General features: G+C 56.8%; 99 protein-coding genes (2 of these 99 cut by a window edge). 58 read left to right on the forward strand and 41 right to left on the reverse strand.

The window, feature by feature from the left end:
* A protein-coding gene (locus tag EU557_RS05290; protein ID WP_135529347.1) for a prolyl oligopeptidase family serine peptidase crosses the window boundary here: on the reverse strand, positions 1-1361 show its 5' portion. The gene continues 811 nt to the left of window position 1, outside the view; the window shows 1361 of its 2172 coding nt (coding positions 1-1361); its start codon is at positions 1359-1361; the stop codon falls past the left edge of the window.
* A 228-nt stretch (positions 1362-1589) separates the two neighbouring features.
* On the opposite strand from EU557_RS05290, the gene EU557_RS05295 reads away from it, so the two are divergent.
* The 4 genes from EU557_RS05295 to icd all read left to right on the forward strand — a co-directional run bounded on the left by EU557_RS05295 (position 1590) and on the right by icd (position 9165).
* Positions 1590-2348, forward strand: coding sequence for a helix-turn-helix transcriptional regulator (locus tag EU557_RS05295; protein WP_135529348.1), 759 nt, complete (start codon positions 1590-1592; stop codon positions 2346-2348).
* A 60-nt stretch (positions 2349-2408) separates the two neighbouring features.
* Positions 2409-4604, forward strand: a complete 2196-nt coding sequence (gene dnaX, locus EU557_RS05300) for a DNA polymerase III subunit gamma/tau (protein ID WP_135529349.1) — start codon at positions 2409-2411, stop codon at positions 4602-4604.
* A 233-nt stretch (positions 4605-4837) separates the two neighbouring features.
* Positions 4838-7807 carry a M16 family metallopeptidase gene (locus EU557_RS05305; protein ID WP_245326167.1) on the forward strand — a complete coding sequence of 990 codons (2970 nt, stop codon included), beginning with the start codon at positions 4838-4840 and terminating at the stop codon, positions 7805-7807.
* A 95-nt stretch (positions 7808-7902) separates the two neighbouring features.
* Positions 7903-9165 carry an NADP-dependent isocitrate dehydrogenase gene (gene icd / locus EU557_RS05310; protein WP_135529350.1) on the forward strand — a complete coding sequence of 421 codons (1263 nt, stop codon included), beginning with the start codon at positions 7903-7905 and terminating at the stop codon, positions 9163-9165.
* A gap of 69 nt (positions 9166-9234) precedes the next feature.
* On the opposite strand, the gene EU557_RS05315 is transcribed toward icd, so the two are convergent.
* Positions 9235-9858: a hypothetical protein gene (locus EU557_RS05315; protein ID WP_135529351.1), complete on the reverse strand. Its 624-nt coding sequence runs from the start codon at positions 9856-9858 to the stop codon at positions 9235-9237.
* 221 nt (positions 9859-10079) lie between these two features.
* Positions 10080-11564: a serine hydrolase gene (locus tag EU557_RS05320; RefSeq protein ID WP_135529352.1), complete on the reverse strand. Its 1485-nt coding sequence runs from the start codon at positions 11562-11564 to the stop codon at positions 10080-10082.
* A 314-nt stretch (positions 11565-11878) separates the two neighbouring features.
* Between EU557_RS05320 and EU557_RS05325 the strand changes: the two genes are divergently transcribed.
* The 3 genes from EU557_RS05325 to EU557_RS05340 all read left to right on the forward strand — a co-directional run bounded on the left by EU557_RS05325 (position 11879) and on the right by EU557_RS05340 (position 18440).
* A complete protein-coding gene (locus EU557_RS05325) occupies positions 11879-12178 on the forward strand; it encodes a DUF3817 domain-containing protein (RefSeq protein WP_135529353.1) in 300 nt (99 codons plus the stop codon).
* Between the two features lie 592 nt (positions 12179-12770).
* A complete protein-coding gene (locus EU557_RS05335; protein ID WP_135529354.1) occupies positions 12771-14072 on the forward strand; it encodes a DNA/RNA non-specific endonuclease in 1302 nt (433 codons plus the stop codon).
* Between the two features lie 54 nt (positions 14073-14126).
* Positions 14127-18440 carry a T9SS type A sorting domain-containing protein gene (locus EU557_RS05340; protein WP_135529355.1) on the forward strand — a complete coding sequence of 1438 codons (4314 nt, stop codon included), beginning with the start codon at positions 14127-14129 and terminating at the stop codon, positions 18438-18440.
* 576 nt (positions 18441-19016) lie between these two features.
* On the opposite strand, the gene EU557_RS05345 is transcribed toward EU557_RS05340, so the two are convergent.
* From EU557_RS05345 to EU557_RS05355, 3 genes are all read right to left on the reverse strand, one after another.
* Positions 19017-19880 carry an SDR family oxidoreductase gene (locus EU557_RS05345; protein ID WP_135529356.1) on the reverse strand — a complete coding sequence of 288 codons (864 nt, stop codon included), beginning with the start codon at positions 19878-19880 and terminating at the stop codon, positions 19017-19019.
* Positions 19881-20004: 124 nt separating this feature from the next.
* Positions 20005-20469: a hypothetical protein gene (locus EU557_RS05350; protein ID WP_135529357.1), complete on the reverse strand. Its 465-nt coding sequence runs from the start codon at positions 20467-20469 to the stop codon at positions 20005-20007.
* 9 nt (positions 20470-20478) lie between these two features.
* Complete coding sequence (locus EU557_RS05355) at positions 20479-21009, reverse strand: DinB family protein (RefSeq protein ID WP_135529358.1); 531 nt, start codon at positions 21007-21009, stop codon at positions 20479-20481.
* Between the two features lie 302 nt (positions 21010-21311).
* Here EU557_RS05355 and EU557_RS05360 point away from each other — a divergent pair, with 302 nt between their 5' ends.
* The 4 genes from EU557_RS05360 to EU557_RS05375 all read left to right on the forward strand — a co-directional run bounded on the left by EU557_RS05360 (position 21312) and on the right by EU557_RS05375 (position 25429).
* Entirely contained in the window at positions 21312-22508 is a 1197-nt protein-coding gene (locus EU557_RS05360; protein WP_135529359.1) for a pyridoxal phosphate-dependent aminotransferase, read from the forward strand.
* A gap of 153 nt (positions 22509-22661) precedes the next feature.
* Positions 22662-23150, forward strand: coding sequence for a hypothetical protein (locus tag EU557_RS05365; protein ID WP_135529360.1), 489 nt, complete (start codon positions 22662-22664; stop codon positions 23148-23150).
* Between the two features lie 149 nt (positions 23151-23299).
* Complete coding sequence (locus tag EU557_RS05370; RefSeq protein ID WP_135529361.1) at positions 23300-23725, forward strand: hypothetical protein; 426 nt, start codon at positions 23300-23302, stop codon at positions 23723-23725.
* Positions 23726-23887: 162 nt separating this feature from the next.
* Positions 23888-25429 (forward strand): serine hydrolase, encoded by a 1542-nt coding sequence (locus EU557_RS05375; protein ID WP_135529362.1) that lies wholly within the window; start codon positions 23888-23890, stop codon positions 25427-25429.
* A gap of 151 nt (positions 25430-25580) precedes the next feature.
* On the opposite strand, the gene EU557_RS05380 is transcribed toward EU557_RS05375, so the two are convergent.
* Entirely contained in the window at positions 25581-26621 is a 1041-nt protein-coding gene (locus tag EU557_RS05380) for an NAD(P)-dependent alcohol dehydrogenase (protein WP_135529363.1), read from the reverse strand.
* 176 nt (positions 26622-26797) lie between these two features.
* On the opposite strand from EU557_RS05380, the gene EU557_RS05385 reads away from it, so the two are divergent.
* Both EU557_RS05385 and EU557_RS05390 read left to right on the forward strand, forming a co-directional pair.
* A complete protein-coding gene (locus tag EU557_RS05385; RefSeq protein WP_135529364.1) occupies positions 26798-27472 on the forward strand; it encodes a cytochrome b/b6 domain-containing protein in 675 nt (224 codons plus the stop codon).
* Between the two features lie 114 nt (positions 27473-27586).
* Positions 27587-28537: a multidrug resistance efflux transporter family protein gene (locus EU557_RS05390; RefSeq protein WP_135529365.1), complete on the forward strand. Its 951-nt coding sequence runs from the start codon at positions 27587-27589 to the stop codon at positions 28535-28537.
* Positions 28538-28808: 271 nt separating this feature from the next.
* Here EU557_RS05390 and EU557_RS05395 read toward each other — a convergent pair whose 3' ends face one another.
* Positions 28809-29537 (reverse strand): DUF1990 domain-containing protein, encoded by a 729-nt coding sequence (locus EU557_RS05395; protein ID WP_210115983.1) that lies wholly within the window; start codon positions 29535-29537, stop codon positions 28809-28811.
* Positions 29530-30102: a DUF1990 family protein gene (locus EU557_RS05400; RefSeq protein WP_135529367.1), complete on the reverse strand. Its 573-nt coding sequence runs from the start codon at positions 30100-30102 to the stop codon at positions 29530-29532. Before EU557_RS05400 ends, EU557_RS05395 begins: the two co-directional genes overlap by 8 nt.
* Before the next feature lie 199 nt (positions 30103-30301).
* On the opposite strand from EU557_RS05400, the gene nfi reads away from it, so the two are divergent.
* Complete coding sequence (gene nfi / locus EU557_RS05405; protein ID WP_135529368.1) at positions 30302-30988, forward strand: deoxyribonuclease V; 687 nt, start codon at positions 30302-30304, stop codon at positions 30986-30988.
* A gap of 108 nt (positions 30989-31096) precedes the next feature.
* On the opposite strand, the gene EU557_RS05410 is transcribed toward nfi, so the two are convergent.
* Positions 31097-32659 carry an alpha/beta fold hydrolase gene (locus EU557_RS05410; protein ID WP_135529369.1) on the reverse strand — a complete coding sequence of 521 codons (1563 nt, stop codon included), beginning with the start codon at positions 32657-32659 and terminating at the stop codon, positions 31097-31099.
* Positions 32660-32842: 183 nt separating this feature from the next.
* The gene (locus EU557_RS05415) at positions 32843-33754 is read right to left on the reverse strand and encodes a glutamate--tRNA ligase family protein (RefSeq protein WP_135529370.1); all 912 of its coding nucleotides are present in this window, start codon (positions 33752-33754) and stop codon (positions 32843-32845) included.
* 385 nt (positions 33755-34139) lie between these two features.
* On the opposite strand from EU557_RS05415, the gene EU557_RS05420 reads away from it, so the two are divergent.
* The 6 genes from EU557_RS05420 (at position 34140) to EU557_RS05445 (ending at position 40992) form a co-directional block, all read left to right on the forward strand.
* Positions 34140-35483: a serine hydrolase gene (locus tag EU557_RS05420; protein WP_135529371.1), complete on the forward strand. Its 1344-nt coding sequence runs from the start codon at positions 34140-34142 to the stop codon at positions 35481-35483.
* Positions 35484-35684: 201 nt separating this feature from the next.
* Positions 35685-36401 (forward strand): pirin family protein, encoded by a 717-nt coding sequence (locus tag EU557_RS05425; RefSeq protein WP_135529372.1) that lies wholly within the window; start codon positions 35685-35687, stop codon positions 36399-36401.
* Between the two features lie 184 nt (positions 36402-36585).
* A complete protein-coding gene (locus tag EU557_RS05430) occupies positions 36586-37164 on the forward strand; it encodes a nitroreductase family protein (RefSeq protein WP_135529373.1) in 579 nt (192 codons plus the stop codon).
* 3 nt (positions 37165-37167) lie between these two features.
* Entirely contained in the window at positions 37168-37878 is a 711-nt protein-coding gene (locus EU557_RS05435) for a pirin family protein (RefSeq protein ID WP_135529374.1), read from the forward strand.
* A gap of 187 nt (positions 37879-38065) precedes the next feature.
* Positions 38066-40516 (forward strand): alpha/beta hydrolase family protein, encoded by a 2451-nt coding sequence (locus tag EU557_RS05440; protein WP_135529375.1) that lies wholly within the window; start codon positions 38066-38068, stop codon positions 40514-40516.
* Between the two features lie 188 nt (positions 40517-40704).
* Positions 40705-40992 carry a YMGG-like glycine zipper-containing protein gene (locus EU557_RS05445; RefSeq protein ID WP_135529376.1) on the forward strand — a complete coding sequence of 96 codons (288 nt, stop codon included), beginning with the start codon at positions 40705-40707 and terminating at the stop codon, positions 40990-40992.
* 153 nt (positions 40993-41145) lie between these two features.
* On the opposite strand, the gene EU557_RS05450 is transcribed toward EU557_RS05445, so the two are convergent.
* Positions 41146-42195 (reverse strand): methyltransferase domain-containing protein, encoded by a 1050-nt coding sequence (locus tag EU557_RS05450; protein ID WP_135529377.1) that lies wholly within the window; start codon positions 42193-42195, stop codon positions 41146-41148.
* 144 nt (positions 42196-42339) lie between these two features.
* Between EU557_RS05450 and EU557_RS05455 the strand changes: the two genes are divergently transcribed.
* A complete protein-coding gene (locus EU557_RS05455; RefSeq protein ID WP_135529378.1) occupies positions 42340-43272 on the forward strand; it encodes a D-2-hydroxyacid dehydrogenase in 933 nt (310 codons plus the stop codon).
* 216 nt (positions 43273-43488) lie between these two features.
* Here EU557_RS05455 and EU557_RS05460 read toward each other — a convergent pair whose 3' ends face one another.
* Positions 43489-44013, reverse strand: coding sequence for a GreA/GreB family elongation factor (locus EU557_RS05460; RefSeq protein ID WP_135529379.1), 525 nt, complete (start codon positions 44011-44013; stop codon positions 43489-43491).
* A gap of 172 nt (positions 44014-44185) precedes the next feature.
* Between EU557_RS05460 and EU557_RS05465 the strand changes: the two genes are divergently transcribed.
* Positions 44186-44554: an NUDIX hydrolase gene (locus EU557_RS05465; RefSeq protein ID WP_342588222.1), complete on the forward strand. Its 369-nt coding sequence runs from the start codon at positions 44186-44188 to the stop codon at positions 44552-44554.
* 84 nt (positions 44555-44638) lie between these two features.
* Here the strand turns inward: EU557_RS05465 and EU557_RS05470 are convergent, their stop codons facing one another.
* The 4 genes from EU557_RS05470 to EU557_RS05485 all read right to left on the reverse strand — a co-directional run bounded on the left by EU557_RS05470 (position 44639) and on the right by EU557_RS05485 (position 47276).
* The gene (locus tag EU557_RS05470; protein WP_135529380.1) at positions 44639-45361 is read right to left on the reverse strand and encodes a DUF72 domain-containing protein; all 723 of its coding nucleotides are present in this window, start codon (positions 45359-45361) and stop codon (positions 44639-44641) included.
* 228 nt (positions 45362-45589) lie between these two features.
* Positions 45590-46099: a DUF2243 domain-containing protein gene (locus tag EU557_RS05475; RefSeq protein ID WP_135529381.1), complete on the reverse strand. Its 510-nt coding sequence runs from the start codon at positions 46097-46099 to the stop codon at positions 45590-45592.
* Positions 46092-46325: a hypothetical protein gene (locus tag EU557_RS05480; protein ID WP_135529382.1), complete on the reverse strand. Its 234-nt coding sequence runs from the start codon at positions 46323-46325 to the stop codon at positions 46092-46094. The genes EU557_RS05475 and EU557_RS05480 overlap by 8 nt, the downstream gene beginning before the upstream one ends.
* 198 nt (positions 46326-46523) lie before the next feature.
* A complete protein-coding gene (locus EU557_RS05485; RefSeq protein ID WP_135529383.1) occupies positions 46524-47276 on the reverse strand; it encodes a DUF72 domain-containing protein in 753 nt (250 codons plus the stop codon).
* A 259-nt stretch (positions 47277-47535) separates the two neighbouring features.
* Here EU557_RS05485 and EU557_RS05490 point away from each other — a divergent pair, with 259 nt between their 5' ends.
* The 6 genes from EU557_RS05490 (at position 47536) to EU557_RS05515 (ending at position 56051) form a co-directional block, all read left to right on the forward strand.
* The gene (locus tag EU557_RS05490; protein ID WP_135529384.1) at positions 47536-48174 is read left to right on the forward strand and encodes a (2Fe-2S)-binding protein; all 639 of its coding nucleotides are present in this window, start codon (positions 47536-47538) and stop codon (positions 48172-48174) included.
* The gene (locus EU557_RS05495) at positions 48171-49154 is read left to right on the forward strand and encodes an FAD binding domain-containing protein (protein ID WP_135529385.1); all 984 of its coding nucleotides are present in this window, start codon (positions 48171-48173) and stop codon (positions 49152-49154) included. The genes EU557_RS05490 and EU557_RS05495 overlap by 4 nt, the downstream gene beginning before the upstream one ends.
* A gap of 231 nt (positions 49155-49385) precedes the next feature.
* Complete coding sequence (locus tag EU557_RS05500; protein WP_135529386.1) at positions 49386-51608, forward strand: xanthine dehydrogenase family protein molybdopterin-binding subunit; 2223 nt, start codon at positions 49386-49388, stop codon at positions 51606-51608.
* Positions 51609-51642: 34 nt separating this feature from the next.
* Positions 51643-53889, forward strand: a complete 2247-nt coding sequence (locus tag EU557_RS05505) for a xanthine dehydrogenase family protein molybdopterin-binding subunit (protein WP_135529387.1) — start codon at positions 51643-51645, stop codon at positions 53887-53889.
* A gap of 408 nt (positions 53890-54297) precedes the next feature.
* Entirely contained in the window at positions 54298-55392 is a 1095-nt protein-coding gene (locus tag EU557_RS05510; protein ID WP_135529388.1) for an alpha/beta hydrolase, read from the forward strand.
* A 65-nt stretch (positions 55393-55457) separates the two neighbouring features.
* Positions 55458-56051: a hypothetical protein gene (locus EU557_RS05515; RefSeq protein ID WP_135529389.1), complete on the forward strand. Its 594-nt coding sequence runs from the start codon at positions 55458-55460 to the stop codon at positions 56049-56051.
* Between the two features lie 418 nt (positions 56052-56469).
* Here the strand turns inward: EU557_RS05515 and EU557_RS05520 are convergent, their stop codons facing one another.
* Positions 56470-56856 (reverse strand): DUF3037 domain-containing protein, encoded by a 387-nt coding sequence (locus EU557_RS05520; RefSeq protein WP_135529390.1) that lies wholly within the window; start codon positions 56854-56856, stop codon positions 56470-56472.
* On the reverse strand, positions 56834-57625 hold the full coding sequence (locus EU557_RS05525) for a HipA family kinase (protein WP_135529391.1): 792 nt from the start codon (positions 57623-57625) through the stop codon (positions 56834-56836). The genes EU557_RS05520 and EU557_RS05525 overlap by 23 nt, the downstream gene beginning before the upstream one ends.
* Before the next feature lie 213 nt (positions 57626-57838).
* Here EU557_RS05525 and EU557_RS05530 point away from each other — a divergent pair, with 213 nt between their 5' ends.
* From EU557_RS05530 to EU557_RS05540, 3 genes are all read left to right on the forward strand, one after another.
* Positions 57839-58792, forward strand: coding sequence for a 1-phosphofructokinase family hexose kinase (locus EU557_RS05530; RefSeq protein ID WP_135529392.1), 954 nt, complete (start codon positions 57839-57841; stop codon positions 58790-58792).
* A gap of 136 nt (positions 58793-58928) precedes the next feature.
* Positions 58929-59720, forward strand: coding sequence for an SDR family NAD(P)-dependent oxidoreductase (locus EU557_RS05535; protein WP_135529393.1), 792 nt, complete (start codon positions 58929-58931; stop codon positions 59718-59720).
* A 368-nt stretch (positions 59721-60088) separates the two neighbouring features.
* Positions 60089-60871, forward strand: a complete 783-nt coding sequence (locus EU557_RS05540) for a DUF3891 family protein (RefSeq protein WP_135529394.1) — start codon at positions 60089-60091, stop codon at positions 60869-60871.
* A gap of 17 nt (positions 60872-60888) precedes the next feature.
* Here EU557_RS05540 and EU557_RS05545 read toward each other — a convergent pair whose 3' ends face one another.
* The 3 genes from EU557_RS05545 to EU557_RS05555 all read right to left on the reverse strand — a co-directional run bounded on the left by EU557_RS05545 (position 60889) and on the right by EU557_RS05555 (position 62397).
* Positions 60889-61320 (reverse strand): carboxymuconolactone decarboxylase family protein, encoded by a 432-nt coding sequence (locus EU557_RS05545; protein WP_210115984.1) that lies wholly within the window; start codon positions 61318-61320, stop codon positions 60889-60891.
* Positions 61321-61408: 88 nt separating this feature from the next.
* Positions 61409-62026, reverse strand: coding sequence for a Crp/Fnr family transcriptional regulator (locus EU557_RS05550; RefSeq protein WP_135529396.1), 618 nt, complete (start codon positions 62024-62026; stop codon positions 61409-61411).
* Positions 62023-62397: a cupin domain-containing protein gene (locus EU557_RS05555; protein ID WP_135529397.1), complete on the reverse strand. Its 375-nt coding sequence runs from the start codon at positions 62395-62397 to the stop codon at positions 62023-62025. Before EU557_RS05555 ends, EU557_RS05550 begins: the two co-directional genes overlap by 4 nt.
* Before the next feature lie 457 nt (positions 62398-62854).
* Between EU557_RS05555 and EU557_RS05560 the strand changes: the two genes are divergently transcribed.
* Complete coding sequence (locus EU557_RS05560) at positions 62855-63196, forward strand: hypothetical protein (RefSeq protein ID WP_135529398.1); 342 nt, start codon at positions 62855-62857, stop codon at positions 63194-63196.
* Between the two features lie 111 nt (positions 63197-63307).
* Here EU557_RS05560 and EU557_RS05565 read toward each other — a convergent pair whose 3' ends face one another.
* Positions 63308-63799, reverse strand: a complete 492-nt coding sequence (locus EU557_RS05565) for a hypothetical protein (RefSeq protein WP_135529399.1) — start codon at positions 63797-63799, stop codon at positions 63308-63310.
* Between the two features lie 556 nt (positions 63800-64355).
* Between EU557_RS05565 and bla the strand changes: the two genes are divergently transcribed.
* The 8 genes from bla to clpB all read left to right on the forward strand — a co-directional run bounded on the left by bla (position 64356) and on the right by clpB (position 73343).
* Positions 64356-65207, forward strand: coding sequence for a subclass B3 metallo-beta-lactamase (bla, locus tag EU557_RS05570; protein WP_167855095.1), 852 nt, complete (start codon positions 64356-64358; stop codon positions 65205-65207).
* A 68-nt stretch (positions 65208-65275) separates the two neighbouring features.
* Positions 65276-66520: a DUF4153 domain-containing protein gene (locus EU557_RS05575; RefSeq protein ID WP_135529401.1), complete on the forward strand. Its 1245-nt coding sequence runs from the start codon at positions 65276-65278 to the stop codon at positions 66518-66520.
* A gap of 381 nt (positions 66521-66901) precedes the next feature.
* A complete protein-coding gene (locus tag EU557_RS05580) occupies positions 66902-67471 on the forward strand; it encodes a hypothetical protein (RefSeq protein ID WP_135529402.1) in 570 nt (189 codons plus the stop codon).
* A gap of 50 nt (positions 67472-67521) precedes the next feature.
* Positions 67522-67983 carry a hypothetical protein gene (locus tag EU557_RS05585; protein WP_135529403.1) on the forward strand — a complete coding sequence of 154 codons (462 nt, stop codon included), beginning with the start codon at positions 67522-67524 and terminating at the stop codon, positions 67981-67983.
* A 316-nt stretch (positions 67984-68299) separates the two neighbouring features.
* Positions 68300-69025 carry an NADPH-dependent F420 reductase gene (locus tag EU557_RS05590; protein WP_135529404.1) on the forward strand — a complete coding sequence of 242 codons (726 nt, stop codon included), beginning with the start codon at positions 68300-68302 and terminating at the stop codon, positions 69023-69025.
* A gap of 308 nt (positions 69026-69333) precedes the next feature.
* Positions 69334-69570 carry a hypothetical protein gene (locus tag EU557_RS05595; RefSeq protein WP_135529405.1) on the forward strand — a complete coding sequence of 79 codons (237 nt, stop codon included), beginning with the start codon at positions 69334-69336 and terminating at the stop codon, positions 69568-69570.
* The gene (locus EU557_RS05600) at positions 69567-70178 is read left to right on the forward strand and encodes a hypothetical protein (RefSeq protein WP_135529406.1); all 612 of its coding nucleotides are present in this window, start codon (positions 69567-69569) and stop codon (positions 70176-70178) included. The genes EU557_RS05595 and EU557_RS05600 overlap by 4 nt, the downstream gene beginning before the upstream one ends.
* 549 nt (positions 70179-70727) lie before the next feature.
* Complete coding sequence (gene clpB, locus EU557_RS05605; RefSeq protein ID WP_135529407.1) at positions 70728-73343, forward strand: ATP-dependent chaperone ClpB; 2616 nt, start codon at positions 70728-70730, stop codon at positions 73341-73343.
* 70 nt (positions 73344-73413) lie between these two features.
* On the opposite strand, the gene EU557_RS05610 is transcribed toward clpB, so the two are convergent.
* The 5 genes from EU557_RS05610 to EU557_RS05630 form a co-directional block, all read right to left on the reverse strand.
* The gene (locus EU557_RS05610; protein WP_135529408.1) at positions 73414-73875 is read right to left on the reverse strand and encodes a hypothetical protein; all 462 of its coding nucleotides are present in this window, start codon (positions 73873-73875) and stop codon (positions 73414-73416) included.
* Between the two features lie 209 nt (positions 73876-74084).
* Positions 74085-74519 carry a hypothetical protein gene (locus tag EU557_RS05615; protein WP_135529409.1) on the reverse strand — a complete coding sequence of 145 codons (435 nt, stop codon included), beginning with the start codon at positions 74517-74519 and terminating at the stop codon, positions 74085-74087.
* Between the two features lie 104 nt (positions 74520-74623).
* The gene (locus EU557_RS05620) at positions 74624-75184 is read right to left on the reverse strand and encodes a hypothetical protein (RefSeq protein ID WP_135529410.1); all 561 of its coding nucleotides are present in this window, start codon (positions 75182-75184) and stop codon (positions 74624-74626) included.
* Between the two features lie 18 nt (positions 75185-75202).
* Entirely contained in the window at positions 75203-75697 is a 495-nt protein-coding gene (locus tag EU557_RS05625; protein ID WP_135529411.1) for a hypothetical protein, read from the reverse strand.
* 279 nt (positions 75698-75976) lie between these two features.
* Positions 75977-79117, reverse strand: a complete 3141-nt coding sequence (locus EU557_RS05630) for a T9SS-dependent M36 family metallopeptidase (RefSeq protein WP_135529412.1) — start codon at positions 79115-79117, stop codon at positions 75977-75979.
* A gap of 586 nt (positions 79118-79703) precedes the next feature.
* Between EU557_RS05630 and EU557_RS05635 the strand changes: the two genes are divergently transcribed.
* From EU557_RS05635 to EU557_RS05645, 3 genes are all read left to right on the forward strand, one after another.
* A complete protein-coding gene (locus tag EU557_RS05635) occupies positions 79704-80318 on the forward strand; it encodes a HupE/UreJ family protein (RefSeq protein ID WP_135529413.1) in 615 nt (204 codons plus the stop codon).
* 277 nt (positions 80319-80595) lie between these two features.
* Entirely contained in the window at positions 80596-82962 is a 2367-nt protein-coding gene (locus tag EU557_RS05640; RefSeq protein ID WP_135529414.1) for a M1 family metallopeptidase, read from the forward strand.
* A gap of 60 nt (positions 82963-83022) precedes the next feature.
* Positions 83023-83526 carry a HEAT repeat domain-containing protein gene (locus tag EU557_RS05645; protein WP_135529415.1) on the forward strand — a complete coding sequence of 168 codons (504 nt, stop codon included), beginning with the start codon at positions 83023-83025 and terminating at the stop codon, positions 83524-83526.
* 136 nt (positions 83527-83662) lie between these two features.
* Here the strand turns inward: EU557_RS05645 and EU557_RS05650 are convergent, their stop codons facing one another.
* Positions 83663-86848 carry a TonB-dependent receptor gene (locus tag EU557_RS05650; RefSeq protein WP_135529416.1) on the reverse strand — a complete coding sequence of 1062 codons (3186 nt, stop codon included), beginning with the start codon at positions 86846-86848 and terminating at the stop codon, positions 83663-83665.
* A 444-nt stretch (positions 86849-87292) separates the two neighbouring features.
* Here EU557_RS05650 and EU557_RS05655 point away from each other — a divergent pair, with 444 nt between their 5' ends.
* Both EU557_RS05655 and EU557_RS05660 read left to right on the forward strand, forming a co-directional pair.
* On the forward strand, positions 87293-87667 hold the full coding sequence (locus EU557_RS05655; RefSeq protein ID WP_135432865.1) for a PH domain-containing protein: 375 nt from the start codon (positions 87293-87295) through the stop codon (positions 87665-87667).
* Between the two features lie 71 nt (positions 87668-87738).
* Entirely contained in the window at positions 87739-88122 is a 384-nt protein-coding gene (locus EU557_RS05660; RefSeq protein ID WP_135529417.1) for a hypothetical protein, read from the forward strand.
* A 59-nt stretch (positions 88123-88181) separates the two neighbouring features.
* On the opposite strand, the gene EU557_RS05665 is transcribed toward EU557_RS05660, so the two are convergent.
* Positions 88182-90224, reverse strand: coding sequence for an alpha/beta hydrolase family protein (locus tag EU557_RS05665; protein ID WP_135529418.1), 2043 nt, complete (start codon positions 90222-90224; stop codon positions 88182-88184).
* Positions 90225-90458: 234 nt separating this feature from the next.
* Here EU557_RS05665 and EU557_RS05670 point away from each other — a divergent pair, with 234 nt between their 5' ends.
* The 3 genes from EU557_RS05670 (at position 90459) to EU557_RS05680 (ending at position 94067) form a co-directional block, all read left to right on the forward strand.
* Entirely contained in the window at positions 90459-91325 is an 867-nt protein-coding gene (locus tag EU557_RS05670) for an urease accessory protein UreD (RefSeq protein ID WP_135529419.1), read from the forward strand.
* 93 nt (positions 91326-91418) lie between these two features.
* Complete coding sequence (locus EU557_RS05675) at positions 91419-92741, forward strand: hypothetical protein (RefSeq protein WP_135529420.1); 1323 nt, start codon at positions 91419-91421, stop codon at positions 92739-92741.
* A 135-nt stretch (positions 92742-92876) separates the two neighbouring features.
* Positions 92877-94067: an acyltransferase family protein gene (locus tag EU557_RS05680; protein WP_135529421.1), complete on the forward strand. Its 1191-nt coding sequence runs from the start codon at positions 92877-92879 to the stop codon at positions 94065-94067.
* 52 nt (positions 94068-94119) lie between these two features.
* Here EU557_RS05680 and ureG read toward each other — a convergent pair whose 3' ends face one another.
* The 7 genes from ureG to EU557_RS05715 form a co-directional block, all read right to left on the reverse strand.
* Positions 94120-94872 (reverse strand): urease accessory protein UreG, encoded by a 753-nt coding sequence (gene ureG, locus EU557_RS05685; RefSeq protein ID WP_135529422.1) that lies wholly within the window; start codon positions 94870-94872, stop codon positions 94120-94122.
* Positions 94873-94877: 5 nt separating this feature from the next.
* A complete protein-coding gene (locus tag EU557_RS05690) occupies positions 94878-95561 on the reverse strand; it encodes an urease accessory protein UreF (protein WP_135529423.1) in 684 nt (227 codons plus the stop codon).
* 325 nt (positions 95562-95886) lie between these two features.
* Positions 95887-97602 carry an urease subunit alpha gene (gene ureC / locus EU557_RS05695; protein WP_135529424.1) on the reverse strand — a complete coding sequence of 572 codons (1716 nt, stop codon included), beginning with the start codon at positions 97600-97602 and terminating at the stop codon, positions 95887-95889.
* Positions 97603-97767: 165 nt separating this feature from the next.
* Entirely contained in the window at positions 97768-98463 is a 696-nt protein-coding gene (locus tag EU557_RS25795) for an urease subunit beta (protein WP_135529425.1), read from the reverse strand.
* Positions 98435-99145 (reverse strand): urease accessory protein, encoded by a 711-nt coding sequence (locus EU557_RS05705; protein WP_210115985.1) that lies wholly within the window; start codon positions 99143-99145, stop codon positions 98435-98437. The genes EU557_RS25795 and EU557_RS05705 overlap by 29 nt, the downstream gene beginning before the upstream one ends.
* 171 nt (positions 99146-99316) lie before the next feature.
* Positions 99317-100702 (reverse strand): NAD(P)/FAD-dependent oxidoreductase, encoded by a 1386-nt coding sequence (locus EU557_RS05710; protein WP_135529427.1) that lies wholly within the window; start codon positions 100700-100702, stop codon positions 99317-99319.
* Positions 100703-100978: 276 nt separating this feature from the next.
* A complete protein-coding gene (locus tag EU557_RS05715) occupies positions 100979-101677 on the reverse strand; it encodes a carboxypeptidase-like regulatory domain-containing protein (RefSeq protein ID WP_135529428.1) in 699 nt (232 codons plus the stop codon).
* Between the two features lie 111 nt (positions 101678-101788).
* Here EU557_RS05715 and EU557_RS05720 point away from each other — a divergent pair, with 111 nt between their 5' ends.
* From EU557_RS05720 to EU557_RS05730, 3 genes are all read left to right on the forward strand, one after another.
* Positions 101789-102187, forward strand: coding sequence for an ArsR/SmtB family transcription factor (locus EU557_RS05720; RefSeq protein ID WP_135529429.1), 399 nt, complete (start codon positions 101789-101791; stop codon positions 102185-102187).
* A 38-nt stretch (positions 102188-102225) separates the two neighbouring features.
* Entirely contained in the window at positions 102226-102552 is a 327-nt protein-coding gene (locus EU557_RS05725) for a (2Fe-2S) ferredoxin domain-containing protein (RefSeq protein ID WP_135529430.1), read from the forward strand.
* 211 nt (positions 102553-102763) lie between these two features.
* Positions 102764-103459 (forward strand): YjjG family noncanonical pyrimidine nucleotidase, encoded by a 696-nt coding sequence (locus tag EU557_RS05730; protein ID WP_135529431.1) that lies wholly within the window; start codon positions 102764-102766, stop codon positions 103457-103459.
* Between the two features lie 5 nt (positions 103460-103464).
* Here EU557_RS05730 and EU557_RS05735 read toward each other — a convergent pair whose 3' ends face one another.
* Entirely contained in the window at positions 103465-104178 is a 714-nt protein-coding gene (locus tag EU557_RS05735; RefSeq protein WP_135529432.1) for an SIMPL domain-containing protein, read from the reverse strand.
* Between the two features lie 92 nt (positions 104179-104270).
* Here EU557_RS05735 and EU557_RS05740 point away from each other — a divergent pair, with 92 nt between their 5' ends.
* Together EU557_RS05740 and EU557_RS05745 are read left to right on the forward strand one after the other, a co-directional pair.
* On the forward strand, positions 104271-104819 hold the full coding sequence (locus EU557_RS05740) for a hypothetical protein (RefSeq protein WP_135529433.1): 549 nt from the start codon (positions 104271-104273) through the stop codon (positions 104817-104819).
* 665 nt (positions 104820-105484) lie between these two features.
* Entirely contained in the window at positions 105485-106003 is a 519-nt protein-coding gene (locus tag EU557_RS05745) for a CAP domain-containing protein (RefSeq protein ID WP_135529434.1), read from the forward strand.
* Positions 106004-106031: 28 nt separating this feature from the next.
* On the opposite strand, the gene EU557_RS05750 is transcribed toward EU557_RS05745, so the two are convergent.
* Both EU557_RS05750 and EU557_RS05755 read right to left on the reverse strand, forming a co-directional pair.
* Positions 106032-108440 carry a mechanosensitive ion channel family protein gene (locus tag EU557_RS05750; protein ID WP_135529435.1) on the reverse strand — a complete coding sequence of 803 codons (2409 nt, stop codon included), beginning with the start codon at positions 108438-108440 and terminating at the stop codon, positions 106032-106034.
* A 236-nt stretch (positions 108441-108676) separates the two neighbouring features.
* Positions 108677-109675: a glycoside hydrolase family 43 protein gene (locus EU557_RS05755; RefSeq protein WP_135529436.1), complete on the reverse strand. Its 999-nt coding sequence runs from the start codon at positions 109673-109675 to the stop codon at positions 108677-108679.
* Between the two features lie 151 nt (positions 109676-109826).
* Here EU557_RS05755 and pruA point away from each other — a divergent pair, with 151 nt between their 5' ends.
* Complete coding sequence (gene pruA / locus EU557_RS05760; RefSeq protein WP_135529437.1) at positions 109827-111497, forward strand: L-glutamate gamma-semialdehyde dehydrogenase; 1671 nt, start codon at positions 109827-109829, stop codon at positions 111495-111497.
* A 141-nt stretch (positions 111498-111638) separates the two neighbouring features.
* Here pruA and EU557_RS05765 read toward each other — a convergent pair whose 3' ends face one another.
* Positions 111639-112079, reverse strand: coding sequence for a hypothetical protein (locus EU557_RS05765; RefSeq protein WP_135529438.1), 441 nt, complete (start codon positions 112077-112079; stop codon positions 111639-111641).
* A 449-nt stretch (positions 112080-112528) separates the two neighbouring features.
* Here EU557_RS05765 and EU557_RS05770 point away from each other — a divergent pair, with 449 nt between their 5' ends.
* The 4 genes from EU557_RS05770 to EU557_RS05785 form a co-directional block, all read left to right on the forward strand.
* Complete coding sequence (locus EU557_RS05770) at positions 112529-112918, forward strand: NADH-quinone oxidoreductase subunit A (RefSeq protein WP_135432825.1); 390 nt, start codon at positions 112529-112531, stop codon at positions 112916-112918.
* A 73-nt stretch (positions 112919-112991) separates the two neighbouring features.
* Positions 112992-113546, forward strand: coding sequence for an NADH-quinone oxidoreductase subunit B (locus EU557_RS05775; protein WP_135432823.1), 555 nt, complete (start codon positions 112992-112994; stop codon positions 113544-113546).
* An 87-nt stretch (positions 113547-113633) separates the two neighbouring features.
* Complete coding sequence (locus EU557_RS05780) at positions 113634-114200, forward strand: NADH-quinone oxidoreductase subunit C (protein WP_135529439.1); 567 nt, start codon at positions 113634-113636, stop codon at positions 114198-114200.
* A 17-nt stretch (positions 114201-114217) separates the two neighbouring features.
* Positions 114218-115343, forward strand: partial view of an NADH-quinone oxidoreductase subunit D gene (locus tag EU557_RS05785; protein ID WP_135529440.1) — the 5' portion only. Its footprint extends 143 nt past the window's final position; only the first 1126 of its 1269 coding nucleotides appear in the window; it begins with the start codon at positions 114218-114220; its stop codon lies beyond the right edge, outside the window.

Raw genomic sequence — 115343 nt, forward strand, 5'->3', positions numbered from 1 at the left:
TCTTCCACTACCAGATCAGCAAACTCCGGGTACTGCACCTCCGACGACAGCGGCTCGGGCACAAATTTGCTGCCGGCCAGGTCGTAGCGGTAGCGCTGCCGATCAGTAGCCCAGCCACCCATAGTCACCCATAAATCCGGAGACTGAGCGTTTTTGGCTACCAGTTCCAGCCGACCCGCCGCTTGTGGCAGTTTCAGCTCGCGCACCGTTTTCGAGCCCTTCGGCACAAAGTACAGCCGGGTTTGCACGCCGTTGCGGGAGCGCACGAAGTAGAGGCCATCCTTAGTGGTTTTTAGCTGTTCGTCGATGATGGCTTCATTAGCACTTTCGGGCACCAGCACCTCGGCCGTGGCTACCTCGGGGCGGGCAGCGGCTATACGCATTAGTTTCTGGCGCGGCGTATGTTTGGAGGTTACAAAATAGATGTATCGGTCGTCGGACACGAAGTTGGTAATCTCATCGGTGGGCCGAAACAGCGTCTGCCAGGGCACATTTGGCTTGCTTAGGGCGGCAGCCGGAGCATAAAAGGCGTGCAGGTAGCGGTCCACGGAATACAAGAAGCCGTAGGCCAGTCGGGTGTCTCGGTCTACGCCCGCGTAGGGGTACTCAGAAGGCTTGATGCCAAGCTTGGGATACAGCTGCGAGGAGAAAATTACCTTGTCTTGACTGGCCGGCGTACCCACCCGATGCAGGCGGCACTGAGTGTTTTGGCGAGCAGCCATGTCTTTGAGGTCGGCATTGTTATAGGGCAGGTAGGTAATGCTCTGGTTGTCGGGCAGCCACTCCCCACCGCCACGCGTGAGCGGCAGCTGTTCGGGGTAAAGCTTCCGCGTCTTGACATCCAGGATGAGCATGCGGCCTAGCTCCGCTCCTTTCTCCGTAATGCCAAACGATACTTTGGAGCCGTCGTTACTGGGAGCAAACCCACTGATATTAAATAGCTTGCCGGCTTCGAACGTCTCAGGATCGAAGAGCAGCGTTTCGGAACCGGTATACCCTTCGCGGCAATAGAGCTTGGGCTGCTGGTCTTCGGGTCGCGACTTGAAATAGAAATACCGGTCGTTGTCGGCCACGCGCAGGTCGGTTACGCGGGTGGCTTTGCGCTTATCAAATGCCACCATCTGGTCAATGAGCTTTTGCCGGCCCGGAATGGCATCGAGGTTTTGGCGGGCGTAGGCGGCCTGGGCCTTCATCCAGGTTTGCACGGCCGGGTCCGTAAGGTTTTCGAGGTTGCGGTATGGGTCCGTCACCTTCACGCCAAAATAGGTATCAGTGGCGGGCACGGAGGGTGCTGAGGGCTGGCCTAGTACGGCAGTTGCTACTAGGCCTAGCGCCAGTAGGGAGCATAGAAATTTAGGCATGAGGATATAAAGTGGAAAGGATGTGGAAGGACAGAGTAGAACCCCAATGGTAGGCCACTCACTCAGGGCTGAATGCACTGCATCGGAGGCAATGCCCGCTGACCACTAGATTTCTAGTCTGGACTCGGCTAAGACCAAAGCTACGCGCTGCTATCATCCAGAAAATGAGTAATATTACCTATACCCTATTCTTTCTGGATTGCCCCTGGCCGCCTTATCTGCTCTGCCATGTTTCGCCTCCGCACCACCGATTTTCTGCGCCTCAATCAGGCTATCACGTTCATCTACGCCGAGCTGGAGCCTGCCACGTTATTTGACCGGTTGTCGGAGGCAGCGGCATTAGTCATTCAGGCCGAAACGGCATGCTTTGATGGACTTGACCCTAGTGGGCGCGTAGGCCACTTGGGGGCGTACCCGGAGGCAATGTTCTCGGCGCTGACCTTCTCTCACCTAGCTACGCATTTACTGGATCATCCGCTCTTCCCGGCCATTATGGAGCAGGGCTTCGCTCAGCCCTTGCGCACTTCCGATGTGGTACCGCTTAGCCGGTTTCAGGATACGGCGCTGCATTATGAATTCTATCGGCCACTGGCCATCACCCATCAGCTTGTAGTAGGCCTGCCAGTAGCACATTACGGCCGGGTTACCTGCGCCGTTAATCGCTCCCACCGAGATTTCACGGCCACCGACCAAGCCTTGCTACAACTGCTGGTGCCCCACTTCCAGGCCGCCGTGCGGCTGAGCCAAACCCTGCGTGAACTGCGGCAGCAAGTGCCGCCGACGGCCACACAAGCTACGCAGGAGCTTACCCCGCGTGAATCCGTAATTCTAGGCCACCTTATGCACGGCCTACCCGATAAGGAAATCAGCCGCGTGTGCGGCATCAGTCCGCGGACGGTGCAAAACCATTTGCAGAATATTTACACCAAACTAGAGGTGGATAACCGCACGGCGGCTCTATGCCGAGTATTGGGGGTGGCGGGGTAATAAGCCACCGGCCTGGCTTCCAAACCCCGGCTTTTCGGGGTATCTTTGTAGCCAGGACTTATGGAGAATTTTGTTGTTTCGGCCCGGAAATACCGTCCCGCTACCTTTCGCAGCGTAGTTGGGCAGCAGCACGTTACCACCACGTTGCAGAACGCCATTGCCTCCCAGCATCTGGCGCAGGCGTTTCTGTTTTGTGGTCCGCGCGGAGTGGGTAAAACCACCTGTGCGCGTATTCTAGCCAAGACCATCAACTGCGAGTTTGTAGAGGAGCACGTGCGTAAAGGCCGGCCAGTTTCGGAGCTGCTGAAAGCCCAGCCCGAGATTGTACCCGATGTGCTCCAGCAAGCCGCCGACCCGGATAATACGCCCTTTGAGCTGGAAGCCTGCGGTAAGTGCAGCTCCTGCCGGGCCTTCCAGGAAAACGCCTCGTTCAACGTTCATGAGCTGGATGCAGCCTCCAACAACTCGGTGGAGGACATCCGGAGCTTAGTGGAACAGGTGCGCTACGCCCCGCAGCAGGGTCGCTTCAAGGTGTACATCATCGACGAGGTGCACATGCTCTCGAATGCGGCCTTTAATGCCTTCCTCAAAACGCTGGAAGAGCCGCCAAGCTACGCCATCTTCATTCTGGCCACCACGGAGCGGCACAAGATCATCCCGACCATCCTCTCGCGCTGTCAGATCTTCGACTTCAACCGAATTCGGGTCGATGATATCCGGGGGCATCTGCGCTACGTGGCTACGCAGGAGCACATCAAAGCCGAGGATGACGCTTTGCACCTGCTGGCCCAGAAGGCTGACGGTGGCCTACGTGATGCCCTGAGCATGTTCGACCAGATGGTGACTTTCTCAGGTCATGATCTGCGCTACAAGGACGTAGTGCAGAACCTACACATTCTGGATTATGAGTACTACTTCCGGCTCGTTGATGCTCTGCTGACGGAAAACCTGTCGCAGACCTTGCTGCTGCTGGAGGAGGTTGTGCAAAATGGCTTCGACCTGCACAACTTTGTGGTGGGGGCGGCCGAGCACCTACGCGGCCTGCTGGTGTGCAAAGACCCCGTGACGGTGCAGTTGTTGGAGGTATCCGACAACATTCGGGCGCGCTACGTGCAGCAGGCCCAAGCCGCGCCGCTGGCCTTCCTGCTTTCGGCCCTGAACCTGGTAAGCCAGTGCGACCGAGAGTTTAAGCAGGCTAAAAACCAGCGCCTCCACGTGGAGCTGATGCTGATGAAGCTGGCCTACCTAAACGGCGCCGTGCAGTTTGCCCGCGACATGGGCGCTGGCCCCGCGGCCAATGCCCAACCCACCTCAACCAGCACCCCACGGGCATCGTCAGATAACGGCGAGGCGAAAAAAAAAAGTAGCGTAGCGCCAGCCGCCGCCCCGGCTACGGATGGCCTGCTCAGCACTACGGGCACAGCCGAAGCACCTGCTCCTTACGCCTCTGCTAACGGTAACGGCGTGGCTAACCCACCAGTGGCAGCAGCCAGCCCAGCCCCTGAGCCGGCTAGGCCACTCGCTCATGCTCCCGCCGACCCCGAGCCCATTGTGCCCGTGGAAAGCGGTGTGGAAGAATTGCACAGCACACCCAGCATAGAGAACGAAGCCGCTACGGTTGCCCCCACCACCCAGAAGCTGCGCGACACGGTGCCGCACGTGGAGATTGGCAGGCCTAGCGTAGCTGGCCACGAGCCCGGCCAGACGCCCGTAACAGCTGCACCTTTGCCCCCGCCCCGCCCGGGGCTGCCCACAGGTAAACCCATAGGCCTAGGCAGCAAGATTCCGGGCTTAGGTAGCCTCAATGCTCTGAAGGCCCAGATGGAGCAGCAGGCCGCCGGTAAGGCTGCACTGGTTGATAGTGAGCCCAGCGGCCCTACTACTGGCCTAGCGCCTGTTAATGATGAGGTGCTGCAGCGCGTATGGGCAGAACTGCTGGAAGAGCGCAAGCAAAACAGCATGAGTGAGTACAGTGTGCTCAACCGTCCCGTGCGCGCCAATGAGCAGCACGTAATCCTGCTTCGCGTGGACAATCCGGTGCAGGAAGATCAGTTCAACGAGTTCCGGGCGGGCTTCTTGGGTGAGCTGCGCCGTCGCACTGGCTACCCCCGCCTCAACGTGCAAGTAGAGGTAAGCGAACAAGTAGACACTGGCCGCAAGCTCTACACCTCTTCCGACAAGCTGGAGTACCTGATGGAAAAGTACCCCATGCTCTCCGAGATGAAGCAGCGGCTGGGGCTGGACGCCGATTTTTAGCCACTTCTACAGGCTTACTTTGCTCATCAAACCTGTGCAAAGAAGCCCACCTCTCATCTGAGAGGTGGGCTTCTTTATGTAAGTCAAAACGGAGCTATTACCCCCCCATTTCTCATACGCAAAATTTCGCACTTCTAGGGCGCGGCGTTCAGGCTAGGCTTTTTATTCCAGGATGGGCCGCCTATCTTTGATTCCTTTATTCCTAGGCCCTGCTTGTTGCGTCCGCGTATATTGTGAAAAAACCCTTCCTGCTTTTCCTCCCGGCCTTCGCGGCGCTCAGTCTTACTCAATGCCAGACCAGCAAGCCTGCCGCCACTACTGCTACCACTGCTCCGGCCGCCTCTAGCGCCACTCCTGCGCAGAAGGAATATAAGTACCAGACCGTAGAGGGTGACCCGCTCAAAGCGCGCATTTACACCCTGGATAACGGCTTGACCGTTTACCTCTCCGATTACGATGACGCCCCGCGCATTCAGACCTATATGGCCGTGCGCGCTGGCTCCAAGAATGACCCGCACAACGCCACTGGCCTAGCGCATTACCTAGAGCACATGGTGTTTAAGGGCACCTCTCGGCTAGGCACCCAGAACTGGGCCGCCGAGAAAGTGGAGCTCGACAAGATTGAGGCGCTTTACGAGCAGTACCGTGCCCAAACAGACCCTGCCCGCCGCAAGAAGCTCTACCACCAAATCGACTCGGTATCGAGCGTAGCGGCTAAGTACGCGGTGGCGAATGAGTACGACAAGGTGATGGGCGCCATTGGGGCCAAGGGCTCGAATGCCTACACCTCGGTAGAGCAGACGGTATACCAGGAGGATATTCCGAGTAACCAAATTGAGAAGTGGGCCGCCATTCAGAGCGAGCGGCTGGGCGAGATGGTGCCGCGCCTGTTCCATACGGAGCTGGAAGCAGTATATGAGGAGAAAAACCGCGGCCTCGACAGCGACTTCCGCAAGGAGCTGGAGATGCTGAACCGTAACCTCTTCCAGAAGCACGAGTACGGCACGCAGACCACCATCGGGACGATTGAGCACCTGCAGAATCCGTCCATCACGGAAATCAAGAAGTACTTCGGGCAGTATTACGTGCCCAACAACGTAGCCCTGTGCCTCTCCGGCGACCTGGACTACGACCAGACCATCCGCATCATAGACCAGTATTTCGGCAAGCTGCAAAGCAAGCCAGTACCGGCCTTTACTCCCGCCAAGGAAGCTCCTATTACTGCTCCCATCGTGAAGGAGGTAATTGGCCCCGATGCGGAGAACGTGATGATTGGATACCGCTTCCCCGGCGTTGCTACCCGCGATGCGCTGGTGCTGCGCATGATGGATAAGATCCTGACCAACGGTCAGGCTGGCCTGATTGACTTGAACCTGAACCAGAAGCAGGTGGTACTGAGCGCTGCCTCGTTCACCGATATCAACAACGACTACTCCTCGCACATTCTGTACGCTACGCCGCGCCAGGGCCAAAAGCTGGAGCAGGTGCGCGACCTGCTGTTAGGCCAGTTGGAGAAGGTAAAGAAGGGCGACTTCCCGGAGTGGCTGATTCCGGCCATCATCAACAACGAGCAGCTGCAGCGCACCAAAAGCTACGAGAGCAACGAGGCCCGCGCCGGCGCCTTCGTGGAGGCCTTCGTGGCCCGCGAGGACTGGAAGGATTACCTGAAGCAGTTCGACGACTTCGCGACTATTACCAAAGAGGAAGTGGTACGCGTGGCCAACCAGTACTATGGCCCCAGCTACGTGGCCGTGTACAAGCGCACTGGCCAGGACCCCAACAAGGTGAAGGTGGTGAAGCCAGCCATTACGCCGGTGCCCGTGAACCGCGAGGTAGCCTCTGACTTCTACAAGCAGGTTACCAGCATGACCACGCCGGAACTGCAGCCGGTGTTCCTCGACTACAAGAAGGATATTCAGGAAACCAAGCTGGCCTCGGGTGTGCCGGTGTTCTACACCCGCAACGCCGAGAACAACCTGTTTAACCTGTACTACGTGCTCGATATGGGCACGAACAACGACCCGCGCCTGGGCCTGGCCGCCGATTACCTGCAGTACCTGGGCACCGGCAAGTACAACGCCGAGCAGCTCCAGCAGGAGTTCTATAAGCTAGGCTGCTCTTTCGCCGTAAGCAGCGGCCAGGACCGCATTTTCGTGAGCCTGAGTGGCCTAGACAGCAACTTCGAGCCGGCGTTACAGTTGTTCGAGAGCCTGCTGAACGCACCCAAACCCGATGCCGCCGCCCTGCAGAACATGGTGGCCGGCGAGCTGAAGTCGCGCCAGGATGCTAAGCTTAACAAGGGCGTGATCTTGAACCAGGCCATGCTGAACTACGCTAAGTATGGATCGAAGAACCCCTTCACCAGCCGCCTGAGCGAGAAGGAGCTAAAGGCTCTGAAGCCCGAGCAGCTGACCTCCCTCATCAAGCAGATTCCGACCTACCAGCACCGCGTGCTGTACTACGGTCCGCGCCCGGCTACTGGCCTAGTCACTACCCTGAACGCCGACCACAAGGTGCCCGCTACCCTTAAGCCGGTGCCGGCCAACAAAGACTTCGCGGAGCAACCCATGAACTCGCGCAAGGTCTATTGGGTAGACTACAACATGGTGCAGGCCGAAATCCTGTTCCTAACCAAGGGCGACGTGTATGACCGCAATATTGTGCCGACGGTGAGCCTGTACAACGAGTACTTCGGGGGTAGCATGGGCAGCATTGTATTCCAGGAGCTACGCGAGTCGAAGGCCCTGGCCTACTCGGCCTCTTCGCGCTACGCCAACGCCGACAAGTTGGGCCGCAGCAGCTACAACCTCAGCTACATTGGTACGCAGAGCGACAAGCTACCTGAGGCTATGGCCGGCATGGAAGCCCTACTGAACGACATGCCGGTGGCCGAAGCCAACCTGCAGATTGCCAAGAACGCCATCCGCAACAGCATTGCTACGGAGCGCATCACCAAGTCGGACGTGCTGTTCAATTACGAGCGGGCTAAGCGCCTGGGCCTCGACTACGATGTGCGCCGCGACGTGTACGAGAAGACTCAGAACATGAGCTTCTCAGACCTGCAGAAGTTTCAGCAGGCTAAAGTGAAAGGTCAGAACCAAACCATTCTGGTGATTGGCTCTAAGGACCGCCTCAATTTCAAGGAATTGGCCAAGTACGGCCAGGTCCAGCAACTTACGCTGAAAGAGATTTTCGGCTATTAACCCCCACCCTTCGGCGGCCCATGGGCTGGCCGAGCGGTACCACCAAACCCACAACTCCTAAATAACTGTCACTTAACACCTGACAACTTTTTCCAATGGCAGAGAAAATCACCATCAAGAACGGTAAGCTGAATGTTCCAGATCAACCCATCATCCCCTTTATTGAGGGTGACGGTACTGGTCCGGACATTTGGGCGGCTTCCGTGCGAGTATTTGACGCGGCAGTAGCGAAAGCATACGGCGGCTCGCGGAAGCTGGTGTGGAAAGAGGTATTGGCTGGTGAGAAATCTTTCAAGCAGACGGGTAACTGGCTGCCCAACGAAACCCTGGACGCGTTCCGCGACTATCTGGTGGGCATCAAAGGCCCCCTGACCACTCCCGTGGGCGGCGGTATCCGCTCCCTGAACGTGGCCCTGCGCCAGGAGTTGGACCTGTACGCTTGCGTGCGCCCCGTGCGGTGGTTTGACGGCGTTCCTTCGCCCGTGAAGCACCCCGAGCTGACCGACATGGTGATCTTCCGGGAGAACACTGAAGACATCTACGCCGGTATTGAGTACATGAACGGCACGCCCCAGGCCCAGAAAATGCTGGAATTCCTGCAGGACGAGATGGGCGTAAAGAAAATCCGCTTCCCCGAGACTTCTTCGTTCGGCATTAAGCCCGTATCAAAGGAGGGTACGGAGCGGCTTGTGCGCGCGGCCATTGAGTACGCCATTTCGCACAACAAGCCTTCGGTGACGCTCGTGCACAAGGGCAACATCATGAAGTTTACGGAGGGCGCCTTCAAAACCTGGGGCTACGAGCTGGCTGAGCGCGAGTTCGGCGACAAAGTATACACCTGGGCGCAGTACGATAAAGTGCTGGCCAAGCAGGGTCAGGAAGTAGCCGACGCCCAGCAGAAAGCCGCGCTGGACGGGGGCAAAATCCTCATCAAGGACAGCATTGCCGATGCCTTCCTGCAGCAGATCCTGCTCCGCCCCGCCGAGTACTCGGTAGTAGCGACTTTGAACCTGAACGGCGACTATATCTCCGACGCCCTGGCTGCCATCGTGGGTGGTATTGGCATCGCGCCCGGCGCCAACATCAACTACCTGACCGGCCACGCCATCTTTGAGGCTACCCACGGCACCGCGCCCAAGTATGCTAACCAGGACAAGGTGAACCCCGGTTCGGTTATACTCTCCGGGGCCATGATGTTCGAGCACCTGGGCTGGCAGGAAGCCGCGGACCTGATCTACAAAGGCCTCGAAGCCGCCATTGCCTCGAAGCGCGTTACCTACGACTTCGAGCGTCTGATGGAAGGCGCCACCCTGCTGAAGTGCAGTGAGTTCGGCGACGAGATTATCAACCGCATGTAGTAGCTTGGCAGTAGCCAATTAAACACAAGAAACCCCGCGTTGGCTGTAAGGCTGGCGCGGGGTTTCTTGTTAAAATTGTCTATCCCATATTTCACCGGATGCGCTTATCATACGAATAATTCCTTCTTCTTGTGAATAATAAATGGTTCTGATATAAGACTTCCCTCCCTTATACTCATTTGATAAATCAGTAGAAATCATAATTACCTTTTTATAATGCCTACCATTTAAATCTAATGGCGAACTTATTTGCGGTAAAAGCTGGCTTGGCTGAACATTTAGATTACCATATACGCCTTCAAATACTGGTCCACCTAAATAATTTCTCCATAATCCTCCGAAATCAAACTCTCCTTCACTATTAGGAGGGTTTCTGTCATCTGCTCCTGCGGGAAGAGACTTCCTAAATTCTAATCGATTGTAAGCAAGGGTATCAAGTCTTCGTATAGCAAATTCAACTTTGTCGTAATAATAAGTAGTCTTCGGAGGAGCAGCGATGATACCACCGAAATTACTTGGCATATAGCTTTGTTTAATTTCTCTCTTTATTTCATCAATAACGTATTGCTGTTGTTTTCCGGAAGCGTTAGCGAAAACCCATAAATCTCCTGTATTAAATTTTAACCACTGTAAGTCTTCAGGAGTAAATTGATAATACGGTGGTGTGGGCTGCGGATCCTCTTCCTTCTTCATGCAACTCGATGCTATGAATATAAAACATAGAATCAGCGTGTTTTTGAAAATACTGCGGTATGCTTTCATAGTCTTGCTTGCGGTTTTTCTACGCCAATAGTAGGTACACCATAGTTGACTACCGTATCGAAATAGGGTTACGCGTGACTTTTAGCACGCTTACAAGCACCTGCAATACACTAACATTTAGACTGTTATGATAATTTATTCAGACATCACAGTTACTGTAGCTTCTGCAGGTATTGGGCGGCGCTGGTGTTTTTGGGGTTGAGGGCCAGGGCGCGTTGGTAGTTTTTGGTGGCTAGCTCTTTGTTGCCAAGTTCGGCGTAGGTTTCCGCGAGGCTATCGTACGTGTTGGCGCTTTGGGGGTAGAGGCCTACGTTGAGTTTGAACACTTCCAGCGCGTCTTGGGGCTTACCTTGTTTCAGCAGGAAGTAACCCCAGGCGTTTACCTCGTCCTCGAGAAGCTGGTAGCTGGGGTTCTTTTTCTTTTCCTGCTTCACCAGGGCGGTGGCTTGCCCGAAGCCGCGCTTGCGGAGCTCGTTGTGCAGGGCCCGGATGGTGGGCGGCAGGCCGAAACCGGCAGTGGCGCGCATGTCGGGGAGGTAGTGGGCGGCTATTTCATCCACGAAGTTATCGGGGTTGGCGCCCTGCAGGTTGGTCAGGACGATGATGGCCAGATCATCCTGGGGGTACACAAACAGGGCATTGCGCCCCCCTCCTACCGGCGCTACGGCGGGGTGCTCGGGGCGGGAGATGGTAGGCCACCCCAGCGCATAGCCGTTGAGGAATCCGCTGAAGCCCCGCTGGGTGCCGTTGTTCAGGACGCCCGGCGTCCAGAGCGTGGGCAGGCTGGTGGCTTTCAGCATCTTTTCCTGCTGCAGGGCAATTACCCAGCGGGCCATTTCCTCGGCGGTGGAATTCAGGCCGGCGGCCGTGCGCAGGAAAGGCGGGAACATCTCAAATACATTCCGATACTCTTTGGAGCGGCCCATCTTCCCATCTACCATGTGGTAGAAGGTGTAGCCGCGGGCCGCGTGGGGTATCACGTCGTGGGCGTCGCCAAACACGGTGCGCGGCATCCCGACCACTTTCAGTTGGCGCTCCTGAATAAACTGTGCGAAGGGCTGTCCGCTGAGCTTATCAATGATCTTACCCAGCAAGAGGTAGTTGGTTTGGTTGTAAGCGAACTTCTCGCCGGGCTGGAAGTCCATGGGCTTGGTTTGTACAGCGGCCCAGGCGGCGCTGGCAGTTGCTTCCGTCACCATATCGTCATCAGACATGATATCGGGCAGGCCGGAAGTGTGGGTGAGCAGTTGCCGAACGGTTATGGGCTGCCAGGCCGCGGGTAGGCCACTCAGGTAGCGCGAGGTGGGCGCCGCCAAGTCGAGCTTACCGGCTTCTACCAGTTGCATCACGGCCACGCCCACGAAGGCCTTGGTGATGGAGTTGATGGTGAAGCGGGTTTGCCGGGTTACCGGCAATGAATCCTGGAGGTTGGCCAGGCCATACTGGCCTAGCTTCACAATTTTACCCTGGCGCACTACGGCCAGCTGTAGGCCAGGTATCCGCTGCTGGCGCATGCGGGCCAGCAGAAAAGCGTCGAGCGTATCGGCGGGGGTTTGGGCTTGGGTGTAGTAGCAGCTCAGGAGTAGCAGAACGGCTATTACCCGGCCAAGCCACGTGGAGTGTAGGGTTGTTTTCATGGGAGAGTGCGGATGAGCAACCTGCTCAGTGCTTATGTGGGCAAGATGCACCTATGGCATATAGGGTTGCCTATATAGGTATTTTGGACTGCGAATGGCCTAGCGCACAGGTAGGAGTCATAAATAGATATGAGGCCACTGGACTATCTATGTGGCCTCACTACAGCGTGTCTTTCATGCTACTCTACTATTAATCAGTAGGCCACTCCAGCAGCCGCTCTTAGCTCTTTGAGTAATGGGGTGGCTCCTAGTTTTATCTCAGACGGGAATGTTGGCGGCCGTATCTTGCAGCTTCATCAGTTGCAGTTGGGTTTATGCTTGCTTCTTTGTTACGTACTCCGCTGGGGCGCTTGCGTGTGGTTGGTTTTCTGGAAGGCGTATCCTTTCTGGTGCTGTTGGGTATTGCCATGCCGCTGAAGTACTTGGCGGGTCAGCCCGCAGCGGTGCGTATGGTGGGCATGGGCCACGGTGTCCTGTTCGTGCTGTATGTATTGCTGGTCATTCAGGTTGGCATTGAGCGCAGTTGGTCGTGGCGGAAGGCGCTGTTGGCACTGGTGGTATCGGTGGTGCCGTTTGGCACCTTCTGGGCCGACAAAAAGCTATTTCAGGAATAGCGCCCGGCTAGCTGAAGTGGCCTAGATAGCAGGTGGCGCTAGGGCTACTTAGTATGCATTGATTAGACTACTCCTCTGTTTACTTGCACCAATGAGTGGCCTAGGCTGCATCCAAGGCCAAGTTCTAAGTAGGATTTATTGGATACCGAGGGCCTCCACTTCTTCCTATCAATTAGGGTAAGTGAGGTAGGCCTGTATAGAACAAAAAGCAGGGAATAGAACTGTATTTAGCTGAGTAACACCCTACTACACTTGCGTGTGGTGAGCGATGTGCGGACAGGTTGCGGAGGGCAAATGTTAGCTAAGTAGTGGGCTTATTGGCCTGAACAGTACCTCATGCAAGAAGCCTGCGTTCTTTTAGCTAAGCCCGCAGCCGCATGCTCCGCTAACCTTCAAGTTTATAAGCACTTGTATAATTCCAATGGTATTATACTGGCATATATGATTGTACTATTTTATTAATATTTATCCATAAGCCATAATTATTAACAATTTGGCAATAGTCAAGTCCTATAATCAGGTTAATTTTGCAATTCCGTAAGCACTGATAATCAGCGCGGAACTTGTTCTCACGTTTTTTTCTTGCTGGTGTATGCCAAAATTTTTACGACGTGCTCTGCACTGTTGGTTACTCCTGCCATGTCTGGCGCTACGCCCGCTGCTAGCCGCGGCCGATGTTCAGGAAACCTTTGACACTGGCAGCAAGCCAGATTACCCCAACGGCACCGTAGCCCTGACTACCGGCAACTGGACTCTAACCGACGCGGTGCTGGGCAGCGCAGAGGCAGATCGTAAGAACGGGGCCCAGGCCGTACGCCTGCAGAAGAACGGCCGCCTGACAATGGAGTTTTTTGCACTCAACGGAGCTTCTACCGTTACTGTGCAGCATGCTATTTACGGTACCGATGCCAGCAGCAGCTGGGAGCTTTGGGCGCAGCCCGAGGCCTGCAACTGCAACAAATGGACGAAGGTGGGCAGCACGGTTTTCACCACCAGCACCACGCTCCAGACGGCCGCCTTTACCGTGAATATCTCCGGCAAGGTCAAGTTTGAAATCCGGAAGACCTCCGGCGGCGCAGCCCGCCTAGACATTGACGATTTCGCGGTAGCGGATTTCGGTATTGCGCCTCCCGCTACTGATAACGTTAACCTGGCCTTAGGCAACCCTAGCGGTGCCGCCACCGACCTAAACTACCCCAACAACTACCTGCTAGTGAAGCCGCAGTACGTGGTGGGCTACAACCGCGACCAGGGCAAGCCCAACTGGGTAAGCTGGCACCTAGATGCAGCAGACCGCGGCAGCAGCGACCGGCAGGACGACTTCCGCAACGACACTTCGCTGCCGGCCGGATGGTATCAGGTGACGGATAGGAGCTACGTGGGCAGCGGATTTGACCGGGGCCACAACTGCCCATCCGCCGACCGTACTTCCAGCGACGAGAATAACTCGGCTACGTTCCTGATGACGAACATGATGCCCCAGGCCCCGGATAACAACCAAGGCCCCTGGGCCAATCTGGAGAATTATGCCCGGACATTTCTGCCCACCAATGAAGTGTACATCGTGTGTGGCAGCTACGGCATAGGCGGCACGGGCAGCAATGGCCTGGCCCGCACTATTGACGAAGGCCGGGTTACGGTACCCAACCGCACCTGGAAGGTGCTGGTTATCCTGCCCGTGGGCGACAATGATGTAGCGCGCATCTCGACTACCACCCGCGTTATTGCCATTGACATGCCCAACACCAACGGCATCCGCAACACCGATTGGGGCACCTACCGCACCACAGTTGATGCCATTGAGGTCGCTACCGGCTACGACCTGCTCTCGGCCCTGCCCGTGGAAGTGCAGGCAGCTATTGAATCGAAAGTTGACGCGGGGCCTACCAACTAGGCCTCCCCTCCTGTCTCACTTCTCCATTGGTTTTTGCGGCATTGCTGTCATCATATGAATAACACTTCTAATCAGTCTTCCCTTTTCGGGCGAACTAGAAAGCTGATTACCGGGCTCCTGACTGGCCTAGCCACTACGGGCCTTTTGGCCACCGCACTTTCGGCACAAGCTCAGGGCCCCGTTCCGCTGTCACTAACCAGCGCCACGCCAGTTACCGAGAACTTTAACGGCCTAGGCACAGCATTAGGCACTCAGGTGCCCAAGGGATTTGTGGTGGCCTTTAGCACGAGCACCAGCCCGAGCGTTACGTACGCTAACCCCGCCAATACTAGCGTTACTACCCGGGTGGGTGGCACCTCTGGTACCAATGCCATGAATAGCTCCTCGGCGGGCGGCATTTACAACTTTGCCGACGGCATTGCGGCTTCTGCCACTGACCGAGCCCTGGGTTTTCTCTCAAGTGGCTCGTTTGCTGCCCCCCGCCACCTGCTGCTGGCTGTGCAGAACAACACTGGCACTACCATCACTGACCTGGCAGTGGCCTACGATATTGAGAAGTATCGTAGTGGCACTACGGCCTTCGAGTGGCAGTTTTTCACAAGCCCTGACGGAATTACCTGGACGCAGGACGTGGCTGCTACTGAGAAATACGTGGATGCCACCACGGCCTTGGTTACGCCTGTTTATTCCATCACTAAAAACAGAGTTATCAGTGGGCTAAACCTGCCGGCTGGTGCTACCACGTATTTGCGCTGGTCGTACGTAGGAGCTGGCAATACCAATACGGTCGGACTGGGATTAGACAACCTCAGCATCACGCCCACCCTTTCTGGCAGTCAGCCCCCAGCACCGGTAGCCGCTATTACCACGGGCAGCGTATCTGCGGCCTCGTTCTGCGTGACTACTACGGCAGGCAGCCCAGCTTTTGAAGTGGCCTACACCAGCACGGGCACCTTCACCGGGACGTACAAGGTCCAACTGTCTGATGCCAGCGGGGTGTTTCCGGCCAGCGCCTCTTCCAACATCATTGGTAGCGGCTCCTCCTCTCCCATTTCGGCTACTATTCCGGCGAGCACAGCCAGCGGTACCCAATACCGGGTGCGAGTTCTGAACGATGCTCCCGCCACTACTGGGTCTGCTAACAGTTCTGACCTGAGTGTCAGCCTCACGCCAGCTACCAGCACGGTTACGGTTTCGCCTTCTTCGGCGCAAACTGTTCCTGCTGCCGGTTCGGGCGCAATCCTAACGGCTACCGCAGCAGCGGGCTCCACTTTCGGGTGGCAGTATAGCACCAGCCCAACTGAGTCGTTCACGACTATTGCCGGAGCTACTACGGCATCCTACCAGCTGAAAGCCACTGATTTTCCCGGCGCCGGCACTTATTACCTGGTAGCGCAGGCCACTACTGCCACTGCGTGTGGTAGTGTAGTGGGCACCAGCAGCCCCATCACCGTAACAGTTACTGCTCCGGCAGCTACCCCCGTTGTTAGTGTTTCGCAAACCACCCTACCCGATTTCGGTAGTGTAGCCGTGGGCGCGGGTGCTCCTCCAAAGAGCTTTGTTGTTAGCGGCACTAGCTTAACGGATAACCTCACCATTACGCCCCCAGCTGGTTTTGAAATCCGGACGGGCACTAACCCCTTCGCCTGCTGCTCCATTGTGCTCTCACCCGTGAATGGCACAGTACCAAACACCACTATTGACGTACGGTTTACTCCTACTGATGCCCAGCCCGCCCAGGCGAGCATTCCGGTAACTGGCGCCGGTCTGCCGACCCAATCGGTAGCCGTGAGCGGCACAGGCATTGCGGCCGTTTACCCCGCCACGTTGGCTACTACCGCTGTCTCGAACCTGACGCCTACCAGCGTTACCACTGGTGGCACCATTGCCGATGATGGCGGCAGTGCCGTAACTGCCCGCGGGGTAGTATGGAGCAAAACCTCTAATCCTGTGTTGGGTACCACCCGCACTGTAGATGGCGCCGGCTCGGGTGAGTTCAACAGCGCTATTACGGGGCTGTTGCCCGGCACTACGTATTACCTGCGCGCCTACGCCACCAACGGCACTAGCACGGCCTACGGCGACGAGGTGACGTTTACCACAGTGGCCGTGCCGCTGGCCACGGAGCCTACTGCTCCGGCTGCCCTCACGGCTAGTGCCGTAACTACCACCTCGCTTCAACTAAACCTAACCGGTGGCAATGGTACTACCAAGTACCTGGTAGTAGCCCACCTGGCCGCACCCGTTGATGCGGAGCCCACCGATGCCACCACCTACACCGCCGATGCAGCCTTCGGGAAAGGCAGCGTGCTGGGCAAAGGCAACTATGTAGTGTACAACGGCACTGGATCTAGCGTAACGGTGACAAACCTCCGCGCTAATACTCCTTACTATTTCACGGTTTTCGCGTTCAACGATAACAATACGCCCTACGCCGAAAACTACCTGACAACCGCGCCGGGCACGTTGACGCAGACGACTGAAGCTGCTCCAATAGCCCTGTTGTTGGAAGAGAACTTCGAATACCCAGTGGGCTCACTCCTGACGGCCAACTACTGGACGGCGCACAGCGGGGCGGGCACCAAATCAGTAGCGGTGGTAGCGAAGCCCCTCTCTTACCAGGGCTACAGCGCCAACAGCGGCAACGCGGCGGCCTTAACGGGTAGTGGCGAAGATGTGAACCGCACCTTCAGCCCGGTATACAGCCGCACCCCGGTGTATGCCTCATTCCTGGTGAACGTAGCCAGCGTTACAACCAGCGGTGACTACTTCTTCCACCTGGGCCCACAAGTAACTGGTAGTACGTTCCGCGGCCGGGTATTTGTGCGTAAGGATGCTTCCAATAAGCTGCAGTTTGGCGTGAGCAGTGGCTCTGGCACCGCTGATTATACTCCGGCTCAGTACGACCTGAATACGACCTATCTGGTAGTGCTGAAGTACACGTTTGATGAGGCAGGCAGCACTGCTCAACTCTTCATTAACCCCACTACTACCAACCAGGAGCCAGCTACGGCTTCGGCCAGTGCCACTGAAACCGGCACGCTTGCTGCGCCCAACGACAACATTGGGTCGGTGGCCTTGCGCCAGGGCTCGGCCTCGCCAGTGCTGACGGTAGATGGCATTCGGGTGGGCAATACGTACCGGGTGGTGCGTACCGGCCTCACCTGCCTCGATCCGGTTCTGTCGGTGCCTACTATTGCCACGGTTAGCAGCACCACCGATCAGTGCGGGGCCTCGGTAGCCTTTGCCGCCACAGCAACGGGCGCGCCGGCTCCGGCCATCACGTACACCATCGTGAAAGACGGTGTAGTTACGCCCATCACCTCGCCCTACTTGTTCCCGGTAGGTACTACTACGGTTACTGCCAGCGCAGCTAACGCCTGCAGCACCGATACAAAGACCTTCACGGTAACAGTAGAAGACAAGCAGGCGCCTACCGTACTGACGCAAAACCTGACGGTGGCGCTCAGCAAAGGCTCAGCTACCATTACGGCTGCCCAGGTTGACAAGGCCAGCACCGATGCCTGCGGTATTGCATCCATGAGCTTAGACCGTACCACGTTTAGCTGCGACAACATTGGGGAGAACACCGTGACGCTCACCGTTACCGACATCCACGGCAATACGGCTACTGCAACGGCTACCGTTACGGTAACGGGTGAAATTCCCAAGCCAACTATTGCTGTTACTCCCGGCTCCAACGTGTTCACGGGTGGCGTAGCAACTACCTTGTACCTGGGCTACGGACCGAAGAGCGCTACCCTCACGTCAACTGGTGGCGTGGCCTACAGCTGGAGCCCGGCTGCTGGCCTAAGCAATGCAAACATTGCTAACCCCGTGTTTACTGCTAGCCAGCCTGGCACCTTCACCTACACGGTTACCGTAACGAGCGCCTCAGGCTGCACCGCTACTCAAAGCGTAACCCTGACGGTAGTAGACGTACGCTGTGGCAACAAAGGCAACAAAGTAACGGTGTGCCACAAAGGCAGCGCTGTCTGCATAGAAGCCTCTGATGTAGCTGACCATCTACAACACGGCGACCAGCTGGGCGACTGTGTTAAGAGCACGTCGGAGTCTAGTGCGGTGCTAGCTGGTGTGGCAACCCAGGCCGCAGTATTTGAGGCCTACCCGAACCCCTTCACAGAGCGGACCGTGATTCACTTCCGTGCTGCCAAAACGGGCGTAGCGCAGCTGCAGGTATACAACTCGCTAGGCCAGGTAGTGAAGACCTTCTACAGCGGCATAGCCCAGAGCGGTCAGGAATACGAGTTTACCCTGGAGGGCGGCTCTCTGACTCCAGGCCTCTATACCGGCCGCCTCGTGCTGAATGGTGAGGTGCAGACCTTACGCCTGATGCTGAATAAGTAGCCAGCCTACCCAAGCGCACAACACCAAAAGAGGACGCCCGCAACGGCGTCCTCTTTTGGTGTATAGGCTTAGCAGGATTTACGCGCCTATGAGTATCTTAGCTATTGATACTTAATGACCTATTCCAATGATAACCCCCGGAAAAGATAAAGGAGCTCAACTAATTATTGTAGTTGCTATTTGCTTGCTGCTTAGCGCCGCTTTACCCTTGTGGTTTAAGGAACTGTTTGTAGCCGAATCGGGCCACTTCTCTACCAGTACTACAGGCGTAGTGCTCTTAATTATAGCTATGCTGTTGCGCTGGCGTCCGGCGCGGGCCATATTGCTTGTCCTGACCATTCTGTACCTGTGCGTAGACGTTTTTGCCTTTTCGCATTCGCCCAGCAGAGTTGGTTTTCTACTAATAGCCCCGCTTCATCTCATAGCCTTTGCCCTATTGGGCTTCTCACGTTCTGTGCGTCAGTACGTTGACAAGCCGGCTGCCACTTGAGTAAGTGGCCTAGCTGCCGCTGCGCAACAAAAAAAGAGCACCCCGTGAGGTGCTCTTTTTTTGTTGATGACGGTGCCGGCACAGGCCTAGGTATTCAGTACTTCGCCCCCGTTGGGGTGAATGGCTTGGCCCGTAATGTAGGAAGCATCTTCCGAGGCCAGGAATACATAGGCCGGCGCTACCTCAGAAGGCTGGCCGGGGCGCTTCATGGTGGTGTCTTTGCCGAAGGAAGCTACTTTGTCGGGTGGGAAGCTGGCGGGGATGAGGGGCGTCCAGATGGGGCCGGGGGCCACTGTGTTAGCCCTGATCTTCTTCTCAGCAAGTTGCTGGGCAATGGAGCGAGTGTACGCCGTGATGGCACCCTTGGTAGAAGAGTAATCCACGAGCTGCTGATTGCCGCGGTAGGCATTGATGGAGGAGGTGTTCACGATAGAATCGCCCTCCTTCATGTGGGGCAAGGCCGCCTGGGTCACGCGCACGAAGGAAAAGAAGTTAACCTGGAAGGTATCCTCAAACTGCGAGTAAGGTAGCTCTGCCACATCAGTGTTGGGGAACTGCTCAGCGGCATTATTCACGAGTACGTTCAGGCCGCCTAGCTCTTCCACCGTCTGGCTCACAATGTTCTTGCAGAAATCATGGTCGCGCAGGTCGCCGGGGAGGGTGAGGCAGCGGCGTCCTTCGGCCTCCACCAGCTGGCGGGTTTCGTAGGCGTCCTGCTCCTCGTGGGGCATGTACGTAATGGCCACATCGGCACCTTCCCGCGCGAAGTGCACGGCCACAGCGCGCCCAATGCCAGAGTCGCCGCCCGTGATGAGGGCTACTTTATCCTGGAGCTTGCCGCTGCCTTTGTACCCAGGCCGAATGTACTCCGGCTTTGGCGTCATTTCCTGTTCAATACCCGGCTGTTGATCTTGTTGTTGAGGTGGCAGGGAGGTTGGTTTGTTTTCCATAGCGTTGGTTGGTAATCAGAGTATCGGAAGCTTATACCAACGAGCATATGGTGAGCGGGTTACTGCCGAGTAGCGGGACTAGTGGCCTACATGTGCTACAGCCGCCCCAAGGAAATGGCCCCACTCACTCCCGCTCAAGTGCGGCAAAATCGGCTACTACCTGGGCCACAAAACGCTTACTTGCCGCCGTGAAAGGGGTTAAACGAGCCACAATTGCCTGCCATCTTTCCAGCTTTTCTTCTTCCGTTAGGTCGTAGCTCCACTGGTAATTGCCATCTACCTGCACCAGCTTGCTGGCGTTGCTGCGCCATACATAATCCAGCATTACCTGCTCGTTGGCCAGGCGCAACAGGCTGGTACCATCATCTCCTACTTCTGCGTAGAGAAACGCCCGTCGGTAGTAGCACAACGTCCGGTGGCCTTCCTTGTCGGATGAGGACAGTACATACTCTCCACTTTGTAGTTGGCTAAGCAGCAGTTGCTGGCATTGCGCAATGGTAGCGGTACCCTCCGCAATAGCGGGCGGCACCTGCATGGCGGTAACGGCTTTCTTGGGTGGTATCAGGAAGGCAATAAGTTGTTGCCACATGGCTGCCTGTTAAAGAATACCGGCCTGCGCCACCCGCGCCGTCACGAGCAACTGGCCTACGTGCCGAGTGGTATGCTCGGTGGCGTGGGTCAGCAGGCCTACCACGGTGCTGGGCAGCGCCTGTCGCCCAACGGGCCGAAACTCCGGCAATATTTCCTCCGGCGTAGTGCGCAACGTGTGCAGCATGTGCTCTACCGCTTCCTGGAAGCGTTCTACTAGTGCGGCCGTAGTATCTGCAGTGCCTGGCACAGTGGGGCCATCTTTCTCCGCGGCGAGGTAGCGGAACTGCTCCTCCGATAGCGGCTGCTGGCGAGCATAAGTCTGCATCCGATCTAGCACCCCGGCCAAGTGGCGCAGGTGAAAGCCTACGGAAGCCACACCGGCTGGGCGGGCCGCCAGCAGCTCGTCGGGGAAGTGGCCTAGGGCAGCAGTTACTTCCTCGCGGGCCTGGAGCAGGGCGTGGGCTAGTGGCTGGAGCAGCGGCGGCACATCGGGCAGCGGGCCACGCAGCCAAACTTCGGGGAGAGTAGCGGGAGTCATGCAGCAGTAACCGCTGAAGTGGGGCGCGGGTTGCGGAGTTTTAGGAGGTTCGGTTACGCCATGCACTTACACATCCTCCTAACATAGGCGGCATTCTACCTTATTATCAAGGCTAGGGCGCTAGGCCAGTTGGTCACACGCATCAGGGCCCTCCTTCAGCCTGATGGGGCACTCAAGTAGTGGCGCTAGGCCACTTCAACTGCCTCAACACGTTCTCGTTTGAGCCGTACGGCTGCCTGTTAGGCTACATTAGTTTCATGGAAAAGAAGCTGGTTAGAGGGTGAGGGCTTAACTTTAAGGCCATGCTTCAACTTTCGCAGCGTGGCGTGGCGTTGCCAGCCTCCCCTTACCGCAAACTCAGTCCGTTCGCCGATGCCGCTCGTCAGCGCGGAATCATCGTGCATCCACTCAACATCGGGCAGCCCGATATTGAAACGCCCCCCTCCATGTTGGCGGCGGTGCAGCAGGCGGATATCCGGGTGCTGGAGTATGGGCCTACGGCGGGCACGGTGAGCTACCGTCAAAAGCTGGCGGGCTATTACCAGAACCTGGGCCTGGATGTAACCGCGGAGGATATTCTGGTGACCACGGGCGGCAGCGAATCCATTTCTTTTGCGCTACTGGCCTGCCTCAACCCCGGCGACGAGTTTATTGTGCCCGAGCCTTTTTACGGGCCTTACAACGCGTTTGCCATTTCAACTGGCACGCACGTGGTGGCCGTGGCTTCGCATATTGAAAATGACTTTGCGCTGCCTCCCATTGAGGAATTTGAGCGCAAGATCACGCCGCGCACTAAGGCTATCCTCATCTGCAGCCCCAACAACCCCACCGGCTACGTGTACAGCCGTGCGGAGCTGGAGCAGATCAAGGACCTATGCGTGCGCCACAACCTGTTTCTGCTCTCCGATGAGGCCTACCGGGAGTTTTGCTACGATGCTGATTTTACCAGTGCCCTGCACTTGCAAGGCGCCGACGACCACATTGTGCTCCTTGACACCATCTCGAAGCGCTACAGTGCCTGCGGAGCTCGTATTGGAGCATTTGTAACCAAGAACAAGGCTCTCCGCGACATTGTGTTCAAGTTGGCTCAGCTGCGGGTTTGCCCGCCTGGCCTAGGCCAGCTGCTGGCCGAAGCCGCCGCCGACTTGCCCGAGGACTACTTCGACCATACCAAGGCGGAGTACCTAGCCCGCCGCGACCTGATGGTAAGCCGCCTGCGCGGTATGCCCGGCGTGCAATGCCCCCTGCCGCGCGGCGCGTTCTACGTGCTCTGCCACCTGCCCGTAGACGACGCCGATCTGTTTGCGAAATGGCTGCTGGAGAAGTTCTCGTACCGCAACGAAACGCTTATGGTGTCGCCGGCTTCGGGCTTTTACGCTACCCCTGGCCTAGGGCGCCAGCAGATGCGCATGGCCTACGTAGTAAATCAAGACGTCATCAACCGGGCCATGGACTGCCTGGAAGTGGCCCTGCGCGAGTACCCCGGCCGCTGGGAATAATGAGTACAGGAAGACTGCCACAGCCCTAATAAATAGCGAATAGTAAAGAAGAACGTCCTGCTGAGCGGCGCGAGCAAAATGCTTCGACTGTGCTCAGCAGGACGTTCTGTAAAACCTACTATCTTCTGGGCTGATTATTGCCTGTTTTCGGCCATGAAGCGCTTTCTCCCTCTCTTGTTTCTGCCGCTGCTAGGTGCGGCGGCTGGTCCCGGTCGCCAAGATTCTGGTTCGGCTCGTTTGCTCACGTTGCGCATTAATGGGCAGGTGGTAGCTACCGACACTACCAGCTCCCGCTTTTTTCTCAGCGATACGCGCACATTGCGCCTTTCTATCATTCGGGCCGACGACCCCGATGGGGAAGGCCTTACCATTCTGATTGACCGGTTTCCCATTCAGGCCGGCACCTATAGCTTCCAGGAAATTCTGAGTGGCCGCAACCGCGACGCCTCGTACCGCTTCGGCAGCACAGCCGCCTATTCTAAATCCTGCCCCGACAACCCCGGCTCGGTAACCATCACGGCCGTGAATGGCGAGAAGCATTGGCTGGCTGGCTCCTACCGCTGCACCGTTTGCGAATCGGGCCGCGGCGGCAAGCGGTTCACCATGGAAGGCACGTTCCGGTACCCCGTGGAGAAAGAGTAGGCGCCGGCGTGCAACCTCGTGCTAGTTCTTTGTCTCCTAGGCCTATGCAGATAGTTACGCATTCTTTTCGCAACCTGTTGGCACTTGGGGTCATTAGTATATTGGCAACGAGTTGCTGCTGGGATGTGCCTACGGAGAACCATGCTTTCTTGCTCTTTCGGTTTGACACCGACACTACAGCAGGCGGACGCGGATTTCGCAAGCAGGAGGTACAAACAGCCTATGCTGTAGTCTACGCCAATTCTGATCTGACCCAGCCCCTCGACACGTTTCGACAGGCGCTGCCGGGTACCCGACCTTCTCCGAGTGGGCAAATTCTCACCATCTATCCTATGCCACCTAATAGCCTGCAGCTGTATCTGGGAAAAGTTGTGGGCGGCCAAACGCCCTGGCCTGGCTACCGGATTGTGGTGCCGGCTAGCCAACGCACATTTGAAGTGCGGAATACGGAGCTGGAGTTCAAAGAGAGAAACGACCGGTGCGATGGTGTGTACCTGAAACAAATACGTTTTACCTTAAACGGCCAACTGCTAGAGCTTCCGCCAGTGCATGAGTGCGTGGTACTGAGTAAGTAACTGCTTCACTTGTTACGCGACGTTGAGATAGAGGCTAGCAGCTTTTAGCACTTCTTGAAAGGAGGAATAGGCTTGTGGCCCGTGGGAGTCTGGCGGTGGGCTGTTAGCTTTAAGCTTTTCTGACGCGGCCATCGGCGGCTGACAGCTTCTCTATTCCTCACTATGAATTTTTCTTTTCTTCGGACTGGCCTGGTGGCGGGCGTCCTCTTGCTGGGTACGTTGGCACAGGCTCAAACTACCTCCTCCCCCAACCGTTTCGTAACCGACAGTCTCGATAGCTACATCCGGCGCGGCATGCGCCAATGGCAGATTCCTGGGCTAGCCATAGTGGTGGTGAAAGACGGAAAAGTGGTAGTGCAGAAAGGCTACGGCGTGCGTGAAGTGGGCAAGCCTGAGCCCGTAGATGCCAACACTTTGTTCATGATTGCCTCCAACACCAAGCTTTTCACGGGTACGGCACTGGCTAAGCTAGATGGAGAAAAGAAGATTAGCCTGGAGGAGAAAGTAACCAAGTACCTGCCCGACTACCGGCTCTACGACTCGCTGGCCTCGCAAATGGTCACGGTGCGCGACCTAATGAGCCACCACTTTGGCTTTAAGACTTTTCAGGGCGACTTCTCTTTCTTTAAGTCTAATCTGGAGCGGGGCGAAATTGTGCGGCGCATGCGGCTGATGAAGCCCGGCGGCCAGTTTCGGCGCGACTATGGCTACAGCAACTCCGGCTTTGTGGCCGCGGGCGAGGTAATACCCGCCGCCACCGGCGGTACCTCCTGGGAGAGTTACGTGCAGCAGAATTTTCTGCAGCCGCTGGGTATGAGCAACACGTTCGTATCTGGGGCGAATTTTGCGCAACGGCCTAACATTTCTCAGGCGTATTCCAACACCTTCGGGCCGCTGGCAAAAGTGCCGTTTGACAACTGGGACAACATGGGCCCTTGTGCCAGCATAGTGTCAAACGTAACGGACCTGGGCAAGTGGTTGCGTTTCCAGCTGGATAGTGGCCGCTACGAGGGCAAGCAGGTGATGCCCTGGGCAGCACTGCGCAAAACCCGCGACGCCAACACGATTATCAGCGGCCGTAAATCAACTATCTATCCTACGCACTTCACCACCTATGGCCTGGGTGTGGAGGCCACCGACTACAACGGCCAGCAAACGTTCTGGCACACCGGCGGGGCCTCGGGGCAAGTGAGCAATGTGTGCTTTGTGCCCGAAGCTGGCCTAGGCATTGCCATTCTCACCAACAACGACAACCAGAGCTTCTTTGAGCTGCTGCGCTACCAGCTGCTCGACAGCTACCTGGGCGTACCGTACGTAGACCGTAGCGCCCAAGGCTTAAAGCGCAAGCAGGCGTATGAGGCTACCCAAGTTGATCCAACCAAGGCGCTAGCAGCCCGGGTTGCTAAAAAGAACAAGCCCGCTTTGCCGCTGAGCGCCTACGTTGGCGAGTTCGAGAACAAGCTGTTCGGCCACATCACCATCAGCCAGAAAGGCAAGCAGCTTCTGATTCAGTTTCCGACCCACCCAGGCCTCACCGCCACCCTCGACTATATGGATGGCCAGGAGTTCCGAACGACGTATTCGGACCTGGTATTTGGGGTAATGCCCGCCAAGTTTGAAGTAGAAGGCGGCAAAGTGAAGAACGTAGAGCTGCGCGTAAACGACTACGTGGAGTACGACCCGTACGTGTTCGGAAAGCTCTAGTAGTGTAGGCCACTGCTGTAACGAAAAAGCTGGCTCACCCTTCAACTGCGAAGGGTGAGCCAGCTTTTTTATGACTTACACAACTACCTATAGAACGTCCTGTCGAGCTTGTCGAGACAGGACGGGGGCTATTGCAGCCATATCCTATTTCTTAAATAGTAGCCAGATCCAGCACGAAGCGGTACTTCACGTCGGACTTGAGCATGCGCTCGTAGGCCTCGTTGATGTAGTTCATGGGAATCACTTCCACGTCCGACATCACGTTGTGCTCGGCGCAGAAGTCCAGCATTTCCTGGGTTTCCTGGATGCCACCAATCAGCGAGCCGGCAATGCGGCGGCGCTTGGCAATGAGGTTGAAGGCGTGCAGTTGGGGAGCTTCTGGCGGAACACCGAGGAGCACCATCGTGCCATCGAGGCGCAGGGTGCTGATGTAGGGCGTGAGGTCCATGGTAGCCGACACGGTGTTGATGATCAGGTCGAAGTAGTTCGACACCGATTTCATCGACTCCTGGTCTTTGCTTACCACGAATTTGTGGGCGCCCAGGGCGCGGGCGTCAGCCTCTTTGTTAGGCGAGGTGCTGAACACCGTTACTTCGCAGCCCAAAGCGGCGGCAAACTTCACGGCCATGTGGCCTAGGCCACCCAAGCCCATTACGGCTACCCGGTCGCCGGCCTTGGCCTTCCACTGGCGCAGCGGCGACCAGGTGGTGATGCCAGCGCACAGCAGCGGTGCCACGCGAGCCAAATCGAGTTTCTCGGATACGTGCAGCACAAATTTCTCGGTTACTACCACGTGGTTAGAGTAGCCGCCGTAGGTCACGGTGCTGTCGCGGTCCTGGGCACCGTAGGTGCCCACGAAGCCTTCGTCGCAGTACTGCTCCAGGCCTTCGTTGCACTCGGGGCAGTGCTGGCAGGAGTTTACCATGCAGCCCACGCCGGCCAGGTCACCGGCTTTAAAGCCTTTTACGTGCGCGCCCACTTCTACCACGCGGCCCACAATCTCGTGGCCCGGTACCATGGGGAAGATGGAGCCGCCCCACTCGTCGCGCACCTGGTGCAGGTCGGAGTGGCACACGCCGCAGTAGAGAATTTCGATGCGCACATCGTGGGCGCCCACGTCGCGGCGCTGGAAATCGAAGGGTACGAGGGGCTCATTTACGGCCGGAGCCGCGTAGCCTTTAGCATCAGTCATACTAGTTGGTTGTAGAGGAAGAGCAAAAAACAGTGCGAAGCCTCTAAACCGGGCTACAGGCAATAAGGTTTGGGCGGTGCTGCAACCCCACAGGCCGAATAGCTGTGTTTGCCTGGCGTAACTCCGCGTAGTGCTGTACCTTACCACCCGCTGCCACTCCCCTCTTTTTCCTACTCATGGCTCCCCAAACCCAACAAGCATCACCCATAACCGGCCTGAAACGCAACTCGCTAGGCCTGCGCCTCTGGCACTGGGCCAACGCCGCCGTAGTCTCAGGGCTGCTGATTACGATTCTATTTCTCTTCGTGATTGTGAAGATGAAAACCGCAGGGCCGGAGTTTCAAAAAGTACTCAGCAAAGAAGGCGTCACGTTCTCGCGTGAGCAAGAGCGCGGCCTCACCCGCATTGTATCGCACCGCATCTGGGACTGGCACATTGGTCTGGGCGTGGCCCTAACGGCCCTGCTGGTACTGCGCGTAGCGGTGGAGATGGTGCAGAAAGGCGCCCAGCGCTTTGGGGTGAAGCTGCGCGTGGCCCGGCAGATTTTCCGGCAGCGTGGCTCCGATTTGCAGGATGCCCGCCACTCCTTGCTGGTGAAGTACTCCTACCTGGCTTTTTACCTCATGCTGGTGGTGATGGTGGTTACTGGGCTGGTGCTCATTTACGCCGATGATGTGGAGTTTCTGCACCGCCTGGAGCATACCGTAAAAGAGGTGCACAACTTTACCATGTACCTGGTCATAGCCTTTACTGTTGGCCACCTGGTGGGAGTGGTGTACGCCGAGGTTACCAAGAACCGCGGCATTGTCTCCGACATGATTCACGGCGGCGGACCGGCTGAAAACGTGTAGCGCACCTGGCCTAGCGGCCTGCTTACAGCCCACGGTCCGTCAGTGCTGGCGGCCGTGGGCTTCTTTATTTTCTGTTGCTTTGTTCCGAGCGTCTTCTGCGGCGCGCAGGTATTCATGACTGTTTCTACTGCCTCACCTCCTTCTCCTACCGCTTGGCGGGCTATTGTGCTGGGCACGCTGGGAGCTTGCCTCTTCTCCTCCACCTTTCTGCTAAACCGGCTCATGGCCACCAGCGGCGGCTCTTGGGTCTGGACGGCGGTGCTGCGCTATTGCTACATGGCGGTGCTGCTCACGGGGTGGCTACTGGTGCGTGGGCAGTGGCCGGCCTTCTGGCGTTTTTGGCGCAGCACCTGGCCTACGTGGGTACTGTGGGGCACTATTGGCGTGGGGCTCTTTTACTCACTGGTGGCCGTGGCGGCGCAGTTCAGCCCGGCCTGGCTGGTGGCAGGCTCGTTTCAGCTGGTACTTCTCTCTGGCTTGCTGATTACGCCCTTCGTGTACCACGACCACCGCGCCCCGCTCAACTTCCGGGCCCTGCGTCTGGCTTCGTTGGTGGTAGTGGGCATTGTGCTCATGCAGGCTGATAATCTCCGCCAGGGGTTTTCCGCAGGCGCCCTGCTAGGGTTTGGCCTAACGGTGCTATCTACGTTCCTGTACCCACTGGCCAACCGTAAGATTTTAGTGTTTCTGGAAACGCAGCCGGTGCGCCTGAACGCTGGCCAGATGGTGCTGGGTCTCACGCTTGGGAGCCTACCTTTTTGGGCGGTGCTGTCGGGGATAGGTCTAGCCACGGGCCCAGGGCCTACACCCGAGCAGTGGCGCTACACCTTCATTATTGCACTGCTGGCCGGGGTATTGGCCACTAGCTTGTTTTACTACGCCCTGGCGCTGGTGGGCAACAATGCCCCGCTGCTTGGGGCGGTGGAGGCAACCCAGTCGGTGGAGCTGCTGGCCACGGTAGCCCTGGAGGTTACGCTGCTGGGCGCGCCGCTCCCTTCGCCCATCAGCTGGTTAGGCATGGCGCTGGTAGTGCTGGGCATTGGCCTGTACGCCCGCTTGCGGTAGCGGCAGGAGTGGCCTACGCGGCGTTGGCGATACACGAGAGAAAACGTCGTGTCAAGCTTGTCGAGGCATCTCGCGTGCTGAGGCAAGAACGATGTAGAAACGCAACAGTTGGAATCTCCGGTTAGAATGACAGGCCTAGAACTGGGCAGGCTTAACAACCTTAGCAACGATGAGACGCAAGATGTTACGTCTCTACATCGTTCTTGCCTTAGCACGCGAAAAGTCTCGACTCCACTTGACAGGACGATCAAATTTTAGTTGTCCTCTCAGCCTAGGAAGTGGCTTTGTCCATCTGTTCCTGGGCGTCGTGCTGCGTTGCGGCTTGCTGCACTGGCGGCGCCTCCTGGGTGTTGGGGGTTTGCCACCCTTTCTGCAGCATTTCCTCCACCTGAGCCCGCAGCCGCTTCATTGATTGCTGGGAGAACCGCTTCTGGAGCATGCGCCCAAACAGCCGGAAGCCAATCCAGTAGAAAGGGTTACGGATGCGGCCGGTTTGGGAGAAGGCGTGAATGTGAAAGATAATCCGGCCCGTAACGAGGTTTTTGTGGATGGTGAAGTCAATCTGCCCACGCTCAAAGTGGCCTTCCAGAGTGCGGTAGTTATACCCCCACACCTGCTCGGTCTCGCCGTTGGGCAGGGTGCGCTGCTCATCCGTAACGCCTCCAATGCGCACCCCAAACCAGAAGGTGAAGAACAAAAACTGCCCCCGCAGCACCATCACGCGTTGCTCCAGGGGCTGATCGGGCAGGAAGATGCCGGTAATAAGATTGGGGGGCGGAAAGGTGTAGTTGCGTAGTACCTCGCGGGCCGCCGCCCAAGAGCCTTGCGCAGCCGGGGGGCCCGGCTGCTCGGCGGGCAGCTCCGTTTCGTAGTCGTCTACGCGCCAGCCGTTCTCGGGCGTATAGTCGGCGGTGCGCTCAAGGTCAAAGTTGACGCCGGCGTTGGCGTAGGCCTCTAGGCGAGCTTTTTGGCGCTCATAGAGTGGAGCTTGGTTAGGCATCGCGCGAGACATTGGTTTCCGAGTCGGACTGCTTTACCGTCTCTACGTGCACCGGGCCCAACAAGAGGCCGCCGCTTTTCTCGCCCACACGCTGGCAAAAGGTTTCCCAGGTTTGCTGCTGCACGCGCTTGCCCATGCCCAGGGTGTCGTAGGTGAAGGCCACGAGGCCGTCGCGGGAGCGGGCCCAGGAGTGAATCTCGAAGCGAATGGTATCGGGTAGCGACGGATGGGGGCACAGTATAAACCGAATGCGACCCGCTTCAGGATGGTTTTCCAGCGTTACCAGCTCAAAGTAATCGGCTCCTATCTCGGAAACGCGCACATCTCCGTTCCAGGGGCCCAGAATCTTGATGCTAAACTCATCATCCACATTCAGTTCGTGCTCCTGGCCTTTCTCTTTTTTGAAGTCGGCCAGCAGGTCGGGTGAGTACTCCGGAATGTTGTCTTTTACGTTGCGAAACAGCTCCGGGGCCGGTTGGCGCGGGTGCTGCACATCAACCCAGTAGCGCCGCTCAAAGAAGGGGCCGCTGCCGGTGTGGGCGGGTTGCTCGGGTTTGTTGGTCATAGCAGGGAGAGTGCAGAGAGTCTGTAGGCCACTAACGTAGCCGCCGAAGCCGGGGTTAATGCCCGGCTGTTGGGCAAAGTGGCCTACCACTTCTTTCGCGTTGGCTGATGAGCTTGTTTTTTCAAGACCGCTGCGCTGAACAAAGAACCTGCGTGGCCTTCCAGCAGTACACTTCTATGCTCCCCCTTTCCGTGCCCCTATGCCCTACTTCCGTCCCTACACTCCCCCCGCTGACCCCACCATCGTCAGAGACCTCACGCGCTTGCAGGAAGACATGCGCAGCCGCGTACGCCAGGAGCCGCTGGCCGCCGAGCCCACTTTTATTGCCGGCTGCGACTCGTCGTTTCCCACGCCCGAAACCATCCTGTCGGTGTTTGTGCTGCTGCGCTACCCCACACTGGAAATCGTGGAGAAAGTGTACTCTACCAGCGTAGTGGAGCTGCCCTACATTCCGGGGCTGCTTTCTTTCCGCGAAGCACCCAACGTGGTACTGGCCTACGAGAAGCTCCAGCAGAAGCCTGATGTGATAATGGTGGACGGCCACGGCATTGCGCACCCACGCCGCATGGGCATTGCCGCGCACTTGGGCGTGCTGCTCGACAAGCCCACTTTTGGGGTAGCCAAGCAGAAGCTAACCGGCAACTACCACGAGCCCGGCCTGACCAAGGGCAGCATTTCTCCCCTCACAGATAAGAACGGCGACCTGCTGGGTGAGGTAATCCGTAGCAAAGACAAGGTAAATCCGCTGTTTGTGAGCCCCGGCCACCGCTGCGACCAGGCCACCGCCACCCGCCTGACCTTGGCCTGCCTGCGCGGCTACAAGCTCCCCGAGCCCACCCGCCTCGCCGACCATTGGGCCGAAGAATTTAAAAAAGAAGTGCGGTAACTAAGTTACCGCACTTCTTTTGGCTAGTTCAGCAAATCTAGTGCTACACCGTTCTCGGCCAGCACAACCCGACGACCACTCAAAAAGGCCCTTAATACCTTAACAAGACTACTTACTGGCAGAGCCAGTTGCAGTAGCGCCAAGTACTCTCAGGCGTTGCGTTGCATTGGTGTTCTGCGGGTTCAGCTCCAGTGAGCGGCGGTAGTGCGCAATGGCCGAAGCGGTGTCTTGGTTGTGCTCATCGGCCTCCGCTAGGCTATCAAAAAGATTGAAGCTGGTGGGGTACAGCTCGGTGCCGAGGCGGAAGATGGCCAGCGCAGCCGGTAGGTCGTGGGCGTTGCGCATTAGCTGGTAGCCCCAGGTATTGATAGTCCCTTCGGAGAGGGTAAATGAAGCATCTTGCTGTTGCATCCGGCGGTAAATTTCCAACGCGTGCCCAAAGCCCTCTGTAGCCAGCGCGGCCGCAAAGCCAGCCTGTGTGGGCGCCGGGCCCAGCTGGGCGGGCAAGTGGTACTGGCGGGCCATGTGGGCCGGCACGCCATTCTGCGTGGGCGTGCGGTCCAGAAACTGGCGGCCGGTGGCATCACCTTTTAAGTTGGCGTTCAGGAAGTGTAGCGTGTATTGGCAGGTCCAGTAATACGCCTTTTCCACTTCAGCTCGGGAATAGTCCTTGGATAGTTGTTGCTGAGCCGCGCGCAGGCCTAACGACATAAAGTCGGGGTGCTCCATGGGGTTCATCACCACGTGGTACAGGTCAGCATATTTGGCCTCGTTGAGCAGAATAGACGAAGTTTCCATTCCGTTGGCGCTCAGCTCCCGCACCGATTCAGGACGGCGCTGCACGTACAGCCATGGCACGTTAAGTTGCGTGCGTGATACTGCCTGGGCGAATTCCCGCTGCTGGGTACCGTCGAAGCTGACCAGTGCCTTGACGCGAGAATCTTGGGAGGCAACCAAGGCATTGGCTAGGCCACCCCAGCTCCAGCCGACGACAGCTATGTGGGCCATATCGGCCTGGGGCAATGTTTGGGCATATGCCAGCAGAAACTCAATATCGCGGGCGGTGCTTTCAAGGCCTTGCTCGTCGATGTTTAGGGTGCGGGTGCGGGTGCCTAGGTTGCGGCTGGCCAGCACCAGATAGCCTTGGCTGGCTAGATATTCGCACAGGTCGGCGTTTTCGTAGGCTGTTCCACCACCACCGGCAGCGTAAATAACTACCGGGAACTTGCCGGCGGCGGCTGGGGCATTGCGCACAGCCCACATGCGCTGATTGAGCAGGGCTTGCGCTTGTTTTGGCCCCACCTTCGCGTCAAACCATTGGCGTTTGCTGGCTAAAAACGCATCCGCTTCGGCTTCGGCAAGGGTAAAGTTCTCGTCGGTGGCTTCTGAGCGCACATAATCGGCATAGCGGATGGGGGTGCCTCCTTTCTGAGCGGGATACCACACCAGCGTTTGAATTGGCCGTGCCCGCTCCCCGGTAGTTGGCTTTCCCGTGACCAGATCGGTGCTGCCTTTGTAGCCCCGCGCATAATCATACTGCTGCACAATGCGCACACCTACGTGGTGCTTTCCAGCTACAAGCCCGGCAAAACCAGACTCAGCCTGAACAGTGTAGCCTAGGCCACACAGCAGCATAAACAGAAACACTCGGACTACAGGTGCGGAGAGCATAGCAATATTGAAAAGTGTAGTTAAGAACCGTGAAACGGACAACGAACTAAAATTACACGCTGTACTATGCAAAGCAAGGTACTGTATACAATTAATTTTTTCTTCATTTAAGTTAACCAGGCACGTTATTGATAGTTAGCAGGATATACTTCTGCAGAGCTTCAGTATGAAAGCGCCCTAGTACTAGCCAAGCCTTTCCAGGGCTGCTTGCAAGCTCTCCAACGACTCTCCCGCTTCTGCTGGCAGGCCTAGCACCCGTGTCACGGCAGCATATACCACCTGCGGGCCGCTGGCTTCTTCCATAATGCCGCGCTGGTGGCCGGCTTGGGTTGATTTAGAAAGCTTTTGCCCCTGCGCATCCAGCAGCAAGCCGTGGTGCAGGAATTGCATCTGGTAGAACTGCTGCGCCTGGGGCAGATACTGGCTTAGCCAAAGTTGGGCCGCCGTGCTGGGCAGTAAGTCTAGGCCCCGTACAATGAGGGTGGTGCCCAGCCGCAAATCATCCAGCACCGAGGCTACCTGATACGCGGCAACTCCGTCTTTCTTACGCACCACAAAATCGCCCAGCACCTGGCCTAGCGGCACAGCTACGGGCCCCTGCCAAAGGTCGGGGAAGGCTATTTGGGTGGTTTCTGGTACATAGGCGCGCCAGGCGGTATCAGCCGCTTCAGTAGGTAACTCTACCAGGCGGCAAGTGCCCGGATAGCGGCCATCAGGCAGAGCTAAGCGGGCCAGCTCGGTGCGGGAGCAGCGGCAGCTGTAAAACAGGCCGGGGTGCGCGGCCGATGCGGCCTGCAAGGCCGCTTCGTACTGGCCTAGGAAGTGCCGCTGGGAGTAGTGCTGCTCGAAATCATCGGGGCCGGTGGGGCCGTGGTCGTAGTTGAGGCCAAGCCAATCGAGCGTGCGGAAGATGCTCTCCAAGTATGCCGGCCGGAACCGGGTGCGGTCTAAGTCGTCAATACGCAAGTGTAACTGCCCGCCAGCCCGACGCACCAGCAGCCAGGTCAAGGTGAAATTAACGGCGTTGCCCAGGTGCAAAAAACCGCTGGGCGTGGGCGCCAGGCGCGAAACAACAGGAGCAACCGGAAAGTCCATAGGCAGGCCGAGCCGCAAAGTGTGCAGCAGAAGACAAATCTACGGCGTGCAGTTAAGCAGCAGTACTTTCTGCACATACCTAAGCGCCAGAAGGCGGGTTTCTCCTCTTCCGCTGAGGAAGGAAAAGACCATCAACCTGGCCTAGAACCACGTTACGGAACGCACTACTAAGCCGCGCGAGACAGGCCCAGCTAGGGCAGTCCTCCTCAACCCTAGTGCACTTGTTTTCTGCGCATTTTAAGAGCCCCACCACCCTTCTCAACTTGGGGCTACGCCACCCCACTATAGGGGCGTACCATAGCTCGGGCGCAGCCCTTTATACAGTATATTTAATGTTTAATTAAACCTGTGGCTTCTCCACTTGTCAAGGCCTAAACGGCTACTTATGCGGACTACTTTACTCCGACTACTCCTGGTACTTGGGCTGCTGCTGGCCTACCCCAGTCAGGCGCAGACGTCGCTTTACTTTCCGCCTAGCCCGGCGGGAGGCGCCTGGGCCACTACATCGCCCCAAAGCCTGGGCTGGTGCCAACCCCAGCTCGACTCCTTGCTGAACTTTCTGGGCCGGCGCAATACCAAAAGTTTTCTGGTGCTGAAGGACGGGCGGCTGGTAGTGGAGCGCTACTACGGCACCTACACCGCCGACTCTGCGTGGTACTGGGCCTCGGCGGGCAAGTCGCTGACGGCGGTACTAATAGGCCTAGCCCAGCAGGAGGGCCTGCTCCGGCTCTCTGATAGCACCTCGCGCACGCTGGGCCGCGGCTGGTCCTCTGCACCCGCAGCCAAGGAACGGCTGATTACGGTACGCCACCAGCTCACCATGACCACTGGCCTCACCGACACGCCGCCACTACCTTGCGACAATGAAAGCACGGCCGCCGCTTGCCTCACCTATCGCGCCGATGCTGGCACCCGTTGGGCTTACCACACCGGCCCCTACCGCTTGCTGCAGGATGTTGTAGCGCGGGCCAGTGGCCTCACCTTGAATCAATACTCTACCCAGAAACTGACTAGCCGCCTGGGCATGAATGGCCTATGGGTGAACGACGTGTACTACAGTAGGGCGCGCGATATGGCCCGGTTTGGGCTATTTATACTGGCCCGTGGGCAGTGGAACGGTACGGGCATCCTGACCGACACCACCTATTTCCGCCAGATGACTACGCCCTCTCAAGCGTTCAACCGCAGCTACGGCTATCTGTGGTGGCTCAATGGGCAGCCCTCACACAAGCTGCCGGGCCCGCAGCAAACCACTTTTCAAGGGCCTATCATTCCAACCGCTCCCGCCGATCTGATTGCTGCCCTCGGCAAAAACGACCAGAAGATTTACGTGGTGCCCAGCCTGGGACTGGTAGTGGTGCGGCAGGGCAAAGATGCCGGTAACCCCACGCTAGCCCTTTCCTCCTTCGATGCCGACCTATGGCGCTATTTCATGGCCGTACTGCAGTGCCGGACCCTGGCCGCCAAGACTGCCGTACCCTCGAGTGCCTGGCAGGTGTACCCTAACCCGGCCACAGGCGTTGCCCACGTGACACTCCCAGCCGCTACGCCAGCAGGTTCTCAGCTTCGAGTGGTGGATGTAATGGGCCGCGAACAACTGAAACAACCCGCTACCGGCGGCACAACTACGGTATCACTACCTGGCCTAGCGCCGGGCATGTATGTAGTGCAGTGGCTTAATAAGGCCGGCTACCTGCTGAGCACAAAACGGCTAGTGCTGGCTAAGTAAAGAACAACTGCATAAAAAGCCCTTTCCTGTGGAGGAAAGGGCTTTTTTATGCAAGTAACATTCTACTCTCACTAAGCCCAGGCCACAACTAACAATATATATAGCAGGGAAAAGAACTTTTGGACGCCAACCTATGTATGTACATATATTATTCATACCTTTGAATCATTAGTACTGGCCTAGGCCACATTTTAACTCGATATGCAAACGCTCCTCCATACCGCCAACACGCGCGGACACGCCAGCCACGGTTGGCTCAACTCTTACCATACGTTCAGCTTCGCTGGCTACAATAACTCCCAGCGGGTGCACTTTGGCGTGCTGCGCGTACTGAACGACGATACCGTGGCGGCGGGCATGGGCTTCGGCACTCACCCCCACGACAACATGGAAATTATCAGCATTCCATTGTCGGGCACGCTGGAGCACAAGGATAACGCCGGTAACTACGGCATCATCCGCCACGGCGACGTGCAGGTGATGAGCGCCGGTACGGGCATTGCGCACAGCGAGAAGAACCATAGCCAGACCGAGGAAGTAAAGTTTTTGCAGATCTGGGTGTTCCCCAACAAGCGCAACGTGCAGCCCCGCTACGACCAGCAGACTTTTGATGCCGCCGACCGCCACAACCGCTTCCAGCAGGTGCTCTCCCCTAATGCCGACGACGCAGGCGTGTGGATTCATCAGGATGCTTGGTTCCACCTAGCCGACTTCGACGCTGGCTTTGAGGCTGAGTACCAAGTGAAGAAGCCCGGCAACGGCGTGTATGTGTTTGTGCTGGAAGGCGACGCCACCGTGGCTGGCCAGGCCCTGCACCGCCGCGACGGCTTTGGGATATGGGATACAGCTTCCTTCTCCGTAAAAGGCGACTCTGCTACCCGCCTGCTGCTGATGGAAGTACCCATGGACCTCCGCTAACGATTAGCCGATGGGTCAGCCGCCTAGCTAGGCCAGTTGGGAGCCGGCGGCAGCGGTGAAACATTTCTACCCGGTTTCGGGTGATGATACCGCTGCTTATCTGCCCACTACTTTTTATTGATTTTACATCAGAACATTCCCGCTCTGGCCTAGCAGGCCAGGGCGCCGGAATGCCTTCTATCCCATGAAACACGCAACCACTTCGTACCCCGTTCAGGAAAACATCCGCAAGCGCTGGAGCCCCCGCTCTTTCGCCAATAAACCCGTAGACCAAGAAGCACTGAACCAAGTGTTTGAGGCAGCCTCCTGGGCTCCCAGCGCCATGAACGAGCAGCCTTGGCGCTACATCTACGCCCACCGCTCCGACCAGGAAACCTTCCAGAAAATGGTAGACTGCCTGCTGCCGGGCAACCAGCCCTGGGCCAAGAATGCGCCTGTGCTGATTCTGTCCCTGGCTAAGACGCACTACGACAACGGCACGCCCAATGGCGCCGCGCTGCACGATGTGGGCATGGCCAACGCTAACCTCATTACCGAAGCCACGGCCCTAGATCTGCACGGCCACTTTATGGGCGGCTTCGACCGCGCCAAGACTGCCGAGGTGTTTCAGCTGCCGGAAGGCCTGACACCCGTAGTATTCATTGCCCTGGGGTACATCGGCGAAGCCGAGCTGCTGGAAGAGCCCTTCTTGAGCCGCGAGAAAGCCCCACGTTCCCGCAAGCACCACGCCGATATTGCCTTCAACCAACACTTACCCGCCTAAGCCATGCCCTTCCGCATCATTTCCGCCGCCGACCGTGGCCTCAAAGACATTGGCTGGCTGCAGAGCAACTTCTCGCTGAGCTTTGGCCCTTACGCCAACCCCGAGCGCTCAGGCTTTGGGCTGCTGCGCGTGTTCAACGATGACTTTGTGAAGCCTGGCAACGGGTTTGGCCTGCACGCCCACGCCAACATGGAAATCATTTCCATTATGCTGGCCGGTAGCATGAACCACATTGACTCCCTCGGCTACAAGGAAGTGGTGCACAAAGACTGGGTGCAGATTATGAGCGCCGGCAGTGGCCTACGCCACGAGGAGCATAATGTGGGCGACGACGAGGTGAACTTCCTCCAGATCTGGATTGAGCCCAAGCTGCAAAACGTGACGCCCCGCTACCAGCGCCGCCATTTCCCCGCAGAAAAGCGCCGCAATCAGCTTACCACCGTGGTCAGCAACGAGGAGGGCACGGCGCACTGCTGGATCAACCAGAACGCCAAGCTTTCTTTGGGCTACTACGAGGCAGGCCAAACGCTGGAATATTCGCTAAACCCGCTCAACAAGGCTGTTTTCATCTTCGTAATGGAGGGGCAGCTGACGGTGAACGGCCAAGCCGTAACCCGTCGGGAAAGCATTGGCCTGTGGGAAACCAGCCACCTCACCATTGAGTGCGGCGCCGAGAGCCAATTCATTGTAATTGAGGCTCCCATCAACCACTAGCTCTTCTCAGAATCATCTCAGTAAAAAGCCTTTCTCATACGGGAAAGGCTTTTTTGTATTCAGGCCGCATTCTAAAAAGCGGGCTATTGTACCGCAACTAGCTGATAGGTTGCAAGTATTAGTAGAAAATTTGGGGCAATGTTCCGTCATTTGTATATAAATCTCGCTTGCTTCCCGAATTGACTTTATGAAAATACTTCTCCTCACAGTGGCTTTAAGCGGTACTCTCTTTGGTCTGGCCCAGGCGCAGGAGTTACCCTACCAGATGCCTCCCCGAGCCATTGCTAACTTAGTAGATGCAGCTCCCATTCCGCGGGTAAGCTTCGCCTCAAACGGTCAGTGGATGTTGCTCCAGGATGTGCAGGCCATGCCCGCCATTGCCGATGTGTCGCAGCCAGAACTGCGCTTGGCTGGTTTGCGCATCAACCCGCGCACCAACGGGAGCAGCCGCGTGAGTTATTCAACCAATCTGCGCCTGCGCAAATTGCCGGAGGGCAAGGAGTTACTGGTGCAGGGGCTGCCGGCCAAAGCCCGCATAAGCGAGGTGCAATGGTCGCCCGACAACACGAAGATTGCCTTTACCCATACTACCGAGAATCATATTGAGCTCTGGCTGGTGGACGTGGCAACGGCCTCGGCCCGCTTGGTGCCCAACCTATTTTTGAACGGCATCTTCGGCTCTAGCTACGAGTGGACTTCCGATAGCAAAACCATTATTGCCCGCGCCGTGGTGGGTGGCCGCGGCGACGCCCCCAGCACCACGGTAGCACCGGCTGGCCCCGTTATTCAGGAAAACGCCGGTAAAGCTGCCGGAGCTCGTACGTACCAAGACCTGCTCCACACGCCCGTTGACGAGCGGTTGTTTGATTACTACGGTCTGGCCCAGGTAGTAAAAGTGGGGCTTGATGGCCGCATGGCACCGCTAGGCCAGCCGGGCATTGTGCAGCAGGCCTCGCCCTCACCCAACGGCCGCTTTATTCTGGTGAAGAAGCGCCACCGTCCTTACTCCTACACCTTGCCGGTGAGCAGCTTCCCGATGCGGGTTGAAATTATTAACCTGGAAGGGTTGGTGGTGAAAGAGCTGGCTGAGCTGCCCCTGGCTGATAACGTACCCACCAGCTTCGACGCCGTGCCCACCGGGCAGCGCCGCCATGGCTGGCGCGAAGACGCTCCCAACACCGTGTTCTGGGTAGAAGCCCAGGACGGCGGCGACCCTAAAGCAGCCGCTCCTATCCGCGACCGAATTTATGCCCTGCCGGCCCCCTTTGATGGGCAGCCCCAGGAGCTGGCCGCCTTGCCCCTGCGCTTCCAGGATATTCACTGGGGCACCGATAAGCTAGCCATTGTGGAAGGCAGCCGCTGGTCAGACCGCCACGAAACGATGTGGACGCTGGACCTGGCTACCAAGACCTCCCTTACTCCTCTCTTTGACCGCTCTACCCAGGATACCTACGCCGACCCCGGTACCCCGTACGTGCAACGCAACGCCCTGGGTCGCTACGTGCTAGCCACCGATGGCAACAGCGAAACCGTGTATTTACTGGGCAATGGCGCCTCGGCAGAGGGTGACCGGCCTTTCGTGGACGAGCTGAACGTGCGCACAAAAAAGAGCCAGCGATGGTGGCGCTCTGAGGCCCCGTACTACGAGGTGCCAGTGGCCCTGCTGGATGTGAGCAAGCGCCAGTTCGTGACCCGCCGCGAGTCGGTGCAAGAAGCTCCCAACTATGTACTGCGCGACGCCCGCAGCACCAAAGTAACGCCGCTTACCAAGTTTACTAGCCCGTACGCCAGCGTGGGCAACCTGCAGAAGCAAGTGCTCAAGTACAAGCGCGCTGATGGCGTGGAACTGACGGCTAACCTTTACCTGCCCCCGAACTACAAGAAGGAAGATGGCCCCCTACCTACCCTGATGGAGGCCTACCCCGTGGAGTTCAAAAACAAGAAAGATGCTGGTCAGGTGAAAGGCTCACCCTACACCTTCACGCGCCTGAACTGGGGCTCTCCCGTGTTCTGGGTAACGCAGGGTTACGCCGTATTGCAGGGCACCAGCATTCCAATTGTGGGCGAAGGCACCAAGGAGCCCAATGATACGTACGTGGAGCAGCTTAAAGCCTCAGCCAAAGCTGCCATTGACGAAGGGGCCCGCCTGGGCGTGGTAGACACCAAGCGCGTAGCCGTAATGGGCCACAGCTACGGAGCCTTTATGACGGCCAACCTACTGGCGCACACCGACCTGTTTAAGGCTGGCATTGCGCGCAGCGGGGCTTACAACCGTACCCTGACTCCCTTCGGCTTCCAGGGTGAGGAGCGCACCTACTGGGAAGCGCCGGAGGTGTACAACCAGATGTCGCCGTTCAACTACGCTGATAAGATCAAGACGCCAATCCTGCTGATTCACGGCGAGGCCGACAACAATTCCGGCACCTTCCCGATCCAGAGCGAGCGGTTCTACAACGCCCTGAAGGGCCACGGCGCCACTGTGCGCTACGTGGTGTTGCCCGCAGAATCACACAGCTACGCCGCCCGCGAGTCCATCATGCACATGCTCTGGGAGATGAACTCCTGGCTTGACAAATACGTGAAGAACCCTGCGGCCCCGGCGGCTACTCCTGAGGCCAACAATACGCCTGTGAAGTAAGCTTAACCTAGGCCTCTTTTCCGCAGCCCCCAAGCTCAACAGCTTGGGGGCTTTTTTTTGCCTGCAAGTATCAGATAACTACCTAGCTGTAAGCCTTTGTATAATCACAGCCTCTTGACACAACCTGAACTTTAGCACTTACGTTTTAAGGCCTAAGTACCATTTCCTCCCTCTAAAACCCACACGTTATGAACACGTTCAAAGGATATATCGCCATGTTTTCGGCCGTTTTACTGTTAGGTGCCACTGCCGCCCCTCAAACCGCCGATGCTCAAACTACTCCCAAGAAAGGCTGGAGTAAAAAAGGCAAAGGCGCTGCCATTGGTGGCGGGGCTGGCGTAGTAACCGGTGCTGTGCTAGGCGGCGGTAAAGGTGCCGTAGTAGGTGGCCTAGTAGGCGCTGCTGCCGGTGGTGCCGTTGGCCGCAGCAAAGACAAGAAAAAAGACCCCGCTCGTTACCAGGCCTACAAGAAGTAGTGCTAGCGTTGAGCTAACAAAAAAGCCCCTGACGAACGTCAGGGGCTTTTTTGTTAGCCTGCCCTGTTACTCTCACCACAGCGAGAAATCTGAATTAGCTGCTAGGCCGGTGTCCAGATTCCTCTGCGTGGGAATGGACAGTGCAAGGGTGGCCTAGCAGCCGCAGCTCACGGCGTCGCTGGAGCCAGTGCTTTCAGAGGCTGGACCGGGGCCGCAAGGGAACAGGCCAAAGTGCTGGTCTTTGTTGCCGAGAACCTTAAAGTGAGCACCGTAGCGCGTAAGACTTACCATGTCGGCGGTGTTGCCGCACACGAGCATGGGCCGGCCGGTTTCAAAGCGGTGGTGGTCGTCGAGCTCGAAGGCGTGGGGCTGGCCGGGCACAGTGCCTTGGTAAATGGCTACCTGGCCGTAGTCTTCGCACTTGTCTTCGAGGTCGATTTTGAAGGCTCGTACTGTCAGAGAATAAAACTTGATGTTGCCGACTTTGGCTTCAATTTCGGGGTTGCCGATGCTGAGGCGGCGTTGGGCGGTGAGGCGGTAGTCGCGGATGCCCAGGTTCAGGAGCAAGCGGCGAAAGTCGTCGATGTAGAGCGCGCCGCTGAGGCACTCGCCATAAAGTACCGGGTCTTGGCGCAGGGCTTCTGGCACCCGGCGGTCGGCAAACACGTCGGAAATGTGCAGCTCGCCGCCGGGCTTCAGCACCCGAAAAATCTCGCGGTACGTAGCTTCTTTATCGGTGCTGAGGTTGAGCACGCAGTTACTTACTACCACATCCACGCTGTTGTCGGCGAGGTCAGCGGTGCGCAGGTCTTCGATATAGCCGTGGCGAAACTCCACGTTGGGCTGGCGGTAGCCAAACTTCTCTGTGTGGGCCTGAATGTGGCGGCGCGCTACATCCAGCTGTTCTTCGGTCATGTCTACACCAATAACGTGGCCCTGCTCCCCTACCAGCTTCGACAGCAGGTAGGCGTCGCGGCCGCTGCCACTGCCCAGGTCGAGTACGGTGCAGCCTTCCACGGCGGGCGGCACGCACACCCCGCAGCCGTAATATTTCTCCAGCACCTCTGACTCTAGCTGCGCCAGAATCTGCTTGTGCTCCGCCGGAATATCATCGGTGCAGCACGCATTGGTTTTTAGGTCCTGGCTGGTACGCAGTTGCTGACCGTAGTACTCTTGTACCTGCTGTTGAATTTGTTCTTCCATGAAGTTGAGGGGGTGGTGAGGTTGCTGAGACAAGGTACGTACCAACGAGTTAGTTCGGATTAGGCGCCGCCCGCCTATACTTGGGCTGGTAGTTGTTGAGGTCGGCCGTGCAACCATCGGCCCGGTTACGGTAGTATGGGACGTATGCGTCTGTTTGTCTACCCTCTCCTCTCCGACTCGGCTCGAGCCCTGTTGCTTCAACAACTTCCCTCCACTGTAGTTTCGACGTTCAGGCAGGACCTGGCACCCGAGCAGCAGCAAACCAGTTTCCAACAGGCCGAAGTGGTTCTCGGCAACCCGCCCGTTGAGTGGTTTGCCACGCCCCCAAGTGGCCTACAGTTCTGGCAGATAGACTCGGCAGGCATCGATCGGTACCGCGAGGTGCAGGTAACTTGCCCGGTAGCCAACGTGGGCGACTTCTTTGCCTGGCCCTGCGCCGAAACCATGCTGGCAGGGCTGCTGGCGGTGTACCGGTGCATTCCACAGCTGGCGGTGTGGCAAACCGAAAAGAAATGGGTGGGTGCCCCCGTCCGGCAGCAGACTGGCCTACTGCGCAACAAGCGGGTGATTATTCTGGGCAGCGGCGCCATAGGCCAGGCCGTGGCTCAGCAGCTCTCCGGCTTTACCAGCGCCATCAAGTTCCTGGCCCGCACTGACCCAAAGGCCCAGCTTCACTCCAAGGAAGAGCTGCAAGCGGCGCTGCCTGAAACGGATACCGTAGTCAACTGCCTACCCGGCAGCGCCGAAGGCTTTTTCTCTGCCGAGCTCATTGAGGCCATGACACCCACCAGCATTTACGCCAGCGTGGGCCGCGGCAATACCACCGATGAACCCGCTCTAATAGCTGCGCTGCAAGCCGGCAGCCTAGGCGGCGCCGTGCTCGATGTAACCGCCCAGGAACCCCTGCCCACCGATAGCCCCCTGTGGGACATGCCCAACGTGCTGCTCACCCAGCACAGCGGCGGTGGCCAACCAGAAGAGGACGAAGGCAAAGTGCGGATTCTGCTACGCAACCTCCAGAACTTGCAACAGCAGCGGCCGCTGGAAAATCAGGTAGAGCTGAGCCGTGGGTATTAAGCATTGCTCTTCATAACTGCACATTATCTCGACAAAGGATCTTGTCAATGAACGGTACCAACAGTACGTCATGCTGAGCCTGTCGAAGCATCTCTACCGCTTCTTTGTGGTTCTAGACCAGTAATTAGTCAGAAGTAGAGATGCTTCGACAGGCTCAGCATGACGTACCATTGGTATAGACGTACCATTGGTATAAAGGATTGCTAATAAGGCGCGCTAGGCCACTTCGTAGGTAATGCTGGTTACTTCCACCACTTCCTCCTTTGGCCCCAAACGCAGCGTAACCGTTTTGCCGAGCTTGGCGCCTTGTATTGCGCGGGCAATGGGTGCCACAAAAGCTACTTTTCCTTCTGCTACGGATGCCTCATCCACGCCTACGATGGTAAACCGGCGCTCCATGCCGGGCTGGCCGCCACTTTTGGTTACGAGAGTGACGGTGGCCCCGAACCGAACCTCTTTCGCGGGCTGAGTGCGTGGGTCTACCAGTTTGGCGCTGGCAATGCGGGCGTTGAGAGCCGTGAGGCGGCCGTTGAGCAAAGTGAGCTGCCGGGTGCGGTCAGCCTCGTTTTCACGGTTGGCTTCGGCAATGGTGCGCTCCGCTTCCAGAACAGCCAGCTCGGCCCGGAGCTGCTCTAGGCCAGTTGGCGTCACGTAGTTAGGTGACCCTGCCGGCAGCGCCGGCCGTGGCGGGATAATGGGAGCTTCGAGAGAATCGTCTTCTTTGGTAAATGCGCGGCTCATGTTATGATCTAACGCAGCTTTAAGCACAGAGTTAAGCATACCCGGCAGTAGCTTTCGGACTGCATTCGGTTGCCCTCTCCGGTATTACTTCTTACCTTCTGACTGGCCTAGGCCACTGCTTCACCTGCCTATACGTGCCATGAAACTGATCGATAAAATTGCCTAGCTGCACCTGGAAGACGGCAAGCTCCTGAGCACCCGTAGCCGGGGCAAAGACCGTTACTATATCCCCGGCGGCAAGCGAGAAGCGGGCGAAACCGATGTGCAAACCCTGCTGCGCGAAATCAAGGAGGAGCTTACTGTTGACCTTGAACCTACCAGCATCACCTATGCGGGCACTTTCGAAGCCCCAGCCCACGGACACGCGCCCGACGTATTGGTGCGCATGACTTGCTACCAGGCCCGCTACGTAGGCCACCTCCAAGCGGCCGCCGAGATTGAAGAAGTAGTCTGGCTCACCTACCGAAACCGCCCGGAAGTATCGGCCGTCGATCAGTTAATCTTCGACTGGCTGAAAGAACAAGGCTTGCTGGCTGATTAAAGGTGTTCTTCCGACCGTAGGCAGGATCTGAGCTAGCTTCTAGGCCACTTCCCCAGATTCCTCGCTGCACTCGGAATGACAGTTCTAGCCCTGACCTACCAGCGCCTGCATCTGCTTGGCGTTGCCGATGGCGGAGGCATCGATATCGTTGTTGAAGTACACGTAGGCCTGCTTTACCTGCGGAGCGGCCTGCACTTCGGAAACGATACGTCGCAGAAACTCCTCGCTGTACGGCGACTTGTACAGCTCCGGCGTGCCGTGAAACCGGTAGTACAGAAAGTCGGTGTTGGCTACCACGTCATCGGGCAGCTGCGGGTGGCTTTGGCCGGCGAAGGCAATCCGGCGGCGCGACAGTTCCTGAAATACCTGCCCTTCCCACCAGCTTGGGTGCCGAAATTCCAGCACGTTCTGGTAGGCCGGGTCCAGGCTTTCTACAATGCGCTGTAGGCGCTCCTCGGAGAAGGTCATGCGTGGCGGCAGCTGAAACAACACTGGCCCAAGCTTCTCGCGCAAACCCTCCTGCACCGTGCCGTAGAAGTCGGCCAGCAGCTGGGTGGTGTCGTGGAACTGCTTGTAGTGCGTTATCAGCCGGGGTGCTTTCACTGCAAAGCGAAACTCCGGGATGCTGTTCTGGTACCACGGCTCCAAAAACGAGAGCTGGGGGAAGCGGTAAAAGGTCACGTTCAGCTCCAGCGTCTGGAAGTGCTGGCTGTAAAACTCAAACCACCGGCGCTGGGGCAGCTTCTCCGGATAGAAAACGCCCCGCCAGTGCTTGTAGTGAAAGCCAGAACAGCCAATGTGCCACATGGACGGTGAAGTGGTGAATGAGTGAATGAGTGAAGTGATAAGGTTGTACGCACGTCCTTCACGATAGCAGTTTTACTACCCATGAACTTCAGGCTCTTACTCTCTCTTCTCGGAGAGGGGCCGGGGGCAATGCACCGTGCTAGAACGACTGGCCTAGCACATCGTGCTGACGTGATAAGATCCTTCCTTCGTCAGGATGACGTGCTATGTAAGTGTGCTGGGGTAGACTTACTGCGTGTTACCCCGGCTGTACTCACCGCGCACGGCTGTATCGGAGCGGCCAGCCCGGACGAAGGCCCACCCCGCAACCAGCTGCAAAACGCCGAGTGCCAGGAAGGCCAGGTCCCAGGGCAGCTTGTTGTCAGTGTATTCGTACACGTGGTGCAGGCCTAGCAAGTTGTGGTCGATGATGCCTTCGATGACGTTAAACAAGCCCCAGCCCAGCAGCAACGCTCCAAAGAACGTGCGCCCCGACCACGGTACGTCGCGGCGGTGGCCTACGCGCCAGAGCACCGTCAGGCCAATGGCCGTCATCACCCACACGGCCGCGTGAAACATCCCGTCCCAGTACATATTCACCTTGGCGGCCACTAGGTTATCGGGCGGCATCTTAGCGGAGAGCATATTGTGCCACTGCAGAATCTGGTGGAGCACAATGCCATCGACGAAGCCGCCCAACCCGGCGCCAATCAATAGGCCCGCCGAAATAAGCGGGCCGCGGTGTAGCTGTTCAGCCATGGGAAGTAGAGGATAAGAAGCGAGCTTTGATTAGTGGCGCATAAAACACGCCCGCGGCCAACAACAGCAGCGCCCCCACGGGTAGCAGCAGCGTAAGTAGGTTGGCGCTATACTCCGGCGTATGAATGGCAGCCTGCACCCGCGGCCTGCACACCCGGCACGCCATAGCCGTGGGGCCGATGAGCAAGAAGAGGGCAGTCAAGAAGCCAATAGCAAGTGCTTTCATAGTAGGGTGATATTCACTTTAACTCGTCGTGCTGAGTGAAGCATCTGCAACGCTTTTCGCAATAGGCTTAGGCCTGTTGAGTAGTCAGAGGTTAAGATGCTTCGACAAGAGGGCGCCAGATGAAGCACGACGGGGTATATATCTCTGACCTACGACCTCTTACTTATGGAGGTTGGTAGCGTTGAGCTTGTTATCAAGCTAGCCCTGGGCCACTCCGGTGGTATCTCCTAGCAGCTTCCGTAGCTCGTAGGCGTTGAGCACGCCGGCCCCACCGATGCCGTTGTTGAAGTACACGTAGGCCTGTTTCACGCCCGGCGCGGCCTGAATTTCGTTGGCAATGCGCTGCAAAAACTCTTTGCTGTACGATGACTTGTACAGCTCTGGCACGCCGTGGAAGCGGTAATAGACCACATCAGTATTGGCTACTACGTCATCAGGCAGGGGCATGGGGTGGCTTTGGCCCACGAAGCTGATGTGGTGGCGGGCCAGCTCCCGGTACACCTCCCCTTCCCACCAGCTGGGGTGGCGGAACTCCACCACATTGGTAAACTCTGGGTCGAGGTTGGCCAGCAGGCGCTCCATTAATTCTTCGGTGTACGCGGCTTTGGGCGGCAGCTGAAACAGCACCGGCCCGAGCTTTTCACGCAGGCCTTCGCGCACGGTGCCGTAGAAATCGGCCAGCACGGGCTCGGCTTCGGCGTTAAATTTCTTGTAGTGCGTGACGATGCGCGGGGCCTTCACGGCAAATTGAAAGCCTTCGGGGCTCTGGTCGTACCAGTTCTCTAAGGCCTTCAGCTCGGGCATCTTATAGAAGGTAACGTTCAACTCCAGGGTATTAAATTGGGTGGAGTAATACCCAAACCAATTGCGCGGAGGCAACTCTGGCGGATAAAATACGCCTTTCCAGTCGCGGTAATGAAACCCAGAGCAGCCGATGTGGATAGCGGGCATGGCAGAAGCATTGGTAAGCGGAGTTTCTACGCAGCCCCCTAGCCTAGTGGCTTTGGGGCATCAGCCTAGGCCTGTTTCACTCAATCTTTTCTCGCCGCTCGCCCAACTTCACCCTAGCTGTTACGTAAACCAAAATCTGTGTCTAAACGGTAACGGTGCGGATTGACGCGTTTCTTTTCCAGTCCGCTGTAGCATCTGCGGCAAGTATCACCACTACTCATCAGCGGGCCTCTTGAGCCCCGCTCTCATCATTTGTATTATGGCAGACGAGAACCCTGGAACTCCTCCGGAAAACGCTGACCACGACGGCAACCGTCGGGATTTCCTAAAAAAATCAAGCCTACTTACCGCCGTTGCCCTCACCCCCGGCCCTGTGCTGCACGCCGCCTCGGCGGAGTGGGATGAGAAAGTGGCGGCCGCCTTCGAGAAAGTACCCCTGAAGCTGGAAGTAAACGGCGTAAAGCACAAACTTTCGGTGGAGCCCCGTACCACGCTGCTGGACTTGCTGCGCGAGCAACTACACCTCACGGGCACCAAAAAGGGCTGCGACTACGGCCAGTGCGGCGCCTGCACGGTGCACGTAGATGGTGAGCGGGTAAACTCCTGCCTGCGCCTGGCCGTGATGGAAGACGGCAAGAAAATCACCACAATTGAGGGCCTGGCCAATGGCGACAAACTGCACCCCATGCAGGAGGCCTTCGTGAAGCACGACGGCTTCCAGTGCGGCTACTGCACCCCCGGCCAGATTATGTCGGCGGTGGCGTGCATCCGGGAGGGCCACGCGGGCTCCGAGGGCGAGATTAAGGAGTACATGAGCGGCAACATCTGCCGCTGCGGCGCTTATTCCAACATTGTAGCGGCCATTCAGGACGTGAAAAACGGCGGTCAGAAAGTATGAACCAGTTCCAATACGTTCGCCCCACTAAGCAGAAAGCGGCCATCGATGCCCTGGCCAAGGACACCTCGGCTCAGTTCATTGCCGGCGGCACCAACCTCGTTGACCTGATGAAGCGGGGAGTGATGACCCCGCAGAAGCTGGTCGACATCAATAAGCTGCCCCTCAACAAGATTGAGAAGGAAAACGGCGGCCTCCGCATCGGGGCGCTGGCTTCCAACAAAGCTGTGGCCGAAGACAAGCTGGTGCTGGAAAAGCAGCCCCTGCTGGCCCAGGCGCTCGTAGCCGGCGCTTCGGCGCAGCTGCGGAACATGGCTACCGTGGGCGGCAACATGCTCCAGCGTACCCGCTGCTACTACTTCTACGACACGGCCATGCCCTGCAACAAGCGCGAGCCAGGCTCGGGCTGTGGCGCTCTGGAAGGCATCAACCGCATGCATGCCATTTTCGGGTTCTCCGATAAGTGCATTGCCGTGCACCCCTCCGACATGAGCGTGGCCCTGGTGGCGCTAGATGCCACGGTGCTGGTCAGCGGCCCCCGTGGCGACCGGCGCATCCCCTTTGCCGACTTCCACCGCCTCCCCGGCGACACACCCCAGAAAGACACCAACCTGGAGCAGGGCGAGCTGATAACCGCCGTTGACATCCCCGACGGGCCCTTCACCAAAAACGTGCACTACCTGAAAGTGCGCGAGCGAGCTTCCTACGCCTTCGCGCTTGTATCCGTAGCCGCGGCCCTGAGCCTCGACAATGGCACCATCAAGGATGCCCGCTTAGCCATGGGCGGCGTAGCCCACAAGCCCTGGCGCCTCAACGAGGCCGAGAAATTCCTGGTCGGCAAGCCCGCCACGGAAGACACGTTCCGCCAAGCCGCCGCCATCGCTATGCGCGACGCCAAGGCTTTCAAGCACAATGCCTACAAGCTGAAGCTAGGCCCGAACTCCATTATACAAGCCCTGAAGAACGCCACCGCAGTGGGCTAGAGAGTTTTTCTAGCTCTAGTGCGCCTCACCCCTAGCCCCTCTCCGAAAAGGAGAGGGGGACTAGCTCTAGTTATCGTTCTAGGCCTCTTTCTCTGCTTTTAACTACTCATCCAAAGCGGGCCAATTACAACCCGTTTCCCGTTCGGCTCCCCCTCTCCTTTTTCGGAGAGGGGGCCGGGGGGTGAGGCGCACTACAGAACGAAGTAATTCACCCCTCCATCACCCATCCCCATGCCCAAGCAAACCGCCAAAGAAGGAGCCGTCGGCAGCCCGATGCACCGCGTAGACGCCCGGCTGAAAGTGACCGGCGCGGCGCGGTACGCGGCGGAGCACTCGGTGGCGGGTGTGAAGCATGGGGTACTAGTGACGAGCACGGTGGCGCGGGGTCGCATCAAGGAGCTGGATACGGCTGCGGCGGAAAAGGTCCCGGGCGTGCTGGCTATTATCACCTACCGAAACTCCCCCAAAGTACCCGGCTACTCCGATGCCAAAGCCAGTAATAACCCGCGGGTAGAAGGTCAGGAAATCAAGATTTTCTACGACGACCAGATTCACTTCTACAACCAGCCCGTGGCCCTGGCCATTGCCGAGACGCTGGAACAGGCCCGCTACGCTGCTTCGCTGGTGCGAGTGGCCTACGAGCAGCAGCCCCACCAAACCGATCTGGCGGCCAACCTGCAACAAGGCACCGAGCCCAAGAAGGAAAAGGATTACGCCCGCGGACAGGCCTACGCTTACCGCAGCGCCCCAGTGCACATCGAGCAGCAGTACGGCACACCCATTCAGGTGCATAACCCCTTGGAAATGCACGCGGCTATTGCGCTTTGGGAGGGTGATAAGCTGACGGTCTACAACAAAACGCAGGCCCCTAAACTGGCCCAGAAGGACTTGATGCGCATGTTTCAATTACCCGAGGAGAACGTACTGGTGCACTCGCCCTTCGTGGGCGGGGCGTTCGGGGGTTCCTCGCGCATCTGGCCCCAGGAAACAGCGGCTATCCTCGGAGCCAAGCACGTAGGCCACCCCGTGAAGCTGATGCTCCGCCGCGAGCAGGAGTTTAACCTGGTGGGGTACAGGCCTAGGTCGATGCAGAAGATGGGCTTGGGGGCTACTCCGGATGGAGCCTTGGTGGGCGTTACGCATGAGGCATTCGGCAACACCTCGCAGTACGAGCAGTTTGCCGAGCGCATTGTGCACCCCACCAAGTCGGCGTACCACACGCTCAACATGAACACGGTGTACAAGGTGGTGCCCCTGGATGTGAGCACGCCCTGCTGGACGCGCGGCCCCGGCGAATCGAGCGGCTCCTTTGCTCTGGAGTCGGCGATGGACGAACTGGCCTACGCGCTCCGCATGGACCCCGTGGCCCTGCGCCTGCGCAACTACGCCGAAACCGACCCCGAGAACGATAAGCCCTGGGCCAGCAAGCACCTGCGCGAGTGCTACGAGCGCGGCGCCGCTAGCTTCGGGTGGAGCAAGCGCAACCCCACGCCCCGCTCCACGCGGCAGGGCGACTGGCTCGTAGGCCAGGGTATGAGCTCGGGCATCTACAAATCAGAGCGGCAAGAAGCCACTGCCAAGGCCCGCCTGATGGCCGATGGCACCCTGCTCATCCAGAGCGCCACCGCCGATACCGGCCCTGGCACGGGCACCATCATGGCCCAGATTGCCGCCGATGCCAGCGGCGTAGCGCCCGAGAACATTCGGTTTGAGCTGGGCGACTCGGCCCTGCCGCCAGCACCTATTCAGGCTGGCTCGCACACGGCTACGTCGGTTGGCTCGGTGGTGCACGATGTGTGCGTAGCCCTACGCGAACAGCTGCAGGACCTGGCACGTGGCCAAGCCGGCTCGGCATTCAGCAACACCCCGCCCACCGATTTGGTGGCGCTCAACGGGGAGCTTCAGCTGGCTCAGGACAGTAGCAAGCGGGTTTCCTACCAGGATATTCTCAAGCAGCAGAACCTGCCCATGCTGGAAGTAACGCGCCAGTCGAAGGGCGGGCCGGAGCTGAAAGAGCACTCGGGTAAGTCGTTTTGCGCCAACTTCGTGGAGGTGCACGTGCACGCCCTCACTGGTGAGGTGCGCGTGCGGCGGGTGGTGTCGGTGGTAGATGCGGGGCGGGTGCTCAACCACACCACGGCCCGCAGCCAAGTGCTGGGCGCGGTGGTGTGGGGCATTGGGCAGGCTCTGATGGAGCAAGCCGTCATCGACCACCGCTACGGCAACTTCATCAACCACGACCTAGCCGAATACCACGTGCCCGTCAACGCCGACATGCCGGAGATTGACGTGCAGTTCATCGACAAACCCGACCCCATCATCAGCCCCACGGGCGCCAAGGGCCTCGGCGAAATTGGCCTGGTAGGCTTTGCCGCCGCCGTAGCCAATGCCGTGTACCACGCCACCGGCACCCGCGTGCGGGAGCTGCCCATCACCCCCGATAAGCTGGTCTAGGCCAGTCGGACACTCACTTCGCACTTCGTTTTTTATGGATACTACCCCCACTCCCAAGAACAACATCGGCAAGCCCATGAACCGGGTGGATGGCCGGCTCAAGGTTACGGGTGCGGCCCTCTACTCCGCCGAATACAACCTGCCCAACATGAGCTATGCCGTGCTCGTGGGTAGCACCATTGCCAAGGGCCGCATCAAGAGCATTGATGCCCGCGCCGCCGAGCGGGCTCCCGGCGTGCTGGCCGTTATCTCCCATTTCAACTCGCCCAAAGTCCCGGGGTTCGTTCCCACTGGCAAAGACCCCTCGCAGCCCCAGACCGTAGGCGGCCGCCTAAAGGTGTTTCACGACGACCTGGTTCGCTTCAACGACCAGCCGATTGCGGTAGTGGTGGCCGATACCTTGGAACGCGCCCGCTACGCCGCTCGCCTGGTAAAAGCCCAGTACGACCAGGACAAGCACATAACCGACATGACGGTGGGCGTGCAGCAGGCCTTCGTGCCTACTCAGGCGAAGAAAAACCCAAAATCAGGAGTGGCCGATTACGTGCGCGGCACCGCCGACGCTTACAAAACGGGGGCGGTGAAGCTCGAATCGGAGTACGTTATCCCGACGGAAGTGCACCACCCCATGGAGCTGCAATCCATCATTGCGCATTGGGAAGCCCCTGACCGCCTGACGCTTTACGATAAAACGCAGGGCACCATGGCTACGCGGCGCGACTTCGCCAAAGAGTGGGGCCTGCCCGAAGAGAATGTGAAGGTTATTGCCACTTTCGTGGGAGGTGCCTTCGGCAATGCCCTGCACAGCTGGCCCCACGAGTCGGCCGCCATCATTGCGGCGCACAAGGTGAACCGGCCGGTGAAGCTCGTGCTTACCCGCGAGCAAATGACCACCATGGTGGGCTACCGCCCGCATACCTGGCAGAAAGTGGGCATGAGCGCTACCCCTGACGGGAAAATCACGGCTATTACCCACGAAGCGGTGGGGCAGACCTCCAGCTACGAGGAGTTCACGGAATCGACGGTGCAGCAAACCCGCATGATGTACCAGTCGCCGAACGTTAATACCCGCTACCGCATTGCCGCTCTCGACGTGAGCACGCCCATCTGGATGCGCGGCCCAGGGGAGGCCACAGGCGCGTTTGCCTTAGAGTCGGCGATGGATGAAATGGCCTACCAGCTCAACATCGACCCGATGGAATTCCGGCTGCGCAACTACACCGACAAGGACCCCGAAAACGGCAAGCCGTGGTCGAGCAAGTTCTTGAAGGAGTGCTACCAGATGGGCGCCGAGCGCGTGGGCTGGAACAAGCGCCAGCTGAAGCCCGGCAGCCTGCGCGATGGTGACTGGCTGGTAGGCTACGGCATGGGCGTGGGCACCTTCGGGGCACACCGCGGCTCCTCGAAGGCCAACATCCGGCTGCTGCCCAACGGCACGGTACTGCTGCAAAGCGCCGTGACGGATATTGGGCCTGGCACTGGCACGGCCATGACGCAGATTGCCGCCGACACGCTAGGCCTGTCGCCGGACAAAATTAGGTTTGAGTGGGGCAACTCTGACTTTGCGCAGGCCCCCACCCAAGGGGGCTCGGCCATTGTAAATACGGTGGGCCCCGCCGTGCAGGAAGCCTGTTTGGCGCTGAAAGAGAAGCTACGCACCATGGCGGCCACCGGCAATACGGCCTTTGCTTCGGCTAAGAAGGAAGACGTGGTGTTTGCCGATAGCCACATCAGCTTGAACGGCAACCCCGGCGCCCGCGCCAGCTTCGCCGATCTGCTGAAGCAGACCGATGGGGGCTTCGTTACCGTGGAGTCGAAGCCCGAGGGCGACAACCAGAAAAACTACTCCATGTACTCGTTCTCAGTGCATTTTGCCGAGGTGCGGGTACATCAGCTGACCGGCGAGGTGCGCGTGAGCAAGCTGGTTTCCTGCGCCGATGCAGGCACCATCGTGAACGAGAAAACCGCCGGCAACCAGATGAAGGGCGGCGCCGTGGGCGGTATTGGCATGGCCCTCACCGAGCACGCCGCCATCGACGACCGGTTCGGCCGCTACGTCACCAAGGACCTCGCCGAATACCACGTACCCGTGCACGCCGACGCGCCCGACGTGCAAGTGGCCTTCGTGAACCAGCCCGACCCCTACGTGAATTCCCTCGGCACGAAAGGCATCGGCGAAATTGCCATCATTGGCGTAGCCCCTGCCATTGCCAACGCGGTGTTCAACGCCACCGGCAAGCGCGTGCGGGAGCTACCCATCACGCCAGACAAGCTCATCTAAGTGGCCTAGGCCACTCTTCACTAGCCAGTTGATTGGCAATCTTACTGTGGCTGCCGCCGATAGAAATCTGTCAGCGGCAGCCATCTTGTTGTATAAGTAACTCAAGTAGTGGAGTCCAGCTACAACTAGTTCCCCTCCTCAGATGAGGAGGGGCTAGGGGTGGTTGACTAGCCTAGAACGATAACTAGCTCTAGTTTTTAGTTCTAACCTTTCAACCACCCCTAGCCCCTCCTCATCTGAGGAGGGGGAACTAGTTTTAACTATGCTCCACTACTTAGGTTAAGAAGGCTGCTGGGTGGTGCTAGCTGCCACTATTCTGTCTGGCGTCAGTCTAGTACTGCCGCGTTGTATACCTTCCTTTTGCCATGGTTACTACTCACTTCATGATCCTTACTGCGTAACTCAGAGATGTTAGCTCAACTACCTACGCGCGGCCTCGCGCCTTCTCTGAAATCGGTGCTGTTGCTCGCGCTTTGCTGGCTGCTTGCTCTTCCGCTCACGGCCCAAACCGCCTCCGCTCCCGCAACCGGGCGCGTGGTGGTCAAGACCCTTGACTCCAAGCTGCTGCGTGGCAACCCCGGCGGCGAAAATCCGCGCCGCCGCGTGAGCGTGTACTTGCCGGCCGACTATGAAACGCATCCGCAACGGCGCTACCCGGTGGTGTACTACCTGCACGGCTTTACCTGGAACGACAGCCTGATCTTCAATCAGGATGGCATGAAGGCCCTGCTGGATCAAGCCATTGCCGACCGCCAGATCCGGCCCTTCATTTTGGTGGTTCCCAACGAGCAAACGCGCTTTGGGGGTAGCTGGTACGTTAACTCTGCCACCAATGGCCCCTGGGCCGACTTTACCGCCCGGGAGCTGGTGGAGTTCATCGACAAGAATTTCCGGACGCTGGCCCGCCCCGGCAGCCGCGGCCTGGCTGGGCACTCCATGGGAGGCGGTGGCACCATTCGGCTGGCCATGCAATTTCCTGGTACTTGGGCAGCGGCTTATGCCCTGAGCCCCGCCTTTTTGGGGGCACACCCCAGCTATCTGCCAGGCCCTGGCCTACCCATTGCGTTGCGGGCCAAGAGCTTTGCCGATGTGCAGGGCAGCCATGTGGCCTTGGCTACCGTATCCCTCTCCCGGGCCTTATCGGCAGCTCCCAAAAATCAGCCGTTTGGGGCCGAGTTGCCCGGCTCATTGGGCCCCGACAGTGTAGCTCGCCGCGATGCAGTGCTAGGCCGCTGGGTGGGTTCTACCCCTATCGCGCAGCTCCCAACCCGCATTGCGGCGCTGCGCCAGCTGCGGGCACTAGCCTTCGACTGGGGTGCCCAGGATGAGGTGCGCCATATCCCGCCTACCTGCTACACATTTAGCTCCTGGCTCAATAGCTTTGGCTTGCGGCACACGGCTCAGGAATATGAGGGCACCCACGGCAGCCGCATTATGGGCCGTACGGGCCGCATCTACCAGCAAGTGCTACCGTTTTTTAACACGCACCTTGATTTTGAGTAGTAACCTATGGGCTATTCAAAGAGTAGGTAGCAAATCCTCTTCCCTACTTCCCACCTTCTCTACCTATGGATACTATCCGCTCCTTCTCCGCCGACTCTGAAGACGCCTTGTGGCAACAAGTAGCCGCTGATATGGCCCGCGAGGCCAACCTGTTTGAATACACGGCCGACCTGCACCAAGAGGGCTACACCGTCCGGCTGGAGCTTGACATTGATTTAGGCGGCGGATTCGAGGGCGGATTCGAGACAACCACTTTCACGGCCCCGGTACCCACTCACGTAGAGCTACGGTTTGCCCTGCATGAGCAGGACTGGATTCATGAAATCGGCAAGCTACTAGGCCTAACGGATGTGCAATTAGGCTACCCCGAACTGGACCCCGCTTATATTATTACTACCAACGACCCCGCCGCCCTGCAAGGCCTCCTCTCCGACCCTGTGCTCCGCGAAACCCTGCAGAAATATCAAGAGCTACGCCTGTCGCTGGCCCCCACTCACCACGACAACGTTGATGAGCTGTTTCTCACGCTCACCAAAGAGCAAGCCATCACCGATCCGCAGCAGCTCCAGGAAATTTATCATCTGATGCTTTCCCTCCTGCAGCAACTTTCGCCCGCGGCACCGGTGGCACCAGCTACCTCATTGAGAACAAACGCCTAGGCCACTATCGGTTACTGGGTGGCAGCTCCTACTGTTTTACAGCTTAGTGCTAGCTTCCCTTTTCATCTAACTAGGGAAACTGGCTCTAATAAATGAGTAAGAGGTCTGAGTAGTCCAGCGCCAGCCGGACAACTCAGACCTCTTAGCTGTTTCTAGGCCACTTTACTTGCCAGGAATGATGCCTATCCAGTGCAGCACCCACCCTAGCATATATACTATTGGGATGATGAGCCCGTAAGCCCACCAGGGTAAATTACTCAGGCGTTGGCCTAACCCAACATAGCGTCTTGGTCTCGTTTCCATGGCTGTATTTGGTGTAAAGCATTGTGTATCTGAATATAGGCAATACATTCACCAAAAACAATATACTCCTGCAGCCTAGCCATTTATACGTCGGACTCCCTGTGTGGTGCTCCCGCTACAACACTAGTTGGGTGTGCAAACGAGCCAATGTTTCCTCGGCATCTTCGCACATGCCGGGGTGCACGGGGGAGGTTTGCACAATGGTGCTGCGCGTGGCCGTAAGCCACCGGAACCGCGAGGCCAGGGGCAGCTGCCCAATGGGGCCGCCCTCTTTGCGGCCCCTGCAAATTCGCTCGAAGGAGCGTAGGCGCTCCGTTAGTTCCGCTAGGTCTAGCTCATTGCCGGCAAAAGCGCGCAGTCGGGCTTCCGGCACCTCAAACCGGGCCTGCAAAAAGCCCTGGGAGGAGCAGTACAGGATTACGCCGACGTTGAGAAACTCCTCGCGCTCTACGCGTGGCACCACGCGCAGCACGGCGTATTCATACAAGTGCTTTTCGGGCATTTTCGGCTTCCTGAACAAAGGTTTCGGAGGCGGCCAGACGCGTCGTCAGGAACCGCACATAATTCTCCCGCTGTACTTCGGCATCTACCTCAGGCTCGGTCAGCCACTCGGCCGGTACCAGCGCCAGAATAGCCCGAATGACGTCGGGCGTCAGGCGGGAGTGGCCTAGCGCATCGGCGGCAGCCAGCTCTTTGGCTTGGGGCAGCAGCACGTGGTCTTTCACCTGCGGAAATGGGCGGGGCTTGGGCTCGGCCCAGCCGGGGCCGGCGTGGTGCACGTACAGCGCCGCGCCGTGGTCAATCAGCCACAGCTCTTTGTGCCACATCAGCAGGTTGGTGTTGCGGGCCGTGCGGTCTACGTTCATTGTGAGGCAGTCGAGCCACACAATGAGAGATGCCATGGTAGGCTCGATGGTGTTCACCAGGGGGTCGAAGGTGCTGGCGCCGGAGAGGTAGTGCAGGGCCAAGTTAAGGCCGGTGCTGAAGCGCAGCAGGTCCTGAATTTCCTCGTCGGGCTCGGTGCGGCCAAAGGCCTCGTCGAGCTGGCAAAATACTAGCTCTGGCACCCGTAGGCCTAGGGCGCGGGCCATTTCGCCCACCACCAGCTCGGCAATCAGGGCCTTCACGCCCTGACCGGCGCCCCGGAATTTCACCACGTACATAAACCCATCGTCGGCCTCCACAAGGGCCGGCAAGGAGCCTCCTTCGCGCAACGGGGTAACGTAGCGCGTTACATCAACGGTTCTCAAGGAAAGGGAACTAGCCTGCATAGAGCTCGAACAAGAAAGGATAGGCCGCACAAAGGACGGACAATTCTGGAAGTTTCCGGTGGCGCCTTGCGTACAGTTAGCCAAGGCCACCATGCATCTGCTTACGGGAAAACCACCCGTGCAGCGGCCACTGCTAGTGTAACCATGTGGCCAGCTGTTAGTACAACCCAATACCAAGCACTGACCTAGCCTTCCACACGCCTCTTCTTTTATATGCCTTACATCGTCACGCTTACCCTAAACCCTACCGTTGATAAGAGCACTACCACCGGTCAGATCATCCCAGACCACAAGCTGCGGTGTGCTCCGCCCAAGTTTGAGCCCGGCGGAGGCGGCATCAACGTCTCGCGGGCGCTTAAGCGGCTGGGGACTGAATCGGTAGCGGTGTTCCCGGTAGGCGGCCCCGCTGGCCTGTTGCTACAAGAACTCCTGAGCCAGGAAGATATTCTGCAGCAGCCGGTGGTAACCGTTGGCCGGACCCGCGAAAACTTCATTGTGGTAGATGCTTCTACGGGCCATCAATACCGCTTCGGGATGCCGGGCACCGAGCTGGCTGAGACAGAGCAACAGCAGGTGCTCACAGCCCTCAAGAGCTTGCCCGGCAATCCTGATTTTTTGGTAATCAGCGGCAGCATACCGCCCGGCGTAGAGCCAGAATTTCTGGTAAAAATTGTGCAGGCGGCTAAAGCCCGTGGCGTGAAAGTGGTAGTTGATACCTCCGGCCCCGCGTTGTACCGGCTGCTGGAGGAAGGGGTGTACCTGGCCAAGCCTAATGTGGGCGAGCTGAGCCGCATGGCCAACATTGATGAGCTCGACAACGAAGCTGTAGCCCAAACAGCCCACGCCTTAGTACGGGATGGCAAATGCGAAATTGTGGTGACGTCTTTGGGGCCCCAGGGAGCTTGCGTAGTTACCAAAGACCTTGTTGACCACGTACCAGCACCCGCCGTGAAGAAGCGCAGTACCGTAGGCGCCGGCGACAGTATGGTGGCCGGCTTGGTATATGGGCTTTCCACGGGCCTTTCCGTACGCGAAACAGTACGCCTAGGCATAGCCTGTGGTACGGCTGCTACCATGAACCCCGGTACTGAGTTATTCCGGAAAGACGATGTAGACCGGCTCTACCACTGGCTGCTGCAGAATACTATGCTGTCCTCGGCAGCCTAATGGCTACGTCCATACTGAGCAACAGCAGAAATAGACCAAGCTGAAAGGCACTGATAATAAGCCGGTTTTTACAAGCTAATCCGGCTTATTATCAGTAAATTAAGGATACACCCCCTTCACCTTAAGCCTATCAGCCATGAACGAACAAACCGCCCTGATTACCGGTGCCTCCAGCGGCATCGGGTTGGAGTTGGCTCGTTGCTTCGCGCGCGACGATTACCGCGTCGTGCTTGTGGCCCGCCACCTCGATGAGTTGCAGGAAGCCGCCCGCCTGCTCCACCAGGAGTTCATGGGCGTTGACATTCTGCTGCTGCCCTTCGACCTGAGCCTCCCCGATGCGCCCGCGCAGCTCTACGCCGAAACCACGCAGCGCGGACTTCGGATTGATGTGCTGGTGAATGATGCCGGCTTCGGCGAAACTGGCTACTTCACCGACACCGACATGGAAACAGAGCTTCACATGATTCAGGTGAATGCCACTTCCCTAGTACATCTCACTAAGCTTTACCTGCGCGAGATGGTGGCGCGTAACGAGGGGCGCATCCTGCAGGTAGGGTCGGTGGCCTCCTTCTCTCCCAGTCCCTGCCAGGCGGTGTACGCCGCAACCAAGGCCTTTGTGCTCAGCTTTGCTGAAGCCGTGCAGCACGAGCTCAAACAGCAGAAGTCGGCCGTGACTATGACCATTCTCTGCCCCCCACCTACTGATACCAACTTCTTCCGCACTGCCCACGCTGAGCATACCCGCGCGGCGGCTCATACGGCCTCAGCCCGCGCCGTGGCTGAAGAAGGCTATGATGCCTTGATGGATGGCGCGGCCCGCTGCTTACCCACACTGGGGGCCAAGGTCAACTTTTTCTCCAGCCTGGTTCTCCCCGACTCAGTGCTGGCCACGCTCATGAATACTCAGTTGCACGCTACGGCCAAGTAGCTACCTCTCCCACTTTCCCCTAACGCCTCCCCGCCTTGTGGCGGAGGGGCGTTCTTGTTTTTGAAAGTCTTCAGTTGGGTAGGTTAGGGTTACCTATCCACCCAGCGTATCTATCCTTGGTGGGGTGCGTACCTCTAGGCCAGACGTAGTTGTTACCATGCCCCACACTCCACAAAAACCTGAGTTGCCCACTTGGGTATTCCTGCTGTTGCGCTTCGGCTCTCTTGCGCTGGTAATGGCCTTGGCGTGGTACCTGGTGCGCTGCCAGTCATAGGAGCCGCCCAGGTTTAGCCCTGCACTGGCCTAGCAGTGGCCACTACTGCTGCTAGGCCAGTTGGCTTTCTTGCCTCTACTGTTTCAGCCCTGCCATGATTGTTCGGGAAACCCCTACCAGCTTCATCTGCCTCGCTCAGCACGACCACGCCCAAATTTCCGGCCGACTGGCGGAGCAGTGGCAGCTTGCCTATTTCGAAGGTCTCAGCTACCGGCCAGAGGTGCTACTAGCCGTTCGGGAGCATGACCGCGCCTGGATTCCGCTGGATGCGGCCCCCATTTGGAACGAGCAGGCTCAGGCTCCACACTCTTTCTTGGACTACCCCACCGCGCCGAAAGTGCAGCATTATCAACAGGGCATTGAGGAAGTAGAGCACCTGGCGCCCTATGCGGGTCTGCTATGCAGCTTGCACTACACCAGTTTTCCTGACCTAGCCAAGAGCCCCGCCGGCCAGCAGTTCTTGCGCACGGAAACTGAGCGCCAGAACCGCCTCAAGCAGCAGCTCCAGCTCATGGCTCCCGCTATGGCAGCCACCCTAGAGTTTCACAAGCGGCTGCTGCGCTTCGCCGATAACCTCTCGCTCTACCTCTGCCTCAATGAGCCGGGCACCAGCAAAGAGCACGAGCACCCCTGGTATCGGGCCGGCATCCCCTTCTCCGACTATTTCGCATTTACCGGGCACCAGCTGGTGCAGGTAGAGTGGCCTAGTCCCACGGCTGTACATATTTCCCCCTCTCCTTTCACTGAGAGCTTTGCCGTAACCTTGCGTTACCGAGAGCTTCTCAAAGCCCGGCTAGCGGCAGTAGGCCTAGGCCAGTGCTTTGCGGAAGCGCCGGTCGCAGAGCTGGAAGTCTGGGTGCACTCAGGACAGGCCTAGCGCCCCAATTAGCTTTCCTAAGCCAGCGGTAACTCCGTGCTAATAGCAATGCGGTTCCAGGCATTGATAACCACCATGGCCATTATTGCCTGAGCCAGGTAGTGCTCATCAAATAAAGCAGCAGCTTGCTGGTACGTGGCATCCGAAACCCCAGCTCGACCAATGAAGGTTACTTCTTCCGTTAGGGCTAGCAGGGCCTTCTCGTCCGGAGTAAACAGGCTGGTTTCGCGCCAGGCGGAGAGCAGGTACAGCCGCTGCTCCGTTTCGCCATCTTTGCGGGCCTCCTGCGTGTGCATGTTGATGCAGTACGCGCATTTATTCAGCTGTGAGGCGCGCACTTTTATGAGGTGCTTGTGGGCGGCGCTGAGCTTGGAAGTACTGAGGTACTTCTCCAGACCAAACATGGCTTTGTAGGCCTCTGGCTCGGTGGCTTGCATAGTGAGTCGCATCTTCAAAAGGGGTTTGGGTTGAAGTATGCGTCAAAGTTCTGCCTCCGCAGCTCGGGAAAACTTAATCTAGTTCAAGAAACGCTGGCCGCTACCGATGCCCCACTTTCGCCCGGATCTTACTCAGAAACTCCGGCGTAAAGCCCAGGTAAGAGGCCAGCATATACTGCGGCACTCGCTGCACAAACTCCGGAAACCGATCATTGAAATGGTGGTACCGGGCCTCTCCAGAGAGAGTGTAAAGAAACTTTACGCGGAACAGCGCCGCCGCTGCCGACTTCTGCAGCAGAATGCGGAAGTACCGCTCTAGCTGCGGCAGCTGGCGCAACACTTCTTCCTGCACCCGCTTCTCAAACACAATTACCTCCGTACTCTCAACCGCCTGAATGTAGAACTGCGAAGGCTCCTGATTATCGAGGCTGGCGTAATCAGTGAGCCACCAGTTCTCGATGCCGAACTGAATGGTTTGCTCTGTGCCTTTCTCATTCACCAGGTAGGTGCGCAGGCAACCCTGCTGCACGAAATAAGTGGCTGAGCACACCTGTCCTTCGGTCAGCAAATGCTCTTTGCGGGCAATAGTGCGGTGGCCTAGGTAGGTCTGAAGTAAGTCAGCCTCCGCCTCGCTGAGCCCCACGTACTGGCCTATGTGGGCCAGTAGCGAGGCGAAGCAGCGGCTGGGCTCGGTGGCAGCAGTGTAGCTTTCCTTCACGGCCGCTTCAGGCCTAAACGCTCCACGGTTTCACCCTCAAAGTCGAACTCGATGAGAATGGCCGCCTCGTCGCCTACCACCCAGCCATCGTGGCCGGGCGCAATGGCTACTACCTGCGGGGCGGTGTACTCCTCTAGCGTTCCATCGGCGTACTGAATGGCCAAGCGGCCAGTGGCCAGAAACCCAACGTGCGCGTGCTGACACAGCTCCGTACCAATTACTGGCTTCAGATCCTTCGACCACCGGAACCCCACCGGATACACCACGCGCTTCACCCGGGAGTTGCCGGTGCGCACCACATCTACCTGCACGCCGCCCACTTCCCGGCGGGTGGCGTCTTTCAAGGGACCGAGCAGTGTTTCCGTATTCATAAGGCGAATGAGTTTAGGCTGGTGGGGAATAGTGATTTCCTGAATATAGCACATCCTGCGTTTAGCCCTAGGCCTCTCCCGCACGTTACTTCACACCACTCACATCTCGCGCGCAGGCAGGCTCTGACCTCCGTTCATGCTCCTACTCTCTTATACCCCGGCCTTGCCTTTACAAACACTTGTTTGTGAGAATATTATCGGTTTAAAAAGCCCGAATTATCATCATTAAGTTTTCGCTAGCAAAAAGTAATGTGTAAGATTCCGGGGCTTATTCCTATGGGGCCAGCAGCTCCACAGTTACTACTCCTTCGCTAGGCCTACCTAGAAGCCTATCAGCGCGTTACCGTTTACAGGCGTGTTTGTTTTGCCCCGGTTTGTTCTCGTGTTTCTTGCTCAACAATACGAGCAGAATACGGTCCTAGAGGTACATATTCTTCACCAACCAAACCCTACCATTATGGATTCGTCCACCTCACAAGCAAACAGCCAGCTAAACGACACCCTGCAAGCCCTGAACGGTGGCCTAACTGCCGCCGCTCCGGCTGCGACCGGCAACATCGATAGCTGGATTTCCACCCTCAACGGAGCCGGTAGCCCCGCGCTGAGTGCCATTTCTTCAGAGTTAGAAAACCTAAAAAGCGCCATTGGCAGCGGCAACGGCTCGCAGATCAGCCATTCGTTGAAGACGCTGGGCGAGCACACCACCAAAGCCGCCGAAAGCGCCACGCCCGATGCGAAGTCGCAGCTGCAGCAGTTGGGCCAGACGCTGAGCTCCGCGGCTACGTCTTTGCAAGGCTAGGCCTCTACCCAACCCGCAAGCGAAACGGCTACTTCCCCACTAGGGAGGTAGCCGTTTTTTATTTACTGCTATGCGCGTGCTAGCCTTGTCAGAGCCTCGCGCCTGAGTGGCCTACGCGTGCGCGTCGTGGGGGCGCAGGTGCCGATACAGCATTTCGGCAGCGGCTTGCAGCAGGGGCAGGTCGGTGGTTCGCTCTTCGCAGCGCTGCATATCGTAGTGGCACAAGGTCCCGAAGGCCTTACCCGTCGCATCCCGAATCAGTACACCGCAGTAGGAAACCACGGGAGTATCAACCAAGCCTTTTACGCGCGTGTCTGTGGCAGCATCCGTGATTTCCAGAGGAGCCTCTTGCCGCCCCACCAGGGAGCAGTACGTGGCCACCATGGGAGTATCGTTTCCCTTCAGCAGCTGCGGGTTGTACCGGTCAAACAGTACCTCATTGCGCAACATGTCGCCGTCGAAGCGAAAGATGCCGGTATACTGGTGCGGGGTACGGTGGTTAAGATACTTAAGTGCCGCATGTATTCCCTGTTGCCGGAGGGTGCTTTCAAACTCTCCTATTTCGCGGTGCATAATGGGCTGCTGTTCCTGATTGGTGCTCATGGTGTGCGGATAGGGCGGCGGAAAAACAGGATAGCAGACTACTATCTGCCTCTGCTGAACGAATGTATTGATCAGCTTTTAACTTTTGTCAGAAATCACTGAGAGAAACAACAAGCATTCCTGTTTCGTGAATCTCCAGTAAGCCTTAGGCCTGTTTGCAGACCACTCTGCTAGTGTATCCCAACATTGCCCCCAGTAAGAAAAGGGCTACTGCCACTCCTTATCTCATACCAGGCCAACAATGCTAGCAAGCAAGGTGCTCACACAAACCGACGTAAGGGTAAGCCCGATTGGCTCGTTTTGTTCAGATCCTGGTTCAGCTCCCAGCTATCCGGTTAAGTACTCTGCTAAGTTGCTGAAGTAGATATTGTGGAAACAAAATTTATGGAGGTTCGTTTGCAAACTTTGAATTACAAAGTACTTTTACACCAGCCTTACCACAGGCATCGCAATACGCAACCTCCTTAGCACTACACCCATGGTAGAAGTAGCAAAACCACAGAGAGGCAGGAGCCGCAGGCGGCAACTGTGGTTGGGGGCTATAGTCCTGCTTGCCGTGGGTATAGTGTTCCTCTTGGGTAAATGGAAAGAGGCATCTGACCGTGGCGGCCAGCTACCTCGGGAGCCTTTCCGCATTGCCGGCAACCTCTATTATGTGGGCACCCGTGACGTTACTTCCTTTTTGCTCACTGGCCCACAAGGCCACGTGCTGATTGATGGCGGCTATCCCGGCACCGCCCCCATGATTCTGAAAAGCATTGCTACCCTGGGCTTCAACATCAAGGATGTAAAAATCCTGCTCAACTCCCACGCCCACCTTGACCATGCCGGTGGCCTAGCAGCGTTGCAGCAGGCCTCAGGGGCGCAACTGTGGGTAAGTGAAGCTGACGCCGACATCATTTCCTCGGGCGGGGTTAGTGCCCGAAATATGGCCCCGGTGAACGGATTAGTCTATTTGGGAATCATGCGGTACCCCGCGCCCCGCATAGTTCACCGGTTTCAAGATGGCGCACAAATTAGCCTGGGGCCCATTCAGCTCACGGCGCACGTAACGGCCGGCCACACGCCGGGCTGCACCACGTGGGCATTTCCAGTTCGGGACGGTGGCCGGGAACTGTTAGTGGTTAGCGTAGGCAGTCTATCGTTGCCCATGCCCACCTCCCTGTTTAATTGGAGGTATGATGCTACACTGCGGCAGGAATTGGAACGCAGCTACGCAACCCTCCGCCGCCTGCCCGCCGACATCTATCTCTCCTCCCATGCGCGGCCCTTTAGCCTAAAGCGCAAGTTTGAGGAGCGCGCCACTGCCCCCGACCCAGTAGCTCCTTTTCTAGACCGGGCAGGCTACCTGGAAGACATACAGAAAGCGGAGGTGGCCTACCACAAAGCGCTTCAGGAGCAGCAGTAGTTGCCCGCTTATGTAGCCCACATAGTCCCTCACTCAGAAGTCACCGAGCAACTCAACGCAAACCTGATATGAAAGCCGAAGTACTTCAGAACTTAGATAATCCTCGGCAGCTGGAAAAGCTCTACAGGAATAACAGCACTGCCTTTAAAAAGGAATTTAACGCTATCTATCCTAGCGTTAAAGAAAATACCGTCGCTCAGATTTGGTACGAGAGGCTAAACTTTGAGCATGAGGGTATTTACTGGGGAACTGAAAAAGAAATAGCCTTTGTGTTGCTTGCCGCTACTGCTGCAGGACTTATTGCAAAAATTCCTAGCGTCTTCCTTATTGATCCAGAGTTCTTTTATCCTAGAAATATTGCCTTTATAGTATTTCCATTACTGACTATTTATTTCCTCTGGAAGCAAAAACTGCCCACAAAGACAATAATAATTGCAGCCTTTATTACGCTGGCTTCGGCTGTTTATATCAACCTGTTACCCCGAAACGATAAGAGTGACACGTTTATCTTAGCCTGTATTCATCTGCCCTTGTTATTGTGGGCGGTGCTGGGGTTCACATATTTGGGAGATACCCCAAGCAGCACCTCTAAGCGCCTCGACTTCCTCCGTTACAATGGTGACCTAGTGGTTATGACCACCATTATCCTGATTGCGGGCGGTTTGATGAGTGCCGTTACGCTAGGCCTGTTCCAGCTCATTGGCCTGCATATAGAAACGTTTTACACGGAATATATTGTGGTTTGGGGGCTTGCGGCTGCTCCAATTGTCTGTACTTATTTGATTCAAACGAATCCTCAATTGGTAAATAAAGTATCGCCAGTAATTGCGAAAATATTTACTCCGCTGGTGTTAATAATGCTTCTCGTGTACCTGGCGGCAGTACTATATACTGGCAAGGACCCGTACAACAACCGGGAGTTCTTATTAATTTTCAATGCGCTCTTACTTGGCGTAATGGCTCTGATAGTATTCTCAGTTGCAGAGGCATCAAAAAGCTCAAGCAATAAATGGACGAACCTTTTATTATTGGCTCTATCCATTGTTACCATCCTTGTAAACGGTATAGCGCTATCTGCTATTTTATTCAGAATTTCTGAATGGGGAATAACGCCTAATAGGTTGGCAGTTTTAGGTGGCAATGTTCTTATCCTGACAAATCTTCTATTAGTAACCTACCGCCTGTTTAAAGCGACAAATGATAGTAGAGAAACCGATAAAATTGAGGAAAGCGTAGTTTCTTTTCTGCCGATTTATGGCATGTGGGCACTAGTAGTAACGTTTGTTTTTCCCCTGGCTTTTCACTTCCACTAGTACAAGCCTCAGGAGGTGCCCCTACGCTATTGTTCTAACAGCACTGCCCTGGCCTACGAGTAAACTAATAGCCAACCCAGAACCAGCCGCGAGTAGCGTTACCCTATAAGGCAGCGCTGTATCACGAGGGCTTACACCTCATTTATGAATACCTAATACTTGCCTTGCAAAAGACACCATATACACTTTGAAATACAAAGTTCTTTTACTTACTTCAGGTCGGCTAATAATGGCGCACCAGTGGCCCCTACAGTGATGCTACTGCCGCCATCTACCCTTGCGCTCCAATCTCATTTGCAGCCTTAGCAACCCCTCACAGCCGGCAGCATCTACCGCATGCAAACTTCTTCTACCTCATTGTAAATCAAACCCATACTCACCATGACACTCACCAAAAGCATTCTGCGCGTTGCGCTTGGCACTGGTCTACTGCTGCTTATTCCTCTTGCGGCCAAATTGTTTGTTCCGGGTATGCTCTGGAGCCCCGGCGACTTCCTGTTCGCTGGTATCCTGCTCTTCAGCGCGGGCCTCACGTTCGTCTTGATTTCGCGGATGGGCGACAACACGGCTTACCGGCTGGCCGCTGGTGTGGGCGTAGCGGCGGGGCTCCTGCTGCTCTGGGCGAATATGGCCGTAGGCCTCGTTGGGAGTGAAGACAACCCGGCTAACCTCCTGTACCTGGGCGTGCTGGCGGTGGCACTCATTGGAGCCGTGGTGGCGCGCTTTCGGCCCCTGGGCATGTCTAACGCTATGTTTGCTGCGTCGCTAACCTATATCGTGGTTACGGCTATTGCCCTCTTCATCTGGAAGCCCACAGGTGCTGCCGCCGAACCCAACGTCCACCTCATAAATGTGCTGGTAGCCAATGGAGTCTTCGCCGCGATATGGGCCGTTTCGGGTTGGCTGTTTCGCCGCGCCAGCAATACTAACTCCAACCAGCAACTGGCCTAGCGTGGCAGTGTACTAAACCGCATCTTCTCTGCACCTTACCTAGTACTCCTATGACAACCTCCCAATTTGTGATGGCGGGTATCCTGCTGCTCGTTGCCGGGCTCCTATACTTACTAATAGCGAGCCGAGGCCGCAATGGCGCTTATAAACTGGGCGCCGGCGTGGCGGTAGCAGCCTCTCTCCTGCTCGTGTGGGGCAACCTAGCGGTAGGATTTATCGGTAGCGAGGACAACCCTGCCAATTTGCTCTATGCCGGAGCACTGGTTGTGGGCTTCATTGGGGCCATCCTGGCGAAACTCCAGGCGCAAGGAATGGCGAAGGCGATGTTCGCTACCGCCCTTACGCAGTTCGCCGTGCCATTCGTAGCTATGTTCATCTGGCGGCCTGAGCTTAACCGAGGTGTGCTGATGGTACTTGTGCTGAATACTCTCTTTGCCGGGCTGTGGGCGCTTTCGGGTTGGCTGTTTCAACGTTCAGCCAGCACTACTAGCTCACAGAACCAGTTAGTATAAGTTTCGGGGCAATCAGCCTTCTAGCTCTGAAGTAGCCCTATTTCAAAGGCCGCAGCGCACGAAAGGAAGTAACGCTTCTTTTCGTGCGCTGCGGCCTTTGGTGGTTTAAACCGGGTGCCTCACCTAATCTTGGGCCCGTAGAGGAGCTGTTAAAAAACGTAAGCTTTTCACTTTCTGCGAGTAGCTATGGCGTACCCAGCTTGCTTTGTGCAGGCAAGGTTCACAAGCGAAACAATCCTGACGGGCAGGTGGTCTTAGCACCGACGACGCCGTCCGCAAAAAGCGGCTCACAGACTATTAGCCCAACTTACTACGTATGAACATTGGAATCATTGGGGCTGGCCACATCGGCAGCGCCCTGGCCGTGCGCCTCACCAGCCTAGGCCACTCGGTGTACATTGCCAACTCCCGCGGCCCCGAAACACTGACGGACTTAGCCCAAAAAACGGGCGCTACTCCCGTAACAGCCCAGGAAGCGGCTCGCCGCGGTAGCGACATCATTGTGGTAACCATACCACTGAAGAAAATCCCCGACCTGCCCAAAGACCTGTTCGCGGATGTACCCGCCAGCGTGCCGGTAATTGACACCAGCAACTACTACCCCTTGCTGCGCGATGGCCAGATACCGGAGCTGGAAACCGGCGACCTAACCGAAAGCGAATGGGTGCAGCAGCATCTAGGCCGCTCAGTACTGAAGGTGTTTAACAACATCTTCGCCGCCAACCTCGAGAACAACGGCCAACCCGCTGGCACACCCGGCCGCATTGCACTGACAGTAGCCGGCGACGATGCCGCTGCCAAGCAGAAAGCAATGGCTCTGGTGGAGGAGTTAGGCTTCGACGCCATAGATGGTGGTAGCCTGCACGAGTCGTGGCGGCAGCAGCCCGGCTCGCCCCTGTACTGCACCGACTTACCTGCCGCCGAAGTGCAGCAGCATTTGGCTAGCCTCGGCACCACGCGCACACCCGAGCAGCACGCTCAATTCACGGCCAACCAAGCCGCATCAGAAAAACAACTAGAGGCGCAAGGCGTCAAGCTGTAAGGACTAACTCCATGTAGGCTGTCCAATTGCTAGACAATTCCTTCAAGCCCCACCGAACTAGCTCCGTTAATTGTAGGAGCCCGTTCGGTGGGGCTTGTTTGGTAAAGAGACGTTACTGAATGACGGGGCCGTTTCCAGCAATGATTCTTACCCAACTCGCTATTCCTTTACGATCTGACAGGCCGAGCTTAATTGAGGAGTGGTGCTGATTCTGCTGAACATCGTTTTCGCCGGGCTGTCGGTTGAGTCGGCAAGTGGCCTAGAAGAGCCACCTGACCTATATTGTTACTTTCACTCTACAGTGAAGTATGAACCCAAGAATTATCAGTATCGTTAAACTATTGACAGCAATCACTATTTGCGAACAATTAGGTAGCTTTGTTTTGATGAAAAACCCCAATTCCACCTCTGCTAGCACACCTAAGCCAATTGCCCAGCTTGCTGCTAAAGCACAGGCTCCGGTGCAGCCGGTAGCGGCGTTCCGGCCGGTGCAGCCGGAGGACTTGACTGCCAAGCGCCGTAAAGCATACCCCTATCTATTTTGATTCCTGCTGATTTTCCGGGTAACGCCTACCCGTTCCGCTTTATTCGTGAAGAGCCGCCCTACTCCCCGGGCGGCTTTTTGCTTGAGCGGTTTATCTGTCCGTTCAAAACGATGAAGGGGCGTCACTACCTTATTCAGGTTGAGCAATACCAGCACCATATCTACGTGCTCAAGTTTTATCTCAAAGAGCATCGCTATCAGCAAGACCCGGAACCCAGGTATTATTATCAAACCAACGACGGACCCGCCGAAGCTATTCGTATCCTCAATACTTGCCTGTCGGTGATGCTGTACCTCCTCAAGCGCGACCCGCTAGCTTCCGGAGGCTTTATTGGCACCCTCAAACCAGAAGAAGGAGAAAACACTGTCAACGGCCAACGTTTCCGCATCTACTCCCAGTTGGCCCGCGACTTTTTCCCGCCCGAACGGTGGGACCACCAACACAGCCCTGAAACCAATGCGTATCTTTTGCTCAACAAAGCCTCGCTAGGCCACTACCCCGACTTGCTCCAGCAAGCCCAGCAGATGTTTCAGGCGCTCTACCCGGACTTCTCGAATGCCCTTAGCGACACATTGCGACCTGTGGTTTCGCAGATTCGGATTGGGTAGTGTCGACTTCTTGCACAGCACTTTTTGCGATTTCTTTATCCAGACTAGCAGTGATAAAATATCAGGTTCTACTTATAGTCACAGCTCTCTTTTTAACAGCTTGCTCATCCCAAGAGTGCACTGGAGAAATTGACGCTTTGGTGCTATATGAGAAACAGGAGACTGTATTCAGCAGTAATCTGGTTTATGTTGATATAAAAAATAGAAGCGGTATTGGTGTTAGAAAGACGCTATATAATAATGGCAAATTGATAGGCACATTCAATAATGTTGTCATCATTTATGACTTTAAAAACAGATATAAGGGGCGCAAATGGATTTGTTTTAACAGTGAATACTTAACTAGATTTGCTACATGTGGCGCGGACCTAAATCCTGAGCGTATACCCGAGCTTCAACTATATTTCTAAGAATGACTTTTTGTCATAATAACATAAACCATCCTTAATACAGTCCGACAAAACGTCAGCAAAAACTCTTCTGCACCCCGTTTGCTAAGCATCACGTAGAACTTCCTAACCCGAAGCACCTACCTAGATCTTAGCAACCATGAACTTCAATAATTATACGATTAAGGCACAGGAGGCCGTGCAGAAGGCCACTGAAATTGCCGGGGGCAACCAGCAGCAGGCCATTGAAACCGGCCACTTGCTGAAGGGCCTCTTCCAGAGCGACGAGAACGTGCTGTCGTTTCTGGCCAAGAAGCTGGGTGTGAACCTGAATATCCTCACGCCCCGCCTCGATGCCATTGTAACGGGCTACCCTAAAGTAAGCGGGGGCTCGCCCTACCTCTCCAATGAAGCTGCCGCGGCTCTGCAGCGCGCTACCGGCTTCCTGAAGGAGTTTGACGATGAATATGTGTCGGTGGAGCACCTGCTGCTGGGGCTGCTGGGCGGTAAAGACGCCGTGGCTACCCTAATGAAGGACGCCGGCTTCAACGAGAAAGACCTGAAAGCGGCCATTAAGGAGCTGCGCGGGGGCCGCAAGGTGACCTCGCAGACCGCCGAAGACCAGTACCAGAGCCTCAACCGCTACGCCCGCAACCTCAATGAGCAGGTGCGCACCGGCAAGATGGACCCGGTTATCGGCCGCGACGAGGAAATCCGCCGCGTGCTCCAGATTCTGAGCCGCCGTACCAAGAACAACCCCGTGCTGCTCGGTGAGCCCGGCGTAGGTAAGACCGCCATTGTAGAGGGCCTGGCCCAGCGCATTGTGGCCGGCGACGTGCCCGAGAACCTCAAGGACAAAATCATCATGTCTCTTGACATGGGCCTGCTCATTGCGGGTGCCAAATATAAGGGCGAGTTTGAGGAGCGCCTCAAGTCCGTTATCAAAGAAGTAACCGACTCCGAAGGCCAGATCATTCTGTTCATCGACGAGATGCACACCCTGATTGGGGCCGGCGGGGGTGGCGAAGGCGCCATGGACGCTGCCAACCTGCTCAAGCCCGCCCTGGCCCGCGGTGAGCTGCACTCCATTGGGGCTACCACGCTCAAAGAGTACCAGAAATACATTGAGAAAGACAAGGCCCTGGAGCGCCGTTTCCAGGCCGTAATGGTGGATGAGCCGAGCACGGAAGATGCCATCAGCATCATGCGCGGCATTAAGGAGAAGTACGAGCTGCACCACGGCGTGCGAATCACGGACGACGCCGTAATTGCTGCCGTAGAGCTAAGCTCGCGCTACATCACCGACCGGTTCCTGCCCGACAAGGCCATCGACCTAATGGACGAGGCCGCCGCCAAGCTGCGCATTGAGCTGAACTCCATGCCTGTGGAGCTCGATGAGGTGCAGCGCCGCATTATGCAGCTGGAAATTGAGCGCGAAGCTATCCGCCGGGAGGAAAACCACGACCGTGAAACCGTGCTCAGCAAAGAACTGAGTGAGCTGACTGCCAAGCGTGATACGCTGAAGGCCCAGTGGGAAAACGAGAAAGGCGTTCTTACGGGCATTCAGGAGCAGAAGGAAGCCATTGAGCGCTACAAAGTAGAAGCCGAGCAGGCCGAGCGCCAGGGTGACTACGGCCGCGTAGCTGAGTTGCGCTACGGCAAAATTCAGGAAGCCGAAGCGCAGCTGAAACAGCTCCAGGACGAAGCCACCGCGAACAAAGATGGTGGCCACATGCTGCAAGAGGTAGTAACCTCCGAGGACATTGCCGAGGTAGTAGCCAAGTGGACCGGTATTCCGGTAAGCAAGATGCTGCAGTCGGACCGCGAGAAGCTGCTGAACCTTGAAGGCGAGCTGGGCAAGCGCGTAGCCGGCCAGAGCGAAGCCATTGAAGCCATCTCCGATGCCGTGCGCCGCTCGCGGGCAGGCCTACAGGATCCTAAGCGGCCTATTGGCTCGTTCATCTTCCTGGGCACTACCGGCGTGGGTAAAACCGAGCTGGCTAAGGCCTTGGCGGAGTACCTGTTCAACGATGAAAACGCCATGGTGCGCATCGATATGAGCGAGTACCAGGAGCGCCACGCCGTGTCGCGGTTAATTGGGGCACCTCCCGGATACGTGGGTTACGACGAAGGTGGGCAGCTGACCGAGGCCGTGCGCCGCAAGCCGTACTCGGTGATTCTGCTCGACGAAATTGAGAAGGCCCACCCCGACGTGTTCAACATTCTGCTGCAGGTACTCGATGATGGCCGCCTCACCGACAACAAAGGCCGGGTGGCGAACTTCAAGAACACCATCATCATCATGACCTCAAACACAGGTGCCGATATCATTCAGAAGAACTTCAAAGAGCTGAATGAGTACAACCACGAGGAAGTGGTAGACCGCACCCGCGAGGAAGTAGTGGAGCGCCTGAAGCAGCACATGCGCCCCGAGTTCCTGAACCGCATCGATGAGATTGTGATGTTCCAGCCGTTGAAGCGCCGTGAGATCCGCAAGATCGTTGATATCCAGTTCAAGCAAATTCAGCAGCGCCTGGAAGAAGCCGGCATCCGTCTGGAAGCCACCGACGAGGTACTCGACTACTTAGGCGAGCAGGGCTTCGACCCGCAGTTTGGCGCTAGGCCACTCAAGCGCGTACTTCAGCGCCTAGTGCTCAACGAGCTGTCGAAGGACATTCTCGCGGGCCGCGTAAGCAAGGACGCGGTAGTGGAAGCTGTGCTTGAAGACGGCCAGATCCGCTTCGTAAATGTGGACGTGGAAATTCCCGGCATGTAAGAGCATGTTGTATAGATAGAAAGCCCCGTTGGCTGATTGCCAACGGGGCTTTTTGCATTATGTGAGCTGGCTATTTTGCTAGTCGTCGCAGCCGGTGGTGTAGTTGTCGTTGCACGTGTTTCGGCAGCGCTTTTCGTTGCTCAATTAAGGCTACTGCTTCTCGTTCGTGTGCTTCTGTATGCTGGCTCCAGGTATCCACTCCAAAAATGGCCAGACCAATCCCGGCCAGCCCACTCACCATGGCTACTGTTGCAAACGTGGTTTCTCGTTCGTCCGGCCTGGAAGGGCTCATGATACTGCCGCCCAAAGGTACCTGTGCGCCCGAATACACCGCCGTACCCAGCGTAGCACCTGCTAGGCCAGTCATCACTTTACCGGTGCGCCGCTTGGTTTGGTATAAGCTATGTAATGCCTGCAGGGTGTCTGCCCGTGTAAGAGCCCGGTTCGCAATTGGAGCCACTGGCACTTGTGCTGTCACTTCAACTGAAAGGGTCAGGAGGCTCAACAGGCCTAGCACTACTTTTACTCTCATCGGTTTGGTATAAATCACTTACTTGTTTTTATCAATGCACTACTACTATGGGTATTGCTCACTATTGCCTTTGTAACTGCTAGCCTCCTGCTCAGCTGTTTCAACTGGAACGGGAAGCCGTTATACTATTAGCGCCTCTGGATAATCTTGCGCAGATGCAGTATTCCGTCGGCACTGCACTAATGGGGTATTTTTGTCTATTTCATATGTTATTTATCTCTGGTTACGAAGGGGAACCAGAGGGCTACATCTGGCGGCAGAGGTTGCCCTTGTTCTAAGTCGGCTAGCACCTGCCGTTCGCGCTTACAGCTGAAGCGCACCATACCCATGGTGCCGAAGACCATGGCATTCGTTCCTAGGCATAAGTCTACGCCGGTGCCCCAATCATCCTTACGGTTTGCAATATAGGTGGTAGCACTAGCCACCATAACACCCCCGCTAACTGCTCCTACTGTGCTATACAGGCGGCCCCATTTGAAGAGTTTGTGAACAGCTTGCCGCACACTATCTGGCAAGGGCACTCTGGCCACTGTAGCGTGCAGAGAATCGGTGAGGTACCCCCCGGTTGCAGGCAGTGTTTTTTGGGAGAAGCCAGAGCTGATAAGCGCCAGCAGGAAGACAATAAGCAGAAGTAATTTTTTCATACTAATCAAAGCCAAGTAGATAGACAACTAACTGACTCTAATATAGATGACACTGACTGCTACTTCATGCGTAAGACCACGTTTTTAATTCTCAGCCAACTGGCCTAGCGCGGGGTGCGCTGGGTCTGCAGTTGCTCCCACTCCATTTGTTGGCGCAATGCCTCCCGGATGTAAGCGGCCTCAGTAAAGTGGGCAGCATTTAGCCGGCGCCGGTACTTGGCCGGAACGGGCGTACCGGCAGCGTAGGCCAGGTCTACGGCGCGCAGATGGGCTTTATTCAGCATGGTGGCATGCATAATGAAGCCTACCACCGTCCCCCCAAGGATGGCCGTTCCGAGGGGCGGCGAAATAGCTTTTTCGGCCACGGTGGTTTGTCCGTAGCTATCAGTAGAAGAAACAGGCAGGGCCAGCGACATACCTACAATGAATGGTATGGTGTAGAACCAGCCCACAGCCCGGCGTTGACGAAACAGTACCAGCAAGGCGCCAGTAGTATCGCGCTCAGTGCCTTTCGGCTCAAAACGCGGTAAATACCACCCGTTGGCTATCAGCACAGCCCCCGCTTCAGATACTGCTGCCGAAGATGTGGCCGGTTGTGCAGACTGGGCAAAGAGCGAGGATTCCCACAGTAACAGCCCAAGCAACAGGCCTAGAAATTTACCCATAGCACCTAGTAGCTTATCTTACTTGACAGTAGCGGCCTGCACGGGCGTATACTGAATGATGGGCTGGTTGAAGAAGCGCGGTTTGAGCTTGCGGCGCAGATTTTTGGGTAAGGGCTGCCCGGCGGCGTAGGCTGTTAGCGTCCTCTCGAGCTTTCCATTGCTGTAATGTACCAGCTTGCCTACCCCATACGCGGCCACCGGAAGGCCTAAAAGGAAGGCTACCCCCGGGTCGGGGGGCTCTGATCGCACTACCATTCCACTACCTGTTGTCACGGATGAGCCGCTGGAAGTTGCTAGCCGGGCACTTGCTAAAATAGCTGAGCCAACCCAGACAACTCCCCCACCCTGTCGGCGGCTGTAGAGATTAATGATGGCCTGGGCCGTGTCGTTATGTAGGTACTGCGCCCGCAGGTGTTGCTTGAATTTTTCGGAAGGGTGGCTCCCATTGCCCTGCGCTCGTGCGGTTACGGCAAACAGCCCTAGTAGACCAATAAGCAGTAGTGGTTTAGTCATATTAAATATTATTAGTACTAAGATTAATTAGCCTGTAAGTTAGCAGCAAGTGGCCTACAGTACAATTGCCAGCTTTCGAATATTTCAAGCTTGTTTCAAGCAACTAACCTATTCATAGGACATCACATTATAGAACAAATAGGCTTTTCGCCCATTGCGTGGCTGACGAGCACTTCTCCCTTACCAGCCGAAACAGTGGTTCGTCAAATGCATAAAAAAGAGCCCCTGACGCTGTCGGGGGCTCTTTTCAAGAGAATTGATAAGGTTAGGGTATGACCACTAATCTTGCAGCATGATGCGGGTGAAGTTGTTCTGCTTACCTGAGGTCAGGCGCACGATGTAGACTCCCGAGGCCAGTTTGCCTCTGTTGAACTGGTAGGAGAAGCTTTCCCCAGCGTCGCCGTTGCCTTCGGCTACCACGGCTACTACCGAGCCCAACAGGTTTACTACTTCGAGGCGGTAGGTGCCGCTCTGAGCCAGCGTGAACGACAGGTTAGCCGCTGAGTTGGTGGGGTTGGGTGAGGCCGTCAGCTTCATGCTTTCCGCAGCGCTTTCGTCGGCCAGCAGGCCAGAGCTCTTGCCATCTTCGCAAGTGCCTACCATGTCGCCGTGAGCTAAGTGATCTGCCACACCGTCGGCTCCGATGCAGAGCAGATTACCACCTTTGTGGCACACCTGAACTTTGTCGTTCTTATTGCCGCAGCGTACGTCAATCACGTTGATTTTGACCGTGGCGGTGCGGGTGCACTTGTCGCTGTTAACGGCCGTTACCGTGAAGGTGTACATGCCAGCCATAGTTGGCTTGAACACGGGGTTAGCAACCGTGGTGCTGCTCAGGCCGGTGGTAGCAGGGCCAGCAACGGTCCAGGTGTAGGCGAAGGTTGGGTCACCGCTGGCTTCCAGCGTTACCGTTTGGGCACCATAGCCTAGGTAGATAGTGTTAGCAGCGGCACCTTTAAAGCCAGCGGTAGCAGGCGTTACCTTAATAGTAGGCGCCGAGCAAGCGTACAGCGGAGGCATATCGAAGGCCTCAACCTGGTCGGTGCGGCTCGTGGTCATGCCCTGCTTGGCGCTAAAGCCTAGGCCACGCTTGGCGAAAGCCCGCCAGATTAGTTCCTGGTTGGCACCGCCGTTGTTGAGGCGGTCGGCCAGCAGAATGGCGTCGCGGCCATCTACGAAGCCGGGCTGACAGGGCTGGAGCTTCAAACCATCAATTACCAGCTGCATGGCCATGTTGTTGCCACCTTTGCCGTGGTAGAGGTCAGCATCGAAACCGTACTGGTCAATCATGCCCCAGGTCATGTCCCACAGCATCGTAGACCATACGAAGCCAATGCCGTGCGGAGCGGCTAGTGTGGTGTTGTTAGTAGCACCGTAGGTGTAGGAGTTCACCTTGAAATCGGTGGTGTAAGGCGCAGGACGGATACCGTTACCCGTGGTGGGCTGGCCCGAAGCATACGTACCGATGCCGCGCACTTTAGCAGCTACATCGCCGGGCTTCATGGTCAGCATCAGCCCGAACCAGTCGCTCCAGCCCTCGCCCATTTGCTCGGCGTTGCCCAGGCAGCTGGTGTTCAGGCGGCCGCCGGTCAGGCGGTTAGAAATGCCGTGGCCATATTCGTGGGCAATGATGCCGTTATCGAAGTCGCCATCCAGTTCTACGCTGCTGTTTTTGAGGGATACTATTACTTCCTGCGAAGCATCCAGCTGCTGCCGCACTGCCGCACCGCTAACGTCGCTGATCATGACGGCCGGAATAACGATGGCGGGCGTAGCTACCGTAGGTGTGCCACCCATAGCAATGGGGGCGCCGGGGGCGTTGTTGATTACTACTACGCCAATAGCGCCAGCTTTCTGGGCGTTCTGCACCTTATCGGCAAAGCCACACGTACCGCGGTATACTACGGCGATGTTACCGGCAATAGCAGCGGCGTTGGTGAAGGCCGAGCAGCCTTCGGCGCTAACTGCTGCGGTGGTTTGAGCCAGTACCAGTTTGCCGGTTACCGGCTCCGGCGACAAAGGCTTGCTGAACGTGCCCTGCTGCGCGGGGTAGCTGCCCGCCAGCGTGGAAGGCGACGTAATCCGGAACATATCCTTGTCCGGAATACCAGCCCACAGATACATCTGCATCTTAGGGGCGCTACCATCGCGGGGGGTTGAGAAGTTGGCGTTGTTGCGGGTAGCCGTGATGTTGCGGCTGTCCTGCGCTTCGGCTAATACGGGGTCTACGCCCCCCACGGCCCGATCGAAGTTGTCGTACTGGAAGTTGCCGCTAGCCTCGTCAAACCCGTACTGATACCATACATCGTGCATGATGTTGTTCCAGTAGAACAAGTTGGTAATGGCCGCGTCGCGGTAGGTTACCGGCTGCTTGCTGAAGTCGATGGGGAAGTCAAACTTAAAGTCGGGCCCACCATCGGTGAAGTAGCTGGTCGTGTAGTTGTTTTTGTTGTCGGGATCTTCGTAGGCGAAGACGTTGTTGCCGCGAGTTTTGGTTGAAACTCCTTCGGGCGAGTACTGCCAGCCTTTGGGCGAAGCGTCCTTATCGGCAGCGTCTAGGCCTACAAACACGCGGGGGCCATGGTTAGGGCTTTCCGTTACCAGCGGGTAAATGTTGTAGCCGCTGCCATTGGTGGCCTCAATCATGGCCGTAGCGAAATTGAACGGCTTGGTTTCAGTAGCACGAGGAGCACTAGCGGTTTCGCGCAGGGGCACGCCACCAGGACCATCATTGTCGAACTCGCAGTGGGTTACCAGGTTATCCTGGTCGAGTACTTCGCCGGTGTTGGCATCCAGCCGGACGTTCCACCAGTTCAGAGCGTCCTTCTCATAGATAGACACTTCCCAGGCCAGGCGCAGGCTGCCATCTTCCAGGGGCTGGTACACCAGCTTGGCCGGAATGGGCTCCAGCGAAATGCCACCCGTTGAGAATACCATCTCATTATCGTTGCCGCTGGCGCGGCGTTGCACATCCAGCGACTGCTTGAGCGAGAGGCCTAGATGGCGCGCGGCCGTGCGCACCGAGGCGTCGGGCGTAACCTTGGCTTTATTGGTCTTGATCCGCTTAGCTAAGTCCTTCTCGAAGCGGTTGGCCACATTCAGCACCTGGCCGTCTTTGCTCAGGGTAAGGGTGCTGATGGCGTTGTGAATTTCAATGCCCTGATACATCTGCTGCAAATACAGATGTCTTGCTCCGCTTTTGGAGGTGGTTTCGCTGCTCAGCACAATGTCCGCAATGTCGGCATCCGTGAGCTGCAGGGTCTGTTTGTTGGTTTTGAAGTGATTTAGAATAGCCTGCGGAGCGGCTTTTCTCTCAGATTTCGCGGATGATAAATTGCCCTGGCTGAAGGAGGAGTACCCTGCTAAAAGCAACGCGCCCACCATCACCGGCCGAGCCAGTACTGGTAAGAATTTCGTCATGTGCTATACGGTTGTGGATTGAAAGGCTTGAATGATTTGAAATAGTAGCTTTTGTTGTCTATTTCCTATATTTTATTTTCTCATGACAATATTTTATACATAAAAAAACAACAATATTCACATGGAATTCATCTAACTAGAATAGGCCTACAGCCTCTCATAATGGCTTATTTAGCTCATCAGTAAGCCCTTAACACTAACTTATTATAGTTTTAATACTATTTATACCTCCATAAATCCCAACTTAATAACGTCATTCAATTAACACTATGACTATTAGCAATTTACATACATAGTTATCTTTTCACCTCATTTCAACAGCCCTACTCACTCATGCAGGAAGCCAAACGGCCTGGTTGCGTAGGTCAACCAAGTGGAAATTAAGGAGACTAGATTTCAAGTTGCTTGTTGATCAGTGCAGTTCCTACTGACCGCCTTACCCCTCTTCTAATGCCGGAACAGCCCGTTTCACTTACTCCTATTTCGTAGGCCACCTGCTGCTGTGAGCAGCCACTACTGCCGTTCAGTACTGAGTTGTTGGGGCGGTAAAAGCGCGCTAATCCGATAGGTCGTGTAGATTTGCCGCATGTCGGTATTCCAAACGTATCTGCAGCTCGGGTTCTACCACATCTTCAACCTGAGCGCCTACGACCATATGGTGTTCCTGCTGGCCCTGTGCGCGCCGTACGTACTGCGCGACTGGAAGCCTGTGGTGGCTTTGGTCACGAGTTTCACCGTAGGCCACTCCCTTACCCTGGCGCTGTCTACGCTGGGCGTGGTGAATTACTCGCCCAAGCTCATCGAGATTCTGATTCCCATTACCATCATCATTACCTGCCTGGCAAACCTGCTGCAGGCCGGCCGGCCTACTACCCGCATCAGCCCCAACCGCCGCGACACCGTAGGGCCGATTGTACTGACCCTACCCAACTTGCTGGCTGCCGTCTTCGGCCTGATTCATGGGCTGGGTTTTTCCAGCTACCTCCGTGAGTTGCTAGGCCACCAGAGCCGCCCCGTGCTGGAGCTATTGGCTTTTAATGTTGGCGTAGAGCTGGGCCAGCTGCTCATTGTAAGCATTATTCTGCTGCTAGGCCTATTGGTGTTGCGCGTATTCAACGCTGCCCGCCGCGACTGGCTCCTCGTCACTAGTGGCGCCGCATTAGGTATTGCTCTGATCCTGCTGCTAGGCCAGATGCAGTAGTAAGTGACTGCGTGATGAGGAAGTAAACGGCACGTTATCCTGAGTGCAGCTACCGACTGGCCTAGGCTTGTGCTAACACAGTAAGATCCTGCGCATGCTCAGGATGACGTGCTGTTTACTTCCCGCCCCAACCTCCTCATCACTTCTACTTCACTCGTTCACTCTTATGCGTGCAACGCGCCAGTCCGGTGTGTGTCTTTCGCGGCACGCGAGGATATAAGTCGCTAGGCCAGTATCTTCGCTTCTTTCCGGCGTCTTTCACTCCCCTTTTCATACTATGTTGAAACCTACACTGCTGGCCGCTGGGCTGGTGGCTCTGCTGGCCGCTCCGGCGCTGGCGCAGAACACCAACTCCGGCACCGACAAATTTGCCCAGCTCGGCCAGGAGCTGCCCACGCCTAACACGTACCGCACGGCTTCGGGCGCCCCGGGCCGCGACTACTGGCAGCAGCGCGCCGACTACAACATCAAGGTAACGCTCAATGATGCCGACCAGAGCATCAGCGGCACCGAGGATATCACGTACACCAACCTCTCGCCCGACAAGCTCAGCTACCTGTGGCTGCAGCTCGACGCCAACATCTACGACCCCAAGTCGATGACGGCCTCCACCCAAACGGCGGAGCTGCGGGATAAAATGTCGTTCCAGACGCTGGAGTACCTGGAGCGCACCAGCTTCGACGGCTCGTTTAAGATCGACGACATCCGGATGAAGGGTGGCAATAAGCAGTTGCCGCACACCATCAACTATACCATGATGCGTGTAGACCTGCCCCAGGCGCTAGCCCCCAAGCAGTCCGTTACGTTCACGGTGAAGTGGCACTACACCGTCAACGACCAGAAGAAAACCGGGGGCCGCTCGGGCTACGAGTATTTCGAGCAGGACAAGAACTACCTCTACGAAATTGCGCAGTTCTACCCCCGCATGGCCGTCTACGACGACGTGAATGGCTGGCAGCACAAGCAGTTCCTAGGCCAGGGTGAATTCACGCTGCCCTTCGGCGACTATAAAGTGGCCATTACGGCTCCTGCCGACCACGTAGTAGGCGCCACCGGTACCCTGCAGAACCCCGACCAGGTGCTGACGTCTACGCAGCGTAAGCGCTTCGACCAGGCCAAAGCTTCCTCGAAGCCGGTGGTTATCGTGACGCAGGACGAGGCCACCAAAGCCGAGCAAGGCCGCGCCAAAGGCACCAAGACCTGGGTCTATGACGCCAAAAACGTGCGTGACTTCGCCTGGGCTTCCTCGCGGAAGTTTATCTGGGACGCCATGGGTCTCAAGATTGAGGGCAAGCCCATCGTGGCTATGTCGTACTACCCCAAGGAGGCCAACCCGCTGTGGGGCCAGTACTCCACGCAGGCCGTGGCCCACACCCTCAAGACGTACTCTAAATTTACTATCCCCTATGAGTACCCGGTGGCTATTTCCGTGCACGGCCCCATTGGCGGCATGGAGTACCCCATGCTCTGCTTCAACGGCTACCGCCCCGAGGCTGATGGCACCTACTCTTCGGCTACCAAGTATGGCTTGATTTCGGTAGTTATCCACGAAGTAGGCCACAACTTCTTCCCGATGATTGTGAACTCCGATGAGCGCCAGTGGACCTGGATGGATGAAGGCCTGAACACCTTCATGCAATACCTCACGGAGCAGGAATGGGAACGGGGGTACCCCTCGCGCCGCGGCGAGCCGGCTCAGATTGTGCCCTACATGGCCATGAACCCGAACCTGCAGAACCCCATCATGACCAACTCGGAGACGGTGCTGCAGCTGGGCAACAATGCCTACGGCAAGCCTGCTACCGCCCTGAACATTCTGCGCGAAACCGTAATGGGCCGTCAGCTATTCGACTACGCCTTCAAGACTTACTCCCAGCGTTGGGCCTACAAGCACCCCAAACCCGCCGACTTCTTCCGCACCATGGAAGATGCTTCGGGCGTGGACCTCGACTGGTTCTGGCGTGGCTGGTTCTACGGCACAGAGCACACCGACCTGAGCATCGAAAACGTGCAGTGGTACAAAGTCGACTCCAAGAACCCCGACATTGAGAATGCCGCCCGCCGCGAGGAGCTGAACGCCGCTCCCAAGAGCCTCTCGCAGCAGCGCAACCTCCAGGATATCAGCAAAACGCTGGTGGACGAGCGCCCCGAGCTGAAGGACTTCTACAACAATTACGACCCACTGGCGGTATCGGAAACCGATAAGGCCCGCTACCAGCAGTACGTGTCGAAGCTGAAGCCCGAGCAGCAGGAGATCCTGAAGAAGGGCCTCAACTTCTACCAGGTGAACCTGAAGAACCTAGGTGGCCTAGTGATGCCGGTTATCATTCAGATGACCTACGCCGACGGCACAAACGAAGTGGTGAACATTCCGGCCGAAATCTGGCGCCGCAACAACGCCGAGATAACCAAGGTGTTCATCACCGAGAAGCCCGTGGCCTCGTTCACCCTCGACCCCTACCTGCAAACCGCCGACACAGACCTCTCAAACAACGGCTTCCCGCGCAAGCTGGCGCCTTCCCGCTTCGAGCTGTTCCAGCAGCAACAGCAGGCCGCCCCGCAGAACCCCATGCAGCAGCGCAACGTGTCGTCGCAGCAGCCTAAGCAGAGCGGTGGTACTACCGGTGCTACCGGTGGTAACTAAGCTTTCTTCCTACTAGATTTGAACAGCCGGGCCGTTTGGTCCGGCTGTTTTTTTATTTCTATGCTATCTACTCTACAAGCTCAGGTCTTCAGTGAAGACACCGAAATTGTGCGTGCAGCCTTTGCCGAGTTGACTGAAATAGGGGGCGAAGAGGTCTTTCAGTTCTATGTAGGTTTGCTGGAATCAACCCGTCCGTTGATACGTAACCGAGCGGCTTGTGGGATTATCGAAATTGGGGACCAGCGAGCCGTTCAACCGCTGCTCCATGCTATTTTAAAGACAGAAAATATAGGCGCTAATGGCACCTTAGTTTATGCTCTAGGCCACTTCGACTGCAATAATCTGTTCAAGGAGATATGCCTTATTCTTTTCTATCATGGCTACGAAGCTCGCCAGATGGCTTGGATGATTATAGACGATACTGAATTCACAGTAGCCCTTGCAGACTCTCTTAAAATAAGGAAGCATTGGCATATGCTCAAGGAAGATACCGTCAGGCAAAAGCAACTTGAGAAACTGGAGTTAGAATATATAGAAGAGTTCCTGGATGACTACCTACTGTAGAAATCATTAGGACTGGCCTAGCGCCAGTACAGCCTGCTTTATAAATCGAGATTACTGCTCATTGGACCACATAAAAAAAGCGGCCGGCGAATTTCGCCGGCCGCTTTTTGTGCGGAGTAGTACTACTAGGTAGCGCTTAGTTGAAAATGTAGCGCACACCCAGCTGGCCCTGCCAACGCGAGGTCAGGTTAGACACGTCCCAGGCATTGGTGCGGGTAGCAATGGTGCGGGGGAATGAGAAGGTAGGCTGCACACCGTTGCCGGTAGATTCTACGCGGAGCAGTTCGGTAGCATTGTTCTGTACCGAGTACTGACGGCCCCAATCGTTGTTGAGCAAGTTGCCCACGTTAATCACGTCGAAAGTCACCTGGAGGGTGTTCTTCTTGCCACCTGCCTGGAAGTTGAAGTCCTGGGCTACGCGAATATCCACTTGGTGCGTCCAGGGCAGACGAGCGGCAAAACGCTCGGCGTACTGGCCACGGTGGCTACGCAGGTAGGGGTCGTTGTTGATGAAGGCCTCCAACTGGTCCTGTACCTGAGCCAGGGTGCGGCTGTCGGTAGATACCAGCTTGATTTCGTTGGCGTCACGTACATCGCGGGGGATGTAAATCAGGTCGTTGCCGTTGTTGCCGTCGCCGTTCAGGTCGGTGCTGTTGCCGTACACGTAGGTGAGCGGCTGACCCGATAGGCCTTCGTACACCGCCGAGATAGTGGTAGCCAGTTTGTCGCCGGCGTAGTGGAAGGTGTAACCAGCGGTAGCCAGCAAGCGGTGACGACGGTCGTTGAGCGAGTAGCTCAGCTCCGGGTTGTTGGGGTCGGTGATGATCTGGTTGAAGCCGAAGTTCGACGAAGCCGTAGTGTTGAAGCCACTGTTCACGTCTTTCGACTTACCATAGGTGTAGGCCACCATCGTGTTCAAGCCATCCGAGAACTGCTTCTGCAGCTGACCCGTGAAGTTGTAGCGGAAACCCTTGTTGGTGTTCTGCAGCACGTACACGTTCGTGAAGTTCTGATCTACGCGGCGGGCGTTGCCACCGGCGTACACAGGGCGTTGGTCGGGACCAGCCAGCTTGCCAACGGGAGCCGCCAGGTTAGCGTCCTGGTAGTAGATATCGTTGATGGTCTTCGAGTATACCCCTTCCAGGGTAGCCAGCACGTCGCCGGGCAGGCGGAAGTCCACGGCCAGGTTCGAGCGCCACACTTGGGGCAGCTTGAAGTCTTTCGACAGCGTGTTGATCTGGGCCGTTTTAGCAGCACCTGAGCTGTAGGTAGTCGGAATCTTGCTGATGTCCGTCTCGATGGTCGAGAGGTAGCGGGGGGTGTTAGGATTAGCCGAGTTGTACGAGGCGTTGTTGATATCGAGGTTGCCCTGAATCATACCGCTGTTGGTGTAGCTGTTGGCAATCCAGGTATAGGGCACACGGCCCGTGAAAATACCTGTACCGCCGCGCAGCTGCACTTTCGCATCGTTGTTCACATCGTAGTTGAAACCCAGGCGAGGTGCCCACAGCAGCTGGCCGTTCGGCATGTTCTGGGTGTTGATGTCGCCGTATTTGGCGAAAGCCGTCTGGCTAGCCACGCGGGGGTTGTACACGGGCTTGTCGGTAAACACGGGCACGTCGAGGCGTAGGCCAGCGGTCAGGCGCAGGTTCTCGATGGGCGAGTACTGGTCCTGCACGTAGAAGCCCAGCTGCATAGCTTTGAAAGCCGCAGCGCCATCACCGGTGGTGGGGTAAGCAGCTTGTACGCGGGTAGCTTTATCGTTGTAGAAATTCTGCAGCGAGGAGAACGTGTAAGCGCCATTGCCATCGGCAATGAACAGGTTGCGGAACTTGAAGGCCTCGTTGTGCGTGCCCACCGTGAGGGTATGCTTACCGAAAGCGGCCGTCAGGTTGTCGGTTACTTCTACAATATCCTGGTTCAGGCTGTTCAGAGCCGAGCTACGCTCCGTACCGAAGATGTAGGTGTTGCCGTTGTCGGAGATGCTGAAGGAGGGCAGCAGGGTGCCGCGGGTATCCCGACGGTCACGAATGCGGCTGTAGCTCAGCAACAGCTTATTGGAGAAGCGGCCGAGGCGGCTGTTCAATTCTGCTACCGAGCTGTTGGTTACGTTGCTGAAACGGTAGCCGTTGTTGCCGAAGCGGAAGTTGATGGAAGAGCGAGTCAGGTTGTCGGCGAAGGCCTCCACGTAGTTGTGACGGATAGTCAGCTGGTGGTTTTCCGAGAGGTTGAAGTCCAGACGACCAAAGATCTTATTGCTTTCGGTGCGGTTGGTTACGCTGCCGTAGTTACCCACTTCGTAGCCGTATTTGCGCCGGGCCGAATCAGCAATCGTAGCCAGGGTAGCGGGGTTGATGCCGGAAGCCGAAGTACCGGGGTCGAAGCCCAGCGGCGTGCTGGCGCGGGCAATTTCACCGTTCAGGAAGAAGAAGACTTTGTCTTTCACCAGCGCGCCACCTACGCGGGCACCAGTCTGGTAGTTGTAGAACTCATCGGCCTTGGTGCGGGGCTCCGTCACGCTCTTGCCAATGGTGTTCTGGTTGCGGCCAAAGCCGTAGATGGAGGCCGAGAAGTCGTTCGAGCCCGAGCGGGTAATGGCGTTGATACCACCACCGGTGAAGTTGCCCAGGGTTACGTCGTAGGGAGCAATAACCACCTGAATTTCCTGGATGGCGTCCAGAGCAATGGGCTGGGTGCCAGCCTGTCCGCCGGGGGTAGCGCTGGGGGCCAGACCAAACACGTCGTTGTTTACCGCGCCGTCAATGGTGATGTTGTTGTAGCGGTTGTTGGCGCCGCCAATCGAGTTGCTAGTGCCACCGTTCGCCTGGGGCGTGAGGCGGGTAAAGTCGTTCAGGGAACGGTTCAGAGTGGGCAGGCGCTGCAGTTGCTCGCGCGAAATGCGGGTTTCAGCACCAGTGCGGCTAGCGTTCATAATGCCATCGCGACGGGTGCTCACTAGTACATCTGCTAGCTGCTCTGTGGCCTCGCTGAGGTTGATATCGAGGCGCTGGTTCTGCCCCAGAGTCAGGAAGATGTTTTCACGGGTTACATCCTTGTACCCAATGAACGTCACTCGTACGCTGTAGGGGCCACCTACCCGCATGTTCTGCAGGTTAAAACGGCCTTCTGAGTTAGTAGGAGCAATATATTGGGTGTTGGTAGGATTGTGCACCGCAATAATCGTGGCCCCAGGCAGGCCAGCGCCCGACTGGTCGGTAATTGTGCCGCTCATGGCAGCAGTGGTGCTTTGCGCCATGCCCAACCTCGCTGACAGTAACGTCAGAATCAGCAACACCAAATGGCGTAAACGTAAGTTACTCATAGATAAACGTTTGTTGAAAAAAGCCCCTTTTTTAAAAGGGCCGCAAAGGTATATCACTTTTCAACAAATTGAATTATACCTATAAAACTAAAATCTTTACAGTGTTACTATAATGTTATGTATCAACGATTAACGGCTTTAAAATTAATTCAAAACGCTAAAACAGCTTGTTAAACATATGTATATAATCAAACTCTAATTATCAATAAATTATATTTTTCAAATAAGTAGTGTTTTTAGATCAATTTGACAATAAAACTATCATTCTTTTAAAAAGTCAATTACTCTTATATCTATCCTATTATTTAGTATAGGTTATGTCCTAGCTCAACTGGCAGCACTCGGGTTGCTAGTTATCCAGCTTATCTAACAAGATTATACCACCCGATTCGAGGGTTTTCTTGCTAGCTTGAGGCATCCTTCCATCTCCTACGTTTACAACCCATGGGACTCCTTGATGCCATCCTCGGTAATGCCTCCGAAACCGATGCCCAACAAATTCAATTAGAGCTAAGCCAACTCTTGGCCCCCGGCGAGCAAGTGCGTAACGCTTACGCCGTCATCCGTGACTTGCTGGTGTTTACTACCAAGCGCCTGATTTTAGTGGATAAACAGGGCGTAACGGGCAAAAAGCGCGAATATCTTAGCCTCCCCTACCGCAGCATTGAGCGGTTCTCGATGGAAACTACCGGCCATTTTGATATGGATGCGGAGCTGAAGATTTGGGTGCGCGGCCAGACGGAGCCCATCAGCAAAACCTTCCGCAACGACAAGCACATCTACGACGTGTACCGCGCCCTGAGCGAATTTGCCGTGTAAGGGGAGTGGCCTACGTGCAACCTTAGCGCACTTCCTCGGCTCCTAAGTCTGTACTGAACCCCACCCAATTTATGCGCACACTCTACTCCTCGGCTCTCCTAGGCCTGTCTATAGTTGCCGCCTCGCTGAGCGGTTGCCAGAAAGAAGAAGCTGCCACCCTACCACTGGCCTGCGTGCGAGGCAAAGTATTAGGGAACACACCGTGCAATGGGGTGCTCATAGAACTACTGGATGGGCCCGCCATTGGCCGGCCGCTGAGCAGTGATAGTAGCAAGTACCAGAACGTGTTCGGTACCTTTTCTTCATACCCTGACGCGAAAGTGGAGCCAGGACAGATAATCCAATTCAGTCTTCGGAATGGCACGGCAGATGAAACGTCCCGCATGTGCCTGGCCATCTATCCCATTTACAACGTGCCCCAGTTTGTGATTGAAGCGCCAAGGTGCCAGAAGTAGTCAATAGAAAAGCCCGCTACAGTTGTGTAGCGGGCTTTTCTATTGACTACTTCTGGCACCTACTGACCACCGGCTGTTGCGCCGCTCGCCTTCAGGTATTTGTCATACCAGGCCAGGTACCGGTCGTAGCGGTCTTTCACGTAGCTGGGCTTGCTGATGCCGTGAAACTGGCCGGGGTAGATGATGAGCTGGGTGGGCACCTTCAGACTTTGCAGGGCCTGATACATCTGCTCGGTATTCAGCAAGGGTACGTTGAAGTCTTTCTCACCGCACAGAAACAGCGTGGGCGTGCTGATCTGGCCGGCGTGGAAGAACGGGTACGAAATGCGCATCCACACATCGGTGTGGTCCCAGGGCGTGCCCAGCTCCGTTTCATAGTCACGGATGTATTGATCGGTGCCGTAGCCGGCCAGCACGTTGGCGATACCCGCGCCGCTCGTGGCAGCTTTAAAGCGCTTGTCGCGGGCAATGAGGTGGTCGGTGAGGATGCCGCCGTAGCTCCAGCCGCCTACGCCTAGTCGGGCCGGGTCGGCAATGCCCTGCTGCACGGCGTAGTCTACTACCGACAGGGCATCCTCGGAGTCCTTGTTACCCCAGTCGGCGTAGATGGCGCGGCAATACTCCAGGCCCCGGCCGGAGCTGCCGCGGGGGTTGCTGGCCACTACTGCGTAGCCGTGCGCCGCCAGCACCTGCCACTCCGGCGCGAAGCTGTACGCAAATTGCGACACTGGGCCACCATGAATCCGGAGCACCGTGGGGTACTTCTGGCCGGCCTGGTATCCCACTGGCTTCACCAGAAAACCACTCACTAGCGTACCATCATTGCTTTTGCCCTGAATAGGCTCTACGGCTCCCAACTGCACAGTTTTCAGCCAAGCATCGTTCTGCTTAGAGAGCGGCCGCAGGGCTTTCTTCTCGAACCCAAACACTTCCTTGGGCAGCAGCGGCTCACTGTTTACCACTACCACCTGGCCTTTGGGGCCTACCTCAAACTCTGATATTTCGCGTTTGCCATCCAGCACCCGCTCTACTTTGCCGCCGGTAGCGGGCACGCGGGCCAGCACCTGAGCGCGGTCGTCTTCAAGCAGGAAGTAAATGCTCTTGCCATCCTTAGCCCACTGGGGCTTCAGCGTGTTGCGGTCTAGGCCACTAGTGAGCAGCTTGGGCGTGCCACCGGTAGCCGGGATTACGGCCAGCTGGTGCAGGCCATACACAAGTTGCTCTTTAGGGGCACCTTCTACGAAAGCAATTTGCTTACCATCGGGGCTCCACACGGGGCGGCCGCTCCAGTTGCTGGGGGCGCTGTCAGCTACGTCGGTGGTGGTAAGCTGGCGCGGCTGAGCGCCGGGCGTGGCGTCAATGGCGTAGAGGTCGAAGTTGTCGTGGCGGTCGGGATCCTCGCCGCGCTTGCTCACGAACACCAGCTGCTTACCATCGGGGCTCCAGGAGGGCGCAAACTCATCATATACCCCCGACGTGAGTTTGGACAGCTTGCGGGCCGCCACATCAAACACATACAGGTGCTGGCGCTGCTTATTGAGGTAACCATCCACATCCTGCTTGAACTGGAACCGGTCTACCACAATAACGGGCGGGGTTTTCTTCTTGGCCTTCTGCACCGCCGTCAGAGAATCGGGGTCGGCGTCGCGAATGATGAGGGCCAGGCGCTTGCCATCGGGCGCCCACACGTAGTCCGACACGCTGCCTTTCAGCTTGGTTACCTTCTCGGCCTCACCGCCATTGCGGTTTAGCAGCCAGAGTTGGGCGTGGCCCTCCTCGCCTTCTCCCCTACTAGATAGAAAGCTCAGGTAAAGGCCATCGGGCGAGAAGCGCGGGGCGGTTTCGTTATCGGGGCTGGTGGTTACGCGCAGGTTGCGGGTGCCGTCGTAGCGGGCCATCCATACGTCGGCGTTTCCCTTATCGGCGGCTGTATCAGCTTGGCTCACCACGTAGGTTACCCATTGGCCATCGGGCGAGAAGTGGGCATCTTTTACGTCGCGCAGCTGCTGCAAGTCGCGGGCCGTGAGGGGGTGCGGCGTTGGGTTTTGGGCCGCTACACCAAGGGGCAATAGTAGGCCTAAAAGAGGTAGTAGATGTTTCATCAACGGAAGGAAGTGAGAGCAAAAGACCAACCTAGAGTCGGCCGGTTGCGCTTTGCAGGTCTTGTCTTTCTAAAGATACTACCTCCGAGGGCAGGTATGCATAAAGAAATTTCAGGAGTTGCGGTTTAGAAAGTGCCACCGTAGCGCTTAGCGGGCCATATTTGCGCTGCTCCACCGGGGTTAGCTTACCGCGCTGGCTCAACTATCTCCTCACTCAGCACTTCATCTACTTTCATGCTACCTACGCCCGCCGCTGCTGATTGGAGTGAAATTGCCGTGTCCCAGGTGCGGGGTAAGTCGGTGCTGACGGCGTGCCGCAACGTGCAGCCGCTCAAGATTTTGAACCCGCGCGCCCCAGCGGGCAGCTGCTATGTGGTGCTTTCCAGCTACGGCGGCGGCATGGTGGCCGGCGACGTTATCCGGCTTCACCTAACGGCCCACGCCGGTACGCGCCTGTTTCTGGGTACCCAGGCCAACACCAAAATTTTCCGGTCAGTGAATGGGCAGGTGGCGGAGCAACTCATTGAAGGAACCCTGGAAGGCAATGCCCTGGCTGCCGTGCTCCCCGACCCCGTGGTATTGCAGGAGCACAGCCGCTACCGCCAGCGCCAGCACTGGCACCTGGCCCCCGATGCCGTGCTGCTGCTGGCCGACTGGTTTCACTCGGGCCGCATGGATAATGGGGAGCAGTTTGCCTTTACCTCGTTTGAGTCGGAGCTGCGCATCACCGTTGCGGGCCGCCTTACTGTCCTCGACCGGTTTGCCTTTCGGCCCGAAGAGCACATTGCCACTTCTCCCGCCAACTTCGACCGTTACCAAACCACGCTCTCAGTGTACCTCGTAGGCCACCCCGAGGATGACCGATTTTACGCGCTAGCCCGCACCCTGGAGGCCCTGCAAACCATCAGCCGCGAGGCCCTGCCCGAGGATTTGTCGGAGCAGGAGTTTGTGGTAGCACTGACGCCAGCAAAACCCGGTGTATACGTGCTACGGGCGCTGGGCACCAGCCGTCAGGCCCTCCAGCCAATTTACGAGCGCCTAGGCCAGGTACTGGAGCAGGATGCCTTGCTGGCGCACCACCCGGGCCAGCGCAAGTATTGATCAGGGCCTGCTGCTCTTCTCTGAGGCCAGAATTAAAGTAAGATATTGCACTACTAGTAGTGTCACCACTTCGTACTCCCCGCGGTTATCCCTATGGCAATTCGTTCTAAGCCGAGCGTATTCTCGACTCAGTTACCCATCAAGATTATCTGCTTTGTATTGCTCTACGGCCTGTGCATTTTCCTGACGCTAAACCGTCATTCCAAGGCCCGCCTCTTCACCTACCATAGTGAGCTATGGGCCGATAAGGCGGGCTACAACGTGTATCTGCCGGCCACGTTTCGCTACCACTTTGATGCGCGCGCATTCCCCGATTCAGTAGACCAAGCCACGGGAAACGGATTTGTTCTGCACCGTGCCACCGGCAAAGTCGAGACAAAGTACCCTTATGGCGTAGCCCTGCTGCAAACGCCTTTTTGGCTGGTAGGCCACTCCCTGAGCCCCGATAAAAGCGGCTACTCCAAGCCTGAGCATAAGGCCATTGACTTGGCGGGCGTTACATACTTCGTGCTAGGCCTGTGGCTGCTGTTCAGCACTCTGCGCCGCTATTTCTCGGCGGGGGTTACCAGCTTAGCGCTACTGCTGCTGGGGCTGGGCACCAACCTATGGTACTACGGCGTGATTGAAACGGGTATGTCGCACGCGTACTCTTTCGCGGCGTTTGCGCTGCTGCTGTACTTGTTGGCTAACCCCGCCAAACCAGCTTGGTACGAAGCAGCTACTTCCAACCGTAGGCTTTTAGCCCTAGCCCTCACATTGGCCCTGATATCCATACTACGCCCCTTGAACTTGGTGTTGGCGATGCCCCTGCTGGCATGGCCCGCCGTGCCCGGCGCCGCGGGCCAGCGCGCTTGGCACCTGCCTACCGTGCTCCGACTGGCGGGCTGGCTATTACTCACGGGTATTGTGCTGTGGTTGCCGCAACTGGCCTACTACCATTATCTAAGGGGGAGCTGGCTACTGTATTCATACGGGCAGGAAGGCTTTTCTCACTGGTTGTCGCCGCGTTTGGCAGCACTGTGGTTTGCGCCTAACAACGGTAGCTTTCTGTACAACCCGCTGCTGCTCCTGGCGTTGGCTGGCAGCTTTCTGCTGGCGCGCCGCTCCTTGCGCTGGGCCGCCCTAACGCTGGGCATCTGGGCGGTGGCCACCTACTTGTATGCGACCTGGTGGACGTATGCGCTGGGCTGCGGCTACGGCGGCCGGGGGTTCGTGGAGCTCTATCCTATTTTGGCCTGGCCCCTGGCGGCAGTAGTGGCCTACCTGGCCGAGCGCCAGAAAGCCCTCCGTTGGAGTGCAGGGGTAGTTCTGGTGTTATTAGTGGCCTACAACCTGCGCCTGTCTTTTAACTTCGACCGTTGCTTCTACGGCACCAGCGACTGGGACTGGACTTTCTTCCAACACCTCTTGTTTTAAAGCACAGTAGCGGCTGAGGCTAGTCTTTCTGGCAGCCAGCGCGGCAACGGTTTATAGCTAGTGCTCGGGCAAGCTATCTTATCTTTACCTGGTCTACATGACCTCTTGAATGTCAATCCATTATTAGCCATACTCATGCCGGTTGCCAGCTCCGCCCCTCTACCCAACCCGGCCCCGGCCGCCGATAGCCCGGTCACGGCTTCGGCTACCACCCGGCTGGTTTCCCTCGACGTATTTCGGGGGGTGGCCATTATGCTCATGCTGCTGGTAAACAACTCCGGCGACTGGCGCTACTACTACTCCCCGCTTATCCACGCCGACTGGAACGGCTGCCGGCTGGCCGACCTGGCATTTCCGTGGTTCATGTACATTATGGGGGTGGCCGTGGTATATGGGCTGGCCTCGGTGCGGGAGCAGCCCAGCCGCCACTCGGCGGTGCTACTGCGAGTGGGCCGCCGCGTGCTGGTTATGGTGGTACTAGGCCTGTTGATTGGCTTACTTCCCAATTTCTACTTCACCTCGTTCCGTATTCTGGGGGTATTGCAGCGCCTGGGCGTGGTGTACGGTATCTGTGCGCTGTGCTTTCTTAAACTTACTTGGCGGCAGCAGCTCACCCTAGCGGCGGTGCTGCTGGTTGGCTACAACCTACTTCTGCAGTTTGTCCCGGTTCCCGATCTAGGCCACCCCAGCCTCGATAAGATGACCAACCTAGGCGCCTGGCTCGATCGGCTGGTTATTGGGCAGCACCACCTGAATATGGACCAAGAAGGTTGGGACCCGGAGTCGTTACTGGGCACTATTCCATCCGTAGGCACGGGGTTGCTGGGGATGCTCACCGGCCAGTGGCTACGCAATACCCGCTCCGATGCTCCTACCAAAACGGTGTGGCTCTTTGTGGTCAGCGCCGGCGCTATTGTGCTGGGCCTGATTTGGAACGGCTGGTTTCCCATCAACAAATCGTTGTGGAGCAGCTCGTACGTGGTGTACACGGCGGGTATTGGCGGCATAGTGCTGGGTGCCCTTTATTTCCTGTGCGATGTACAAGGCTGGCGCGGGCGCTGGACGTGGATTTTCATCGCCTGCGGAAGCAATGCCTTGTTGGTGTTCTTCGGCCACGAAGCGCTGGAGCGCGTCCTCACCCGCTTCAAGCTGCACCACGCCGATGGTTCCGTTTTCTACGCCCGCGACTGGTTATATGAGAATCTATGCCGCCAGTTCTTTACTAATCCCACCCACGCGTCTTTCACCTGGGCGGTAGTGTATTCCTCGCTATGGGTGCTGCTGCTGGCGGTGCTGTACCGGCGGCGCATTTTCTTCACGGCGTAAAACGCAGGTGGCCTAGGCCCATTCTGGGCCACCCCGAGACGCCTGCAACCATCTACCGGCGGTCTTCGCGCACCTGCTGCAAAGCACGCGCCTTAGCCGCGTGAATGTGGGCAATGATTTCCTCCAAGCCTAGGCCATGCAGGGCCCTCGCAAACAGGAAAGGACCTTCGCCGCGCATTTTGCGGGCGTCGCGGTCCATTACACCCAGGTCGGCGCGCACGAGTTCAGCTAGGTCGGTTTTATTGATGACAAGCAGATCGGATTGCGTAATACCAGGCCCACCCTTGCGTGGAATTTTGTCGCCGCCCGATACGTCGATGACATAAATGGAGTAATCAACCAGCTCCCGACTGAAGTGGGCCGCTAGGTTGTCGCCGCCGCTTTCCACAAACAGGTAATCGAGCTTGTTGTCGAAGCGGGTCATTAACCCTTCCAGCGCGTCCATATTGAGGGAAATATCCTCCCGGATGGCCGCGTGCGGGCAGCCCCCGGTTTCTACCCCCACAATCCGGTCTTCGCTCAGGGCGCTATGCCTGATCAGAAACTCGGCGTCTTCGCTGGTGAAGATGTCATTGGTGACCACGCCCAGCTCAAACTCGTGGCGAAGCCGCTCACACAGAGCTTTGAGCAGAGCCGTTTTGCCGGTGCCTACCGGCCCCCCAATGCCCACCGTGAAGGCGCGCTTCCGGAAGTTGCGGTAGGGCGGCAGCCGCCGCGTCTCGCGCTGGGCAAAATCACCCGGCGACTCGTAGGATTCGTGGGCGTGACCGTGCAGCAGCAGTGCCAGCTTATCGATAAAGGCCATAACAGCTAGTTTTGAAAAAGACGGGAATACACCTGCTCGTGCAGAATCTGAGCTGCATCGAGCAGGGTGGCGGAGCGCGTGGCCGTGCGGTAGTCGGCCGTTTCGGCCCCGGCCAGCATGTGGTCGAACAAAGAGTAGAAATCGTGCTGGAGGCGGTGGCCTTCCATAGGCCCTAAGCAGCCCAACCGAATAGCCGCGCTGATTTGGTCGCGTAGCATCAGGTGCAGATACAGTGCATGCAGTTCTGAGCAGCTGTAGCCGAGCTGCCGCAGGGACAGGGCCAGCACCAGCACAAAATGCAAGGGCAGCTCTTCCGCTGCAAACCAGGCCTGGATGCTGCCTAGGCCACTTTGCGGATAGAAAGAGGTGAGCAGCTTTAGCCAGTTCTTGCTTTGCGCTAAGCTGGCCCGGTGCAGGCCCGGTACCAGAAGCATGGCATCATATTCCTCCACGATGCCGCGCAGCCGTTGCGCCTCCCTAGGCCACTCTACCGCAAAACAGGAGCTCAGGAAGGGCACATCCAGACTGATAACCTGCTGCAGATACGAGTATAGGTAATTACGCAACCCAGCAGGATGCCGAATCAGCCCAAACGTGCGGCTGCTCTCCAGCCCGTACGAATACGCAAACCCGCCCGTCGGCAAAGCCGAGTCAGCTAAGTGCAGCAAACGAGCAAGACGAGAAGACATGAGAAAGTTATGCTAATGCTAGAGAGCTAATTCCCCTCCTCAGATGAGGAGGGGCTAGGGGTGGTTGAAGTGGCCTAGAACGACTACACCAGAACTGTCATGCGGCTAAACCGAATCCACCCCGTATGCTGGCAGAAGAACGATGTAGAGACGCGACACTTGACTTCGCCGACCTGCGGTTCGCTTTTCGGCGCGTGCTGATGTTATTTGTCTCGTACCGTTCAGCGTCGTCTGTCGTTCTAGGCCAGTTGTTCAACATGGATCGTTCAACGAGGAGACGCGAAGTGTCGCGTCTCTACATCGTTCCTGGCTAACATGCCTTTTTTCAAAACAAGTTGTACAGCTGCGTAAGCGGCAACCTAGTGGCAGGTGCGCAGGTCAGGTGCACGCCATCGACGGTAACGCGGTACGTTTCCGGGTCCACGGCAATATTGGGGAGGTAGTCGTTGAGGGCCATATCCTTCTTGGCGACGCTACGGCAGCCTTTCACGGCTACTACCGCCTTCTTCAGCCCATACGAAGCCCGCACATGCTCCACCGCCGCCGCCGATACAAAGGCCAGGGAGGTAGGACCCGTTGCACCTCCGTAGGCCCCGAACATAGGCCTAGAAAAGGAAGGCTGCGGAGTGGGAATAGAGGCGTTAGCGTCGCCCATCTGCGCCCGCACAATTACGCCGCCCTTGATAACCATCTCGGCCCGTGCTCCGAAAAACGCCGGCTTCCAGAGGACCAGATCAGCCAGCTTTCCGATTTCTACCGACCCAATTTCTTCCGCAAAACCGTGGGCTCGTGCCGGGTTGATGGTGTACTTGGCGATGTAACGGCGGGCCCGGAAGTTGTCGGCGCCCCGTTCTGCATCTTCGGGCAGCAGGCCGCGCTGCTCCTTCATTTTGTGGGCCGTTTGCCAGGTACGGGTGAGCACCTCCCCCACCCGGCCCATGGCTTGCGAGTCGGAGGAGATGATGCTGAGCGCGCCCAGGTCATGCAGAATGTCTTCGGCGGCAATCGTCTCGCCCCGGATGCGGCTCTCCGCGAAGGCCACGTCCTCGGGAATGTTCTTGTCGAGGTGGTGACACACCATCAACATGTCGAGGTGCTCGTCAATAGTATTGATGGTAAAGGGCCGCGTAGGGTTGGTGGACGACGGAATAACGTTGGGCTCCCCGCAGATTTTAATAATGTCGGGGGCGTGGCCGCCGCCGGCACCTTCGGTGTGGTAGGCATGAATGGTACGGCCCTTGAACGCCGCGGTGGAAGTCTCCACAAAGCCGCTTTCGTTGAGCGTATCGGTATGGATGCAAACCTGCACGTCGTACTGCTCGGCCACACTCAGGCACGTGTCGATGGCGGCGGGCGTGGTGCCCCAGTCCTCGTGCAGCTTAAAGCCTACCGCACCGGCATCCAGTTGCTCATGCAGGCCTTCGGGCCGGGAGGTGTTGCCCTTGCCCAGAAAGCCGAAGTTGAGCGGAAAGGCATCCGTGGCCTTCAGCATCATCTCAATGTAAAAAGCGCCTGGTGTGCAGGTAGTGGCATTGGTGCCTGATGAAGGCCCGGTGCCCCCGCCCAGCATGGTCGTCACGCCCGACGCCAGGGCCTCGTCGATCTGCTGAGGGCAGATGAAGTGAATGTGGCAATCAATACCACCGGCCGTCAGAATTTGGCCCTCACCGGCTATAACTTCGGTGGTCACGCCCACCACCATACCGGGCGTCACGTTGGGCATAATATGCGGGTTGCCCGCTTTCCCAATACCCACGATACGGCTGTTCTTGATGCCGATATCAGCCTTATAGATGCCGGTATAGTCAAGCACCAGGGCATTGGTGATAAGCAGATCCAAGGCCTCAGCCTGCGGAATCCCAGCCGCTTGCCCCATCCCGTCCCGCAGCACCTTACCACCTCCGAATTTACATTCCTCACCGTAGGTGCAGAAGTCCTTCTCCACCTCTATAACGATGTCGGTGTCGCCCAGGCGTACCCGGTCGCCGGTAGTAGGGCCGTACATGTCGGCGTACGCGCGCCGGTCGAGGGAAAGGGGCATAAGGATTTCTAGTTGTGTTTAACAGTCTACTCAAGTAGTCAGAATGCTCTTAGCAGTCATGTCGAGCGGAGTTGAGACATCTCGCTTAAATCGTTGGATCGAACTTGCAACGTCAGCCTGCGAGATGTCTCGACTCCGCTCGACATGACGGGCTGAAGAACTAGATTAATCCACCTTCCCACTGATCCGCCCGTTACCGCCGTACACGATTCGCTCACCAGCCAGGGCCACTAGCTCTACTGGCTTCCGCTCGCCGGGCTCAAAGCGCACGGCCGTGCCGGCGGGGATGTTAAGGCGGAAGCCGCGGGCTGTCTCCCGGTCGAACTCCAGAGCCTCGTTGGTTTCGAAGAACGGGTAGTGGGAGCCGACCTGCACGGGCCGGTCGCCGCGATTGAGGACCTCTACAGTTATGGTTTCGCGACCTTCGTTCAGAACCAGTGGCTCCGAGGACAGCAGGTACTCGCCGGGCTCCGAAGTGGTAATTGGTTCGGGGGTAACTGGCCTAGGAACGCGGGTGAGACCGGAACCATACAGCGCCAGCTCCGGAGAACCCTGCTCGTGGCATATGGGGTAGTGCACGGTAACGAGCTTGGTGCCATCGGGGAAGGTGCCCTCAATTTGCACCTCCGCCAGCAGCGCCGCTACGCCCGGCAACACATCCTGGTGGCCTAGGATCTGCTTGCCCTTGTTCATGAGCACTGCCACGCTTTCCCCATCGCGGATGAACTCCAGAAGCTGCGTGGCGAGCAAGGAAACAGCTTCGGGGTAGTTCAGGGCCAGCCCGCGAGCATAGCGCTTCTGCGCTACTACGCCAGCTTGGTGCAGCACCAGCTTATCGAGGTCTTTGGGCGAGAGATGCATAGCTTTTAGCGCGGAGATAAGAGAGCCAGAACTTAGAAGCGGAAAAGAGGAAAGTAGGGTGAGCCAGGGATACTGAAGTTGGAGCGTACTTACGCTGAGTTCTTAGCTCTGCATGCTCACTTCTGAATAAATTGCTGTAGAGCATCCAGCCACCATAGCACATGCTCACGAGTGCCGAGGCTACCACCATTCCTACGCGCAGCGTATGGCTAAAGCGCATGCGCTGGGTGAACGGTACGCTCATCAAGCCCGTGGCGCCCAACATGCCTACCACCGACCCTAGCCCAAACAGCAGCAGGTAAGCCATACCCAACCCGATACTCGGGATGCTGCCCATCACCAGTAAAACAAGCGCGCCGCTTCCCGCCAAGCCATGTATCAGCCCTACCGCGTAGGCTGTGCTGCGCCGATAGCGTGCGGGTGGGCCTTTGCGGTAGTACTCTTTGTTGGTGAGCCGGCTTAGGCCCATGATGAGCAGCATGGCCCCCACGGCGGCTTCAAAATAGTTGGAGTGTTGTAGCGTTAAGCGAGTACCCAGCAGCAGCCCCCCAAACACCACCAACGTAGTGGTGTGGCCTAGGCCCCAATAGAGGCCATCTTTCACGGCTAACAACCGGCTATCGTGGCGAGCCACCAGGGTGCTTACGGCAATCAGATGGTCGGCCTCAAATGCGTGGCCCATTCCAACCAGGAAAGCAAAAGCAATGGGCAACAAGTTGTGCATTCAGAAAAGCGCCTACTGTAGTTTCGGCCCTTAATCTAAAGGCTTTTGTTTAGAAACTGTATACCACAGCAGCTAACAGGCTCCAAAAAGAAACCCCACCTTGTGGGTGGGGCTATAGTTTTTCACTTGCTAGGCCTGTGTTTTAACAGGCTCCTGAATGGCCGGCGGCGTGGGGTTATACTGAGGAGTAGAATTCATGTGCTCCGCAGTAGCCTTGCCTTTGTCATCCTTAAAGTCACTACGCTTATAGGGGCGAATGATGAGGCGCAGGGCCTTATCAGAGCTGAGGTAGCTGGTAGCCCAGTCTACAAACGTCACCACCTTATTACGGAAGCCAACCAGCGTCATCAAGTGCACAAACAGCCAAGTCAGCCAGCCCAGGAAACCGCCAAAGTGCTTGTCGCCGGGCAGGTCAACTACGGCGCGGTTGCGGCCCACAATAGCCATACTGCCTTTGTTCACGTAGTGGAACGGCTTGAGGGCTTGGCCACTGAGCATGCGCTTAAAGTTGTGGGCCAGCTGCTCAGCCTGCTGAATAGCCACAGGTGCCAGCATGGGATAGCCGCGGGGCATTTCCTCGGTAATCATGTTGGCCAAGTCACCAATGGCATAAATGTTATTAGCCCCCTGTACTCGGTTGAAGTGGTCAACGTTCACGCGCTTATTGCGGGCCACCACCTCGGCGGGTAGGCCAGGTACATCGGCTCCGTTCACACCAGCGGCCCAAATCACATTCTCGGTGCGAATGAATTCGGTATCAGAGGTGTAGAGCTTACAGTCCTCGTAGCGCTTGGCCGAGGTGTTGAGCCGGATATGGATGTTCATATCCTCCAGGTACTTTTTGGCTTTTTGCTGCGACTGTTTCGACATGGGCCCGAGTACCTCGCCGCCAGCTTCCACCAGATAGATTTCCATCTGCTTCAGGTCGAGCTCGGGGTAGTCTTTAGGCAGTACGTCTTTGCGCATCTCGGCTAGCGAGCCGCAAATTTCCACGCCTGTAGGGCCGCCACCTACTACCACCACGTTCATCAGGGCTTGACGGGCGGCGGGGTCTTCCTTCAGTAGAGCCTTCTCAAAGTTCTGGAACAGGAAGCTGCGCAGGTTCAGCGCGTTCGGGATGCTTTTGATCTGCATGGCGTTGCGCTCAATGCTCTCCAGCCCAAAAAAGTTGGTGAGCGAGCCGGTAGCCAGCACCAAGTGGTCATAGCGGATGTCGCCGATGTTGGTGACTACCGTGTTACTGGCGGGGTCGATGCGCTGCACATCGGCCATGCGGTAAAAGAAGTTGTGCTGCCCGGCAAAGATCTTGCGGATGGGATACGCAATGTTATCGGCCTCCAGGGCGCCAGTAGCTACCTGGTACAGCAGGGGCTGGAAGTTGTGGTAATTATTACGGTCAATGACCACTACCTGCACCGGAGCATCAGCCAGCTCTTTGGCGAGCCGTAGCCCACTAAAGCCGCAGCCCACAATCACGATGCGAGGTTGAGAAGTAACGGGAAGATTGGTATCCATAACAGGAAAGCGCTGGCCGCACTGGCGCGGCGTGCTGTGGCAACAGTGCCATAATCCTGTACCGTAAAAAGCGGGCGTAGGTTGTGGTTGAGCTTCTTGCTTTTAGGTGGATAATGTAATTACGATCAGGGCCAAGCATACTGAGTATAGCGATGTTAAGCCGCTTTACCCTTTTCAAAAGTTGCAATTAGCAAAAGGCCCTTACCTCCTGAGCAGAGATAAGGGCCTTATAATTCTTCTGGGTTAGTACCTGCGTACTGCAGCAGTGGCCTAGGCCTAGTAGTCTACGCCTTCCTTCTTTTTGAATTCGCCACTCTTTACCTGGTTGATCAGCTGCAGCCAGCTGAAGGGGTTCAGGAGCGGGTTGTTGGTGTAGGGTGTGGGGGCCGTGCCCATGCGCCGCGACTGGTCGTACTGCTGGTTCTGCATGGTCTGGCGGTAGTTGCCGGTGCTGGTTACGGGTAGGTTGTTAAACATGCGGCGCATCACCTGCTCGCTTAGGTTTTCGGCGGCACTGGAGCCACGCTCTTTGGGCAAGTTCAGCGCCAGGAATGCCTGCTTAAACTCTTTTTCGGTGGCATACGGGAAGATTCTGACTTCCGGCAGCACCGTGGCATCCTCGCGCAGTGACACGATAACGGAGTAGCTCTGGCGTGGATAATCCTCCGGGATGATTACATACTGGTTGCGGTAGCCGAGACTCCGAATCACAATACTGTCGCCGGCCAGTACTGGTATGGAGAAGTAGCCGTAGGAATTACTGGCAGTGCCACGGCCAGCTTTGGGCACGAAGATGGCCGCGCCCGGCACGCCCAGCAGGGAGTCGCCGGTGGCCACAATGCCGGTGAATTGCACCACGCGGCGCTGGCCCTGAGCCTGGGCACTGCTGGGTGCCATGAACAGGCCTAGCGCCAGAAAGACCAGCAGAAACAGCGCTGGTAGAGAAAAGAAACGAAATCGAACCACAGCAGACATACAGGGCGTTACAGATTACAAGTATACGGCTCTTTTGGGGGCCTCTGGTCGGTTTGGTGTAAATTCGAGCCGACTCTCGCCGGTCCTTCCTCCTGCCCTTCCCAGCTAAAGATGCGCCTGAAACACTTTACCGTTGCATTTGGTCAGCAACTATTCAAAGCCTTCGGCGACGATAGCCGGGTGCGCATCCTGCATTTGCTCTGGCGCAATCAAGAAATGTGCATCTCTGACCTCGAGCAGGTGTTGGACTTCACCCAAACGAAAACATCTCGGCAATTATCTTACCTGAAAAATGCAGGCTTGGTGAATTTTCGGCGGCTCGATAATTGGGTGTTCTACTTCATTAAGGATGAAGCCCAAGACTTCGTTCACCAACTACTCGGGTACATGGAGCGCGACCCCCAGTTAGTGCACGACCAGAAGATCTACCAAACCCTCTGGTCGAATCGGGAGCTGGCCGCGTATAAGCTGCAAAATCGGCGCTGGACCGGGCTTCCCACGGAGCGCTAGGCCACTGCCTCCCTTACTTTCCATTAGTTTTTCCTCCCGTGAAATCAGCTGCTGCCGTTACCCGCGTCTTTGTTTGTACTGCCCAAAAAGATGATGTGGGAAAAGATGTGGCAAAGGCTTTTAAGATAGAGCTCAAGAAGCAGGGCCTGAAGAAACTACTCACCGGCGGTTCCGGCAGCAAGGTGCGGGTACAAACCTGCAACTGCCTCGACCTGTGCAAGCATTGCAAGAAAGGCCCCGGCGCCGCCGTTGCCATCTACCCCGATAACGTGTACTACGGCGATGTAAAGCCCAAAGACGCTGCCGACATCGTGCGGGAACACTTAGGCGACGGCCATGTTCTTAAACGACTGTTACTTGAATAAGCAACCGTTAAGATTAGCAGGCCAATTACTTGCGCGTCCTGACGCTACCAGAACACCATTCCCAAACACTGTCATGCAGAGTTGGCCGAGACATCTCGTGTGCCAGCGTTGTAGCTCTGGGGCTTTTGATAATTTTTAGCGTGAAGCCTCTATTGCCCTCGCCATGATGCTCTTGTAGCCTTATCACCCTATAAACTCACCACCTGACACCTTGAAATACCGTCACCTTTTCTTCGACCTCGATCATACGCTTTGGGACTTTGAAACCAATGCCGATGAAACGCTGCGCTACCTATTTGAGCACCATGATTTAAGCCGTTACGGCACCTTCACGGTCGATGAGTTTATCCGCGTGTACTCCGATATTAACCACGGTTTGTGGCGTTTGTACCAGAGCAATAAAATCACCCAGCAGCAACTCCGCGCCAGCCGGTTCCCGCGCACGTTTGTAAAGCTAGGCCTCTCGGAAAGCGATTCGCCGGCTAACATTTCAGAGCAGTTTACCAATGTCCTCCCCCTAAAGTCGGCGGTATTCCCTTATACCCATGAAGTACTGGATTACTTGCGCGATAAAGGGTACGTGTTACACCTTATCACCAATGGCTTTAAAGATATTCAGCACGTGAAGTTGAAATCTTCAAACCTGACCCACTATTTCCAGGAAATCATCACCTCCGAGTGCTGCGGCCATCTCAAGCCTGATACCCGCATTTTTCAGCATGCTCTGGAGCGCACCGGTGCCACCGCTTCTGAAAGCCTAATGATTGGCGACAACCTGGAGTGCGACGTGCTAGGTGCCTACAATGCCGGCCTCGACCAAGTGTACTTCAACCCCGAAAAGCGCCGCCACGCCATCCAGACCACCTACGAAATAGCGTGCTTGAGTGAGCTGAAGGAAATTCTCTAGGCCACTTATTCTAGCGCCACTACCGTTTGCACGGCGCCAGCATATTCAATTAGCTCGGGAGTCAGCCGGAAGCTACGCCCACCTATAACTTTGCCGTAGAGCTCCATTTCCACGGGCTGGCTGGTTCCCCAGCTGCCATTGCTGGCCTCCTCGCCTACTTTTTCTTCCACTTGCAGCACGGCACCTCGCTTCTGGCCTAGCCCAGCACACAACTTATCTGCTGCTTTTAGGGAATTACGCATCGCAATCAGAGTAGCTTCCCGGTGTAGGCTGTCGGCTTGGGTATGGGAATAGCTCAAGTGCCGGATGCTGCTGATGCGGGTCTGTAGCAAAGCCTCCATAAACGGCTCCAAACGCTTCAGGTCAGCCAGCCTTACTGTTAATGACTGAGTGGCCTGGAAGCCCGTGAATATCTCTTTATTGTTGCGGTAGTTGTAGGCTTTGTTGGTTGATACCGTGCTAGTGCGCAGATCTTGTTCCGTTTTGACGAATGGCTTTACTACGCCGTTCACCTGCGTAATAACGGCCTGTACCTCTGCCGCGGCTTCCTTCAGTTTAGGCTTGGTAAATGATACTTCCACGGTGATTTCTGCCTCATCAGGATACGCCGACACCTTTCCGTAGCCAACCACCGTGACTTGCCGGGGTGGAGCCGTAGTAGATGTGGTAGGTGTGCAGCCAACTAGCAGCACCGATAGGCAACCTAAGATAGTACGCATAATAAATACAGTAGAGGTACTGGTTGAGCTAGATAGAAGACAAGTATAGAGCTTCGGACGTTAACCGACGCAACCTGGCTACCTTTGCCCCCATGATAAAGTTGATTGGCTTTTCGGGGCGGCGCGGCAGCGGCAAAGACACCATAGCTCGTTTGATCCAACAGCTGCAGCCAGAGCGCCGCTGGCACATTCGCTCCGTAGGGGAGCCCATCAAAGCGGTATGCGCGGCATTGGCCGGTGAAGGCACAGCGCCCTACTTCTCCCAGCAGGGTAAAAAGGAGGTGTTGCCCGCTTTCGGCCGGACGCGCGGCGAAATGCTCCAGCAGGTAGGCCTAGCGCTGCGCCACTGGGAGCCTGATATTTGGGTACAAGCCTTTTTCTCTCAGCTGCCCGCTGAGCAGTTCACCATAATCCCTGATGTACGCTTCCCTAACGAAGCCGACCTTATCCGCAGCCGCGGCGGCCTGATGTTTCGAGTGGAAGGCGACCCACTTCACCAACGCGGCGACGGCACCCGCGACGATGAGCACCCCAGCGAAACAGCCCTCGATCAGTACCACCACTTTACTGCCACGCTATACAACAATGGATCCTTCAAGGACCTGGAACGGCAAGTACAGGAGTTGCTAAAAAGCTTATAAAACAATTATGCGGCGCATCTCCACGAAAATGTGGACCAGGATAAAGATGCTACAGCAGCCTGTTGCAAAGAGCCTAGCAGGTGATAACCCCGAATGTGATGGTGGCTATCAACCCAGCTAGCAGCCCTGCCATTACCTATAGCTTACATCCTCATTTATTCCATTCTCGATAATGGGTTTGGTGCTACTAGGGCAACGGAAGAAGACCCCCTATGGCGCTGAGGATCTGCCAATTATTTACCAAATAAGACAGTCTGCTACTTCCAAGCAGGAGTTGTGTTCCCTGCTCTCAAAGCTAGATGTCAATTCTCAGCTATTATACACTTTATGCAGGAGTAGAGATATACTAGCCGCAGCAGCACTAGCGTTGTGCTGACAGATGGGCCGAGCCGAGCAGTATTGGCTAGGCCACCTTTTGTTATTGGTAATTTCTGCATGCTCAAACGCAGCTAGTTTTCTCCTTTTGTGCGCAGTAGGCTGGTCAGTTTTCTTGACTGCTGCTGCCACCTTCCTGCCCTTCCCGACGCCGCGGCTACACGTCGTTGCCTGCTGCCGTCCGCGTTTTCGCGTGCCCCTTATTTCCTCTGCGTTTAGCTAATTGGCTCCTGCTCCTGATTCTTGGTAGCAGGTGGCCTAGCTGTAGTATCTGCGTTCTTCAACCTCCCATGAAGTTCCTGCCACTTCTCGTACTCTCTCTTTTCTCAACCCTCTCACAAGCCTCGGCCCCCGCTCCTACTGCCACCAGAGCCACTTGGACCGACGTACGCACTACGCCCACGTTGCTGCAACAGCTGAATAGCTACCGGCGGCAAGCTGGGCTGCCCCCTCTAGTGCTGAGCGAAACCGCGTGCCGGGCTGCCCGGCTGCAGGCCGCCTACAACCTCACGCATCATACGCACGGCCATTACCACCCGCAGTACGCTACCCCACGGGAGCGGCTACTAGCTGTTGGGCACCGCTTCGAAAAGGCATCCGGCTATGTGAGCTACGGCTTCGAAAATTGCGTCCGGTTTCGGGGGATGCGCGCCAAAGATCTGCGCAGCATCGAAGATCAAATCCTGCGGGCGTACCAGCATTCGCCCAAGCACAATGCTGCCCTGCTCGACCCCAACCCCACGAAAGTGGGCATTGCGACGCTTTACGACGGCGACGAGCTGCAAAACTCTATTGTCTTCTGCATCTAGCTTGCTGAGTAGCTGACCGTTGCCGGCCTTAACTGAGCTTAAGCCCCTCTTGCACGAAGTGGCGATGAATACCGGCCAGAATCTCACTTTTCAGGACCTGCTCTTGCCGGATATTGTTGATCCAAAACAGCACCTTCAACTCATACACCTGCCCGTTTACGTTGCTAAGCAGAATTTCAGGAGCCACCTTGTGGAGGGTGTTGGGGTTGGCCTGAATTTCTTCCGTAATAATCTTGCGGGCACGGTCTAGGTCGGAGTCGGGGGCTAGCTTGAGGCCTAGCTCCACGCGAATGTGGTTGTTGGTTAAGGTCCAGTTGATGACGTGGCCGGAAAGCAGGTCGCCATTGGGCACAATAATCTCGGATCCCGATTGCGAAATCAGCTTGCTAGCCCGAATGCCGATGTCCTTCACCCGGCCTGTTTTGCCCGTCACCTCAATGAAATCGCCGACCTGAAAAGGACGTTCGAAAATCAGGATTATACCCGATACCAGGTTGTTAATGATGTTTTGCAGGCCTAGGCCTACGCCCACGCCCAAGGCCCCTACCACAATGGTAATCTTATCGAGGGGCAAGCCAGAAGCCATAACAGCCAGTATAAAACCAACGGCCAGGAGCACCAAGCGAATGGCAACAAGCCACGAGCCTTTCCGATCGGGGTCGGTATTAAACTCATCATCGGTTTCGCCGAAGAAGTGGCCTACGTAGCGCTGCAGTAGCACCGAGGCGTATATTATGGCGAAGAAAAGGACGATGTTGGCGATGCTAAACGTCATGCTGCCCAAATGGTGAGGAGTGGTTAATACCAGCTCCAGAAAATGGTATAGCGGACGGAAGATGTTGAGGTTGGCGGTGAACGTCATCAGCCAAAGCCCCACTACGGCTACCGATAGCACGGTGCGCAAGCCCTGTTCAATTTTCTTGAAGTTAAAGCGGGTGGCCAACCCTCCGGCTAGGCGGCTGCGCTGCATCTGCAGGTGAAAGCCCTCCGTAAGCAGCCGCACGCAAGCCGACAGAGAAATAATTTGGGTAAGACCCAAAATACCACTGCTACTCAGCACCTTGGCTAAGCTCAGTCGGCCGGTTAGGTTGCACAGCGCTGCCAGCAAATTGAGCACTACAAATAGCCAAATCACGGGCGGCACAAATACTGCCAGCTTAGGCCCTCGGCGCAGCTCCCGCTGCAGGCCCAGCCCCACGGCTATGGCTGCTGAGTTCAGCAATAGCATAGCCCAGCGCATACCGGGCCCAGGCTCGTTAGCCGCGTAGGTAAACGTCAGCCCCAAGAACAGGCCTACAATAGCCAGCCAGTACCAAAACTGACGCCGGGGCCAACTGCGCCATAACAAGAAGCTCATGGCCACTACCAACAGCAGCTCCAACAAATCGGTGTAGGCCGCGGGCGGGTTGAGGTCAAAGAACGGAGCTATGCTGAATACTACCACCAGCGTGCCCACAACAGGCACTGGCCGCAGGTAGCGGAAGGGTTGCTGGTCGGGTTCGGGGCTTAGCGGGTGTGCGTTTACCTGCCGGAAGTTCCGTAGCACCCAGAGGAAGAACACCACCCCAATAATGCCCATCCAAGCCCCAAAATGCCAGTTTTGCACGAAGTAATAGCGCAGCAAGCGGCGCTGGCTGGAGTATGACTCACGCACTAGTTGCCCAGCAGCAGCTTGCTGGGTAGCGTCGGCAGCGGTGGCACGCCAGAGGGGCGGGTTGCCCGGCTCCAGGGTACGGCGCGTAAAGCGGCGCGACTGTTCCCGGACTTCATCTTGCAACTCGAGGGCCTGAATGTAGCAGTCAGATACCCGGGTTTGCAGTTGCGTTACCAAGCGTTGGGTCTGAGTCAGGAGCCGACTGGCCCGCTGCTGCTTGCGCTGTAGCCGCTCGGTGGAGCGGCCGAGGGCAGTAGTTGTGTCTGGCTGATCGGGAATGGCGTGTTGCGCCAGAGAATCTAGCTGCACTTGCATGCGCGTGAGGCGCTTGCTCTGGGCTGCTAGGTCGGTGCGCCAGCCACCCAATTGCTCCTGCATATCGGCCAGCAGCACGTCAAACATGCGCACCTGCTTCAGATTGATGACGCTGCTATACTGGGTTAGGTTCTGGTGAATGGTCTTCAGATTACCCTCCACCACGGGTAAGTCCGTGGTTATTTCCTCCGTGTCGGCGCCACGCCGTACGGCGCCACTAATACGCCCCAGCACTACGTAGGCCTGTTCAACCCGCTGGGCAGTGTCTTCTTCCCGCTCAGGAACTGCTACTGGTGCTACCACTACTTGGCTGGTGCTATCCTGCCCACGGGCGCCCCCAGCAAAAAGGCCAATGAGTATCAGGCACACCAAGCCTCCCTTTTTAGTTACCCGCTTGCTCACGAAGCTGAGTAATGAGCTATGATAGAAAAGACAAGAGGCGGTTTCAGAAGAAATCAAAAAGGGCATAGAGCAAGCAGTAACTGGGTTCCGGGGCTAGTGGCCTACAACCAAAGCACACTACACAACCACGGGTCCATTTAGCCCGGCAATATCGGCACTGCTCATTTCAGGATCAATTTGATGCCTCCGCCGAACAGCCTAGCGCTTTACGATAGGCTGTAGCGAACTACACCAACTGTTATCAATAGGCGGTCATGGCCTACACTGCCTCAGCCGCTTCCAGCAAGCCTCAGAACTCATCTTTAGACGGCCGGCCCTGGCTGTGGTTTAAACGAAGGGGTACCTCCCGTGACAAGCCTAGGCCACCCGTCCACGTATTCTAGCTGGTCCAGCAGCATCACGCGGCGCGAGTATCCTTGTTCAGCATCAATAGCATCGAACTTGGGCTGCTGCGGGTCGATGGCGTGGTAGGCCAGCCAGTCCTGACCAGCCGCATCCCTGATTACGCAATTGTGGCCGGGAGCCAGCCAGTGGTCGTTGCTTTCGAGCAGCATCCGATACGGGTCGTCGGTGGCTTCTGCTAAGGTTTCGAAGGGCCCCGTAGCGGAGCGCGACCGAGCCACCAGCACGCCGTAGTGAGCATCGTCGCCGCAGCAATTGTTACCGGAGTAAAACAGGTAGTACCAATCATCGCGCAGCACTACCCAGCTTCCTTCCACCAGTTGATCGTAACGCTTGGGGTCACCGGCGCCGGCCGGGTGAATCAGCTTACGCGTTTTGCTGCCCGGCCGAAACGATACTCGATCATCGGCCAACTCCCGCACCATTAGCGGGCCAAAGCCAGATCCCCAATACAAGAGTTTTTTCCCGGTGGCGGGGTCATCGAAGGCCATGGGGTCGATGTTTACGAACCCTGGACCGCACTGCAGCGGCTCCCCGATATCTGTAAACGGGCCTGCCGGAGAATCTGCCACGGCCACGGCTAGGCACAAGCCACGCTTGGTGTTGTGCTTGGCTGAGTAATAGAGATAATATCGGCCGCCATGCTCACTCACGTGGGGGGCCCAAATCTTTTGGGTCTTACTGGCCCAGATTGGCTTTTCCGGTAGGCCTTCGCCCAGGTAGTCCCAGTGCAATAAATCCGTGGAGCGGGCTATCTGCAGATTGATGATGATGCCTTCCCGCTTGGTTTGGGTGCCATAGGCATAATAAAAGCCATCCTCTGCTCGAATAATGGTGGGGTCCGGAAAGTCGTCGTTCCAGATAGGGTTGGTATAGGTGGTGCTGGTTGAAGTAGCCATAGGATTTAGGAAGGCATGCTAACGGATGAGTCAGTATTTACGGGCATCTCTCCTACATGATGCTTTACGTCCTATCATTTGCTGTAGCTGGCTACCTTTGCCCCACCACCCCTTTCACCGTTTTACCAGCAACTTTTAACTCCGCCTTCCTATGGCCACCGGATTTTTTAACGTCCCCACCCCCATCAATGAGCCGGTAAAAGGCTACGCTCCTGGCTCTCCCGAGCGCATTGAGCTGATCAAGACGCTGAAGGAGCTGAAGCAACTTGAGCGCGACATCCCGATGTATATCGGTGGTCAGCAGGTACGCACCGGCAACACCCAGCGTATTTCTCCACCCCACGACCACCAGCACACGCTAGGCCACTTCCACGAGGGTGACGCTTCGCACGTGCATCAGGCCATTGAGGCCGCTCTGGCCGCCCGCACCCAGTGGGCTGAACTGCCCTGGGAGCACCGTGCTTCCATCTTCCTGAAGGCAGCCGATCTGCTGGCTGGCCCCTACCGCGCCCGCATGAACGCGGCCACTATGCTGGGGCAGAGCAAGAATGCTTTCCAAGCCGAAATCGACGCCGCTTGTGAGCTCATCGACTTTTTCCGCTTCAATGCCTACTTCATGCAAGAAATCTACCGGCAGCAGCCCGAGTCGATGCCCGGCATGTGGAACCGCTTGGAGCAGCGCCCTTTGGAGGGCTTCGTGTTTGCCCTCACGCCCTTCAACTTCACCTCTATTGCCGGCAACCTGCCTACTTCGGTAGCCATGATGGGCAACACGGTGGTGTGGAAGCCCGCCTATACCCAGATCTACTCGGCCCAGGTGTTGATGGAGCTATTCCAGGAAGCTGGCGTGCCCGACGGTGTTATCAACCTCATTTATGTAGATGGCCCCGTAGCCGGCGACATCATCTTCTCGCACCCCGACTTCGCGGGTATTCACTTCACTGGCTCCACCGGCGTGTTCCAGAACATCTGGAAGACCATTGGCCAGAATATTCACCAGTATCGCAGCTACCCGCGCATCGTGGGCGAAACTGGCGGTAAGGACTTTATCTTGGCCCACCACTCGGCGCATCCCCGCCAGGTGGCTACGGCCATCACCCGCGGCGCCTTTGAGTTCCAAGGCCAAAAGTGCTCGGCGGCTAGCCGCGCCTACATCCCGAGCAACATCTGGGACGAAGTGAAAGGCTATCTGCAAGCCGACTTGAAGTCCATCAAGATGGGCGACGTGGAAGACTTCTCGAACTTCGTTAACGCCGTTATCAGCGAGGTTTCCTTCGATAAGCTAGCTCGGTACATTGATGCCGCCAAAGCGGACGAAGGTGTGGAAATCATTGCGGGCGGTGGCCACGATAAATCGAAAGGCTACTTCATTGAGCCCACGATCATCGTGACCAAAGACCCCAAGTACGTGACGATGTGCGACGAGCTGTTCGGTCCCGTTATCACGCTGTACGTCTATGATTCGCAGGAATTCGAGAAGATTCTGGACGTGGTAGATGGCACTTCGCCCTATGCCCTCACCGGCGCCATCTTCTCCCAAGACCGGTATGCTATTGACCTGGCCTCGAAGAAGCTGGTGCACGCGGCCGGCAACTTCTACATCAACGATAAGCCCACCGGCGCCGTGGTAGGCCAACAGCCCTTCGGTGGCGCCCGCGCCTCTGGCACCAACGACAAGGCCGGCTCCATGCTGAACCTGCTCCGTTGGGTGTCGCCGCGCGCTATCAAAGAAACCTTCGTGCCACCAGTTGATTACCGCTACCCCTTTATGGGCGTAGAAACCGGCGAAAACCTGAACGCCACCGGCCAAGGCGGTTTCTAGGCCACTCTCTAGTTAAAGCAAAATGCCACTCCAGGAAACTGGAGTGGTATTTTGCTTTTAACGTCACTTGATATCCTCCTTCGTTGTATAAAGCTGAGGCGGTTGCTACCTAGGCCCATACGGTTAATACTCATCCTCTATTTAGCGGGCACGCCATTCAGCCAGCAATTGAGGTAGGCGGTTCGTGCCCTCGGCAAAATACTCTAGCGCCGCCTCCGGGGTAGGGAAATAGTGGGACTCAAAGTGAATAGCAGGCTGTACTAAATCATGCAGCGCATCTACCACCAATTGATTATGTACCTGGCTGCCGTCGATAGTTAACACTAGGTGCCGAAGCGGGAGCTGTACAATACCAGGCATCCAGTGCGTACCTAACCACAGCTCATCGTCAATGGAAATATTAGGAACGGTGTTCATATCGAGCAGCAGCACCTGCACCCGTAAAGTTTGAGCTAGCAGTAGTAGCTGGGTTGCACTATGCTGTAGGGTATGGGTATCGCCGGCCGAAATCCACTCCAGGCGTAGCAGGCCTAGAAGCTCGTCGTATTGCAGGCAAAAATCGGGGATACTCTTAATTAGCACGGAAATACTAGATGTTGGTGCTGATCAGCTCAAGAGCAGACAGCTGCTACTAGGCCACCAGACGGCTGTGCACGGCAGCTTCTGGCATTGCAGCGAAAGCAGCAGATAATTTCATGAAGAAACAACCAGCACTAGCTGAACCGCACGTTGGGCTAGTTAAATCACTGTCTCACGCATGGTAAGAATCTTCAGTTTATATCTCTAGAGCCGTGCCTTGTTTATTTCCTACCGAAACAAGGCTTGCTTTACACCATCCTCCTTCTAGCCTCGCCCTTCTAAAGAGGAGAATACACTATCACCTGAGTAGTTCGGACATCAGGTGATTGCAAGCTTAAAGCCGACTACTGTGACCTTTCTCCTACTGCCGTGTTTCACCTTTGTTCCCCGCGCTTTTCGCGTTACCTTTGCCTTCCATGCCGTTGCTGAACGGCCCTTACCTGTCGACGCCTATGCTTCTCGCAGTTCCAACTAATTACCAGCCTTCTGATTTTCTGCCGATTATCGTGCAGTTTGTACTGGCTATTGCCTTCGTAGCTTTCGCCATGGTGGTATCACACCTTGTAGGCCCGCGCCGCAAGAGTGTGGTGAAGGATGAAGCCTTTGAGTGTGGTATCGAATCGGTGGGCAATGCCCGCACCCCGATTTCGGTGAAGTACTTCCTCACGGCCATCCTGTTCGTGCTCTTCGATGTGGAAGTAATCTTCATGTATCCTTGGGCGGTGAACTTCCGCGCCCTAGGCCAGACCGGCTTCATTGAGATGATTGTGTTCCTGGCCCTGCTAATGGCCGGCTTCACCTATGTCATCAAAAAAGGGGTACTACGCTGGAACGAAGCCTAATACGGGCAAACTTTTAACTTCCGGCTGATGTTCAAAAAGTGGAGTTTTCCACTTTCGTAACTGACCTTCTCTCATGGATAATAGAGTTCCTGATATCAAAATGGTGGATGCACCAGATGGCCTAGAAGGCGCTGGTTTCTTCGCTACGTCGCTGGAGAAAGTAGTGGGTATTGCCCGCGCTAACTCGCTCTGGCCCCTGCCCTTCGCTACTTCGTGCTGCGGTATTGAGTTCATGGCCACCATGGGCTCACACTACGATATCTCCCGCTTCGGCTCGGAGCGCCCTAGCTTCTCTCCTCGTCAGGCCGACCTGTTGATGGTGATGGGCACTATTGCTAAGAAGATGGCGCCCATCGTGAAGCAGGTGTACGAGCAGATGGCTGAGCCCCGTTGGGTGCTGGCTATGGGTGCCTGTGCTTCTTCGGGTGGTATTTTCGATACCTACTCCGTGCTGCAGGGCATCGACCGCATCATCCCGGTTGACGTGTATGTGCCCGGTTGCCCGCCCCGCCCCGAGCAGGTGCTAGACGGCCTGATGCGCGTGCAGGACTTGGCTAAAAACGAATCACTCCGTCGCCGCAACTCGCCCGAATACCAGGCATTGCTGGCCTCTTATAACATCAAGTAAGGAGCCTTTCGTCAGGAGCTGGAAGGCCGAAACCTTTCTCGCACCTTCCGGCTCCTGCCTACATTCTCCTAGCTTCTTCACACAAGAATGGCTGAACAGAACGAAGAATCCCCGGCCGCTCAGGAAACCGCGGCTGCTCTCGACCCGGCAGCGCAGAAAAACGCGCAATTGCTCGATCTGCTGCACCGCCTGTTCGGAGCTGACACCTTCACTGATGTGGAGGAGCCCTATGGCCTCCTGACCGTCACCACTACGCGGGAACGTATCCACGATATCATCAGTGGCCTACAGCAGGACCAGGAGCTTCAGCTGAACTTCCTGACCACCATGTGCGGCATCCATTACCCCGAGAACGAGGGCAAGGAGCTGGGCATGATTTATCACCTGCACAGCCTGATCAACAACATTCGGCTGCGCATTAAGATCTTCTTCCCGATTGCCGACCCGGTAGTGCCCACGATGACCGACCTCTACTCCACCGCCAACTGGATGGAGCGGGAGGCTTTCGACTTCTACGGTATTATCTTCTCGGGTCACCCCAACCTCATCCGCATCCTGAATGTGGAGGATATGGACTACCACCCCATGCGCCGTGAATACGCGTTGGAGGATGGCACTCGCGAAGACAAAACCGACCTTTTCTTCGGCCGCTAGGCCCCTGATTCCTTATCATGGCAGTAAACGACACGCTGGAAGGCACCCATAAAATCATCGAAGAAGCCCGGGCGCAGCAATCCAAGCTCAACCCACTGGCTCCTACGGTAAACGACTTCAACCAGGAGCTCACGACCCTTAACCTGGGCCCGACGCACCCGGCCACGCACGGCATTTTCCAGAACATCCTGCAAATGGATGGCGAGCGGATTGTGTCGGGCGTTCCTACCATAGGCTACATCCACCGGGCTTTTGAGAAAATTGCCGAACGCCGGCCGTTCTATCAAATCACGCCTCTCACCGACCGGATGAACTACTGTTCGTCGCCCATCAACAACATGGGCTGGCACATGACGGTAGAGAAGCTGCTCGGCGTGACCGTTCCGAAGCGCGCGCAGTACATGCGTGTGATTCTGATGGAGCTGGCTCGTATCACCGACCACCTCATCTGCAACGGCATTCTGGGGGTAGATACTGGCGCCTTCACCGGCTTCCTCTACCTCATGGAGGAGCGTGAAAAGGTGTACGAAATCTACGAAGAAGTGAGCGGCGCCCGCCTCACGACCAACATGGGCCGGGTAGGCGGTATGGAGCGCGACTTTTCCGACGTGGCCATTCAGAAGCTGCGTAAGTGGCTGAAGGAATTCCCGGCTGTAATGGCGGAGTTCGAGAAGATGTTCAACCGCAACCGCATCTTCATGGACCGCGTGGTCGATGTGGGTGGTATTTCGGCTGAGCGTGCTCTGAACTACGGCTTCACGGGCCCGAACTTGCGTGCTGCTGGCGTCGACTACGACGTGCGGGTGATGAACCCCTACTCCAGCTACCAAGACTTCGAGTTTGAAATTCCGGTAGGTACCAAGGGCGACACCTATGACCGCTTCATGGTGCGCAACGAGGAAATTTGGCAGAGCCTGCGCATCATCAATCAGGCGCTGGAAAACCTGCCCGAAGGCCCTTACCACGCCGATGCTCCGCATTACTACCTGCCGCCCAAGCAGGCGGTGTACAAGAACATGGAGGCCCTGATTTACCACTTCAAGATCATCATGGGTGAGATTGAAGCGCCCGTGGGTGAAGTGTACCACTCCGTAGAAGGTGGCAACGGTGAGCTAGGATTCTACCTGATTTCTGACGGAGGCC

The sequence above is a fragment of the Hymenobacter wooponensis genome, assembly GCF_004745865.1.
GTDB lineage: Bacteria > Bacteroidota > Bacteroidia > Cytophagales > Hymenobacteraceae > Hymenobacter > Hymenobacter wooponensis.

Coding starts and splice junctions, on each gene's coding strand:
- EU557_RS05295 (WP_135529348.1), top strand. CDS start 1,590: ATGTTTCGCCTCCGCACCACCGATTTTCTGCGCCTCAATCAGGCTATC.
- dnaX (WP_135529349.1), top strand. CDS start 2,409: ATGGAGAATTTTGTTGTTTCGGCCCGGAAATACCGTCCCGCTACCTTT.
- icd (WP_135529350.1), top strand. CDS start 7,903: ATGGCAGAGAAAATCACCATCAAGAACGGTAAGCTGAATGTTCCAGAT.
- EU557_RS05315 (WP_135529351.1), bottom strand. CDS start 9,858: ATGAAGAAGGAAGAGGATCCGCAGCCCACACCACCGTATTATCAATTT.
- EU557_RS05320 (WP_135529352.1), bottom strand. CDS start 11,564: ATGAAAACAACCCTACACTCCACGTGGCTTGGCCGGGTAATAGCCGTT.
- EU557_RS05325 (WP_135529353.1), top strand. CDS start 11,879: ATGCTTGCTTCTTTGTTACGTACTCCGCTGGGGCGCTTGCGTGTGGTT.
- EU557_RS05335 (WP_135529354.1), top strand. CDS start 12,771: ATGCCAAAATTTTTACGACGTGCTCTGCACTGTTGGTTACTCCTGCCA.
- EU557_RS05340 (WP_135529355.1), top strand. CDS start 14,127: ATGAATAACACTTCTAATCAGTCTTCCCTTTTCGGGCGAACTAGAAAG.
- EU557_RS05345 (WP_135529356.1), bottom strand. CDS start 19,880: ATGGAAAACAAACCAACCTCCCTGCCACCTCAACAACAAGATCAACAG.
- EU557_RS05350 (WP_135529357.1), bottom strand. CDS start 20,469: ATGTGGCAACAACTTATTGCCTTCCTGATACCACCCAAGAAAGCCGTT.
- EU557_RS05355 (WP_135529358.1), bottom strand. CDS start 21,009: ATGACTCCCGCTACTCTCCCCGAAGTTTGGCTGCGTGGCCCGCTGCCC.
- EU557_RS05360 (WP_135529359.1), top strand. CDS start 21,312: ATGCTTCAACTTTCGCAGCGTGGCGTGGCGTTGCCAGCCTCCCCTTAC.
- EU557_RS05365 (WP_135529360.1), top strand. CDS start 22,662: ATGAAGCGCTTTCTCCCTCTCTTGTTTCTGCCGCTGCTAGGTGCGGCG.
- EU557_RS05375 (WP_135529362.1), top strand. CDS start 23,888: ATGAATTTTTCTTTTCTTCGGACTGGCCTGGTGGCGGGCGTCCTCTTG.
- EU557_RS05380 (WP_135529363.1), bottom strand. CDS start 26,621: ATGACTGATGCTAAAGGCTACGCGGCTCCGGCCGTAAATGAGCCCCTC.
- EU557_RS05385 (WP_135529364.1), top strand. CDS start 26,798: ATGGCTCCCCAAACCCAACAAGCATCACCCATAACCGGCCTGAAACGC.
- EU557_RS05390 (WP_135529365.1), top strand. CDS start 27,587: ATGACTGTTTCTACTGCCTCACCTCCTTCTCCTACCGCTTGGCGGGCT.
- EU557_RS05395 (WP_210115983.1), bottom strand. CDS start 29,537: ATGCCTAACCAAGCTCCACTCTATGAGCGCCAAAAAGCTCGCCTAGAG.
- EU557_RS05400 (WP_135529367.1), bottom strand. CDS start 30,102: ATGACCAACAAACCCGAGCAACCCGCCCACACCGGCAGCGGCCCCTTC.
- nfi (WP_135529368.1), top strand. CDS start 30,302: ATGCCCTACTTCCGTCCCTACACTCCCCCCGCTGACCCCACCATCGTC.
- EU557_RS05410 (WP_135529369.1), bottom strand. CDS start 32,659: ATGCTCTCCGCACCTGTAGTCCGAGTGTTTCTGTTTATGCTGCTGTGT.
- EU557_RS05415 (WP_135529370.1), bottom strand. CDS start 33,754: ATGGACTTTCCGGTTGCTCCTGTTGTTTCGCGCCTGGCGCCCACGCCC.
- EU557_RS05420 (WP_135529371.1), top strand. CDS start 34,140: ATGCGGACTACTTTACTCCGACTACTCCTGGTACTTGGGCTGCTGCTG.
- EU557_RS05425 (WP_135529372.1), top strand. CDS start 35,685: ATGCAAACGCTCCTCCATACCGCCAACACGCGCGGACACGCCAGCCAC.
- EU557_RS05430 (WP_135529373.1), top strand. CDS start 36,586: ATGAAACACGCAACCACTTCGTACCCCGTTCAGGAAAACATCCGCAAG.
- EU557_RS05435 (WP_135529374.1), top strand. CDS start 37,168: ATGCCCTTCCGCATCATTTCCGCCGCCGACCGTGGCCTCAAAGACATT.
- EU557_RS05440 (WP_135529375.1), top strand. CDS start 38,066: ATGAAAATACTTCTCCTCACAGTGGCTTTAAGCGGTACTCTCTTTGGT.
- EU557_RS05445 (WP_135529376.1), top strand. CDS start 40,705: ATGAACACGTTCAAAGGATATATCGCCATGTTTTCGGCCGTTTTACTG.
- EU557_RS05450 (WP_135529377.1), bottom strand. CDS start 42,195: ATGGAAGAACAAATTCAACAGCAGGTACAAGAGTACTACGGTCAGCAA.
- EU557_RS05455 (WP_135529378.1), top strand. CDS start 42,340: ATGCGTCTGTTTGTCTACCCTCTCCTCTCCGACTCGGCTCGAGCCCTG.
- EU557_RS05460 (WP_135529379.1), bottom strand. CDS start 44,013: ATGAGCCGCGCATTTACCAAAGAAGACGATTCTCTCGAAGCTCCCATT.
- EU557_RS05470 (WP_135529380.1), bottom strand. CDS start 45,361: ATGTGGCACATTGGCTGTTCTGGCTTTCACTACAAGCACTGGCGGGGC.
- EU557_RS05475 (WP_135529381.1), bottom strand. CDS start 46,099: ATGGCTGAACAGCTACACCGCGGCCCGCTTATTTCGGCGGGCCTATTG.
- EU557_RS05480 (WP_135529382.1), bottom strand. CDS start 46,325: ATGAAAGCACTTGCTATTGGCTTCTTGACTGCCCTCTTCTTGCTCATC.
- EU557_RS05485 (WP_135529383.1), bottom strand. CDS start 47,276: ATGCCCGCTATCCACATCGGCTGCTCTGGGTTTCATTACCGCGACTGG.
- EU557_RS05490 (WP_135529384.1), top strand. CDS start 47,536: ATGGCAGACGAGAACCCTGGAACTCCTCCGGAAAACGCTGACCACGAC.
- EU557_RS05495 (WP_135529385.1), top strand. CDS start 48,171: ATGAACCAGTTCCAATACGTTCGCCCCACTAAGCAGAAAGCGGCCATC.
- EU557_RS05500 (WP_135529386.1), top strand. CDS start 49,386: ATGCCCAAGCAAACCGCCAAAGAAGGAGCCGTCGGCAGCCCGATGCAC.
- EU557_RS05505 (WP_135529387.1), top strand. CDS start 51,643: ATGGATACTACCCCCACTCCCAAGAACAACATCGGCAAGCCCATGAAC.
- EU557_RS05510 (WP_135529388.1), top strand. CDS start 54,298: ATGTTAGCTCAACTACCTACGCGCGGCCTCGCGCCTTCTCTGAAATCG.
- EU557_RS05515 (WP_135529389.1), top strand. CDS start 55,458: ATGGATACTATCCGCTCCTTCTCCGCCGACTCTGAAGACGCCTTGTGG.
- EU557_RS05520 (WP_135529390.1), bottom strand. CDS start 56,856: ATGCCCGAAAAGCACTTGTATGAATACGCCGTGCTGCGCGTGGTGCCA.
- EU557_RS05525 (WP_135529391.1), bottom strand. CDS start 57,625: ATGCAGGCTAGTTCCCTTTCCTTGAGAACCGTTGATGTAACGCGCTAC.
- EU557_RS05530 (WP_135529392.1), top strand. CDS start 57,839: ATGCCTTACATCGTCACGCTTACCCTAAACCCTACCGTTGATAAGAGC.
- EU557_RS05535 (WP_135529393.1), top strand. CDS start 58,929: ATGAACGAACAAACCGCCCTGATTACCGGTGCCTCCAGCGGCATCGGG.
- EU557_RS05540 (WP_135529394.1), top strand. CDS start 60,089: ATGATTGTTCGGGAAACCCCTACCAGCTTCATCTGCCTCGCTCAGCAC.
- EU557_RS05545 (WP_210115984.1), bottom strand. CDS start 61,320: ATGCGACTCACTATGCAAGCCACCGAGCCAGAGGCCTACAAAGCCATG.
- EU557_RS05555 (WP_135529397.1), bottom strand. CDS start 62,397: ATGAATACGGAAACACTGCTCGGTCCCTTGAAAGACGCCACCCGCCGG.
- EU557_RS05560 (WP_135529398.1), top strand. CDS start 62,855: ATGGATTCGTCCACCTCACAAGCAAACAGCCAGCTAAACGACACCCTG.
- EU557_RS05565 (WP_135529399.1), bottom strand. CDS start 63,799: ATGAGCACCAATCAGGAACAGCAGCCCATTATGCACCGCGAAATAGGA.
- EU557_RS05575 (WP_135529401.1), top strand. CDS start 65,276: ATGAAAGCCGAAGTACTTCAGAACTTAGATAATCCTCGGCAGCTGGAA.
- EU557_RS05580 (WP_135529402.1), top strand. CDS start 66,902: ATGACACTCACCAAAAGCATTCTGCGCGTTGCGCTTGGCACTGGTCTA.
- EU557_RS05585 (WP_135529403.1), top strand. CDS start 67,522: ATGACAACCTCCCAATTTGTGATGGCGGGTATCCTGCTGCTCGTTGCC.
- EU557_RS05590 (WP_135529404.1), top strand. CDS start 68,300: ATGAACATTGGAATCATTGGGGCTGGCCACATCGGCAGCGCCCTGGCC.
- EU557_RS05595 (WP_135529405.1), top strand. CDS start 69,334: ATGAACCCAAGAATTATCAGTATCGTTAAACTATTGACAGCAATCACT.
- clpB (WP_135529407.1), top strand. CDS start 70,728: ATGAACTTCAATAATTATACGATTAAGGCACAGGAGGCCGTGCAGAAG.
- EU557_RS05610 (WP_135529408.1), bottom strand. CDS start 73,875: ATGAGAGTAAAAGTAGTGCTAGGCCTGTTGAGCCTCCTGACCCTTTCA.
- EU557_RS05615 (WP_135529409.1), bottom strand. CDS start 74,519: ATGAAAAAATTACTTCTGCTTATTGTCTTCCTGCTGGCGCTTATCAGC.
- EU557_RS05620 (WP_135529410.1), bottom strand. CDS start 75,184: ATGGGTAAATTTCTAGGCCTGTTGCTTGGGCTGTTACTGTGGGAATCC.
- EU557_RS05625 (WP_135529411.1), bottom strand. CDS start 75,697: ATGACTAAACCACTACTGCTTATTGGTCTACTAGGGCTGTTTGCCGTA.
- EU557_RS05630 (WP_135529412.1), bottom strand. CDS start 79,117: ATGACGAAATTCTTACCAGTACTGGCTCGGCCGGTGATGGTGGGCGCG.
- EU557_RS05635 (WP_135529413.1), top strand. CDS start 79,704: ATGTCGGTATTCCAAACGTATCTGCAGCTCGGGTTCTACCACATCTTC.
- EU557_RS05640 (WP_135529414.1), top strand. CDS start 80,596: ATGTTGAAACCTACACTGCTGGCCGCTGGGCTGGTGGCTCTGCTGGCC.
- EU557_RS05645 (WP_135529415.1), top strand. CDS start 83,023: ATGCTATCTACTCTACAAGCTCAGGTCTTCAGTGAAGACACCGAAATT.
- EU557_RS05650 (WP_135529416.1), bottom strand. CDS start 86,848: ATGAGTAACTTACGTTTACGCCATTTGGTGTTGCTGATTCTGACGTTA.
- EU557_RS05655 (WP_135432865.1), top strand. CDS start 87,293: ATGGGACTCCTTGATGCCATCCTCGGTAATGCCTCCGAAACCGATGCC.
- EU557_RS05660 (WP_135529417.1), top strand. CDS start 87,739: ATGCGCACACTCTACTCCTCGGCTCTCCTAGGCCTGTCTATAGTTGCC.
- EU557_RS05665 (WP_135529418.1), bottom strand. CDS start 90,224: ATGAAACATCTACTACCTCTTTTAGGCCTACTATTGCCCCTTGGTGTA.
- EU557_RS05670 (WP_135529419.1), top strand. CDS start 90,459: ATGCTACCTACGCCCGCCGCTGCTGATTGGAGTGAAATTGCCGTGTCC.
- EU557_RS05675 (WP_135529420.1), top strand. CDS start 91,419: ATGGCAATTCGTTCTAAGCCGAGCGTATTCTCGACTCAGTTACCCATC.
- EU557_RS05680 (WP_135529421.1), top strand. CDS start 92,877: ATGCCGGTTGCCAGCTCCGCCCCTCTACCCAACCCGGCCCCGGCCGCC.
- ureG (WP_135529422.1), bottom strand. CDS start 94,872: ATGGCCTTTATCGATAAGCTGGCACTGCTGCTGCACGGTCACGCCCAC.
- EU557_RS05690 (WP_135529423.1), bottom strand. CDS start 95,561: ATGTCTTCTCGTCTTGCTCGTTTGCTGCACTTAGCTGACTCGGCTTTG.
- ureC (WP_135529424.1), bottom strand. CDS start 97,602: ATGCCCCTTTCCCTCGACCGGCGCGCGTACGCCGACATGTACGGCCCT.
- EU557_RS25795 (WP_135529425.1), bottom strand. CDS start 98,463: ATGCATCTCTCGCCCAAAGACCTCGATAAGCTGGTGCTGCACCAAGCT.
- EU557_RS05705 (WP_210115985.1), bottom strand. CDS start 99,145: ATGGGCCACGCATTTGAGGCCGACCATCTGATTGCCGTAAGCACCCTG.
- EU557_RS05710 (WP_135529427.1), bottom strand. CDS start 100,702: ATGGATACCAATCTTCCCGTTACTTCTCAACCTCGCATCGTGATTGTG.
- EU557_RS05715 (WP_135529428.1), bottom strand. CDS start 101,677: ATGTCTGCTGTGGTTCGATTTCGTTTCTTTTCTCTACCAGCGCTGTTT.
- EU557_RS05720 (WP_135529429.1), top strand. CDS start 101,789: ATGCGCCTGAAACACTTTACCGTTGCATTTGGTCAGCAACTATTCAAA.
- EU557_RS05735 (WP_135529432.1), bottom strand. CDS start 104,178: ATGCGTACTATCTTAGGTTGCCTATCGGTGCTGCTAGTTGGCTGCACA.
- EU557_RS05740 (WP_135529433.1), top strand. CDS start 104,271: ATGATAAAGTTGATTGGCTTTTCGGGGCGGCGCGGCAGCGGCAAAGAC.
- EU557_RS05745 (WP_135529434.1), top strand. CDS start 105,485: ATGAAGTTCCTGCCACTTCTCGTACTCTCTCTTTTCTCAACCCTCTCA.
- EU557_RS05750 (WP_135529435.1), bottom strand. CDS start 108,440: ATGCCCTTTTTGATTTCTTCTGAAACCGCCTCTTGTCTTTTCTATCAT.
- EU557_RS05755 (WP_135529436.1), bottom strand. CDS start 109,675: ATGGCTACTTCAACCAGCACCACCTATACCAACCCTATCTGGAACGAC.
- pruA (WP_135529437.1), top strand. CDS start 109,827: ATGGCCACCGGATTTTTTAACGTCCCCACCCCCATCAATGAGCCGGTA.
- EU557_RS05770 (WP_135432825.1), top strand. CDS start 112,529: ATGCTTCTCGCAGTTCCAACTAATTACCAGCCTTCTGATTTTCTGCCG.
- EU557_RS05775 (WP_135432823.1), top strand. CDS start 112,992: ATGGATAATAGAGTTCCTGATATCAAAATGGTGGATGCACCAGATGGC.
- EU557_RS05780 (WP_135529439.1), top strand. CDS start 113,634: ATGGCTGAACAGAACGAAGAATCCCCGGCCGCTCAGGAAACCGCGGCT.